Origin of the sequence: Anoxybacillus eryuanensis, assembly GCF_051200995.1 — a bacterium.
In the GTDB taxonomy this organism is placed as follows: Bacteria; Bacillota; Bacilli; order Bacillales; family Anoxybacillaceae; genus Anoxybacillus; species Anoxybacillus tengchongensis.
Window position 1 is genome coordinate 1 of record NZ_JBPODS010000011.1, and the last position, 97477, is coordinate 97477.

Annotated in this window: 98 protein-coding genes, 2 pseudogenes and 1 riboswitch; of the genes and pseudogenes, 21 read left to right on the plus strand and 79 right to left on the minus strand. The window is 40.1% G+C overall.

Annotation, left to right across the window (positions count from 1 at the left end; genetic code table 11):
- Positions 1 to 94 precede the first annotated feature (94 nt).
- Positions 95 to 337 (plus strand): annotated as a pseudogene (locus tag HNQ84_RS10595) (LexA family protein); the annotation flags it as partial.
- A 39-nt stretch (positions 338 to 376) separates the two neighbouring features.
- Here HNQ84_RS10595 and glnA read toward each other — a convergent pair.
- The 4 genes from glnA to hflX all read right to left on the minus strand — a co-directional run bounded on the left by glnA (position 377) and on the right by hflX (position 4801).
- On the minus strand, positions 377 to 1711 hold the full coding sequence (glnA, locus tag HNQ84_RS10600) for a type I glutamate--ammonia ligase (RefSeq protein ID WP_435622089.1): 1335 nt from the start codon (positions 1709 to 1711) through the stop codon (positions 377 to 379).
- A 54-nt stretch (positions 1712 to 1765) separates the two neighbouring features.
- The gene (locus tag HNQ84_RS10605) at positions 1766 to 2170 is read right to left on the minus strand and encodes a MerR family transcriptional regulator (protein WP_435622090.1); all 405 of its coding nucleotides are present in this window, start codon (positions 2168 to 2170) and stop codon (positions 1766 to 1768) included.
- Between the two features lie 101 nt (positions 2171 to 2271).
- A complete protein-coding gene (locus HNQ84_RS10610) occupies positions 2272 to 3540 on the minus strand; it encodes a methionine gamma-lyase family protein (RefSeq protein ID WP_435622091.1) in 1269 nt (422 codons plus the stop codon).
- Between the two features lie 13 nt (positions 3541 to 3553).
- Positions 3554 to 4801 (minus strand): GTPase HflX, encoded by a 1248-nt coding sequence (hflX, locus tag HNQ84_RS10615; protein WP_435622092.1) that lies wholly within the window; start codon positions 4799 to 4801, stop codon positions 3554 to 3556.
- 146 nt (positions 4802 to 4947) lie between these two features.
- On the opposite strand from hflX, the gene HNQ84_RS10620 reads away from it, so the two are divergent.
- Positions 4948 to 5556: a trimeric intracellular cation channel family protein gene (locus HNQ84_RS10620; RefSeq protein ID WP_435622093.1), complete on the plus strand. Its 609-nt coding sequence runs from the start codon at positions 4948 to 4950 to the stop codon at positions 5554 to 5556.
- Between the two features lie 35 nt (positions 5557 to 5591).
- Here the strand turns inward: HNQ84_RS10620 and HNQ84_RS10625 are convergent, their stop codons facing one another.
- From HNQ84_RS10625 to cysK, 30 genes are all read right to left on the minus strand, one after another.
- Entirely contained in the window at positions 5592 to 6746 is a 1155-nt protein-coding gene (locus HNQ84_RS10625) for a thiolase family protein (protein ID WP_435622094.1), read from the minus strand.
- Between the two features lie 14 nt (positions 6747 to 6760).
- Positions 6761 to 7609, minus strand: coding sequence for a 3-hydroxyacyl-CoA dehydrogenase family protein (locus HNQ84_RS10630; RefSeq protein ID WP_435622095.1), 849 nt, complete (start codon positions 7607 to 7609; stop codon positions 6761 to 6763).
- Positions 7610 to 7618: 9 nt separating this feature from the next.
- On the minus strand, positions 7619 to 9226 hold the full coding sequence (locus HNQ84_RS10635; protein WP_435622096.1) for a long-chain fatty acid--CoA ligase: 1608 nt from the start codon (positions 9224 to 9226) through the stop codon (positions 7619 to 7621).
- A complete protein-coding gene (locus HNQ84_RS10640) occupies positions 9189 to 10289 on the minus strand; it encodes a CaiB/BaiF CoA transferase family protein (RefSeq protein WP_435622097.1) in 1101 nt (366 codons plus the stop codon). Before HNQ84_RS10640 ends, HNQ84_RS10635 begins: the two co-directional genes overlap by 38 nt.
- Before the next feature lie 13 nt (positions 10290 to 10302).
- Positions 10303 to 11445, minus strand: coding sequence for an acyl-CoA dehydrogenase family protein (locus HNQ84_RS10645; RefSeq protein WP_435622098.1), 1143 nt, complete (start codon positions 11443 to 11445; stop codon positions 10303 to 10305).
- 12 nt (positions 11446 to 11457) lie between these two features.
- Positions 11458 to 13017, minus strand: a complete 1560-nt coding sequence (locus HNQ84_RS10650; protein WP_435622099.1) for a fatty acid--CoA ligase — start codon at positions 13015 to 13017, stop codon at positions 11458 to 11460.
- A 129-nt stretch (positions 13018 to 13146) separates the two neighbouring features.
- Positions 13147 to 14076, minus strand: a complete 930-nt coding sequence (spoVK, locus tag HNQ84_RS10655) for a stage V sporulation protein K (protein ID WP_183243632.1) — start codon at positions 14074 to 14076, stop codon at positions 13147 to 13149.
- Between the two features lie 115 nt (positions 14077 to 14191).
- On the minus strand, positions 14192 to 14416 hold the full coding sequence (gene hfq / locus HNQ84_RS10660; RefSeq protein WP_004890637.1) for an RNA chaperone Hfq: 225 nt from the start codon (positions 14414 to 14416) through the stop codon (positions 14192 to 14194).
- A gap of 35 nt (positions 14417 to 14451) precedes the next feature.
- Entirely contained in the window at positions 14452 to 15387 is a 936-nt protein-coding gene (gene miaA, locus HNQ84_RS10665; protein ID WP_435622100.1) for a tRNA (adenosine(37)-N6)-dimethylallyltransferase MiaA, read from the minus strand.
- 116 nt (positions 15388 to 15503) lie between these two features.
- Entirely contained in the window at positions 15504 to 17330 is a 1827-nt protein-coding gene (gene mutL, locus HNQ84_RS10670) for a DNA mismatch repair endonuclease MutL (RefSeq protein ID WP_435622101.1), read from the minus strand.
- 13 nt (positions 17331 to 17343) lie between these two features.
- Positions 17344 to 19908 (minus strand): DNA mismatch repair protein MutS, encoded by a 2565-nt coding sequence (gene mutS / locus HNQ84_RS10675; protein WP_183243626.1) that lies wholly within the window; start codon positions 19906 to 19908, stop codon positions 17344 to 17346.
- 75 nt (positions 19909 to 19983) lie between these two features.
- Entirely contained in the window at positions 19984 to 20520 is a 537-nt protein-coding gene (locus HNQ84_RS10680; protein ID WP_183243624.1) for an outer spore coat protein CotE, read from the minus strand.
- 156 nt (positions 20521 to 20676) lie between these two features.
- Positions 20677 to 21108: a YlbF/YmcA family competence regulator gene (locus tag HNQ84_RS10685; protein ID WP_435622102.1), complete on the minus strand. Its 432-nt coding sequence runs from the start codon at positions 21106 to 21108 to the stop codon at positions 20677 to 20679.
- A 1-nt stretch (position 21109) separates the two neighbouring features.
- Positions 21110 to 22690 (minus strand): tRNA (N6-isopentenyl adenosine(37)-C2)-methylthiotransferase MiaB, encoded by a 1581-nt coding sequence (gene miaB, locus HNQ84_RS10690; RefSeq protein WP_055441352.1) that lies wholly within the window; start codon positions 22688 to 22690, stop codon positions 21110 to 21112.
- 119 nt (positions 22691 to 22809) lie between these two features.
- On the minus strand, positions 22810 to 23676 hold the full coding sequence (locus HNQ84_RS10695) for a 2-oxoacid:ferredoxin oxidoreductase subunit beta (protein ID WP_055441353.1): 867 nt from the start codon (positions 23674 to 23676) through the stop codon (positions 22810 to 22812).
- Positions 23677 to 23678: 2 nt separating this feature from the next.
- On the minus strand, positions 23679 to 25415 hold the full coding sequence (locus tag HNQ84_RS10700) for a 2-oxoacid:acceptor oxidoreductase subunit alpha (RefSeq protein WP_183243620.1): 1737 nt from the start codon (positions 25413 to 25415) through the stop codon (positions 23679 to 23681).
- Between the two features lie 201 nt (positions 25416 to 25616).
- Positions 25617 to 26540 (minus strand): dipeptidase, encoded by a 924-nt coding sequence (locus HNQ84_RS10705; RefSeq protein ID WP_435622103.1) that lies wholly within the window; start codon positions 26538 to 26540, stop codon positions 25617 to 25619.
- Positions 26541 to 26645: 105 nt separating this feature from the next.
- Entirely contained in the window at positions 26646 to 26906 is a 261-nt protein-coding gene (spoVS, locus tag HNQ84_RS10710) for a stage V sporulation protein SpoVS (RefSeq protein ID WP_003181955.1), read from the minus strand.
- A gap of 126 nt (positions 26907 to 27032) precedes the next feature.
- Entirely contained in the window at positions 27033 to 27827 is a 795-nt protein-coding gene (locus HNQ84_RS10715) for a TIGR00282 family metallophosphoesterase (protein ID WP_435622104.1), read from the minus strand.
- 99 nt (positions 27828 to 27926) lie between these two features.
- Positions 27927 to 29483 (minus strand): ribonuclease Y, encoded by a 1557-nt coding sequence (gene rny / locus HNQ84_RS10720; protein WP_183243617.1) that lies wholly within the window; start codon positions 29481 to 29483, stop codon positions 27927 to 27929.
- A 208-nt stretch (positions 29484 to 29691) separates the two neighbouring features.
- On the minus strand, positions 29692 to 30729 hold the full coding sequence (gene recA / locus HNQ84_RS10725) for a recombinase RecA (RefSeq protein ID WP_183243615.1): 1038 nt from the start codon (positions 30727 to 30729) through the stop codon (positions 29692 to 29694).
- Positions 30730 to 30835: 106 nt separating this feature from the next.
- Positions 30836 to 32068 (minus strand): competence/damage-inducible protein A, encoded by a 1233-nt coding sequence (locus tag HNQ84_RS10730; protein ID WP_435622105.1) that lies wholly within the window; start codon positions 32066 to 32068, stop codon positions 30836 to 30838.
- A gap of 22 nt (positions 32069 to 32090) precedes the next feature.
- Positions 32091 to 32669 (minus strand): CDP-diacylglycerol--glycerol-3-phosphate 3-phosphatidyltransferase, encoded by a 579-nt coding sequence (gene pgsA / locus HNQ84_RS10735; RefSeq protein ID WP_435622106.1) that lies wholly within the window; start codon positions 32667 to 32669, stop codon positions 32091 to 32093.
- Positions 32670 to 32698: 29 nt separating this feature from the next.
- Positions 32699 to 33559: a helix-turn-helix domain-containing protein gene (locus tag HNQ84_RS10740; protein ID WP_435622107.1), complete on the minus strand. Its 861-nt coding sequence runs from the start codon at positions 33557 to 33559 to the stop codon at positions 32699 to 32701.
- Between the two features lie 9 nt (positions 33560 to 33568).
- Entirely contained in the window at positions 33569 to 34360 is a 792-nt protein-coding gene (locus tag HNQ84_RS10745; protein ID WP_183243607.1) for a DUF3388 domain-containing protein, read from the minus strand.
- A gap of 182 nt (positions 34361 to 34542) precedes the next feature.
- Positions 34543 to 34791, minus strand: coding sequence for a DUF3243 domain-containing protein (locus HNQ84_RS10750; RefSeq protein ID WP_004890680.1), 249 nt, complete (start codon positions 34789 to 34791; stop codon positions 34543 to 34545).
- A 65-nt stretch (positions 34792 to 34856) separates the two neighbouring features.
- Positions 34857 to 35570: an elongation factor P 5-aminopentanone reductase gene (ymfI, locus tag HNQ84_RS10755; protein ID WP_435622108.1), complete on the minus strand. Its 714-nt coding sequence runs from the start codon at positions 35568 to 35570 to the stop codon at positions 34857 to 34859.
- 6 nt (positions 35571 to 35576) lie between these two features.
- Positions 35577 to 36857, minus strand: a complete 1281-nt coding sequence (gene yfmH, locus HNQ84_RS10760; RefSeq protein ID WP_435622109.1) for an EF-P 5-aminopentanol modification-associated protein YfmH — start codon at positions 36855 to 36857, stop codon at positions 35577 to 35579.
- Positions 36854 to 38131: an EF-P 5-aminopentanol modification-associated protein YfmF gene (gene yfmF / locus HNQ84_RS10765; RefSeq protein ID WP_055441363.1), complete on the minus strand. Its 1278-nt coding sequence runs from the start codon at positions 38129 to 38131 to the stop codon at positions 36854 to 36856. The genes yfmH and yfmF overlap by 4 nt, the downstream gene beginning before the upstream one ends.
- Before the next feature lie 47 nt (positions 38132 to 38178).
- Positions 38179 to 39096, minus strand: a complete 918-nt coding sequence (cysK, locus tag HNQ84_RS10770; protein WP_435622110.1) for a cysteine synthase A — start codon at positions 39094 to 39096, stop codon at positions 38179 to 38181.
- Between the two features lie 144 nt (positions 39097 to 39240).
- Here cysK and HNQ84_RS10775 point away from each other — a divergent pair, with 144 nt between their 5' ends.
- A complete protein-coding gene (locus HNQ84_RS10775) occupies positions 39241 to 39606 on the plus strand; it encodes a rhodanese-like domain-containing protein (protein ID WP_032099782.1) in 366 nt (121 codons plus the stop codon).
- A gap of 11 nt (positions 39607 to 39617) precedes the next feature.
- Here HNQ84_RS10775 and HNQ84_RS10780 read toward each other — a convergent pair whose 3' ends face one another.
- From HNQ84_RS10780 to HNQ84_RS10795, 4 genes are read right to left on the minus strand one after another with little or no spacing between them, the layout of a single operon-like run.
- A complete protein-coding gene (locus tag HNQ84_RS10780; protein WP_435622111.1) occupies positions 39618 to 41762 on the minus strand; it encodes a DNA topoisomerase III in 2145 nt (714 codons plus the stop codon).
- Positions 41763 to 41809: 47 nt separating this feature from the next.
- Positions 41810 to 42556, minus strand: coding sequence for a membrane protein insertase YidC (gene yidC / locus HNQ84_RS10785; RefSeq protein WP_435622112.1), 747 nt, complete (start codon positions 42554 to 42556; stop codon positions 41810 to 41812).
- Between the two features lie 28 nt (positions 42557 to 42584).
- On the minus strand, positions 42585 to 42869 hold the full coding sequence (locus tag HNQ84_RS10790) for a hypothetical protein (RefSeq protein WP_435622113.1): 285 nt from the start codon (positions 42867 to 42869) through the stop codon (positions 42585 to 42587).
- A 41-nt stretch (positions 42870 to 42910) separates the two neighbouring features.
- Positions 42911 to 43198: a MerR family transcriptional regulator gene (locus HNQ84_RS10795; protein ID WP_004890703.1), complete on the minus strand. Its 288-nt coding sequence runs from the start codon at positions 43196 to 43198 to the stop codon at positions 42911 to 42913.
- 188 nt (positions 43199 to 43386) lie between these two features.
- Here HNQ84_RS10795 and HNQ84_RS10800 point away from each other — a divergent pair, with 188 nt between their 5' ends.
- Positions 43387 to 43554: a hypothetical protein gene (locus HNQ84_RS10800; protein WP_183248817.1), complete on the plus strand. Its 168-nt coding sequence runs from the start codon at positions 43387 to 43389 to the stop codon at positions 43552 to 43554.
- Positions 43535 to 43672, plus strand: a complete 138-nt coding sequence (locus HNQ84_RS10805) for a hypothetical protein (protein WP_183248820.1) — start codon at positions 43535 to 43537, stop codon at positions 43670 to 43672. Before HNQ84_RS10800 ends, HNQ84_RS10805 begins: the two co-directional genes overlap by 20 nt.
- Before the next feature lie 25 nt (positions 43673 to 43697).
- Here HNQ84_RS10805 and HNQ84_RS10810 read toward each other — a convergent pair whose 3' ends face one another.
- The 3 genes from HNQ84_RS10810 to HNQ84_RS10820 all read right to left on the minus strand — a co-directional run bounded on the left by HNQ84_RS10810 (position 43698) and on the right by HNQ84_RS10820 (position 46578).
- Positions 43698 to 44555, minus strand: a complete 858-nt coding sequence (locus HNQ84_RS10810; RefSeq protein ID WP_183248822.1) for a TIGR03943 family putative permease subunit — start codon at positions 44553 to 44555, stop codon at positions 43698 to 43700.
- Between the two features lie 12 nt (positions 44556 to 44567).
- Positions 44568 to 45545 (minus strand): permease, encoded by a 978-nt coding sequence (locus tag HNQ84_RS10815; protein ID WP_435622114.1) that lies wholly within the window; start codon positions 45543 to 45545, stop codon positions 44568 to 44570.
- Positions 45546 to 45660: 115 nt separating this feature from the next.
- Positions 45661 to 46578 carry a diacylglycerol/lipid kinase family protein gene (locus HNQ84_RS10820; RefSeq protein ID WP_183248826.1) on the minus strand — a complete coding sequence of 306 codons (918 nt, stop codon included), beginning with the start codon at positions 46576 to 46578 and terminating at the stop codon, positions 45661 to 45663.
- Positions 46579 to 46878: 300 nt separating this feature from the next.
- Between HNQ84_RS10820 and HNQ84_RS10825 the strand changes: the two genes are divergently transcribed.
- Entirely contained in the window at positions 46879 to 47238 is a 360-nt protein-coding gene (locus tag HNQ84_RS10825; RefSeq protein ID WP_032099579.1) for a Na-translocating system protein MpsC family protein, read from the plus strand.
- Between the two features lie 115 nt (positions 47239 to 47353).
- Positions 47354 to 48343: a sodium-dependent bicarbonate transport family permease gene (locus HNQ84_RS10830; protein WP_183248829.1), complete on the plus strand. Its 990-nt coding sequence runs from the start codon at positions 47354 to 47356 to the stop codon at positions 48341 to 48343.
- Between the two features lie 26 nt (positions 48344 to 48369).
- Here the strand turns inward: HNQ84_RS10830 and HNQ84_RS10835 are convergent, their stop codons facing one another.
- Positions 48370 to 50055, minus strand: a complete 1686-nt coding sequence (locus tag HNQ84_RS10835; protein ID WP_183248831.1) for a hypothetical protein — start codon at positions 50053 to 50055, stop codon at positions 48370 to 48372.
- A gap of 121 nt (positions 50056 to 50176) precedes the next feature.
- Between HNQ84_RS10835 and HNQ84_RS10840 the strand changes: the two genes are divergently transcribed.
- From HNQ84_RS10840 to HNQ84_RS10855, 4 genes are read left to right on the plus strand one after another with little or no spacing between them, the layout of a single operon-like run.
- Entirely contained in the window at positions 50177 to 51295 is a 1119-nt protein-coding gene (locus tag HNQ84_RS10840; protein WP_435622115.1) for an NAD(P)/FAD-dependent oxidoreductase, read from the plus strand.
- A 38-nt stretch (positions 51296 to 51333) separates the two neighbouring features.
- Entirely contained in the window at positions 51334 to 51984 is a 651-nt protein-coding gene (locus tag HNQ84_RS10845) for an MtnX-like HAD-IB family phosphatase (RefSeq protein WP_435622116.1), read from the plus strand.
- Positions 51981 to 53018: an iron-containing alcohol dehydrogenase family protein gene (locus HNQ84_RS10850; protein WP_435622117.1), complete on the plus strand. Its 1038-nt coding sequence runs from the start codon at positions 51981 to 51983 to the stop codon at positions 53016 to 53018. The genes HNQ84_RS10845 and HNQ84_RS10850 overlap by 4 nt, the downstream gene beginning before the upstream one ends.
- 54 nt (positions 53019 to 53072) lie before the next feature.
- On the plus strand, positions 53073 to 53327 hold the full coding sequence (locus tag HNQ84_RS10855; RefSeq protein ID WP_032099584.1) for a sigma-G-dependent sporulation-specific acid-soluble spore protein CsgA: 255 nt from the start codon (positions 53073 to 53075) through the stop codon (positions 53325 to 53327).
- 28 nt (positions 53328 to 53355) lie between these two features.
- On the opposite strand, the gene HNQ84_RS10860 is transcribed toward HNQ84_RS10855, so the two are convergent.
- The 6 genes from HNQ84_RS10860 to HNQ84_RS10885 form a co-directional block, all read right to left on the minus strand.
- Entirely contained in the window at positions 53356 to 54096 is a 741-nt protein-coding gene (locus HNQ84_RS10860; protein ID WP_435622118.1) for a YkgJ family cysteine cluster protein, read from the minus strand.
- 11 nt (positions 54097 to 54107) lie between these two features.
- On the minus strand, positions 54108 to 54431 hold the full coding sequence (locus HNQ84_RS10865) for a YnfA family protein (protein WP_055441377.1): 324 nt from the start codon (positions 54429 to 54431) through the stop codon (positions 54108 to 54110).
- A gap of 105 nt (positions 54432 to 54536) precedes the next feature.
- Positions 54537 to 54767 carry a thioredoxin family protein gene (locus HNQ84_RS10870; protein WP_032099587.1) on the minus strand — a complete coding sequence of 77 codons (231 nt, stop codon included), beginning with the start codon at positions 54765 to 54767 and terminating at the stop codon, positions 54537 to 54539.
- Between the two features lie 12 nt (positions 54768 to 54779).
- Positions 54780 to 55727 carry a permease gene (locus HNQ84_RS10875; RefSeq protein WP_435622119.1) on the minus strand — a complete coding sequence of 316 codons (948 nt, stop codon included), beginning with the start codon at positions 55725 to 55727 and terminating at the stop codon, positions 54780 to 54782.
- The gene (locus HNQ84_RS10880) at positions 55720 to 56082 is read right to left on the minus strand and encodes an ArsR/SmtB family transcription factor (RefSeq protein ID WP_435622120.1); all 363 of its coding nucleotides are present in this window, start codon (positions 56080 to 56082) and stop codon (positions 55720 to 55722) included. Before HNQ84_RS10880 ends, HNQ84_RS10875 begins: the two co-directional genes overlap by 8 nt.
- Before the next feature lie 136 nt (positions 56083 to 56218).
- Positions 56219 to 57424: a two-component system sensor histidine kinase NtrB gene (locus tag HNQ84_RS10885; protein ID WP_435622121.1), complete on the minus strand. Its 1206-nt coding sequence runs from the start codon at positions 57422 to 57424 to the stop codon at positions 56219 to 56221.
- Between the two features lie 661 nt (positions 57425 to 58085).
- Between HNQ84_RS10885 and HNQ84_RS10890 the strand changes: the two genes are divergently transcribed.
- Entirely contained in the window at positions 58086 to 58478 is a 393-nt protein-coding gene (locus HNQ84_RS10890; protein WP_032099589.1) for a hypothetical protein, read from the plus strand.
- A 14-nt stretch (positions 58479 to 58492) separates the two neighbouring features.
- Here the strand turns inward: HNQ84_RS10890 and HNQ84_RS10895 are convergent, their stop codons facing one another.
- The 4 genes from HNQ84_RS10895 to HNQ84_RS10910 all read right to left on the minus strand — a co-directional run bounded on the left by HNQ84_RS10895 (position 58493) and on the right by HNQ84_RS10910 (position 63752).
- Positions 58493 to 59644, minus strand: a complete 1152-nt coding sequence (locus HNQ84_RS10895) for a mannitol-1-phosphate 5-dehydrogenase (RefSeq protein ID WP_435622122.1) — start codon at positions 59642 to 59644, stop codon at positions 58493 to 58495.
- 1 nt (position 59645) lies between these two features.
- Positions 59646 to 60083 carry a PTS mannitol transporter subunit IIA gene (locus HNQ84_RS10900; protein ID WP_435622152.1) on the minus strand — a complete coding sequence of 146 codons (438 nt, stop codon included), beginning with the start codon at positions 60081 to 60083 and terminating at the stop codon, positions 59646 to 59648.
- The gene (locus HNQ84_RS10905; protein ID WP_435622123.1) at positions 60084 to 62159 is read right to left on the minus strand and encodes a BglG family transcription antiterminator; all 2076 of its coding nucleotides are present in this window, start codon (positions 62157 to 62159) and stop codon (positions 60084 to 60086) included. It abuts the gene before it with no gap.
- A gap of 195 nt (positions 62160 to 62354) precedes the next feature.
- A complete protein-coding gene (locus HNQ84_RS10910) occupies positions 62355 to 63752 on the minus strand; it encodes a PTS mannitol transporter subunit IIBC (RefSeq protein ID WP_435622124.1) in 1398 nt (465 codons plus the stop codon).
- Between the two features lie 224 nt (positions 63753 to 63976).
- Here HNQ84_RS10910 and HNQ84_RS10915 point away from each other — a divergent pair, with 224 nt between their 5' ends.
- Positions 63977 to 64741, plus strand: a complete 765-nt coding sequence (locus HNQ84_RS10915) for a CAP domain-containing protein (protein WP_435622125.1) — start codon at positions 63977 to 63979, stop codon at positions 64739 to 64741.
- Between the two features lie 99 nt (positions 64742 to 64840).
- On the opposite strand, the gene HNQ84_RS10920 is transcribed toward HNQ84_RS10915, so the two are convergent.
- From HNQ84_RS10920 to HNQ84_RS10945, 6 genes are all read right to left on the minus strand, one after another.
- Positions 64841 to 66901: a GDYXXLXY domain-containing protein gene (locus tag HNQ84_RS10920; protein WP_435622126.1), complete on the minus strand. Its 2061-nt coding sequence runs from the start codon at positions 66899 to 66901 to the stop codon at positions 64841 to 64843.
- A 66-nt stretch (positions 66902 to 66967) separates the two neighbouring features.
- Positions 66968 to 67732 (minus strand): IclR family transcriptional regulator, encoded by a 765-nt coding sequence (locus tag HNQ84_RS10925; protein WP_435622127.1) that lies wholly within the window; start codon positions 67730 to 67732, stop codon positions 66968 to 66970.
- 54 nt (positions 67733 to 67786) lie between these two features.
- Entirely contained in the window at positions 67787 to 69973 is a 2187-nt protein-coding gene (locus HNQ84_RS10930) for a malate synthase G (protein ID WP_435622153.1), read from the minus strand.
- 194 nt (positions 69974 to 70167) lie between these two features.
- Positions 70168 to 70962, minus strand: a complete 795-nt coding sequence (locus tag HNQ84_RS10935; protein ID WP_435622128.1) for an ABC transporter permease — start codon at positions 70960 to 70962, stop codon at positions 70168 to 70170.
- An 11-nt stretch (positions 70963 to 70973) separates the two neighbouring features.
- Positions 70974 to 71846: an ABC transporter ATP-binding protein gene (locus HNQ84_RS10940; RefSeq protein ID WP_435622129.1), complete on the minus strand. Its 873-nt coding sequence runs from the start codon at positions 71844 to 71846 to the stop codon at positions 70974 to 70976.
- A 117-nt stretch (positions 71847 to 71963) separates the two neighbouring features.
- On the minus strand, positions 71964 to 72551 hold the full coding sequence (locus tag HNQ84_RS10945; RefSeq protein WP_032099600.1) for a cell wall hydrolase: 588 nt from the start codon (positions 72549 to 72551) through the stop codon (positions 71964 to 71966).
- A gap of 290 nt (positions 72552 to 72841) precedes the next feature.
- Here HNQ84_RS10945 and HNQ84_RS10950 point away from each other — a divergent pair, with 290 nt between their 5' ends.
- From HNQ84_RS10950 to HNQ84_RS10960, 3 genes are read left to right on the plus strand one after another with little or no spacing between them, the layout of a single operon-like run.
- Complete coding sequence (locus HNQ84_RS10950) at positions 72842 to 73282, plus strand: MarR family winged helix-turn-helix transcriptional regulator (RefSeq protein WP_032099601.1); 441 nt, start codon at positions 72842 to 72844, stop codon at positions 73280 to 73282.
- A 55-nt stretch (positions 73283 to 73337) separates the two neighbouring features.
- The gene (locus HNQ84_RS10955) at positions 73338 to 73736 is read left to right on the plus strand and encodes a DoxX family protein (protein ID WP_032099602.1); all 399 of its coding nucleotides are present in this window, start codon (positions 73338 to 73340) and stop codon (positions 73734 to 73736) included.
- A 16-nt stretch (positions 73737 to 73752) separates the two neighbouring features.
- Entirely contained in the window at positions 73753 to 74457 is a 705-nt protein-coding gene (locus tag HNQ84_RS10960; protein WP_435622130.1) for a pirin family protein, read from the plus strand.
- Between the two features lie 36 nt (positions 74458 to 74493).
- On the opposite strand, the gene HNQ84_RS10965 is transcribed toward HNQ84_RS10960, so the two are convergent.
- The 16 genes from HNQ84_RS10965 to HNQ84_RS11040 form a co-directional block, all read right to left on the minus strand.
- The gene (locus HNQ84_RS10965; protein WP_435622131.1) at positions 74494 to 75696 is read right to left on the minus strand and encodes an MFS transporter; all 1203 of its coding nucleotides are present in this window, start codon (positions 75694 to 75696) and stop codon (positions 74494 to 74496) included.
- A 52-nt stretch (positions 75697 to 75748) separates the two neighbouring features.
- Positions 75749 to 75880, minus strand: a complete 132-nt coding sequence (locus HNQ84_RS10970) for a hypothetical protein (RefSeq protein WP_435622132.1) — start codon at positions 75878 to 75880, stop codon at positions 75749 to 75751.
- 15 nt (positions 75881 to 75895) lie between these two features.
- Positions 75896 to 76459, minus strand: a complete 564-nt coding sequence (locus tag HNQ84_RS10975; protein ID WP_435622133.1) for a Uma2 family endonuclease — start codon at positions 76457 to 76459, stop codon at positions 75896 to 75898.
- A gap of 190 nt (positions 76460 to 76649) precedes the next feature.
- Complete coding sequence (locus tag HNQ84_RS10980) at positions 76650 to 77420, minus strand: YhfC family intramembrane metalloprotease (RefSeq protein ID WP_435622134.1); 771 nt, start codon at positions 77418 to 77420, stop codon at positions 76650 to 76652.
- A complete protein-coding gene (locus tag HNQ84_RS10985) occupies positions 77417 to 78043 on the minus strand; it encodes an SdpI family protein (RefSeq protein WP_435622135.1) in 627 nt (208 codons plus the stop codon). Before HNQ84_RS10985 ends, HNQ84_RS10980 begins: the two co-directional genes overlap by 4 nt.
- Positions 78040 to 78318 (minus strand): autorepressor SdpR family transcription factor, encoded by a 279-nt coding sequence (locus HNQ84_RS10990; protein WP_183248888.1) that lies wholly within the window; start codon positions 78316 to 78318, stop codon positions 78040 to 78042. Before HNQ84_RS10990 ends, HNQ84_RS10985 begins: the two co-directional genes overlap by 4 nt.
- 160 nt (positions 78319 to 78478) lie before the next feature.
- On the minus strand, positions 78479 to 78796 hold the full coding sequence (locus HNQ84_RS10995) for a YbjQ family protein (RefSeq protein ID WP_004890869.1): 318 nt from the start codon (positions 78794 to 78796) through the stop codon (positions 78479 to 78481).
- Between the two features lie 23 nt (positions 78797 to 78819).
- Complete coding sequence (locus HNQ84_RS11000) at positions 78820 to 79131, minus strand: DMT family transporter (protein WP_435622136.1); 312 nt, start codon at positions 79129 to 79131, stop codon at positions 78820 to 78822.
- Positions 79132 to 79139: 8 nt separating this feature from the next.
- Positions 79140 to 79856 carry a glycerophosphodiester phosphodiesterase gene (locus tag HNQ84_RS11005; RefSeq protein ID WP_032099614.1) on the minus strand — a complete coding sequence of 239 codons (717 nt, stop codon included), beginning with the start codon at positions 79854 to 79856 and terminating at the stop codon, positions 79140 to 79142.
- Between the two features lie 54 nt (positions 79857 to 79910).
- Positions 79911 to 81230: an ABC transporter substrate-binding protein gene (locus HNQ84_RS11010; RefSeq protein WP_435622137.1), complete on the minus strand. Its 1320-nt coding sequence runs from the start codon at positions 81228 to 81230 to the stop codon at positions 79911 to 79913.
- A gap of 16 nt (positions 81231 to 81246) precedes the next feature.
- Positions 81247 to 82059, minus strand: a complete 813-nt coding sequence (locus tag HNQ84_RS11015) for a carbohydrate ABC transporter permease (protein WP_435622138.1) — start codon at positions 82057 to 82059, stop codon at positions 81247 to 81249.
- A complete protein-coding gene (locus tag HNQ84_RS11020) occupies positions 82056 to 82934 on the minus strand; it encodes a carbohydrate ABC transporter permease (protein WP_435622139.1) in 879 nt (292 codons plus the stop codon). The genes HNQ84_RS11015 and HNQ84_RS11020 overlap by 4 nt, the downstream gene beginning before the upstream one ends.
- On the minus strand, positions 82906 to 84006 hold the full coding sequence (locus HNQ84_RS11025) for an ABC transporter ATP-binding protein (RefSeq protein WP_435622140.1): 1101 nt from the start codon (positions 84004 to 84006) through the stop codon (positions 82906 to 82908). Before HNQ84_RS11025 ends, HNQ84_RS11020 begins: the two co-directional genes overlap by 29 nt.
- Positions 84003 to 84569 (minus strand): glycerol-3-phosphate responsive antiterminator, encoded by a 567-nt coding sequence (locus HNQ84_RS11030; protein WP_435622141.1) that lies wholly within the window; start codon positions 84567 to 84569, stop codon positions 84003 to 84005. Before HNQ84_RS11030 ends, HNQ84_RS11025 begins: the two co-directional genes overlap by 4 nt.
- Before the next feature lie 214 nt (positions 84570 to 84783).
- Positions 84784 to 86502, minus strand: coding sequence for an assimilatory sulfite reductase (NADPH) hemoprotein subunit (cysI, locus tag HNQ84_RS11035; protein WP_435622154.1), 1719 nt, complete (start codon positions 86500 to 86502; stop codon positions 84784 to 84786).
- Between the two features lie 8 nt (positions 86503 to 86510).
- Complete coding sequence (locus tag HNQ84_RS11040) at positions 86511 to 88283, minus strand: assimilatory sulfite reductase (NADPH) flavoprotein subunit (RefSeq protein ID WP_435622142.1); 1773 nt, start codon at positions 88281 to 88283, stop codon at positions 86511 to 86513.
- A gap of 136 nt (positions 88284 to 88419) precedes the next feature.
- Between HNQ84_RS11040 and HNQ84_RS11045 the strand changes: the two genes are divergently transcribed.
- Positions 88420 to 89301, plus strand: a complete 882-nt coding sequence (locus tag HNQ84_RS11045; protein WP_435622143.1) for a LysR family transcriptional regulator — start codon at positions 88420 to 88422, stop codon at positions 89299 to 89301.
- Positions 89302 to 89332: 31 nt separating this feature from the next.
- Here the strand turns inward: HNQ84_RS11045 and HNQ84_RS11050 are convergent, their stop codons facing one another.
- Positions 89333 to 89512 carry an H-type small acid-soluble spore protein gene (locus HNQ84_RS11050; protein WP_435622144.1) on the minus strand — a complete coding sequence of 60 codons (180 nt, stop codon included), beginning with the start codon at positions 89510 to 89512 and terminating at the stop codon, positions 89333 to 89335.
- An 82-nt stretch (positions 89513 to 89594) separates the two neighbouring features.
- Entirely contained in the window at positions 89595 to 90233 is a 639-nt protein-coding gene (locus HNQ84_RS11055; protein ID WP_435622145.1) for a hypothetical protein, read from the minus strand.
- 37 nt (positions 90234 to 90270) lie between these two features.
- Positions 90271 to 90354, minus strand: a riboswitch (cyclic di-GMP riboswitch).
- A 128-nt stretch (positions 90355 to 90482) separates the two neighbouring features.
- On the opposite strand from HNQ84_RS11055, the gene HNQ84_RS11060 reads away from it, so the two are divergent.
- Positions 90483 to 91193 carry an NAD-dependent deacylase gene (locus tag HNQ84_RS11060; RefSeq protein WP_435622146.1) on the plus strand — a complete coding sequence of 237 codons (711 nt, stop codon included), beginning with the start codon at positions 90483 to 90485 and terminating at the stop codon, positions 91191 to 91193.
- A 40-nt stretch (positions 91194 to 91233) separates the two neighbouring features.
- On the opposite strand, the gene HNQ84_RS11065 is transcribed toward HNQ84_RS11060, so the two are convergent.
- Genes HNQ84_RS11065 through HNQ84_RS11075 form a run of 3 tightly spaced genes read right to left on the minus strand, consistent with a single transcriptional unit; the run spans position 91234 to position 94198 of the window.
- Positions 91234 to 92637, minus strand: coding sequence for a PH domain-containing protein (locus HNQ84_RS11065; RefSeq protein ID WP_435622147.1), 1404 nt, complete (start codon positions 92635 to 92637; stop codon positions 91234 to 91236).
- Entirely contained in the window at positions 92627 to 93079 is a 453-nt protein-coding gene (locus HNQ84_RS11070; RefSeq protein WP_435622148.1) for a PH domain-containing protein, read from the minus strand. Before HNQ84_RS11070 ends, HNQ84_RS11065 begins: the two co-directional genes overlap by 11 nt.
- 3 nt (positions 93080 to 93082) lie before the next feature.
- Positions 93083 to 94198 (minus strand): M20 peptidase aminoacylase family protein, encoded by a 1116-nt coding sequence (locus HNQ84_RS11075; RefSeq protein ID WP_435622149.1) that lies wholly within the window; start codon positions 94196 to 94198, stop codon positions 93083 to 93085.
- A gap of 128 nt (positions 94199 to 94326) precedes the next feature.
- Here HNQ84_RS11075 and nhaC point away from each other — a divergent pair, with 128 nt between their 5' ends.
- The 3 genes and pseudogenes from nhaC to HNQ84_RS11090 all read left to right on the plus strand — a co-directional run.
- Positions 94327 to 95739 carry a Na+/H+ antiporter NhaC gene (nhaC, locus tag HNQ84_RS11080; protein WP_435622150.1) on the plus strand — a complete coding sequence of 471 codons (1413 nt, stop codon included), beginning with the start codon at positions 94327 to 94329 and terminating at the stop codon, positions 95737 to 95739.
- 47 nt (positions 95740 to 95786) lie between these two features.
- Complete coding sequence (locus tag HNQ84_RS11085) at positions 95787 to 96896, plus strand: mandelate racemase/muconate lactonizing enzyme family protein (protein WP_435622151.1); 1110 nt, start codon at positions 95787 to 95789, stop codon at positions 96894 to 96896.
- 23 nt (positions 96897 to 96919) lie between these two features.
- Positions 96920 to 97384: pseudogene (locus HNQ84_RS11090) on the plus strand (GNAT family N-acetyltransferase); the annotation flags it as partial.
- Positions 97385 to 97477: the final 93 nt, after the last annotated feature.

Genomic DNA, 97477 nt, shown 5'->3' on the forward strand with positions numbered 1-97477 from the left:
AATCGGAGAAAATTCGCAAACATTTTGCACGGTATTTCCGATTTTCATCCAAAATAATTTGAAAAAGTAGTTCTGAAATAGTGTGCTAATTTACAAAAGCATGATTGAAGCCGGTATTTTAGACGGAGATTATGTGATCGTTCGTCAACAACAAACCGCTAATAACGGAGATATCGTTGTAGCGATGACTGAAGATCATGAGGCGACAGTGAAACGATTTTTTAAAGAAAAAGATTATATCCGTTTGCAACCTGAAAATTCAACGATGGAACCAATTATTGTTCAAAATGCCACAATTTTAGGAAAAGTTATAGGTGTATATCGTGCTATTCATTAAGAGAACATAAAAAAGCTAACGGAAAAACCGTTAGCTTTTTTAGTAAAGGCTCATATATTGCTCACGTTCCCATGGATGTACTGCAGTACGGAACATATCCCATTCAATTTCTTTCGCTTCGACGAAGTGTTCGAACAAATGCTTACCAAGCGCATTAACAATTACTTCATCCGACTTTAAGTTTTGAAGCGCTTCTGCTAATGTTGCAGGCAAGTCAACAATACCTTCTTCTAAGCGTTCCTCCTTTGTCATCACGTAAATATTGCGATCAACTGGGGCAGGAGGTGTTAATTTATTTTTAATTCCATCTAGTCCAGCTGCCAATAATACAGCCATTGCCAAATATGGATTAGCTGCAGGGTCTACGCTACGCACTTCAATGCGCGTACTCATGCCACGTGACGCAGGAATGCGAATGAGCGGACTACGGTTGCGTGCTGACCACGCAACGTAACAAGGTGCCTCATATCCTGGAACGAGACGTTTGTATGAATTTACTGTTGGGTTCGTTACTGCTGTGAAGTTTGGCGCGTGCTTTAACACACCTGCGATAAACTGCAATGCTGTTTCGCTTAGTTGCAATTGACCGTTTGGATCAAAGAAGGCATTTTCACCATTTTTAAAGAGCGATAAATTACAATGCATACCAGAACCGTTCACACCAAAGAGCGGTTTTGGCATAAACGTTGCATGTAAACCGTGTTTACGCGCGACCGTTTTTACAACAAGTTTAAACGTTTGAATGTCGTCACACGCTTTTACGGCATTGGCATACTTAAAGTCAATTTCATGTTGCCCTGGCGCAACTTCATGGTGAGATGCTTCGATTTCAAAGCCCATCTCTTCTAGCTCTAATACGATATCACGACGGCAGTTTTCACCTAAATCCGTTGGTGCTAAGTCAAAGTAACCACCATTATCGTTTAATTCTAACGTCGGCTCTCCTTTTTCATCTAACTTAAATAAGAAAAATTCCGGCTCTGGACCTAAGTTAAATTCAGTGAAACCAAGATCTTCCATTTCTTTCAATACACGTTTTAAGTTATAACGTGGACACCCTTCAAATGGCGTACCATCTGGATTGTAAATATCACAAATAAAACGTGCCACTTTTCCTTTTTCTGCTGTCCACGGAAAAATCACAAATGTATCTAAATCTGGGTATAAATACATATCAGACTCTTCGATACGAACAAATCCTTCGATTGATGATCCGTCAAACATCATTTTATTATCGAGCGCCTTTTGTAATTGACTAACTGGAATTTCCACATTTTTAATCGTGCCGAGAATGTCTGTAAACTGCAAACGAATATACTTTACATTCTCTTCCTTAACAATACGAAAAATGTCTTCTTTCGTGTACTTAGCCATACATATTCCTCCCCCAAAATGAAAAAGATCATTTATGTTAAAAAACATAAATTTTTAGTGAAAAAAGCGAGCAATATCTCCTTGACGAAGCGATGCCCGATTAAAACGGCCGGCTTGCATCAACTCGGCACGCAACAGTTTGCGCAACTCCGCTTCGGACAAATCTTGTTTCATCACTTTCGGTGCAACAGATGGCGTTGTTTCCATATGTTGTTGTTGACGCGAAGCAAAAATTTGTTTAATGCCTGCTAAATTAACACCTTGCTCGATTAAATCTTTAATTTCAAGCAAACGATCCACGTCATTAAACGAGAATAACCGACGATTGCCTTCTGTTCGCGCAGGTGAAACGAGACCGTGTTCCTCATAGTAACGAATTTGTCGCGCTGATAAATCAGTTAACTGCATAACGATACCGATAGGAAATAACGGCATGGAGCGACGAATGTGACTATTCATGTCGACCCCTCCTCACATAATACGTATTTTCATTTTATTCTATGTTATTTTACATGTCAATGGTATGTTATATTTTATTACATATTTTTTTCTGAAATATTTTATAATTGAATTAAACGCTTTTCAAGTAACTGATCAATAGCCATACAAACAGCGATTTTGACGTGCGAATACGTTAATCCTCCTTGCACGTACGCGACATACGGTGGACGAATCGGTCCATCAGCAGATAGCTCGATGCTCGCTCCTTGAACAAACGTCCCTGCCGCCATAATGACGTCATCTTCATAACCTGGCATATAGTTCGGGTATGGGGTAAAATGAGCGTTGACTGGTGATGCAAATTGAATCGCCTGACAAAAAGCAATCATTTGTTCTGCATCATCAAATTGCACCGATTGAATTAAATCTGTACGTGTTGCGTTCCATGTCGGATACGTATTCATGCCGATACGCTCAAGCATTGCCGCAGTAAAGACCGCGCCTTTTAACGCTTGTCCGACAACATGTGGCGCTAGGAAAAAACCTTGGTACATCTCCTGCAAACTGTACAGCGAAGCGCCCGCTTCCGCCCCAATTCCCGGCGATGTCATTCGGTACGCACACATTTCGATATATTCGCGTTTACCAACGAGATATCCTCCCGTTTTCGCCAATCCGCCACCTGGATTTTTAATAAGCGAACCAGCAATTAAGTCTGCACCAACATGGCACGGTTCCTGCTCTTCGACAAATTCTCCATAACAGTTATCGACGAACACGATGACGTCTTGTTTGATTGCTTTGACAGAATCAATCATCTCTTTTATTTCAGCAATAGTAAACGATGGGCGCGGGTCGTACCCTTTTGAACGTTGAATGCCGATCATTTTCGTTCGCTCGTTAATTGCCTGTTTGACCGCTGCAAAATCGACTGTTCCTTCTGGAGTGAGCGGTACGCTGTTATAACCAATATGAAACTCTTTTAACGAGCCAATTCCTTTGCCGCGAATGCCGACGATTTCTTCAAGTGTATCGTACGGTTTGCCGGTAATATATAATAGTTCATCTCCCGGACGCAACACACCGAATAAGGCAATTGTAATCGCATGCGTACCAGAAATAATTTGTGGACGAACGAGCGCCGCTTCCCCGCCAAATACGTCCGCATACACTTTTTCGAGCGTGTCCCGTCCAATATCATCATAACCATATCCTGTCGATGGAATAAAATGCGCATCGCTTACTTGATGGCGACGAAAGCTTTGTAATACGCGATATTGATTGGAATCAATACGCTCGTCAATCGCGCGGTGAATCGGGGCAATTTGTACCTCGACTTCTTTGACGAGCGCTGCAATGGTTTCTCCATGTGTTAAATGCTGAAACATAACAAAACCCTTTCTATTTACTGTATGTTCTTAGTTGTAACAAAAGTGGATGCTCTGGCAATAGGTAGCCGCTACATTCATACATGCCACTTTGTTCGTTGTAGTGCATGTGTTGTACAATCGTTTCTCCTTTTAGTTGCGCAAGCAATTTCCCTTCAAACGATGGAATCGCCACGTCGTAACGTTCCATCGCTTCACTTGTTTTTTCTTCAATAAATTGGCGCAAGGTTTGAACGTCTTGTTCGTTGAATGCGCTCACTAACATATAATCGGTTTTCGGGCTTGGGACAAAGCTTGGAAGAACGATGTCACGTTTGTTATAAATCGTTGCCATCGGAATGTTCGTTGCTTCCAACTCCTCAAGCAAACGGTAAACGGTTTGTTCATGTTGAATATAGTCCGGATTTGATGAATCGACAATATGTAAAATCAAGTCAGCTTCTTTCACTTCTTCTAACGTCGAACGAAACGCTGCAACGAGCGTCGTCGGCAAGTCTTGAATAAAACCGACCGTGTCCGTTAGAAGCGCTGTATAGCCGCTTGGCAGCACAAGTTTTCTTGTGAGCGGATCTAAGGTGGCAAATAATAAATTTTCTTCAAACGCATCCGCGTTCGTGAGCCGGTTAAAAAGCGTTGATTTGCCCGCGTTTGTATAGCCTACTAGCGCAATTTGAAACACCGCGTTTTTCTTCCGCCGCTCGCGATAGCGCTCGCGATGTTCAACAATGACTTTTAGTTGTGCTTTAATTTCATCGATGCGGCGACGAATATGACGGCGGTCTGTTTCTAGCTTCGTCTCCCCCGGTCCTCTCGTTCCAATTCCACCGCCTAACCGAGAAAGTTCTGTACCTTGTCCACTTAAGCGTGGCAAAATATATTGTAACTGGGCAAGCTCGACTTGTAATTTTCCTTCTTTAGAGCGCGCACGGCTTGCGAAAATATCTAAAATAAGCTGCGTCCGATCAATGACGCGCACGTTTAATAACTTCGTTAAGTTGCGATTTTGGCTTGGTGACAATTCATCATTAAAAATAACAACATCTGGTTCAAACTGTTCAACAAGCCGAACAAGTTCTTCCACTTTTCCTTTGCCGATATATGTCGCCGGATGAATCGTGTCCCGTTTTTGTGTGAGACTTATGACGACCTCACCGTTTGCGGTATGAACAAGTGAAGCAAGCTCTTCTAGCGAATACGAAAACCGTTCATCGTCAACATGTGGTAATTGACACCCAACAATAATGACTTTCTCCTTTTCCATATTTCCCCTCTTTCCTATTGAACGTCTGTTCTCATCATAACAAATCTTAGGCAAAAGTGCTATGACTGAAAAAATGATCGTTGATTTTTTCATATTTTATACATAGAATTTTAATGTAATGTTACATCATAGAAAGGATTGCGAGAATGACTTGGGAAGTATTAAGTATGATTGGCACCATTGCGTTTGCAATTAGTGGCGCTATTGTCGCTATGGAAGAAGAATACGATATTTTAGGTGTGTACATCCTTGGAATTGTCACGGCGTTCGGTGGTGGTGCTGTGCGCAACGTATTAATTGGTGTACCTGTATCTATTCTTTGGCAACAACAAACACTTTTTTTTATTGCATTTATTGCAATGACAATTGTCTATTTGTTTCCCCAAAAAACGCTACCACATTGGCAACGTTGGGGAAACTTTTTCGACGCCCTCGGGCTTTCAGCTTTCGCCATTCAAGGTGCGCTGTATGCTGCTCAAATGAATCGTCCGCTAAGCGCAGTTATTGTTGCGGCTGTATTAACTGGGAGTGGCGGCGGAATGATTCGTGATATACTAGCTGGAAGAAAGCCCCTTGTATTGCGTGATGAAATTTACGCCGCTTGGGCGATTTTAGCCGGCATCGCCGTCGGAATCGGCATCGCCGACTCCCCCGTTGGATTGTATGGATTGTTTGTCATCGTTGCGGCATTGCGCATTTTATCATATACGTACAACTGGAAATTGCCGAATAAATCATTGAAGGCGGGAAACTAAAACCGGATGTCTCGACGGAAACATCCGGTTTCTTTTTATTCTTCCCATCTCTCAACAATAGTCGCGGTTGCCATGCCGTGCCCGATGCAAATCGTTAATAAGCCGTAGCGCCCCTTTCGTCGTTCGAGTTCGTGGACAAGCGATGTCATCAGTTTTACACCCGTTGCGCCAAGCGGATGACCTAAAGCGATCGCCCCACCGTTGACGTTCACTTTCGAAAGCGGAGCACCGAGTTCTTTTTGCCAAGCAAGAACGACAGGCGCGAACGCTTCGTTAATTTCGACAAGATCGATATCGTCCATCGTGAGGTTCGTTTTGTGCAATACTTTTTTCGTCGCTGGAATGACGCCGTCCAACATGTATGTCGGGTCGGAGCCGACGACAGTTTGGGCGACGATTTTTGCTTTCGGCTTCAAGCCGAGGCGAAGCGCTGTTTCGCGCTCCATCAGTAGCGCCGCCGCTGCACCATCGCTCATTTGACTTGCGTTTCCAGCGGTAATTTTTCCGTCTTGTTTAAAAACCGGCTTCAATGCCGCCAACGCTTCAAGCGATGTATCTTGACGCGGTCCTTCATCGGCTGTTACGATCATATCGTTGCCGTCTTTATCAAGCCCGTGGACGGGTACGATTTCTTCGGTGAAACGACCTTCCGATTGCGCCCGAAGCGCCCGTTGATGGCTTTCGTACGCATATTCGTCTAACTGTTCTCTTGTCAATCCGTATTTTTCGGCAATCAGTTCGGCAGAAACGCCTTGGTGGACGAATTCGTATTTTTCATGGAGCGACGGTGGAATCGTTCGCTCGTTTCCGTCGCTTAAAATCGGCACTTTCGTCATGCTTTCGACGCCAGCCGCAATCGTAATATTCATATCGCCTGATTTAATTTCTTGGGCAGCGAAATGAATTGCTTGTTGGCCCGAACCGCACATGCGGTTTATTTGCACCGCCGGCACTTCCACTGGAAAGCCTGCCTCTAATGCCGCTAACCTCCCGATATTGTAGCCTTGTTCGCCAATCGGTGTCACGCATCCCATGACAATGTCCTCAACAAATTGCTTTTTTACCCCGGCTCGCTTGACGACTTCCTCAAGCACGACAGCCGCTAAATGAACCGGATGTTTATCGCGAAACACTCCGTTTCGCTTGCCAACAGGGGTGCGTACCGCTTCGACAATCACCACTTCTCGCATATCTTTCCCTTCTTTCACTCGTATGTGTAAAACCCTTTGCCTGTTTTTCGGCCGAGATGTCCTGCTTCGACAAGTTTGCGAAGCGTTTGTGGCGGGCGGAACCGGTCGCCATATGCTTCTGTCATATTTTCACTGACAAATAACATCGTATCTAACCCAACTAAATCGGCAAGTTCAAGCGGTCCCATTGGGTAATTCAGCCCGAGGCGAATCGCTTTGTCAATATGTTCCGCAGAGGCGACCCCTTCTTCATACATGCGAATGCATTCAATCATATGCGCCGCGATCGCTCTTGTCGTCACAAATCCTTGCATATCCTTGACGAGAACCGTTTCTTTGCCGATAGATTCCGATAGTTGTTGAATCGCTTCGATCGTTTGTTCGGACGTCGCCACACCTTTGACGATTTCAATGAGCTTCATGACTGGCGCTGGGTTAAACCAATGCATGCCGACGACTTGGCTCGGACGTTTGGTGGCTGCGGCAATCGCCGTGACGCTTAATTCCGACGTATTTGTCGCTAAAATGGCTTCTTGTTTCGCATAGCGGTCAAGCTGTTCAAACACTTGTTTTTTGAGCGGCAAATGTTCTGGGACCGCTTCGATGACAACGTCCGCTTCTTTTACTGCTTCTTGCAAGTTCGTTTCGATTTGAATGCAAGCAAGAATAGCCGTTGCCTCTTGTTCTTGTAGTTTGCCAGCTTTTACGAAACGAGAAACGCTTTTTTGAATGGACTTCATTCCTTTTTCAAGCGCCGCTTCGGAAACATCGTATAAATAAACCGTTTTTCCGCCCATCGCTAGCGACTGGGCAATGCCGCTTCCCATTAAGCCAGCACCGATGACCGCCATTATTTGCATCATTAACTCCTCCTATTGAACGTTTGTAAAATAGTCGCGCAATTGTTCACGTAATTTCATTTTCAAAAATTTTCCGACACTCGTTTTCGGAATTTCGTTCATAAAGACGATCTCATCTGGCAGCCACCATTTCGCAAATTGCGGGCGTAAAAAGTCGTATAGTTCCTCTTTTGTCACATGTTTTCCTTCCTTCACTACAACGCAAGCGATCGGTCGCTCTTGCCATTGCGGGTGCGGCACAGCAACAACCGCCGCTTCAAACACGGCTTCATGCGCCATCAACGCGTTTTCTAAATCGACAGACGAAATCCACTCCCCGCCACTTTTAATGACGTCTTTCGTGCGGTCGACAATTTTAATAAACCCTTCTTCATCTACTGTCACGACATCGCCTGTATATAGCCACCCGTCGCGAAATGCATCTTTGCTTCGTTCATCGTTGTAGTATTCGTCGGCAATCCACGGACCGCGCAAGCATAGTTCGCCCATTTCTGTTCCATTCCATGCTACTTCGCCGTCTTTGCCAATCACTTTCATTTCTACCCCAGGGACAAGAAATCCTTGCTTCGCACGGATGTCCAATTTTTCTTCGTTCGATACGTGCTGTTGGTAGCTTTTCAGACGCGATAAGACGACAAGCGGGCTCGTTTCCGTCATGCCGTATGCGTGTACGAACGGGATGCCGTATTTTTCTTCAAAGGCGCGAATCATTCCTTTCGGCGCTGCTGAACCGCCACATAAAATGCGCGTTACGCTGCGTAAATCGTACGTGCCTTTCTCCAATTCGTTCAATAAGCCAAGCCAAACGGTCGGCACACCAGCGGCAAGTGTCACTTTTTCTTGTTCCATTAGTTCTGCCAATATTTTCGGTGTAAATGCCGCCCCCGGCATAACAAGCGTCGTCCCAAACCAAACCGCGGCAAACGGCAAGCCCCACGCATTCGCATGAAACATCGGCACGACCGGCAGCGCCACATCCGATTCCGATAGTGCCGCACTATCGGCAAGCCCTAGCGCCATGCTATGGAGAACGATGCCGCGATGGGAGTATAATACGCCCTTCGGATTCCCGGTTGTCGCAGACGTATAGCACATGCCAGCAGGATGATGCTCGTCGATATCTTTGACAAATGAAATCGGTTCGGCTTGTTGTAACAATTCCTCATAATGATAAACAGGCGACAGCGCCGTCTCCGGAAGCGTCGGCTCATCGGTCATAATAATAAACGCCTCGACGTTTATTTCGTCTTTCACCCGTTCAATGAGCGGCAATAAATCGTCGTCAATCAATAGCACACGGTCGTTGGCGTGGTTAATAATATACGCGATATGTTGCGGCGACAGGCGAATGTTAATCGTATGCAACACCGCCCCAATGCCTGGAATGGCAAAATACGCTTCTAAATGGCGATGATGGTTCCACGCAAATGTACCAACACGGTCTCCTGTATTGACGCCAAGTGTTCGTAGTGCACTAGCAAGCTTTCTCGTCCGTTCGCCAATTTCTTTATACGTATGGCGGACAAGCCCGTTCTTCATCCGCGAAATGACTTGTTTTTTTGGAAAAAACATTTCTGCCCGTTCAAGCATTGTCGCAATATTTAATGGAACGTTCATCATCTATTATCATTCCTCCATGTTCGTTTAGCTTTGGCGCTCGTGTGCGCTTAGTGAAAAAGTGTTCATCATAGCGAGTTGCTACTTCGGTCCGGTCGTTTTCGATATGAATCATTTTTCGGTACGCGTTATTTGCAAACCACGTTTTCGCTTCATTCGTTTCTAATACCGGCGTTAAACAACAGTCGACTTGTTGCGAAAAAGCGATCCATTGTTGGAACGTTTTCGTGCGAAACAACTGCTTTATTTCTAGAAAGAGAGGATTGTCGTCACAGGCTGCCGATAGATGTCCTTCGTACCATTCCGGCTTTTCGACTGCGTCGCAAAAACTGCGCCAAAAGTGTGCTTCAAGCGCGGCAAGCGCCATATAGCGCCCGTCTTTCGTTTCGTACAGATGATACGATACGACCGTGCCAGCTAATATTGGAATGCCGTTTTTTTGTCCGGTATCATGCTCTAATACAAAATGGTTCGTCATCATCGAAAGCAAGCCGTCAACAAGGGCAACGTCTATATAACGTCCTTTTCCCGTCCGTTCTCGGGCATACAAAGCAGCGGTAATTTGTTCGATGACATGCATGCTCCCGATGAGATCGGCAAACGTCATCGTCGGGTGAATCGGACGACCGTCCGCTTTCAGCTGGGCTAAAACACCCGAAAGCGCCATATAGTTTAAGTCATGGCTTCCGAACGACGCATAGTGGCTATGTTGGCCATAACCACTAATCGAGCAATACACAATCGCTGGATTGAGAGCGGATACGTGTTCATAGCCAAGCCCAAGCTTTTTCATCACACCGGGGCGGAAACTTTCAATGATGACATCGGCTTGGCTGATGAGGTGTTGCACCGTTTGAACATCTCGTGTATTTTTCAAATCTAGCGCGATGCTTTTTTTGTTTTTATTGTTCGCGTCAAAAAGGCAGTCAGCAGCTAGCCTCCGCATCCGATCGCCTGTTTTCGGCTCGATTTTGATTACTTCCGCCCCTAAATCCGCTAAGCGAAGGCTCGCAAACGGCCCGGGGAGATAATGGGAAAAATCAATCACTTTGATTCCAGCAAGCAACAAAATCCTCCCCCTACAATCCAAGATGTTTGGCAATGATCATTTTCATCACTTCATTCGTTCCGGCATAAATGGCGCTAACCGGAATGTCACGATAGCGTCTTGCAATCTCGTATTCTTCCATATAGCCATATCCTCCGTGAAGCTGCATTCCTTCCGAAGCGACACGCTTTGCCATTTCCGTCATCCACCATTTCGCCATCGATACGTTGGCCACGACGTCTTTCCCCGCAATATGCTGTTCGATAATATCATCAAGAAACGCGCGCCCTAATGCAATTTCCGTTGCCATTTCCGCTAGCCGGAATTGGACGGTTTGAAATTGGCTAATCGCTTTCCCAAACGCCGTACGCTCTTTCACATACCGTTTCGTTAAGTCAAACATCACTTCTGCCGCTGTTTGCGCAGCAATAGCGACGATAAGCCGCTCTTGCTGCAATTTCTCCATCAAATAGTAAAACCCTTTTCCTTCTTCTCCAAGCAAGTTTTCCGCTGGAACTTTTGCATCGCTAAAAAATAGCTCGGCTGTATCTTGGGCATGCAGTCCCACCTTTTCTACCTTCCGACCGCGTGTAAATCCCGACGTTCCTCTTTCGACGACAAGGAGACTCATGCCTTTATGCGGTGGATTCGCACTCGGGTTCGTTTTGCAAACGACGATGACTAAGTCCGCATGAATGCCGTTTGTAATAAACGTTTTTTGCCCGTTGACAATATAATGGTCGCCTTGTTTCACCGCTGTTGTCGAAATGCCCGCCAAATCAGAACCGGCGCCTGGTTCGGTCATCGCAATGGCGGTGATGAGTTCTCCGGATACACACTTCGGTAGCCATTTCTTCTTTTGTTCTTCTGTGCCGTACGATGCGATATACGGAACAACAATATCGTTATGCAAGCCGATGCCGACAAGGCTTGACCCTACTTTTTCTAACTCTTCATTGATGACGACTGAATAGCCAAAATCGGCACCAAATCCACCATATGTTTCATCTACCCACGGACAAAGAAACCCGTTTTCCCCCATTTTCCGCCAAAACTCCCGCGGAATGATTCCTTGTTTTTCCCACTCGTCATAAAATGGGTACGCTTCCTTTTGCAAAAATTTACGGAATGCTTCACGAAAAATGTGATGTTCTTCATGCAAATACGTTGTCATGTTGTCCCCACCTTATGACTGCGCCATTTTTTTCATTTGTTCGCGCAATAAAAACTTTTGAATTTTTCCGCTTGCATTGCGTGGCAGTGCCTCGACAAAATAGTATGCGCGCGGTCGTTTGTATGGGGCAAGCTTATCGCTTTGTTTGCAAAACGCCTCTAATTGTTCTGCGGTAAGCTGTTGGTCTTTTTTTACGATGAAAGCAACGACTTTTTCTCCCCATAACTCATCCGGCTCGCCAAGCACCGCAACATCAAGTACTCCTTCATGTTCATAAAGCACGTCTTCTACTTCGCGCGGATAAACGTTTTCACCGCCGCTAATAATCATGTCATCGACACGGTCGGCAACGTATAAATAGCCGTCTTCATCCATATAGCCTAGATCGCCAGAATGATACCATCCTTTATACATCGCTTTTTCCGTCGCATCTTCACGGTTGTAGTAGCCAACCATCATGCACGGACCTTTGACGATAATTTCGCCAACTTGTCCCGGCGGCAAGATGTCATCTGGATCGGATGGGCCGTCTTCGCGCGGTTTGACGATGCGAATTTCGTGGTTTAAGCATGCGCGTCCGGCAGATCCTGCTTTCGTTAACTGCTCATCTTCGTATAAGAACGTTACCGCTGGACCCATTTCTGTCATACCATAGGCTTGGATTAAATCAATGCCTAACCTCTCTTTGCATTCTTTTACAAGCACTGGCGCCATCGGAGCGGCTCCGTACAACCCGATGCGAAGCGACGATAAATCATACTCCGACAATTTTTCTTGCAACAGCATATTCCACATCGTCGGTGCAGCAAATAAGACGGTAATTCGTTCTTGTTCAATTACAGCTAATACTTGTTTCGGATCGAAATGGTGAACAATCACATTTGTTGCGCCAGCATGGACGCGTGGAAGGAAGCAACAATGCAATTCCGCGCAATGGAACATCGGTGCGGTGACAAGCCCCCGCTCTGTTTCGCGAATGCGCATCACCGAATTACAAATTAAACTTTGTTCGATCATGTCGCGATGGCGATGCATCACTCCTTTTGGTCGGCCTGTCGTTCCGCTTGTGTACATAATCGCATACAAGTCATGTTCAAAAACGTCGATTGCTGGAAGATCACTATTTGCGCGTTGGATTTGTTCATGATAGGAAACTGCATATGTTGGCACTTGCCCATCAATGGCCCAAAAAGAAATATGCGGAAATTCATGGTGAATGGCTGCGATTTGTGGTTCAACGGCTTGTTCAAATAGCACGATTTTTGGAGTGGCATCAGCTAAAATGTAAGCGATTTCTTTCGGACGCAGGCGAAAATTAATTGGATTGAAAACAGCGCCAATTTTTGCACACGCAAAAAAAGCGGTCGCAAGCTCTGCCGTATTAAACAACACGGTCGAAACACGGTCGCCTTTTCGAACCCCTACTTTTAAGAAAGCGCTTGCGAGTTTGTCCACTTCTTTTGCCCATTGTTCGTACGTATAGCGAAGCCCTGTACGCACATCAACAAGCGCTTCTTTTTTCGGGAACTTTCTTACTGTCTGAGCGAACACGTCACTAATCGTTAAATACAAAACAAATCCCTCCTTATCTCTTTATAGTTAATATAAATAATATTTTTTATTTTCAGATTTTATTCTACAAATAAAAAAGAAACCCTTCTTTACTCACATAAAAAATAGGGAAGGTTCCCCCTCCCCTATTCATTCAACAACTAAATCCCGTTCTCGTATAATCATCAATTCCTTTTTATCGTAGCGCCCTTCATGCAACAGGCGTACCGCTTGTTTTCGAATTGCTTTTTCAATCAAATTTCGAATATAACGACCGTTACTAAATTTTCTCTCGTATCCCCCCGCTAATAGTTGCTCAATATGTTCACGCAGCTTCCGTTCTGCTTCAGAAGTGAGCTCATATTCTCTTATATGAAACATTTGCTTTGCAATTTGTACAAGTTCTTCTGTTGTATAATCTGGAAATTCGAGCATTAACGGAAAACGTGATGGCAATCCTGGGTTTAACGATAAGAAATAATCCATCTCAGCTGGATATCCGGCTAAAATAACGACTAAATCGTCGGAAAAATCTTCAATTCCTTTTACTAACGTATCGATAGCTTCTTTTCCAAAATCTTTTTCTCCTCCACGTGCCAACGAATATGCTTCATCAATAAATAAAATGCCTCCGCGTGCTTTTTTAATTAAGTCGCGTGTTTTATTTGCCGTATGACCAATATATTCACCAACTAAGTCAGCACGTTCTGCTTCAATAAAATGTCCTTTAGATAAAACGTTCATTTCTAAAAACAGCTTTCCAAGGATACGAGCTACTGTTGTTTTTCCTGTGCCGGGATTCCCTTTAAAAATCATGTGAAGCGATTGTTTATTTCCTTTTAATCCGTTTGCTTGACGCGCTTTATTAATGTATAACCACGCGTAAATTTCCTTAATTAATTTTTTCACTTCACTTAGTCCAACTAATTCATCTAGCTCTTTTTGAATCTCTTTTAACACTGCATGTTGATGATAATCAATTCGGTTTGTCGTTTCTTCTTTTGGTAAGTAATTGACGTTTTTTGCGTTAAGGACGATGTTAATTTGACTTTTTGTTTGCTTCATTGTCAACTCTGACAAGGCGCTGTCACCTCTCCTTCGTCGTTGCTTCTTCTATCAATATACGCTGTTGGCGCCCATTTCGTGACAAATGCCTAACGAAAAAATCACTCACCGATATGGTGAGCGATTTAGCTTACTCGATCTCGATTTTCACATTTTTTTGTGGCGCAAATGTAGAAATCGCATGTTTATAAATTAATTGTTGTTTTCCGTCCACTTCTAATAACACTGTAAAATTGTCAAATCCTTTCACTAGCCCTCGCAATTGAAATCCATTTAGTAAAAATACAGTAACCGTTGTTTCTTCCTTCCGCAATTGGTTTAAAAACTGATCCTGAATGTTTATTGTGTTTTTCATTGCTCTGTCCTCCTCTTTTTCTCTCTACATTACGTCTACATATTCGACTGAAAGTGAAACTTTCCTTCTATGTAATGCAAAATTTCATTTACTCGCCTTTCAAATATTGTATCATCGGTCATGTCAAACCATTGAACAGGCATTTGATTACGAAACCATGTAAACTGACGCTTTGCATAGCGACGAGAGTTTTGCTTCAGCTGCTCAATAGCTTCTTCAAGCGTAATTGTCCTAGCGAAATATGCATATAACTCTTTATAACCGATCGCTTGAATAGATTGGCAGTTCCGCAAGCCTTGTTCATACAATCGTTTCGCTTCTTCAATCAATCCTTGCTCAATCATTTGATCTACTCGTTGATTAATGCGTTCATATAGTTTCTCTCGTTCCATTGTCAGTCCAATGAGCGCTACATTGTATACAAGTTGTCGTTTTTGTTCTTTTAGCCATTCTGTCATTGTCTTTCCCGTGCAATGATAAATTTCTAACGCACGAATGACACGACGAACGTTATTCGGATGAATACGTTCCGCACTCAAAGGATCGGTACGTTTCAGTCGTTCATACAACTCATCAGGCGAACAACGTTCAAGCGACTGACGATACAAGTCATTGGAAGGTGCATCTGAAAATTGATAATCGTAAATAACAGACTGGATATATAGCCCTGTACCACCAACGATGATCGGAAGCTTTCCTCGTCTCGTTATATCTGTAATAAGTGAGCGAGCAAGCGTCTGAAACTCTGCAACAGAAAAAGATTCATGCGGCTCTTTTATATTTAGTAAATGATGTGGAATACCTTCCATTTCTTCTTGACGAATTTTAGCCGTTCCGATATCTAGTCCTTTATATACTTGCATCGAGTCTCCATTAATAATTTCTCCGTTTAAACGCTTGGCTAACTCTATGCTCATTTTTGTTTTCCCTACAGCCGTTGGACCAATTAACACAACGACTTTTTCTTCCATAAAATACCACTACTTTCCACTCTAATTCACATTCATTTATTATAGACAAACCATGTACATTTTATCATCTCATTTTGAAAAATTTCATTCGAAAGCGGACGAAAAATATCCGCTTTCTACATGACACGTTTAAACATTTTTTCTAGTTCATAAGTAGAAAAATGAATAATAATTGGACGACCGTGCGGGCATGTAAACGGATTGCTTGTTTTACGCAACGACTCGAGCAATGCAAATATTTCATCGTTGCGCAAAAATTGATTCGCTTTAATCGACTGTTTACAACTCATCATAATCGCTGCTTTTTCCCGGAGTTGCTTGATGTCTACTTTTTTCATTATTAACACTTGCTTAATCATTTCCTCAATAATTACTGCTTCTTCCCCTTTTGGAAACCATTGAGGATGAGAGCGAACAATAAAACTGTTATGACCAAACGGCTCTAAAAACACACCGCACGCAGCTAATTGGTCGCGGTAACTTTCAATAAGTAAATACTCACTTGATGAATAAGTAAGCGTCAGTGGAATAAGTAAAGGCTGTAACTCATTTGTAACACTTGCTAATTTTTCACGGAAGTATTCGTATTTAATTCGTTCTTGTGCAGCATGTTGGTCAATAATATACAGCCCGTTTTCATTTTGAGCTAAAATATATGTCCCGTGCATTTGGCCAATCGGATATAATGGCGGAATGCGTTCTCGATCCATCTCTTCTATTACATGTTCACTTGGAACAACAGGTTCTACATCGAGTGTCTTAACATCTTGATCACGGGTACGCTCGTCACTTCTCTCTAAAACGATTCGCTTTTCTGTTTTCTTTTCCTGATCATGATGTACCTTCGTTACACGAGGTGACACCCCATTGGATTCTTTCACGATATGTTCAAACGAAAACGTTTGTTGTTCTGTTTTCGGTTTTTCCACTCGTGGTATGGTTATCTCGGGAATGAGCGTCTTTTTTTGAAATGCTTGGCGAATCGTTTGTTGAACGAGTTCGTTTAATTCTCCTTCTTTACTAAAACGCACTTCCAACTTGGCTGGATGAACATTCACATCTAAAAGAAGTGGATCCATAACAATATTTAAAAATGCAATCGGATGCCGTCCAATTGGAAGAAGCGTATGATATCCTTCTTCAATCGCTTTATATAACGAATAGTTTTTAATATATCGTCCATTGACGATGGTCGTCATATAGTTCCGGGACGCACGCGTCACCTCAGGTAAAGCAACATAACCGTTAATTGTAAAATCAAGAGTCTCCGCACGAATAGCAATCATTTTTTTTGCAATATCAATTCCGTAAATCGCAGCTAACACTTGCCGTACATCCCCATTTCCGTTCGTATAAAACAGTTGTTTTCCGTTATGTGTTAACCGAAATGAAATATGCGGATGTGCAAGCGCTAGACGATTGATCACATCAACAATGTGACCAAGCTCCGTATGAATGGTCTTCATATATTTTAGACGAGCTGGTGTATTGAAAAATAGATGGGAAACAGTAATATCTGTTCCTTTTCGACTGCTCGTCCGACTATGTTGCACAAGTTCCCCGCCTTTTAAAACGAGCCACGTTCCTGGTCCTTCACCAGTACTCGTCTTCAATTCTAAATGGGAAACGGAAGCAATACTAGGCAACGCTTCTCCTCGAAAGCCGAGTGTACGAATACGAAACAAATCTGTTTCTTCTTTAATTTTACTTGTTGCGTGTCGTTCGAAAGCTAAAAAACAATCTTCCTCCTCTAGACCATCACCATTATCCACCACACGGATTTTCGCTAATCCCGCTTCTTCTAACTCCACTTCAATGATCGTGCTATGGGCATCAATCGCATTTTCAACAAGTTCCTTCACGACAGAAGCCGGGCGTTCTACAACTTCCCCTGCTGCAATTTTATTCGCTAACGCATCGTCCAGTTTGAGAATTTTCCCCACGTTTTCCCTCCTTTCACTTCAATAGCTTTTGAATGTCATATAGTTTATTCATCGCTTCAAGCGGCGTCATATCAAGTAAATCGAGCGCCTGAATACGCTTAATTACTTCTTTTTCTTTTTTCGATATATCCGAACGCACTTTGTCATGTTGTTCTTCAAACATGCTTAACTGCTCAAACTTCTCTTTCTTCTCTTTTATGATCGGTGTCGAATTTGATTCAAATTCAAGTAAAATTTGTTCAGCACGTCGAATCAAATCTAACGGCAACTTAGCTAATTGAGCTACATGAATGCCGTAACTTTTATCCGCTGGACCTTCTTTAATTTGATGCAAAAAAATAACTTTACCATTTTCTTCAATTGCACTCACGTGAACATTTTTTAGGCGCGGCAATCGTTGTTCAAGCGCCGTTAATTCATGATAGTGAGTACTAAATAGAGTTTTTGCACCAATGCGATCATGAATATATTCGATCATGGCTTGAGCAAGCGCCATACCGTCATATGTGGATGTTCCACGACCAATCTCATCAAATAAAATAAGACTATTTTGCGTCGCGTGAACGATCGCATGACGTGCTTCTAACATCTCAACCATAAATGTACTTTGACCTGCAACTAAATCGTCAGCCGCTCCAATACGCGTAAATACTTGATCAAAGATCGGTAATATCGCTTCTTCCGCTGGAACAAAACAACCAATTTGTGCCATAATAGCTGTTAATGCAATTTGACGCATGTATGTGCTTTTTCCAGACATATTCGGTCCTGTAATAAGCAGCATTTCTCGTTCAGCATCCATATAACAATCGTTTGGAACATAAATATTTGATCCTAATACTTTTTCAACAACAGGATGTCGCCCCTGTCGAACTACAAGACGACGATCGTGGGAAAACTGCGGTTTACAGTAATTATATTTTTCACTGACAGTAGCAAAACATTGTAAAACATCTAATTGGCTCATGTTTTTTGCTAATTTTTGCAAACGCGCAATATATTGTTTTACTTGTTCACGTATAGAAACAAATAATTCATATTCTAATTCTATGCTTTTTTCTTCTGCTTCTAAAATAAGTGCTTCTTTTTCTTTCAACTCTTTCGTCACAAAACGCTCGGCATTAGCTAGCGTTTGTTTACGTTCATATCGTCCTTCCGGTAATAAGTGCAAATTTGCTTTTGTTACTTCGATATAATATCCAAACACTCGGTTATAACCAATCTTTAACGATTTAATTCCCGTTAATTCCCGTTCTTTCGCTTCTAACTGCGCAATCCACGTTTTCCCATTTCGACTAGCATCTCGAAATCGATCCAACGTTTCGTTATAACCATCTTTAATGATTCCACCCTCCTTCACAGAAAGAGGGGGATTTTCTTCAATTGCTTCTTCTAACAATTGAACAAGTTCTTCGCATGCATCTAACTGTTGTGCAAATGATTGAATGTGCTTATCATGAATTTGCATAAGAAGTGAGGAAATGAAAGGTACTTGTTTTAACGACTTTTTCAATTGAACTAAATCACGCGCGTTCACATTTCCAAACGCCACACGTCCAGCTAACCGCTCTAAATCATATACACTGCGAAGATATTCACGTAATTCTTGTCGCTCAAAATAATGTATCAAAAATTGTTCAACAAAATGCAATCGCTGTTCAATTTTTTCACGATCTAATAACGGACGATCAATCCATTGCTTAAGTAGACGCCCGCCCATTGCGGTCATCGTCTCATCAAGAAGCCAAAAAAGGGAACCTGCTTTTCCTTTTGTCCGCATCGTTTCCGTTAACTCTAAATTCCGTTTGGAATACATATCGATTTTCATATGCGAATTAACTTCATACAGCTCGACTGGTTGCAAATGAGTCAAATTTCGCTTCTGCGTTTTTATTAAGTAATTTAATAATCTTCCAAACGTCACAAGCAATTTTTCTTGTTTCAAATGTGAAACAACAGATTCACAAGACGGTGGAATCATTGTTTCATCCTCACATGAAACCGTGAGAGCATATCGTTCTTGTAGGGATTGACATTGTTCTTTAGACGTCGTCGCAACAACAATTTCTTTTGTACCAATGGAATAAATTTCATTGAACACATCTTCAAACGAATGAAGAAGTGTGATGCGACTTTCCCCGGTTGTTAAATCTGTATACGCGAGTCCGTACGTACCATCTTCAAATGACGTCAATGAGGCTAAATAGTTGTTTGCTTTCTCTTCAAGATGCTTCCCTTCCATGACCGTTCCTGGTGTAATAAGTTGAACAACTTCTCGGCGTACTACCCCTTTAGCTGTTTTTGGATCTTCAACCTGTTCACAAATCGCAACTTTATATCCTTTCTCAATCAAACGTTCGATGTACATAGCAGCCGAATGATACGGCACACCGCACATCGGTACGCGTTCTTCTCCTCCACCATCCCGGCTTGTAAGCGTAATTTCTAATTCTTGTGATGCTTTAATTGCATCTTCAAAAAACATTTCATAAAAATCACCGAGGCGAAAAAATAAAAAAGCATCTTTATATTGTGACTTAATTGCTAAATATTGTTGAATCATCGGTGTGTAAGTCATGCTCTTTCCTCCAACGTTCCGAGATATTGACTTCAATTATTATAACAAAAATAAAAACTAGGAAGAATAAACTTCCTAGTTTTTATTGCTCCCTTCTTGAAGAAGTTCCTCATCTAACTGTTCTAACTCCGCCTCAATATCTTCCTCTATTTCGTCTGATGACGTATCGACGACTGCAATACGTACTTTTGTTTCTCCGATGACTTCTGCAACAAACTCTCGCTCTACTTCGACAGTTACTTTATTTCCGTTTGGAGCAATCGTACATTCTAAACAATTTGGTTGTTGAACAACCCGCGCGATTACTTCTTGTTCTTCACTGATGAGCTCTTCGTTACGATACTTTAACGGAATCACATCGGTGTACGATACCGTCTCTGTGAGCACTTCCGTTTTTGTATTATCATTGTACGAATACCAAACGTTCACATCATACTTGCCATGAATTTCAACACTACGATCCACTTTTTTTGCTTCGTACCGATGATTAATAATCCAACAACCGAGCACGCTTGTTGGACGATGTTGAGCGGAAACCGTATGCGTCGATTGCGTAAACTTTCGGCCTTTTCCCACAACCGCTTTTGTAATAATTTCTCTGTATTGGGACATGAAACAAACCCTCCTCAAAAATGCATTGTTCATTTTATCCTATGCACGAAAAAACTAAAAGTGTACATAAAAACAATCATTCCGTATAGTTCATTGTATGCAGCTTCTTCGAAATATGTACAAAAACATAAAAAAGAGCCCATAAAAATGGACTCTTTAATGGCAATGGCCACAATGGCTATGTTTCACTTGAGCTCCTGTTTCTCCTCGCAGCACATCTCCGCCCGTTGATGTAATAATTTCATCTGTTACTGTCTTTGAAATAGTGGAAGCAACAAGTTGCAATAAGTCGTTAATTTCTACTTGCGATTGTTTAAATTGTTCTACAATTGGAATGTCTGATAGCTGTTCGTAAATGTCGTCAATTTCTGCTTCCACTTTTTTCAGCGCTTCGATTTTTCCATAATGCTGTAAGTTGACAGCTTGTTTTTGTAACGATTTAATTTTAGCAATCATCGTGCGTACTTTTTCATTTTCGTGAATTTTTGCTTCTGCTTGTTTAAAAATCTCTACCTCTTCTGTTTCAGCGATCATTTTAGCTAATTCTTTTGCTTTTTGTACGATGTCATCTTTCGTATATTTCGCCACGCTATTTCACCTCGATCATTTCTTCTATCATTTCTCCGTTCAACGTCCACGTTTTTGCCTCTGTAATTCGTACTTTTACAAGTTGACCGATTGCTGACTTAGGGCCAACGAAGTTAACAAGCTTGTTTTTACGTGTGTATCCAGCGAGAACGTCCGGATTGTTTTTACTTTCCCCTTCGACTAATACTTCGACAACTTGTCCCTCGTACTCCTTCATTTTTCTCGCAGAAATTTCGTTTACTAATGCATTTAATCGTTGTAAACGTTCTTTTTTCACTTCCATCGGTACGTTGTCGACCATTTTTGCTGCTGGCGTCCCTTCACGTGGCGAGTAAATGAACGTAAATGCAGAATCGAACTCTACCTCACGATATAGCGACAACGTTTCTTCAAACTGCTCATCTGTTTCATTTGGAAAACCGACAATAATGTCTGTTGTGAGCGCTACACCAGGAATCGCTTCTTTAATTTTGCGAACAAGCTCTAAATATTGTTCACGTGTATATTTACGTGCCATCATTTTTAACACTTCACTACTTCCCGATTGAACCGGCAAGTGAATGTGTTCCACTAAATTTCCACCTTTCGCTAACACTTCGATTAAGCGGTCATCAAAATCACGTGGATGGCTTGTTGTGAAGCGAATACGTGGAATATCAATTTTACGCAACTCATCCATTAAATCACCAAGACCATATTTCATATCGGTAAAGTCTTTTCCATACGCATTCACGTTTTGTCCTAAAAGAGTAATTTCTTTATATCCTTGTGCGGCTAAGTGACGTACTTCTTGAATAATATCTTCTGGACGGCGGCTACGCTCTTTACCACGTGTATATGGGACAATACAGTACGTACAAAACTTATCGCAACCATACATAATATTAACCCACGCTTTAATATTTCCTTTTCGCACTTTTGGTAAGTTTTCGATGACATCGCCTTCTTTTGACCATACTTCAACAACCATTTCTTTTGACATGTACGCTTCTTTCAAAATATACGGAAGACGATGAATATTGTGCGTACCGAAAATCATATCAACGTATTGGAATTGTTTTAAAATTTTATTGACGACCGATTCTTCTTGTGACATACAGCCACATACACCAAGCAATAAATCAGGGTTGTTTTGCTTCAATGGCTTTAAGTGACCAATTTCTCCGAATACTTTATTCTCCGCATTTTCACGAATCGCACACGTATTTAACAAAATGACGTTGGCATCTTCTGGACGATCCGTCGGTTCATAACCAAGCGCCATAAAAATTCCAGCCATCACTTCTGTATCGTGCTCATTCATTTGACAGCCGTACGTGCGGATGTAAAATTTTCGACCGTTCCCCATGCCACGAAATTCTTCTGGAATCGAAAAATCTTTATGGTATTTCACTTCCTCTTTTCCTCGTTTTTTCGCCTCTTTCAAAGATGGGGGAACAAATACAGTTGAAAAATATTTTTCATAGTCTTGACTCGTTTTTTGCTTTAAACGTTGCAAATTTTCATCCAAAGCGGATTTTTTGTCCGTTGGATGATCGGGTTCAATTTGTGCTGTGTACTGTAAACGTTGTTTTTCATTCATTGTTATTTCTCCTTTCTTTTATTCGTACGTGCACACTAACATAGTATATTATTTTCCGGACTTTTAAACAATGTTTTTCCATAAAAAAGAGGATGGCTTTCACCATCCTCTTTTCTTTCTTACATAAATTCTGCCACAAGTTGTTCAAATTTTTCTTTACTAATTGTTAAATCCGCTTCTGTCAGTGGTTTTTCGCTATAACCTGGTACAAGATCTTGATATGATTTACGCTCTTTATTTTGATAAATAAGCCCTGTAACAAGTCCTTTATGTTTCATTAACGTTTGCATCGCCATTTCACGATTTGAAGGATCGTATCCTTCAATAGAGCTTAAACTCGTTAAATTGTCTTTAAACCAATCGTATGTGTTCACTTTATTGTATGTGACGCAAGGGCTAAATACGTTAATGAGCGAAAATCCTTTATGCTTCATTCCTTCTTCAATTAATTGCGTCAATTCTTTTAAGTCGCTAGAAAAGCTTTGAGCGACGAACGTTGCTCCTGCAGTTAACGCCATTTCCATAATCGACAATGCTGGTTCAACTGACCCTTGTGGCGTACTTTTCGTTTTAAAGCCCACTTCACTACGCGGTGATGTTTGACCTTTTGTTAAACCGTAAATTTGGTTGTCCATGACGATGTACGTAATATCGATATTACGACGAATCGCATGAATCGTATGTCCCATTCCGATCGCAAATCCATCACCGTCACCACCAGCAGCAATGACAGTCAAGTCACGATTGGCCATTTTCACCCCTTGGGCAATTGGAAGTGCCCGACCGTGAACACCGTGGAAACCGTATGAATTAATGTAACCAGAAATACGCCCGGAACAACCAATTCCAGATACAACAACAAGTTCATGTGGTTCAAGTCCAACGTTGGCAGCTGCGCGTTGAATGGCTGCTTGCACGGAAAAGTCACCACAACCTGGACACCAGTTCGGTTTAATGTTATTTCGAAAATCTTTAAATGTCGCCATGTTTAAAACAACTCCTTGCATTTTGTATAAACTTCGTGCGGTAAGAACGGGTTGCCATCATATTTCAACACGTTAAATACTTTCTCAGCATGTCCAACGTTCATTTTCAAAATGTTGGCAAGTTGTCCTGTTGCGTTATTTTCAACAACAACAACTTTTTTCGCTGATTGCACAAGCGGCAACATTTCTTCAGTTGGGAACGGATGAATGAGACGAACGTGTGCATGGTTTACTTTGATGCCATCGCGCTCCAAACGTTCCATCGCCTCTTCAATTGCCCCACGCGTTGAGTTAAACCCAACGATTAATAAATCCGCTTCCTCATGCTTCACATGTTTATGAACTGGTGTCGGGAATTGAATATGTTTTAGTTTGCGTAAACGCTTATCCATTTGCGCAATACGATTCGCTGCTACTTCAGAAGGACGACCTGTTTCATCGTGCTCAACGCCTGTGACATGATGAATACCATTTTTCATTCCAGGCAATACACGCGGTGACACGCCGTCTTCTGTCACTTCATATCGTTTAAAACAACCTTTGTCTGGAATTTCAGGAAGCTCCCCTGTTACGAGCTTGCCACGACGAATTTCAATTTTATCATATTCTAGCGGCTCAACGGTTTGCTTACCTAACGAAAGTTGCAAGTCTGTTAAAACAATGACTGGACATTGATACTCTTCTGCAATATTAAACGCTTCAACCATATCGTAAAAAGCTTCTTGCACAGTACTTGGCGCCATGACAACTTTCGGAATCTCTCCGTGCGTACCGTAAATCATTGCCATTAAATCTGACTGCTCTTGTTTTGTCGGAAGACCTGTGCTTGGACCACCGCGTTGCGTATCAACAATGACAATTGGTGTTTCTGTAATTCCAGCTAATCCGATCGCTTCCATCATAAGCGAAAGACCAGGACCAGCTGAAGCTGTCAACGTACGTACACCAGCATAGTTTGCGCCAATAGCCATTGTACAAGCTGCGATTTCATCTTCTGTTTGAATGACAGTGCCACCGAACTGTGGAAGTTTTTTAATTAAGTATTCCATAATTTCAGATGCTGGCGTAATTGGGTAAGCCGCCATGAAACGAGCGCCACCAGCAAGTGCACCAAGCGCAATCGCGTCGTTTCCAATCATAAACATTCTCTTTTTGCCATCTGCCTTATCAAGTTGCATTAATTGAATGTTGTCACCAAGTTGTTCACGCATAAACTGAGCGCCCGCTCTGATCGCTTCCATGTTTTTAGCAACGACTTGTTCGCCTTTGCGACCGAAAATCTCCTGAACGACCCCTTCATATACGCTAATATCGAGACCGAGCACTGCGCTGGAAGCTCCGACTGCAACCATGTTTTTCATTAAAGCTGTTCCTAATTCTGTTGCGATATCTGTAAATGGAACCGCATACAACGTAGCTCTTGACTCATCTGGAATCGTCGGATTAAACTTGGCGTCTGCGATGACGATCCCGCCTTGACGCAACTCGTGAAAGTTAAAATCAATTGTCTCTTGGTCAAAAGCTACTAATATATCAAGATCATCGGCAATCGAACGAACTTGTGTTGTGCTAACACGAATTTTATTGTTCGTGTGACCACCTTTAATTCGAGATGAAAAGTGGCGATAACCGTATAAATAGTAGCCTAGTCGGTTGAGCGCAATGGAGAATATCTCTCCCGTACTTTCAATACCTTCCCCTTGTTGTCCTCCAACTTTCCATGAAAGTTGACTAATCATGTCTTACACCCCTTTAAAGTTCCATCAATTGTGACGTAACATTGTACGATTATAAGTGTAGCACTTTTCCAAAAAAAGCTCTACCATTTCGCTTAATAAATTTTTTGAAAAATTTCATATACTAAACGCTTTCATTCTAGCCCTATTGCAAAAAAATTGCAACATATTTGTTACAAAAATGTGAATTTTTCTTCCGATTTTTTATTGAGGAATTCGCTCATAAAAATTGCAAAACAAAAATTTTCTCACTTGCTCTTCTTTAAAATGTTTTAGCAACTCGTCAATGAAATGAGTGTAATGGGAAACATTCGCCAATTGATCGACTGTTTCAAAAATGCCATCAAAATCAGATCCGAAGCCAATATGATTTTCTCCACCTAATGAACAAATATGGTCGATATGACGCAATACATCTGTTACCGTCGTCGTTTGCGTGTCATGACGTAAAAATTGTGGAACAAACGTCACACCAATGACCCCATTTTTCTTAATCAGCGCTTCAATTTGATCATCACGCAAATTGCGCGGATGCGGGCAAAGCGTGTACGCATTTGAATGTGAAGCAATCGGATAATGAGCCAATTCAATGACATCCCAAAACGCTCGTTCACTTAAATGTGACACATCTGTCCAGCATTGTTGTTCGTTCAATAAATGAACAACTTCTTTCCCGAATTTCGTTAAACCTCCCCCCCGTTGCTCGAGTGCCCCATCCGCTACCATATTTGCATCATTCCACGTTAAACCGACAGAACGAACACCAAGTCGAAGAAGTGTACGCAGTTGCGTTAAACTTTCACCAATGGCTTCACATCCTTCTAATGTGAGCATGGCGCCAATTTCATTTGATTGTAATTGATCAATTTCTTTTTTTGAACGAACAACTTTCATATTTGGCTGTGACACAACCTTCTCATAAAAATAATCAATCATCTCTAAAGCTACGAAAAAACGTGACTCAGGCCTTACATGTTTTGGGATATAAATAGCAAATCCTTGTACAGTTATACCTGCCTGCTTTAATCCATCGTACGTTACATGTAACGACGGACTGCGTTCAAACGATACATCTTGGTCACAAAATAATTGATATAAAACGTCACAATGAGCGTCAAATATACGCACAACGATCCCTCCGTAAAAAAATAGGGCTTCACTTTTTTATAGCTAATAAATGATCAAATTACAAAAATAACCTGTTTGCTTAACAAGCAAACAGGTTTATGCGTATTAACGCGGCTCAACAATGAGTTTAATTGCTGTCCGCTCTTCTCCATCAATTTGAATGTCCGTAAATGCAGGAATACAAATGAGATCAACTCCGCTCGGTGCTACGAATCCTCGCGCGATTGCTACTGCCTTAACGGCTTGATTTAATGCACCTGCGCCAATTGCTTGAATTTCGGCTGCACCGCGCTCCCTCAACACGCCTGCAAGTGCACCAGCTACGGAATTAGGATTAGACTTTGCTGAAACTTTTAATATTTCCATTTCTAGCTCCTCCTCGTTTCTAACAATTGCTTGTAAAAAAGTTGTACTGTTCATTATATATTCATCCCTGTTTGCCTGTATTCCTGCTACCATATGAAATTTTTCTGAAAAATCTTAAAAGAGGAACTAGTCGAAATATGGGTGATCGTCATTAATCATAATCCGTTGAATCGATTTCGTTTTTCCGCTTTTTTCATCTACCTCAATGAGCACAGCATTCAACTGCGCGCGTCCTGTGGTGACTTCAAAACGAACAGGTAAGCCCGTTAAAAATTTGCGCAACACTGCCTCACGATCCACTCCCAAAACCCCGTCATAAGGACCCGTCATACCGACATCGGTAATATAACCCGTTCCGTTTAGCAAAATGCGTGAGTCAGCCGTTTGAACGTGTGTATGCGTGCCAACAACAGCGCTTACTCGACCGTCTAAATACCATCCCATCGCTTGTTTCTCGCTCGTTGCCTCCGCATGAAAATCAACGAGAATCACAGGAGTCCGCGCAAGCGCCATTTCTACTAATTCATCTGCTTTTTTAAATGGGCAATCAATTGCTGGCAAGAACGTTCTTCCTTGCAAACTCATCACTGCGACTTCATATCCCTCTACTTGAATAAACACAATCCCTTTTCCTGGTGTACCTACTGGAAAATTTGCCGGACGGACAAGTACTTTCGCTTGATCAATAAATTCGAAAATTTCACGATTATCCCACGAATGATTTCCAAGCGTCACCACATGTACTCCCATCTCTAAAAAACGGCGATATATTTTTTCGGTAATCCCTTTCCCACCAGCAGCATTTTCGCCGTTAACAACAATCACATGTGGCTTATATTTTGCCTTTAGTTTCGGGACGTATTCATCAACCATTTTTCTCCCCGGCTGTCCAACAACATCACCGATAAATAATATTTTCATCGTATTACCCTTTCTATACTCATGATTTCTATTTTTCAGTTTCGCACAAAATAAAGCGTTTATCAATACGAAAAAGCTACCCCATATGAGGAGTAGCTTTTATTTTGCATATTCCACAGCTCGCGTTTCACGAATGACAGTAACTTTAATATGACCTGGATAGTCAAGCTCCTCTTCAATGCGCTTGCGAATATCACGTGCTAAACGATGAGCTTCCAAGTCATCGATCATATCTGGTTTCACCATAATACGAATTTCGCGCCCTGCTTGAATAGCATATGATTTTTCAACCCCTTCATATGACTCAGCAATCTCTTCAAGCTTTTCAAGGCGACGAATATAGTTTTCTAATGTTTCACTACGAGCACCTGGTCGGGCAGCCGATAATGCGTCTGCAGCAGCAACAAGAACAGCAATAATAGACGTTGGCTCCGTATCACCATGATGGGAAGCGATACTGTTAATGACAACCGGATGCTCTTTATATTTAGTTGCTAACTCTACACCAATTTCAACATGGCTTCCTTCTACTTCATGGTCAACAGCTTTTCCGATGTCATGAAGTAGACCTGCTCGTCTTGCAAGCATCTCATCTTCTCCTAACTCAGCTGCCATTAAACCAGCTAAGTATGCGACTTCCATCGAATGTTTAAGGACATTTTGTCCGTAGCTTGTACGGAACTTCAATCGTCCTAAAATTTTAATTAAATCTGGGTGCAATCCGTGAACACCAACTTCGAACGTTGTTTGCTCTCCAACTTCACGAATATGCTCATCCACTTCTCTTCTCGCTTTTTCGACCATTTCTTCAATTCGTGCCGGATGAATACGCCCGTCTTGAACAAGCTTATCTAAAGCAAGTCTAGCCGTTTCGCGACGAATTGGGTCAAATCCGGATAAAATTACCGCTTCTGGTGTATCATCGATAATTAAATCGATTCCCGTTAGCGTTTCTAGCGTCCGAATGTTACGCCCTTCGCGACCAATGATACGACCTTTCATTTCGTCATTTGGCAAGTTCACAACAGATACAGTCGTTTCTGCTACATGATCAGCAGCACAGCGTTGAATAGCAAGCGATAAAATTTCTTTTGCTTTTTTATCAGCTTCTTCTTTCACTTTCGTCTCTGCTTCTTTGACCATGAGCGCGATTTCATGAGAAAGTTCTTTCTCTACACGCTCTAAAATGATTTGCCGTGCTTCCTCACGCGTCAAGTTAGAAATGCGCTCAAGTTCTGCTTGTTCTTTTCGAACGAGTTCTTCCACTTTGCTTTCCATCTCTTCAATATGCTGTTGTCTTTCATTGAGAGAATTCTCTTTTTTCTCAAGCAACGCCTCTCGTTTGTTTAAAGATTCGTCCTTTCGATCGAGATTCTCTTCCTTTTGTAACAAACGATTTTCTTGTTTTTGCAATTCACTTCTTCGTTCGCGGATTTCTCGTTCTGCTTCCACACGAAGTTTGTGAATTTCATCCTTTGCTTCAAGGAGAGCCTCTTTTTTCAATGCGTCTGCTTCTCGTTTCGCTTCTTCGATCATTTGCTTGGCAGCTGCTTGTGCACCACCAATTTTTGCCTCGGCAATGGATTTACGAACAAAAAAGCCAACAACTGCACCGACGACTAGGGCAAGCAAAGCGGAGATGATCGTTTCACCCATTGTCCTCACCTCCTCTTGCTATAAATTCGTTACTTCATCAATGTCGGCATGTACATTGCAACCATTCAACATACACTTCAAAATTGTCAAATATACATGTACATTTTAAAGGTGACCTTTCATATTGTCAAGGCTTGTCATTGTGGGAAAGCGTTTCATATGGTTCAAATTACAAAATAAAACAAAAAGAGACACAACGTGCCTCTTTTTACTCTAAGAAATCTAAATCATCTTCACGCACAGGTGTTGTTGATACACCTGTTGTAATGCCATAATGTTGACGAATTTCACGCGCAATTTCTTCCATGATGTGTGGGTTTTCTTTTAAAAATTGTTTGGCATTTTCGCGCCCTTGTCCTAATCGTTCATCTTTGTATGAATACCAAGCACCGCTTTTTTGAATAATGTCTAGCTCAGCACCCATATCAATGATTTCGCCTTCCTTTGAAATTCCTTCCCCATACATAATATCTACGTCTGCTGTTTTAAATGGTGGTGCCACTTTGTTTTTCACGACTTTAATTTTTGTTTTATTTCCAACCATGTCGTTACCTTGCTTGATTTGTTCAGCACGACGGACTTCTAAACGAACAGATGCATAAAACTTCAATGCACGACCACCAGGAGTTGTCTCAGGGTTTCCGAACATAACCCCTACTTTCTCCCTTATTTGGTTAATAAAGATAGCGATCGTTTTAGATTTATTAATCGCACCAGATAATTTTCGTAACGCTTGAGACATGAGTCGTGCCTGTAATCCAACGTGAGCATCGCCCATTTCTCCTTCAATTTCCGCTTTTGGAACAAGGGCAGCAACGGAGTCAATAACAATAATGTCAACTGCTCCACTGCGTACGAGCGCTTCCGCAATTTCTAATGCTTGCTCTCCTGTATCCGGTTGTGAAAGCAACAATTCATCAATATTCACACCTAACTTTTCAGCATATACAGGGTCTAGGGCATGTTCTGCGTCAATAAACGCTGCTTGACCACCTTGCTTTTGTACTTCAGCAATGGCGTGAAGAGCAACTGTTGTTTTCCCTGAGGATTCCGGACCATAAATTTCAATAATACGTCCACGCGGATATCCTCCTACCCCGAGCGCAATATCAAGTGCAAGGGAACCACTCGATACAGTCGAAATTTGTCGATCTGTTTGCTCCCCTAGCTTCATAATGGAACCTTTTCCAAACTGTTTCTCAATTTGCTTTAACGCTTGTTCTAAAGCTGCTTGACGATCGTTCAAAGAAACTCCTCCTTTTGCTTGTGAGAAATAAAGCAGTCACTGCTACTTATTACTATACATGTTTTATGTTTATTTGCCAAGAAAAAAACGAATAAATGTTCGTAAATCAATGTAGCAGTTGTAGTAAATAATAACAACCGTATTTCGCTGCTCGCATCCGAATGGCTTGACGATCACCAGATAATGTCAGTGGAAATGTTTTCGTCCCTTGCTCAGTCGATATCCCAATCCAAACCGTTCCTACTCGTTTTCCTTCCAATTCACTTGGTCCTGCGACACCTGTGAAGCTAATTCCAATATCGCTTCGGCAAAGCTTTCGAACGTTTTCTGCCAACAATTGGGCGCACCGTTCACTTACTGCTCCCTCTGTTTGTAATATTTCTTTCGGCACATGAAGTACATTTTCCTTTATTTCATTTGTATAACATACAACTCCTCCCGCTATAACTGAAGAAGCTGTCGGAAGTACAGTCATTCCCTCTAAAAACAATCCTCCCGTTAAACTCTCAGCAACAGCAAGCGTCTTATTCTTTGTTTTTAATGTAGCTAACAGTTTACTAAACAACGTTTCATCGTTGTAACCGTAAAAATAAGGACGCACGCGTGCTAAAATTTTTTGCTCTACCTCGTTAATCATTCGCTTCGCTTCTTCTTCGCGTTCATGCTTCGCTGTTAAGCGAAGAGTCACTTCACCATCAGACGCAAGTGGAGCGATCGTTGGATTTGTTTGCGCATCAATCAAATCTTCTATTTCTGCTTCTAGTTGTGATTCACCGATATGAAAAAAGCGCAAAACGAGTGATACGATTTTTTCGCGAACATGAAGTTTTTGCAATAAAAAAGGACGTCCATATTTTATGAACATCGGTTTCATTTCTTTCGGTGGCCCTGGGAGAAGCATATATGTGATATGGTCAACAGTAATTGCCATGCCAGGAGCCATCCCATGTTCATTTTTTAGCACACAACTTCCTTCCAACACAAGCGCCTGTTTTCGGTTGTTAGGAGACATCGGGCGATTTGTTTTCGAAAAATAATCACAAATGGAACGCCATGCTTCTTCATCTAAGACAAGTGATTTATTCAGCATCTTCGCAATCGTTTCTTTTGTTAAATCATCCTTTGTTGGCCCAAGTCCTCCTGTAAAAATAATCAAATTCGAGCGTTGCTTAGCCATTTCAATCGCATGTGTAAGTCTTTGAGGATTATCCCCAACAACCGTATGGTAATATACATCTATCCCTATTTCAGCTAATTGTTGCGATAAAAATTGGGCGTTTGTATTTGTAATTTGACCAAGTAAAAGTTCCGAGCCGACCGCAATAATTTCCGCCTTCATCTTTCTCCCATCCCCTTTTTATTTACTTTGAATGACGAAATGCATGTTTATTTTTTGCGAAATAGTCCCATCCTGACCAAATCGTGAAAATGAGTGCGATCCATAAGGAAATATCCGCAAACGGAAACGACAACAAGGAGAAAGGAATATTATGCAAAAGAAGGGCAGCAATTGCTATAATTTGCGTCCACGTTTTAATTTTCCCAAGCATATTGGCTGCTACAACTTCACCTTCTCCAGCTAACACGAGTCGCAATCCCGTTACTGCAAATTCACGACTAATGATAACAATGACCATCCACGCTGGCGCCAACTCCAATTGAACGAGCGCAATGAGCGCAGCAGACACAAGTAATTTATCTGCAAGCGGATCAAGAAATTTTCCTAAATTCGTTACCAACCCATATTTTCGTGCATAGTATCCATCAACCCAATCTGTTGTTGATGCAATAATAAAAATAAGCGCAGCAACAGCGTGTGTCATCGGTAACTGTTCTGGCCCAATTTGAATCATCCCTAAGTCAATTGGTGCTAACAAGAAAATAAGGAAAAAAGGAATGAGTAACATTCGCGCAATCGTAATTTGATTCGGTATATTCACAGCACTAACCTCCAACACGTCATACAACATCACTGTTTTTTGTAAATAATTGTAATATCTTGACGTACGTGATCACTTGGATTAACAGGGTATTGAAGTGTTTGTCCATTTATTTTCACTTCTGTATTTAATGTTTGTCCGATAACTAACAACACTTCTGTTTCGTTCGTCAAATCGAACGTTTCAGTTTGATTTGCGTACATCATTTTGCGTGCAAATGCCTTTCCTTTCCCGTTTTTCACTTCAATCCAAGCATCACCCTTTGTTGCAATGTCAATAATCAACTGTTCTCCGCTCACTTCAAGCGTTGATTTTCGACCATTCGTTTCCACTACTTCGACCATTGCTTTCGATGATTGTTCTTGTTGTTCTTTTTCCTTTTCTTGTTTTTGTTCATTTTGTTTTTTCGGTTGTTGCTCGGTTGCTTGCTCAGACTGTTCAAATTCTGTCTTTTCATTAATCACTTGCTCTTGCGGCTGTTCGTTCACCATTCTGTTTTGAAAGAAAAACCAAAGAACAACTGCTACGCCGACAGCTAGCATACCGATTAAAATTTTCGGAAGAACATCAAGTACTTTTTCACCTTGTTCTGATAGTTGTCGCGATTTAACACGAGACAACTCGCCTGGAAGTTCTTCTTGTTGAGCATTTGGAATTTCATTTGCGTATTGTTCAAACAACTCATCCGGATCAAGACCGACCGCCTCTGCATATTGACGAATAAATGCCCGAACATAAAACTTCCCTGGCATAATGACATAATTTCCTTGTTCAATCGCGATCAAATATCGCTTTTGAATTTTAGTAATTTGTTGTAAATCATCTAAACTCATATTGCGTTGTTCTCTCGCTTCTTTCAAACGCTTCCCTAACTCTGTCAACGGAAACACCTTCCATCTTTAGAAATCGATATTTGAAAAACCGTCGTTACCAAAAAAAGAGGATTGGTCAACGAGATCATACGTAATCTCCTCATCTGGATCGTGACGCAATTCAATAATATAATCAAAATCGTCCAATTTATATTCTGTATGCCTCACAAAAATATCGGGATGTTCAATCACTTTTGTTGCTGGTAATCGCATCAGCTCGCGAATCAGCTGCCAATGCCGCTCGTTTGAACGACGTGTTGATACAATTCCGTCAATAATAAAGACATTATTTTCGCTATATTCATCTTCAATAAGCTGACTGCGAATCGTTTGCTTAATTAACGTAGAAGAAACAAATAACCAACGTTTATTCGCACATACGCTCGCAGCCACAATGGATTCGGTTTTTCCAACACGTGGCATACCGCGAATACCAATTAACTTGTGACCTTCCTGTTTAAATAACTCCGCCATAAAATCGACAAGCAAACCTAATTCATCTCGAACAAAACGGAACGTTTTTTTATCATCAGCATCGCGCTGAATATAACGCCCATGCCGAACAGCAAGACGATCTCGGAGCTTCGGTTCACGCAACTTTGTTACCGTGATATCTTCCATCGTCGCTAAAATGGATTGTAGCCGCTCAATTTGTTCATGACTTTTACATAACAACAGCATACCTCGCCGCGAATCATCCACTCCGTTAATCGTGACGATATTAATGGACAACATACCAAGAAGCGATGCGATATCTCCTAACAACCCCGGACGATTCATATGTATTTCATACTCTAAATACCATTCTTTTTTCTCCATATACCCCTTCTCCCCTTTACGTTACACGATGCGATCATTGAAGCAACGCTTTGTCGAAACACGCATGTATGTTTATTTTACCATTTGAATGCGAGAATGAAAAGAATGGACGACCGTTTTTTGTGAACAGATAAACATAGTAAAACAAGCTGGTGGATATCACCAGCTTGCGCCTACATGACTTATTTATTTTGGACAAGTTTGATCATCATGTTTGCAATAGCATGTTGCTCTTGCTCATTTGCAACATGCCACAAGTCAGCAAGTACACGCTCTTCTGGGTTTTTAGGATCGACTTGTTTTGCCAAGTAGTCGCCAATTTGATAAGCAATATCCGAAATAACTTGCTGGTTCATTCCTTGGGCTTCTGCTTGATGAAGGCGATCAGCTAAAAAGCTCTTCCATTGCTCAAAATTATCAAGAACAGACATATGCAAACCTCCTTGAAATTCGTTTCAAGAACAGTTTGCCTCATAAAACAAAAAATTATGCTCGCTTAACAATACCAACCGCCATTGACAGATAAAATTTGTCCCGTAATATACGATGCATGGTCAGAGATTAAAAATGACACTGCTTTCGCTACATCTTCTGGTTTTCCAATTCTACCAAGCGGAATCTCGTTCGTTAACGCTTCTAACTCCTCTTCAGTAAACTCATGGAGCATCGGTGTATCAATGGCCCCTGGAGCAATAGCGTTTACTCGTATACCACTCGGTGCAACTTCTTTCGCTAACGCTTTAACAAACGTATTTTGTGCCCCTTTCACCATCGAATACAATACTTCGCATGACGCCCCTGTGAGTCCCCAAATTGATGAAATAACAACAATTTGTCCGCGACGTTGTTGAATCATCGAAGGCAACAATCGTTTTGTCAGTAAAAATGGACTTGTTACATGCAATTGCACCATTCGCTCTACTTGTTCGTCATCCATATCCGTCACCAAGCCATAAGCACTCATCCCACTGTTATGGACGATGACGTCAAGCGGATGGAAGACGGAAGATACTAACACATCTACCCCTGAAGGATGAGATAAATCGGCTTGAATTGTATATATGTCTGTTGATAATTGTTTCACTAACGTTTGAACAGATTGTTCATTTTTGTAGTAGTGTAAATACAATCCATATCCATCTTTCGCAAGTTGTCGGGCAATGGCTTGCCCAATCCCTCCGCTTGCTCCTGTAATTAATGCATATTTCATCTTCCTTCACCTTTTTGGAACAACTTGACATACTGTCAACTGTTCACGCATAAAACATTCGCGGGCAACTGCTTTTATATCATCCGATGTCAGTGATTGTAGCGTCCTTACAACATCGAATAAACTCATTTCATCAAATGCGTAACGAGTGAACTGGTTGGCAATATACTCAAGTGAGTTCAACGAGCGTAAAAATGATCCGATTTTTTTTCTTTTCATCCGCTCTACTTTTTCATCATCAATATCGGAAAACTGTACGAGAATACGCTCAATTTCTTTCGCTAATTCATCAGGTTGCGATGTGTCGCCACCAATTAAACCAAATCCAAAATCACTTTCTTCTGTATAATCGACCATAAATGTTTCATCAATTAATCCTTGTTGATATAACCGCTCATAGTGTGGTGAACTTTTTCCAAATAAATAATCAAGCAATAGTCCCATCGCACATTCATGTTTTAATTTTTCTTTTCCCTTTGCATATACATGTTTTGCTTTTATACCAACGAGACATTTTGGTGTCTGTACGTTCATTTCAATGACATGTTTCTCGCGCGCGACATGTGATGGCTCTTCGTACTGGAACCGCTCAATCTCTGTTGGTAAACGGAACGTTTTTTTTGTTTGATTATTACGTATTTGTTCGAGTGTAGTCAATGGATCAACCGGACCGGTAACAAACAACAACATATTACTCGGGTGATAAAACGTCTCATAACATTCATACAATAAATCTTTCGTAATATGTGAAATGGACTCCACCGTTCCCGCAATATCAATTTTTACAGGATGATTGTGATACATGCTTTCAATTGTTCCAAAATACAAACGCCAATCCGGGTTATCGTCATACATGCGAATTTCTTGAGCGATAATTCCTTTTTCTTTTTCAACCGTTTGCTCTGTAAAATATGGTTCTTGAACAAAATCAAGTAAAGTTTCTAAATTTTCCTCTACATTTGTCGTGCTGGAAAATAAATAAGCTGTGCGTGTAAAAGACGTAAAAGCATTTGCTGATGCTCCTTGTTTGCTAAACGTTTGGAATACATCACCGTCTTCTTTTTCAAACAATTTATGCTCTAAAAAATGGGCGATACCATCCGGCACTTTTTTCATACTCGTTTTGCCATATGGAGTAAAGCAGTTATCTACTGAACCGTACTTCGTTGTAAACGTTGCATATGTTTTATTAAATTCCTTTTTCGGTAAAATATAAACAGCTAATCCGTTGTTTAACCGCTCATAAAATAATTGTTCTTGTAACTGATCATAGCGAATGACCTTCATTGTTTCTCACCTTCCTTCTCCGTTAAAAAATAAATGGTATCTAATTCAATTTTTTTACCTACACGAACAACATCTTCACGCGTCACTTTTTCGATCCCTTCTAACCATTCAGCTAATGGGCGTTGTCGTGTTGCAATAACGTTATGATAAGAGATCTCAATCATTCCCCGCGCTGTATCAACCGTTTCTAACAGTTGATTACGAATGACTGCTTTTGTTTGAGTGATTTCCTCATCGCTAAATTGCCCATTGCGCATCGCCTCCGCCTGAGCATGAATAATTTCAAGTGCACGCTCATAATTGCTCGGTTCAATGCCTGCCATCACCATCATCATTCCTTGATGACTTTCGATACGCGAAGCTGCATAATAAGCTAAACTCGCCTTTTCTCGCACATTCATAAACAATTTTGAATGGGCAAACCCACCAAAGATCCCATTCCATACTTGTAACGCATTGTAATCCGCATCGTTATATGTCGTATTTGTTCGATAGCCAAGATGTAGCTTTCCTTGCTTCACATCTTGTTTTTCTATAACTTCTTGCACATTTGTTCGTTTCGCTAACGTTGTCGTTTCAATCGAACGCAAAGGACGAGCCTCTAGTGAAAAACGCTCAGCAACACCATGTTCTACATCCGTTAGCGTCACATCTCCGACAATGTATAAGTCTATTTCATCGTGTTTTAACATGTGCTCGTAATGTTTATATAAACGTTTAGCATCAATTGTATCAACATCATTCAGTTTACCGTGAACATCGAGAGCATAAGGCGAACCTTTATACATCTCTTCAATGAGTCGATGTTGAGCATATCTCATTTTATCATCAAACAACGATTGTATTTTTTGTTTTAATGCTCGTTTTTCTTGCTCAACGATGGCAACAGAAAATCCACCTTGCTCAGTAAGCGGACGAAACACCATATCGCTAAAGAGCGTCAACGCTTCGCGCAGTAGTGGAGATGTATCGCCTAAAAATTTTTCGTTTGCCACATCCATTCGGATCGTAATTACATGATGTTCCCCTTTTTTCGCCAAATCTACTTGTAACGTCGCACCGTATAATTCATCTAAATATGTACGAAACTCCTTCATGGAAGGATGTCGCTCTGTAGCATTTTGTAGCACATACGGAACGAGCGCACGCATCGTTATATCTTGTTCGCATAATGGAGCTTTCATCTTTAACACGAGCGTATTCGTTTTATATTTTTTTGTTGGAATGACATGAAGGCGAAGGCCGCCTATTGTTTTCACTTCTTCTTGAAACATACAATCACTTCCTTTTTATTTTATATCCTCGACATTTTTTCTTTCTCTTATCCGCTAAATAAATCGGATGACAAGTATCGCTCTCCTGTATCTGGTGCCATACAAAGCACACGTGCATCTTTCGGGAGAGTTCGCGCCACTTGAACTGCACAAAAAGCAGCTGCCCCGGCTGAAGCCCCTACTAAAATTCCTTCTTCTGATGCCAATCGGCGCGCCATTGTTTGTGCCTCTTCATCTTTGACAAGCAAAATATCATCATATACGTTTCGGTTTAAAATACGAGGGATAAATCCTGGTCCAGTGCCTGGAATTTTATGTGGTCCCGGCTGTCCACCTGATAATACAGGAGATCCGTACGGCTCAACTACATAAATATGTAAATTAGGGAACTTTTTCTTCAACTCTTCCCCTGTTCCTGTTACCGTTCCCCCTGTTCCTGCCGTAAGTACAAACGCATCAATTCCTTCTGGAAATGCTTCTATAATTTCAAGCGCTGTACTCGCTCGATGGGCATCTGGATTTGCTTTATTTTCAAATTGCATGGGAATGAAACTATGTGGAATGCTCTCAGCAAGTCGATATGCTTCATCAATAGCCCCTTGCATACGCAAAGATGCAGGAGTTAAGTGCACTTCCGCTCCGTATGCTTTTAATAAATTGACACGTTCCTTTGTCGCATTATCTGGCATCGTAATGATGCAACGATAACCTTTTGCTGCGCATACCATCGCTAACCCAATTCCTGTATTTCCTGATGTTGGCTCAATGATCGTGCTTTGAAAAGGGGCAATTTTCCCTTCTTGTTCTGCTCGCTCAATCATTCGTCTAGCCGCACGATCTTTTACACTTCCACCAGGATTAAACGATTCAAGTTTCATATATACACTTGCACCATTTGGAAAAACGACACGATTGAGCTTCACAATTGGCGTATTTCCAATCAAGTCAATGATAGATCCGCACATTTTCTCTCCTTCTTTCTATGTAAACCTTTTTTCCTATTGTACTACATATAAACATGACAATGGTGTCGAAACGTTTGAAGAAACCGAAAAAATAAGCTAAAATACACATGAGGGTATTTCAATATACATGGAGGCGATGATGTGATGCGAAAATGGTTTTCTTTTTTACTTACATTTCTTTTCATCGTAAGTGGATGTGCACAAGATCGTTATACAAATATTTCTGTCGATGAAGCTGCGCAAATGATGCAAAAAGAAGACGTTGTTGTGCTCGATGTCCGTACAGAAGAGGAATATGCTTCTGGTCATATTCCTGGAGCTATTTTATTACCTTTACAACAACTTCCTGATCGTATGAATGAGCTTAACAAAAACAAGACGTATATTGTCGTTTGTCGTTCAGGTAATCGCTCAGCCCAAGCAAGCGAACTGCTAGTAAAAGAAGGGTTCACAAATATATATAATATGACTGGCGGTATGAACGAATGGAAAGGTGAAGTTGAAAAATAGGAGGGGCTCTCCTATTTTTCAATTAAAAACGATATACGCCTCTCTTTTTCATTCCATATAAGCGCAGCGTTGAATGTGCTTTCTCCCTTTTTAAATCCTTTGATAACGTTCGTTTTTCCTTCTGCTAATAGTTTTTTGACGTTTGTTTGTGAAATAGATTTCCCTAAAATCTTTTTTGAAATGGTAAATGGACACTTTGTTTTCGCATAGTTGATACATCCGTAAAACGAGCCTTTATCCACAACGGAGCCTCCACAAATCTTACATGTTCCAACATTTTTTTCAATCGTTGCTTTTTTCTTTTGCTGAATCGAAGCGGTATCTAGCCCTTCAAATGACCAATGATTTGCCATTTGTACCGCATCGGTCACAATTTTCGCCGCCAATTTTTTCACTTGTTCCATAAATGCTGTGGACGATGCTTTTTCTTCGCCAATTTCACTTAACCGTTGCTCCCATTTTGCGGTCATTTCCGGTGACGCCAAAATGTGCGGGCCGATTGCTTCGATTAATACCTTTCCTTTATCGGTTACATATACTTGATTATTTTTTATCTCAATATAATTTCTCTGTTTTAACGTTGTAATAATGGAGGCGCGAGTAGCTTCTGTCCCGAGTCCTTCTGTTTTTGCTAATACTTTCTCTAATTGCTCGTCATCTAAAAATTTTCCTGCTGTTTTCATTAACGTAATGAGTTCTCCTTCTGTATACCGTTTTGGAGGTTGCGTTTTTCCTTCTTTCACATGCACATCATATACCGTTCCTTTTTCTCCACGTTGTACATTCGGTAAAAGTTCTCCATCATCATCCGGCATAATGAACACAGTCCGCCAGCCTGTTTGTATTTGCTTTTTTCCTTTTGAGATGAAACGAGCGCGCCCATCGACAACAGTTACAATTGTCGTATAGTCAAATATCGCCTCTTCACAATGCGCAGCAATTAATCTTCGAACGATGAGGTCATAAATATTTCGTTCATCATGGCTTAGCTTTGTTAAATCCGGGACTTGTTCGGTCGGAATGATGGCGTAGTGATCCGTCACTTTCTTTTCGTTTACATAACGTTTATTATGTAAAATTGATTTGTGGGAAAGTGGAAAATAGGAAGCATACTCCTCCTTTTGCGAGATCTGCTTTAAAATATAAGGAAATGTTTCCGCTTCTCCTTTTGTCACATATTGTGAATCAGAACGCGGATACGATACATATCCTTTTTGATATAGTTTTTGTAATATATCTAACGTTTTTTGTGGTGAATATTTAAAACGCCTGTTTGCCGTTGCTTGCAATGTTGATAAATTAAATAAAAGCGGCGGTACAAATGTTTTTCGTTCACATGTGACTTCCGCTACTTCTACTTGTTTTTGTTTGCAAAATGTGCACACTTTTTTAGCAAGCTGCTCGTCATATGTGCGGGTTTCATTTTCATGCCACCATTTTCCTTCATATCGCTTTCCATTCACATCAAACGTCGCAACAACTTCCCAAAACGGTTCGGGACGAAATTGCTCAATTTCTTTTTCTCTTCTCACAATAAGAGCGAGCGTAGGCGTTTGTACCCGACCAACAGAAAAGACGTCGTTCATTCCTTTTTGTTTCAATAAAATCGTATACACTCTCGATGCATTTATACCAACAAGCCAATCGGCACATGTTCGCGCATACGCCTCCTCGTATAAAGGACGGGTTTGTTTTTCATCCAATAACTGTCGAAATCCTTGTTCGATCGCTTTCGGTGTGAGCGACGAAATCCAAAGCCGTTTGATCGGTTTTTTTACACCGCTCATGTAGATGATGTTTCGAATGATTAATTCCCCTTCTCTCCCTGCATCACCAGCATGAATAATCCCAGTTACTTCAGGCTTACGAAGCAATTGTTTAATGATCGCAAACTGTTTCCCTTTTTTTCGAGCGATTTCATATTGAAAACGATCCGGAATGATCGGTAACGTATTAAGTGTCCATCGCTTCCATCTTTCTTCATACGTTTCAGGGGAAGCTAATTCAAATAAATGTCCAACTGCCCATGTCATATAGGCCCCCTTTGGAAACAATTCATTTGGTAAAATTTCGATATATCCTTCTTTTTTTTTCGTTTGAAAAATAGATGCTAAAGTTATCCCTTGATCGGGTTTTTCAGCAATAATCACTTTCATTTTTTTCACCTCTTGACGAAAAGAAACCTGCTCAGCTAGCGAGCAGGTTATTTAGCAGTTTCTACTTGATGCTTCTTCCATTGTGCACGCATCACGAGCGACTGGATAATTGAAAAACATCCACCAACGACCCAATATAGCGATAAAGCTGAAGGGACAGAACTTGCCCCCATAAAAATCATCACAGGCATAATATATGACATGATTTTCATTTGTGTCGCCGCTTCTGTTGTTGTGGCAGATGGAGATAAACGCATCGAAATAAAGGTCGTTAAACTTGCTAAGATAGGCATAATGAAATACGGATCACGATGACCAAGTTGCATCCATAAAAATGAATGTAGTTTAATTTCTTCCGTTCGCGAAATCGCGTAATACAACGACATAAAAATAGGCATTTGAATAAAAATCGGCAAGCAACCGCTCATTGGATTGACACCGTGTTTTTGGTATAGCTGCATCATTTCTTGTTGCAGCTTTCGTTGCGCTTCCATATCCGTGCCTTTATATTTTTGTTGAAGCTTTTGGATTTCTGGACGAATGCGTTGCATCGCAATATTTGTCCGAAATTGTTTGATCATAAGCGGAAGCAATCCAAAGCGCACAATCATCGTCAACGCAATAATTGCAAGCCCGTAATTTTCTTGAAATGCGTGTCCAAGCATAAGCAGTAACTTGGACATCGGATAAACAAAATAATGGTCCCATATACCTTGACTATGTTCTGTAATCGGCACATTTCGATTACATGCACTTAACAATAATACAAAAAATAAAACGATCCATTTTCTCACGTTGTAAATCCTCCTTGTTTGTTATTTATTAACAAACAAGGAGCAACCTTCCTTCTTCATCACTCGCATGAGATCGTTCGTTTATTGGAATTTTTCGTTGTTGAAACATAATAAAACGAGTATGAAATAGTATATGTCTATATGCATCGCTTGGCTTTTTTGCACAACCGTTCTCATCGCATGCGACGAATCGTTCAACGAAGATCACATGATTAGCTTGTCGCGTCACATAACACGTCATTGCTACAACAAACACACTTAATAGCGATACATACGTAAACATGTCAAATGAAAACTCAATAAACATGCTCATAGCTCCCCTTCCTCTATCATTATAACACGGAGAGAAGAAAATTACATACGGGAACGAAAATGAGCATTGATTTGTCCTTTTCGCATCGTTTCACGAATTTCTTTCATCATTTCATAACGAATTTCTCTCGTTTGCACTCCTTCCTCACGTTTGTTTGCGATTTCAACAAGCCATTCAACATCAGCAAATGAATATTTTCTCGTCCCTTTGGATCGATCAGGAAAAATAAGTTGCCGTTCTTCATAATAACGAATTTGTCTCGGTGACAAACCTGTTAACTCACTAACAATACCAATGGAAATTACTTTTTTATGTTTATACGAATCCATCTCCATCCCCTCTTATATATGTTATTTTTTATAACACAATTATACACTATTTAAAGGGGTTTTACATATTTTTTTGTTATAAAAATTAACACTTCATCTTTTTGTGTTAGAAAAAGTAACAAAAAGAATGTTCGAAATAAAAAAGATGTATATAATGATCAGTAAAAAGAAGTGGAAGGGAGAGCAAGATGGGGAAACTACTGAAAACAGCCATGGAGCAAAAACAGTTTTATATTGACAAACTTATGAAAGCGGGAGAAATTAATGCATCTCAATTTCATCATTGGACAGTAGCTGAACTTCGCCGCAAATATGAACAATATGAGGAGAGAGCGTATGGAAAAGAAAGCAATTGATCTGGCTAAACAAATTATCGAACTCGATTTACAGCGAGATGCAATGTTTGAACAACTCCTAGAACTTCTCGGCGATCGGGCTCATGAGATATTGAGATTTATACAAAACAAGTATTAAAGGCTCTTGTCACTAGCAAGAGCCTTTAATACTCATATACGTATGGCTGTTCTGGCTCATTCACAACGGTGACACTCGGCTTCGTGATTACAGGGACAAGCCACTGCCTGTACATCGTTTCATCAATTATTCCTTCAACTTTTACCCATGTGTCGTTTTCCCATTTCGCCGCCTGATCCGTTTTTACCAATATCCCATAAACGGTTGCATCAGCTACACAACAAGTTACTCCATACCGTGCAACAACGAACTCATTTGTAGCAAAATCACGCTCTCGAAATACAAACCCTGTAATTTTAATTCTTTTTCCAATCATATCATCAATTTGCTCATTGATGATATTTAATGTTGATACGTACTGATCGTCGGTTACAACAATTGTAGGTTTCTCTAATAAGTTTTTCTTTCGCTGTTCTTCTCTTTGCGCTTCTTTCGTATTTTCATCTTGCATAATGCTTTCAATTTGTTTATCAATATTTTCCATATAGCGTTCTGGATCTTCTAAAAATTGTTCAACGATCTGTTTATTTTCTTCTATTATTTCCCTTCCCCCTAGCTGCACTCCACGTTTAGCCGCAAGTGAACTATCTAATATATAGTTTGAAAACATAAAACCAATAAGCAAAGGAATAAAAAATAACCCGTACATTCGTATGCCTTGTCCAACTGTTTTTGGAGCATAATGCCTATCTTCACAATGATGATGACAACAGCCATTGTCTTCTTTTCTCCATATTTGTATACTTCCAAGTAATAAAAGTGTAAACGTTGCAAAGTAAATGAAGGGTAGCATTTTAGGAGCAATATAGTTTGTAACGTTCCCACTTAATAACAATTTAATAAACAATAAAGCATATCCGCACAATAAAACACCTCGAATCATTCCCTTCCTCCCTTATCCAATAAATTGAAACGTATAAACACTTACATATACAACAATCGTAACGATAACAATAAATCCGACAACGAAGATTCGTCGAAAATACGCAAGCATCATTAACGTATTTTTCAAATCAATCATCGGACCATATATTAAAAATGCTAACAAAGATGCTGAAGTAAATGTTGATGTAAACGATGCGGCAACAAATGCGTCCGCTTCTGAACAAAGAGAAAGCACATAAGCAAATCCCATCATCAAAGCTGGTCCAAGCATTTCATGTTGTCCAATTCCAACTAATATTTCACGATCAATCACGACTTGAAAGAAACTAGCGACAAATGCACCAATAATTAAGTAGCGCCCAACATCAAAAAACTCATCAACCGCATGAGCCAACGTCGCTGTAAATCGATGATTTTCATGATGATGTGCATGCTTAATTGATTTTTTTAAAGGTAAACGATTGCGAAAAACAATATAAATTATTAAACCGATGATAAGAGATGCAACAAATCCGATCCCCATTCGTCCATAAACGATAGATAGATTTGATGAAAACGCATAATACGTAGACGCAAATACAACAGGATTTAAAATTGGCGCTGTCACCATAATCACTACCCCGATATGAAGCGGCATGCCTTTTGAAATGAGCCGACGCACAACAGGAATAATAGCGCATTCACAAATCGGCAACAAAGCGCCAACAATCGTAGCAGGAATAAGCGCAACAATCGGACGTCTCGGAATCCATTTTTGCACCGTCTGTTCCGAAACAAATGTCTGAATAAGCGAAGAAGCAAATACACCTAATAAAATAAACGGAATAGCCTCCAACAAAATACTTAAAAAAATCGTCCCAACTTGCAAAGCAAATGCAGGAATATTGACCTCCCTAACAAGCAAATCACCGAACAAAAATAAAATGATGATGAATATAAAGATTGTCATTGCACTTAAATCATGTTTTTTTCCAAATATACTTTCCATGCCCAACCTCCTTAAAAGTAATGATTCCTATTTTCTTTATATGCCTGTCTATCTTTTAACATACACCTTTTTTCTTGTCAAAATAAAAACTCGAATAGATAAAAGTCCATTCGAGCTATCGAAACACACGTATTTGTTTATTTACTAAAATCGTGATTTCACCTTCCCCAATTTGTTCACCGTCAGCATGCAAAGGCAAAGACGCATGGCTGCGAATATGAATATACTTCCCTTGAAATATATGTACTTCCTTCATTTTGATGTGACCGCCCCAAAAAACCGTCACAAATAACCCGAGCAATTTCATTCTTGACACTCCATCGACAACGACAATATCAAAATGTTGATCATTTGCCTCTGCAAGCGGAGCAATTTTCATCCCCCCGCCATAATACGGGTGATTCGCCACAGTAACAAGCCATGCTCTCGAAAACGCATATTGTTTTTGATCAACAGTCAATTGAACGGCTGTTGGTTGATATGTAAAAAGTTCCTTTAATAAATAAAAAACGTAAACAAACTTCCCTAAATATAATCGATTTAAAATATGTTTCCATTTTGATGCATTCACTTTTCTTGAAATATGTGCATCAAATCCACAACCGACATTGTTAACAAAAACACCTCTTTTTGTGCCTTGAAAAACTCCGATATCATACAAATTATCTCGCTTATGTTCTATGCTTGATAACATATGACCAAACGCTTTGTTCCATTTTGTTGACAGTTTGATCCCGCGAGCAAAATCGTTTCCTGTCCCAGCGGGGATATATCCGACAGCCACATGATCATACATCGCAACACCATTCATCACTTCATGGATCGTTCCATCCCCACCAACAGCAATTAATATAAACGGTTCATGTTTTTGTTCAGCGAATTGTTGCGCTAGTTTCGTTCCATCTCCCTGTTTTTGTGTAAATACAACATGATAATCAATATGACGACGTTGAAGCCTTTGTTCTATTTTACACCATATTTTTTTACACTTTCCATTTTTAGCGGAAGGATTTACAATAAAATATAATACCAAGCCTTCTCCCCCATTCCCTATTTCACCCTTTCCTTTTATTCTAACACGGCATATACATGTATGACATCAATCTTTTCCCTTGACATAATTTTTGAAGCCTTATACAATTAAAAACAAATTGTTGCACCGAACGATTGATAGCAAGCTCGTTTTATTGTTTTGCCTTAGCGTTTTTGACATGATAGCATGGCGAAAACGAAAGGGCCGATGGCGAAACGAGTTAGGCTAAAAATACATCGGTATGTTTCACTTCGTCTATACGTGAGGCATGCCGTTTTTTGTTTCTAAAGGGGGGTCATTGTGAAAACAAAAGGGGAACTAGAGGATCAAATTAGTCGGGCTCTCACCCAATGGGAAAAAGAATATCTAGGCCGCGGTCCACTCTCTGTAAAAACAGATATTTTGCGAAACATGGTTATCGTGCAGTTACGCGGCATTTTAACTCCTGCTGAAAAAGTATTGTGTGAAACAAAGGAAGGGATGTTGTCCATTAAACGCATCCGTTCAGATTTAATTGAGTCAGGTAGTGAACAGTTAAAACAAATGATTTATACATTAACAGGGAAACAAGTAACAAGTATGCATACAGATATTAGTACAAAAACTGGAGAGCGAATGATCGTCTTTTTGTTACAAGAACCAATCGATATACAAGGTTGATCTTTTAAAGGCCCATTGTGGTCAGTAAAAGATAAGCCGGAAATATTTTTCGACCCGATCGAAAAATGTTTCTGGCTTTTTTGTTGAATAAGAGAAATAGAAGGAGAGGATTGTCATGCAAGAAATGATTATCAACAACTTAACATCACCAGCTATTTTATTTTTTATCCTCGGTATTATTGCGGCGCTCGTCAAATCAGATTTAAAATTACCAACGGGATTAAATGAGTCGTTAAGCATTTATTTGTTAATTGCCATCGGTATGAAAGGCGGCATTGAACTTGCGGAACATTCTTTTCGTGAGCTTATTCGCCCATTAGTTGGGACATTATCTCTCGGTATTATCATCCCGATCATTACGTTTGCGGTTTGTCGTCGTCTCGGCATTGATCGTAAAAATGCAACAGGCATTGCAGCAACGTATGGATCAGTCAGTATCGTTACATTTGGTGCCGCGCTTGCTTTTGTCGAACAAGCAAATATTTCGTATGAAAGCTATATGAACGCATTTGTCGTCTTATTAGAGAGTCCCGCAATCATCGTGTCGCTCGTCATATTGAAGTTGCTAGAAAACCGCTCGTATAAGCAAGAAGTGGTATATCGCTTCTCTGCTACATCGGTATACGGACCGATTATTAAGGAAGGGTTATTCGGAAAAAGCGTGTTTTTAATGGTCGGCAGCCTTCTCGTCGGATTAGTTGGTGGAGATCGTGCCCTTACGATTGTTAAACCTTTATTTATTGATTTATATCCGAGTGTGCTCGTCCTTTTTTTACTTGGAATGGGACTAACAGCTGGAAATCAGCTTGCAGCTGTCCGGAAGTATGGAATAAAATTGCTCGCCTTAGGGATTTTCCTACCACCTATATACGGATTTTTAGGTGTTGTCATCGGCTATTATTCAGGGCTATCTTTCGGAGGAACGATTTTACTTAGCGTGCTTGCCGCAAGTGCCTCTTACATTGCAGCTCCAGCCGCGATGCGTGCATCTGTCCCAGAAGCCAACCCCGCCATTTATCTCGGTATGGCACTTGGACTTACGTTTCCATTCAACTTAACGATCGGTATGCCATTATATTACGAAATGGCGAAATGGTTTTATTAAAAAAGCAAGGGCAGCCCCTTGCTTTTTTATTTTTGAATATGCGGTGGTTGTTGTAAATGAGCTGTTGCATAACGAAGAAGAAGCGCAAACTGCTCTTCGTTTATGTCATCTTTCGGAAAAGCCAGCCGCTCATGGTGATCGTCATATACAACAATATGTTCGCTTTTTCGCGGAAATATGCGATAACGATTTGTACGCCGTTCAAAAGTAACTTGTTTTATTTGATGAAGCGGAACTTCCCACATCCCCCAGCGATCAGCATATACCAACTTTTTTGTTGTTAGTACAATTTTCCTATTTCTTTTTCTCCAATCATTAATAATAAAAAACGTTCCTAGTACCGTTAACAAAAAAGACAGCGTATATAAAAATGTACTTTTTGCTTCCAAAGCCATTAGCCAGCGCGAACAAATAAACAAACTCAATACAGCGTAAGATAAAATATTTGTCCAACGAAATGTCCACTGTTGCCGAAATAACGTATGTTCTGTTTGTTGCTCTTGCTTGATTTGCTCAACAAAATACTTTTTATGTTCCTCAATCGAATATTGTTGAAGCAGAATAAATGGAACATACGTATATTCAAACATACTTCTCCTATCTTGACTTTGAACATACACCCCGACCCACGCCACATACTTTTCTTGCTCATCAACATAAGAAAGAAAATAATAGCGAACTTTTTCGTTATGCTCATTTTCCATCTCAATATGATCGATCATTTCTATATCGTTTGGGACAACGTTATATTTATGAGTTAATACATAAAACAAATGGCTTTTTGCAAAATGATTGAGCTTATTTACTTCCATCGGAAACAGCTGCTTTTTTCCGATCCGCTCCATTTCTTCATACAATAAACTTGCACTTTCCATATTATTTGCGCATGCTAAAAGGACATCGTCAGCAACAGTCAGGCGATGTTGCAAAGCTGCCACGATCGCTCGTGCTTGAATGATCGGATCACGAAACGATAAAGCTTCTTGCAACAATGTTGCGATTTCCTCGTTAAAATAAAACTCCATTAAAGAAAGGCATACGTGCATATCAGCTCGAATAGATAAGTAGTTTTCTTTCCAAAACCGGAAAACAAACATCGGACTATAATCAGCATCATATGGCGCATACATTTTTTTCGTTTGGCGATAATGTCGAATAAGTATGGAAACAATTTCGTCCTGTTGCAAATGACAAGCTACTCCTTCACGATGTAAGTGAAGCAATAACCAACAAAAAAGATCTGACGGTAAATAAGCATAATCGCGATCAATAAGCTTTTTAATGACATTCAGTCGATGGCGAAGCTGCTCCCACGGAATTGAAAATGTTTGCTGTTGCAACTCGCTATGAACAATATGATATAATGCCTCATCATATTGTTCATCCCCTAACTCGCATACATATCGAAACGCTATTTCTTTCGCTGCAGGACTGAAGCGCGCAAAATGTTCGAGGATATTTGGAACAAACTGTGCACTTACAAAATATAACGCAAACTGCAGCACATGATAGCTCGGATCATCCCACTCATCAACAGGATCTGGAAACACCTCTGTTGCATACGCAATCATTTTTCGAATAAAAGCAGGTTGAAGTTCTATTTCTTCTTCTGACAATTGTTCAAGTGCACATAAAGCTTGATATCGCCTTTGTGGATCATGATGTTTTAAATCGCGCATGATTTGCTTTAGTTGTAAATCAACAGCTGCCAATCTATACACCCCAATGACATCATTTGTTAGCTTTTTTATATTTTATAACGAGAAATGATTAGCGACAATATAAAGATTATGCTATTGTTAATGTTGCAAAATGAAAAAGAAGGTGTGAACGATGAATCGTTATATCGTCATTGGTGCTGGAATTGTTGGCGCTTCTATTGCCTTTCATCTAGCAAAAGAAAAAATACACGTCATTTTAATTGATCGCGAAGATCAAGGACAAGCAACGAAAGCAGCAGCAGGAATTATTTGCCCATGGACATCGCAACGGCGAAATAAAAAATGGTACGCTCTCGCAAAAGGCGGAGCGGCATTTTATCCACAGTTAATTGAACAATTACAAGCATACGGTCACCAAACAGGGTATAAACGTGTCGGGGCAATTTGCTTACATCATGATTTTGATAAATTACAAAGTATGGAAGAACGCGTGTATAAACGACGGGAAGAAGCTCCTGAAATTGGAGAAATTACTCGCTTGTCCCCAAAAGAAGTAAAAACACGATTTCCTGTGTTAAGTAGCGAGTACGAAGCGTTATATGTGAGCGGAGCGGCCCGAGTGGACGGGGAAGCGTTGCGACGTTCTCTTATTCATGCTGCCATCCAATTAGGGGCAGCATATATAAAAGGAAGCGCCACCCTTTTGCACGAGAATGAGCGAGTTATTGGTGCCATGGTAGCAAACGATCGTTATGAGGCGGATGCAGTCATTGTTGCAGCAGGTGTTTGGGCAAAATCATTACTTTTGCCACTAGGTATTGATTTTCTCATCACACCACAGCGAGCGCAAATTGTCCACCTACAGCACCCTAAACAGCATACCGATCATTGGCCTGTCGTCATGCCACCAAACAATCAATATTTACTTGCCTTTCCGAACGGAAAAATAGTTGTTGGAGCTACACATGAAGACGGTGTTGGTATTGACTGTCGTGTAACTGCCGGTGGGTTATACGAAGTGTTACATAAAGCATTAACCATCGCTCCTCACTTAGCGGATTGGACTCATGCGGAAACACGCGTTGGCTTCCGTCCTCATGCCCCAAACTTTTTGCCTGTATTCGGGGCAGTACCACAGATCGAAGGTCTTTACGTAGCAAATGGTCTTGGCGCATCCGGCTTGACTGCCGGTCCATATGTTGGGGCGGAGCTTACGAAAATCATTCTTAGACAATCTACTTCATTACAACAAAACGACTACGATGTTGCCCAAGCCATTCAATTTCTTTAATAAATGCATATAATAACAACAAAAACGGAGGTTCACTAATGAACAAATGGGCTTTTGTTTCTGATTTTGACGGAACAATCTCGAATAAAGACTTTTACTGGATTGTTATTGAGAAATATTTTCCAGAAGGTGAGCAATTATTCCAACAATGGCGTGCCGGAAAAATAAAAGATATCGACTTTCTAAGCACCGTATTTACATCCATTCATCAAGATGAAGAAAAAATCATTGAAGATATTCACCATATTCCGATTGATGAAACGGTCTTACCTTTTATCAAACGTGTCCAACAAAGCGAAGGTGATTTTTATGTATTAAGCGCGGGAACCGATTATTATATTCGCCATCTTTTAAAAAAGTACGATATACGTGGCGTTGACATTTTTTCTAACGAAGGATATTATCATGACAAAAATATTCATATGCGCATTGATCCGAATCATATTCATTATTCGGAAATATATGGCATTGATAAATCAAGCGTCATTCGTACATTAAAACAGACGTATGAAACGGTTTATTTCATCGGCGATAGTGAACCCGATGTTCACGCAGCAAAAGTAGCCGATATAACATTTGCGAAAGGCACTTTACAATCATTGTTGCACGAGCAACATATTCCTTTTGTTCCTGTGGACACGTTTGCAGATGTTGAACGTTATTTACGAGAAAAAGGAGTATTGAAATGAACATCCCAATTCCATCCATTCTTGAAATTGGTGAAAATGTCATTTCACGTATAGATGAAATGATGCGAACGTATCGTTTTTCGAAAGCTGTTATATTATTTGATGATTTTACTTATCAAGCGTACGAGCAAGAGATAAAACAAACGATCTCGTCCATTTCCGTTCATACCGTCTGTTTACCTCCACAGCTTGATATCGTTGACATTATGAGAAAAGCGTTTGAGCTTCCTCATTGTGACGTGATGATGGCGATGGGTGGTGGCGCGGTCATTGACTGCGGCAAATATATGGCATTTTTACGACAAGTGCCGTTCATTAGCATTCCGACGTCCGCATCGAATGATGGGTTTGCAAGCACGAACTGCTCGTTGCTTGTTCACGGTAAAAAAACAACCGTTCCCGCCAAAGTGCCATTCGGCATTTTAGCTGACTTAAACATCATTCAGCAAGCTCCTGAGCGCTTTATTTTAGCGGGCGTGGGCGATTTAATGTCCAACATTACAGCGCTGTACGACTGGGAGTTCGAACAAAGCCACGGAGTTAGTCGCGTGAACGCTTTTGCTGCGATGATTAGCAAAAAAGCAGTCAATAGCTTTATTCGAACGCCAATGCAAAATATTAAGCATCCTATTTTTCTAAAGGAACTAATTAGCTCTTTAACGATGAGCGGCATTTCAACGGTTATTAGTGGGAATAGCGCGCCAATTAGTGGATCTGAGCATTTAATCTCCCATGCGCTTGATAAAATCAGTTCATCGCCACATATGCACGGCATTCAAGTTGGGATCGCTACGTATATCATGGCTCACGTCCAACAGCATCGAGCTGAACGCATCACAAAAGTGTTTACACGGACCGGATTTTTTGACTACGTCAAAACATTACAACTAAATAAGGAAGAGTATCGCCAGGCCATCAACATTGCACCAACGATCAAGCCAAATCGTTATACGTATATTCACGATGAACAATATCGAAAGCGTGCAATCGAACTTCTTGATAAAGACCCTATTTTACAAGAGATTTTTACATAGCACACATATTTCATTGCGAAACCGCCTACCCTACTGTTTGAGGAGGTGGTGCGGTTGAATCAAACGTTAGCGTATTTACGCGAAGCATTAGCAAACTATGCTGACCGTCATCACGCGGTAGCCATTCATTTATATAAAAAGCTGATAAGTAAACCGTACAAAAATGAAGAACAATTCGTCCGCGACTTATCACAAAAAGAAGCAGCATTTTTAGATCGCATGTTGCGCCAAGAAATGAAATATGCAAAAGAAGAACAAGACGATGTTCGCATACATCATTTAAATGAAATATACGAGCAACTCATTTAAATAAAAAGGTCTTGCGCCCATTTAAGCGCTAGACCTTTTTATTTGTTTCATCCATAAAAAAACGAAACAAATAGTCCATGTCAAACAAGTCATCTGGATAGTCAATCCCGACATTTTCCCCTTCATAGACGAGCGTTTGAATTAAATCATGAAGCGCTTCGACATAAAATTCATATAAAAATTCATAACTAAACGGTTCGTCAGGCATATAAGATTCGGCACATACGTTTGGGGAACAGTAGTTTAAATACGTACGACATGGTATGGGTCTTACTTCATAAACAAAACATGTATTTGTTTCACGATTTAAAAATATACACGGCAATTGTTCTTTCATGTATATTTCTTTAAAACGCTGATCTTCTGTAAAATCTAACATGTTCACTCGCTTTATTTTATCAGCATAATGTTTACCATACCATTGTATATGTTGATCAATCCGCTCCTGTTCCTTTTTAGGTAGCTCAGCAATTTTCATCATCATCCACTTCGCTTCTGCTCTCGTTGTAATGATTGGAAAGTAACAACAGTATGCACATCCTTTCGTACAAGTTGGACGAATATTTACTTTGCGCTCAATCGTATGAATGTGCTCATCAACAAGAAAAAGCAATTTTTTAAAGGCTGAGAACATAAACTCCTTCCCGTTTTCTCCTTCGTACCGTTCCAACCACATATCGACTGCATCAACGAACGCTTGTCCATTCGGCATATGCTTTTCATTAATTTGTTTACAAACTCGTACAATTTGTTCATATGTTAAAGGCATGTTGATCCCCCTTACTGTCTCGGTGCCCAAAGCATGACTGCCACACCGACTAAACATATAACGCCTCCAATCCAATCATACAAATCTGGCGTTTTTTTGTCGATCCCCCATCCCCACAGCAAAGATAAAATAATAAAAACCCCTCCATATGCCGCATACACTCGCCCGAACGATGGAAACGATTGAAACGTCGCAATGACACCGTATAATGCTAAACATATTCCGCCAGCAATTCCGTACATGGCTTGCTTTCCTTCACGCAGCCAAAGCCATATAAGATACCCTCCACCGATTTCTGCAAGACCTGCCAATAAAAATAAAACAATTGCGCTCATCCACTTTCTCCTTTCCACTGTTCGTAATCGATGTTTGAATTTTATAATAATTTGTCATCTATCACAAATTTTTTATAAAAAAATAAAGAGGCGTTTAGCACCTCTTTATTTTATGATCCCTATCACTTCATCAACAGATAACAGCTTTCCTGTTGATACAACTTTTTCATTTACTACAAGTGCCGGTGTGCTCATTACCCCATAACTCATAATTTTTGCGATGTCCTCTACTTTTTCTACTTGTGCATCTACTTGTAATTGGGCAAGCGCCATTCGCACGTTTTGTTCAAGCTCGCGGCATTTTTTGCATCCTGTTCCTAACACTTTAATAATCATGTTCTCATCCTCCTACAATATCGCATTAAATATATAGCCAATGGCAATAATGCCAACGGTTGCAATAAGGACAAATATACCAATGAGTTGCGGTTTCATCACTTTGCGAAGCAACACCATCTCTGGAAACGATAATGCTGTCATCGCCATCATAAAAGAAAGCGCCGTTCCCGGTGCCATTCCTTTCCCTATTAACGCTTCAATCATCGGAAGTGAGCCAACTGCATTCGAGTATAGTGGCACACCAAGAATAACCGCAACCGGAACGGCCAATATGCTTTCTTTTCCAGCATAACGAATGAGTAAATCTTCCGGAACATAGCCATGAATCCATGCTCCGATTCCGATTCCGATAAACAAAAATACCCATATTTTTTTTACCGTATCCGTGACATTCGTTTTCGCATAAGCGAGTCGCTCACGCATAGTCATCTGTTGAACGACAGATTGTCCTAATTTAATACTAAACACGTATGATTCAATGTATTTCTCTAAGTTTAATTTTCCAATTATCAAACCAGCAACAATTGCCAATAACACACCGAACAAAACGTATAAAACGGCAATTTTCCATCCAAAAATTGAAAATAGTATAACGAGTGACACTTCATTGACAATCGGCGACGAAATTAAAAAGGTAAATGTGACCCCAAGTGGAATCCCGGCTTCAACAAATCCGATAAAAAGTGGAACGGTTGAGCACGAACAAAATGGCGATACGACGCCAAGCAAGGCTGCTAACACACTTGCAACTCCTTTTTTCTTCCCACTAATCCACTGCTTTACTTTTTCAGGTGGAAAAAAGCTACGGACAAACGAAATAACGAATACCATAACAGACAATAAAGCGATAATTTTTAGTGTATCATAAATGAAAAAATGAAGTGCCCCACCAAGTTTTGACGTGAGTGATAACCCGAACACATCTTTAACTAACCAATCTGCAAATGCTCTAAACATGAACATCTCTTCTTTCTTGAATGAGCGGCATGACCGCCTCTCGATTTAGCCGATAAATTGTAAATTTTCCTTGCTTATATACATGGACTACTTTTCCCCGTTCAAGTAATTTCAAATGATGTGTAACGGTTGATGGAGGTAGCTGCAACCCTGCTGTAATCTCACACATGCATAAATCTGTATGCATTAACATGCCAACAATACGTAAACGTGTTTCATCACCGAGCGCTTTAAACAATTGCGCACGGTCTTTGATAAGTTGATCATCCTGAAAAAAAGGAAAAGTTCGCTTCGCTTTTTCAATCACGTCGTTTATTTCGCTTTCATCTTTCAATTGCCAATCCTTTTTCATCATTCGTTCACTCCCCTCCTCTTTATTAATTATAAAACTATTTTTCTAGTTTTATAGTTTTAATTTGTGAACATTTTTTGTTGTTTTTTAACCACTTTTTATATGAATAGAAAAAGGTATCCGTTACAGACACCTTTTTCTATTCTTCTTTTCGCCCAATCGGCAAGCTGATGACAAACGTCGTTCCTTTCTCTGAACTGTCATGAAGCGCAATCGTTCCGCCATGGTTTTCAATAATTCGCTTCACAATCGTTAACCCTAAGCCTGTGCCCGATGATTTCGTTGTCATAAACGGTTCAAAAATCGTCTTTTGCATCTCTTTTGGAATTCCGCGACCGGAGTCGTAAATATACATATTGTACGTCTCATTCACATCGGAATACATGCAAATCGTGCCGTTTTCTTCAATAGCTTCGATGCTGTTGTGCAGTAAATTGTATAACACTTGCATCATTTGTTTCGGATCGATCCATAACAGAACCCGATCCAGACGAACGTGAACAGCGATTTTTTTTGTTTCACATGTGTGCTGCAGCAAAGAAAGAAGATCTTGAACGATCGTTTCCATGTACGTCTCTTTTAACATCGGTGCGCTCGGCTTTGCAATGAGAAGCATATCTTCGACAATCGCATTAATGCGGTCAATTTCTTTTAATAAAAGCGGAATGTGATATTGTTCGCGCTCGTTTTCCGCTAAATTTTCGTTCATAAACGCTAAAAAGCCATGAATGACCGTAAGCGGATTGCGAATTTCATGCGCCGCTTTCGCCGCCATCTCCCCAACTAACGCCAACTTTTCCGATTGATGCATGCGTCTTGTCAGTTCCTCGATTTCGGTGATGTCGAGAAAGAAAATTGTACGTCCTGCCGTTTCGCTATACAAATTAAGCAACCTCGATTGCGACACTAAAAATATTTTTTTCTCTCCATCTCTTTCATACGAAACTTTAACTTGCTGAAACGGATCGCGACGCATGAAAAGTTCCCAAAACAAAACATTATGTTCACTTTGTCTTTCTTGCTCGATCATTTGTTTAATTTCTTTTTTATCTAAATCGAGCAACGTAGCGGCGGAATTGTTAATGAAAAGATTCGACTTTGAATTATCAATTGTAATCAAACCAATAGGCAATGAATTGAGCAGTTGCTCAATATATACTTTATCATCCTCTAGTTTCTCATATAAGCGAGAATACTGTCGAAAAGTTGAAGAAAGCAATAGCATAATAAATGTGTACAAAAATAAACCAAAGAATGAATCAAACTTAAAAAGAATGGCTAGGATGAGAGATACTACAAATGTAACGGCATAAATATATACAACTTCTTTTACTGTATGAATCAATACAACAGAGAAATTCTTGGATGAATGAAGCGAAAAATATATAGCCATAAGTACAGCGTTTAAAATAAAATAAGTAAGAAAGCAGAATATATAGGCAAAAAAGTATTCGAAAGATATTTCCCCAACTACTCCACCAAAAATGATATAAACATAATAAGCGCTACAGATCATAATGGCGTAGACCGCAAAATTAAATACATGTTTCCACCAAACCATTTTTTGAAGATGGGTAAAATATACAATAATCCCCCCTAATATTAAGACAGCTAAGGTATATTTCAATCCAAAAACAAAAAGCAGAGACAAATAAATCGAGGATTCCAATGTAAACGAATTACCACTAGGTGGGAGACATATTAAATATCGATCTAACAATGCTACCGAACCAGCAAATAACAGTAACAACAACCATTGTTGTACTACATTCACATCTGAAAATGGCCATATATAGAGAAATAATGCACATCCAATCAAAGAGATGAGCGTCACATATAGCGTAAATAATCGTTTCATAAAATGTATTCACCTATCATGTACAGTTTTGACTCTATCATTCTATTGTAGATAACGACAATAAGCAATAAAGGATTTTTCTTCGTTCCTCTATTCAACAAAATCAATCGTACGATATAATAAGGAAAATGACAAAGGAGTGACAGCGATGATAAAACTTCCTGAGAGTCGGTCAAGACAGTGGTATGGCGTCTCCATTTTTTTATTTTTCCTCTTGTTTTGCATGTTGATCGCATCTCGTTTATTGCTGAATGTGGGATTGGACGATAAGCAGCTCGTTGGTTTTGGGATTATTTCCTTTATTTTATCATGTATCATTGGAATAAGTGGTTTTTTCGGTAAAAAAACGTTTGTCGTCGTATGCTCTTCTTTCTTTACTATCGGAATCGTTTATGTTTTGTTTATTTCGTTTACCCGTATGCACGATGGATGGAGTGATCTGACAAGCATCATTTCTTTTCTCGTTATTTCAGCGTTCGGTATAGTGGTTGGAATCATTGCCGAAATGATTCGCACTCTTTTTAAAAAGAAGTCGATGTAAAAGAGCCATCTGCGTCAAGATGGCTCTTTTATATGAGTCATTTGTTTTTTGATTTCTGCAACAAGCGGATGATCGGATGAAAGTTGAGCGTACTTTTCAAGCGCTCCCTCTACTCCGCTTTCTTTTATCGTTTGTTGAAGTTGTACCGCTTCTGCATCCCCTTCATAATCAAACAGCAACAATGCTGCGATTCCTTTCGCTAAAGATGTAGGCACTTCCCCGAAGCATTCGTAATATGTCATCGCCGGACGAATAAGTCGATCGTTCGGTCCGAGTTTACGAATTGGAGAACGAGCCACCCGTATCACTTCATCCGTCATGGAAGGATTGATAAACCGTTGAACAATTTTTTCAATATATGCTTGATGTTCAACTTCATCCCAACCATATTGATGAACAAGTACTCGTCCTGACTCACGTAAAGCATTTGTCACATCTTCAAAAATATTACTGTCCGCCATTGCTTCATGAATTGTCTCATATTTTTTATGATATCCTAAGTAAGCAACAATCGCATGTCCTGTATTGACAGTAAATAACTTTCTTTCGATGTATGGTTGTAAATCCTCAACGAAATGTACCCCAATAATGTGTGGAATATCTCCAATTACTTCTTTCGTCTCAATAACCCATTCAAAAAATGGTTCAACGACAACAGTTAACGGATCTTCATGGGTTTGGTTTGGAACGATACGATCAACCGCACAGTTTAAAAACGCACATTTGTCTTTTAAAGACGCTTGCCCTTGTTCTGATAAGTGTTCCCATACATATTTCTTTAAATGTTCACTGCCACCAATCATGTTTTCGCAAGCGATAATATGCACAGGATGATCTGTTAATCGCTTCTTTAATCCTTCCGCAATCGTCTGTGAAATAAGCGGTAATACGTTTGGACCAACAGCTGTTGTTACTAAATCAGCACGCGCAATATGATCAATGATTTCACTTTGTTGATGTTGACTATGCAATGCCGATACGTTGCGAACAATTTGTTTTTCTGTCGTCTCTCCCGCGATGATCACTTCATATTGTCCTTTTTGTTGAAGCGCTTGTACAACTTTATCGTTTACATCAACAAACACCACATCGTATTCTGACTGTGACAACAAACTGCCGATAAATCCTCGCCCTATATTCCCTGCGCCAAAATGAACCGCTAACATATTATTTCACCTCATTTAATAATTGCAAAATTTCGTCTTCCGTCGTTGCTGCAATCATTTTTTGAATATTTTCTTCCTCTGAGCACACGATTGCCACTTTCGACAAAATTTCTAAATGCTCATTATCTTTCCCCGCAATACCGATTAAAATTTTCACGATATTTCCTGCTCCAAAATCAACCCCATTCGGCACTTGCACGATCGACAAACCTGCTTGTTTCACAAGTTTTTTTGCATCTTCTGTACCATGTGGAATGGCTACAAAATTCCCCATATATGTCGATGTTAACGCTTCTCGTTCAAACATTTTATCAATATAAAACTCCTCTACATATCCCTGTTCCACTAAAATACGTCCTGCTAATCGAATCGCTTTTTCTTTCGTTTTTACGTCTGCACCTAGTACGATATTTTCCTTCTTTAATACTGTCACTGTAATTCACTCCTTGTGCTGTTGAATTTGTTCGTAAAAAAATTTCTCTAATTGTGCACTGAAAAACGTATAAATTTGTTCTTTACTTCCTTTTGAAAACAATTGTATACTTTCTTCATCTTTAATGATGAGCGAGCTAACATGACTAAGCACTTGCAACATATCATCTTGTGCATTTTTTGGCGCTAACAACAACAAAAGACGATTCAACGTCATCGGCTGTTGATCCATCCCCATGATCGTTTGTGGGTGTACTAGTGTATACATCGTAAAAGATGGTTGTAAAACATCTTCGCTCCGCGTGTGATACAGCGCTAAAGTCGTATTCGGAATTCCTAATCCACCGACTTGCTCCCGTCTTAACAATTCTTCAACCACTCGCTCTTTGCTACAAATAACACCTTGTTGTTCAAGTTGTGTACATGCATCTATTAACGCTTCTTGAAGCGAGTGAGAGGATAAATCCCGCATGGAAAAACCGTTTAATAACTGAACAATTGTTTCACTCACGACATGAATCGAACGAATTTTTTCAATCCCTTTTTTCGATGCATTCACCTTTTGAGAACGGATAGAAAACGTTTTTGTTTTTAAAAACTGTCGAATCGCAGCAACTTCTTCTTCTGGCAACATCGGATTTACGAGAAAATATGGTTGAGACGTATGAATCGGAACTGTTGATACAATAAGGTCATATTCGTTGACATCAATGTGTCGCATGTCAAAAAATGACTTTTGTTCAATATGAGAAATATCTGGTATTTCCTTTTCCAGACGGGTAGCTAATATTTTTGCTGTCCCAATTCCACTTGAACAAATAACAAGCGCTCGCACTCCTTGTTTATCACGCAATAGCGCTGATGCAAAATGAAGCACCAAATAACCAATTTCTTCTTTCGGCACAACGATATCTGAAAATACGTGACGCACACCTTGTTGCACAATATGAAATAACTCGCTATAATCTTGCATAATTTTATGAAGCAATGGATTCGTAATTCCCATATGATGCTGAATGCGATATAAAGCTGGTTTTAAGTGAACGATTAAATCTTCATACAATGGATAGTCGTCTGTTAAGTCGACTCCTATTTGGTCGCTTACAAAACGTATGAGTTCTTGCGTTTTCATTGCGATTTCTAAACTCGCTTCCTCTAGCATATATCCGCGACGAGTCCGTAATTTTGCCCCCATTAAATGCATCGTAATGTAACCAATTTCTTCTTTAGGGATGACAAGATGAAACACTTCTTCCAGCCTTTTTGCGATTTTTTCCGCTGTTTCGTATTCTTTCGTCATGCCAATTGTTTGGAAATGTTGCGCATCAAAATGAATCGCTTCTCCTTGCATAATGCGTTCAATTGCTAGCGCAAGATGAATGACGAGCGCAATGTACGAGCTATCGGCAATTGTAAATGGGAGATGTTCTTTCATCGCTTCAATTTGTTGTTCAATCATAAACAACTTTTTCTTGTCGACAAGTCCAAGCAGTTTCTCAGTTACTGTATTTACAAGATCTGATGATTTTTTTTGAATCGATTCTTTCATGAATGAGAAAAACTGCGACTCATCAAAATGTTCAAATAACAGTTCGCTCATCATTTTACGTTTCGCCGCTTCAGAACCGCATATTTCTACTCCGTATCCTCTTTTACGAACAAGGGAAAGTCCATGTTTTTCAACTTTTTCTTCAATTTTGTCTAAATCGTTGCTGATGGTGGCGACCGTTACGTTCAAATCATTTGCAAGAGAAATTAATTTCACAGGCTCGCCTGATTCCAACAAAGCAATTAAAATCATCGTTTGCCGCTCTTCAGGTGTATATTCCGTATGGGATAAACGAAATACATGCATTTGTAACTGGTGCTTTTTTTCTTCCTCACCGACAATTTGAATGCCGACACCTGCTTTTTTGATTAGTTGCAAATTATACGCTTCAACAACTTGCTCGACACCTTTTAAATCACGATGAACCGTCCGCTCACTGACATCTAATTGCTTTGCCACATCTGCTACAGTAATACCTTTCCGATGAGTTAATAAAAGATCTAATATTTTTCCTTCTCTCGCTGATATATACACATTCTCACCTCCCTTAGTCAGCAACGATTGTTGACAATTTTAAAAAACATGCTTACTTTCCAAGAAAAATTCTACCGCTACTTTCTTTATATCACAACAAATAGAAAGCGCTTTTTCGTCATTTCAAATGTTGACATTTTTTAAATATGAAACAAAAAGGTAAGCAGATCACTTACCTTTTTGTTTGTTCATTCATTATTCATTTTTTAACATCTCAATTAACTCGTCATATTTTGGGCTGTTTAAAAAGTTTTCAACAGATACGTGATATGCATTTGGTAATTTTTCTTTTGCACGATCTGTTAAATTTTGATGCGTAATCACAACGTCTGCATCAGCTGGTAACTGATTAATTGCTGTGTTTGTTACCTCAATATCAAGACCCGCTTTTTGTACTTTGTTTCTCATGATAGAAGCACCCATGGCACTTGAACCCATTCCTGCATCACAAGCAAAAACAATTTTCTTTACTTGCTTTGGAGCTGCTGTGCTCAATGCAGAGGCAACACTGCTTTTCTTTCCTTTTAATTGTTGCATTTGCTCTGTTGCTTGTTCTAAATCGCTCTCTTCTTGCTTTGATGTTTTTAAGAAGAATGATGCCACTAAGAAAGAGACAACAGCTGCAACGATTACCCCAGCAAGCACGCCTAAGTAATGACCACGTGGTGTCATAGCAAGTAGTGCAAAAATACTTCCTGGCGATGGCACAGCAACAAGACCTGCATTAAATAATGTGAATGTAAATACTCCGCTCACACCGCCGGCAATTGCTGCCAAAATTAATACTGGACGCATTAAAATATATGGGAAGTAAATTTCGTGAATTCCTCCAAGGAAGTGGATGATCACAGCACCTGGAGCAGATTGTTTCGCCATTCCTTTACCAAATAACCAATAAGCAAGTAAAATACCAAGACCTGGACCTGGGTTTGTTTCAAGCAAGAATAAAATCGACTTTCCTGTTTTTGCTGCTTGTTCAACACCAAGTGGACTTAAAATACCGTGGTTAATCGCATTGTTTAAAAATAATACTTTGGCTGGCTCAATAAAGATGTTGGCTAAAGGTAATAATTTTGCATGAACGATTGCTTCTACACCTGCTGCCAATGTTTTGTTTAATCCTAAAACAACCGGTCCAATTCCTTTAAAGGCAACTAGTGTAAGCAATCCGCCAATAATACCTGCCGAAAAGTTGTTCACTAACATTTCAAAACCTTGTTTGACTTTTCCGTGGAATAGCTTGTCAAACTGTTTGATCGCATATCCGCCAAGCGGTCCCATAATCATTGCACCTAAAAACATTGGGATGTCTGAACCGACAATGACCCCCATCGTTGCTGTTGCACCGACAACACCACCGCGAACATCATAAATCATTTTTCCGCCTGTATAACCAATTAATAACGGTAATAAGTACGTAATCATCGGTCCAACTAATTTAGCAAATGTTTCATTTGGTAACCAACCTGTTGGAATAAATAGCGCAGTAATAATTCCCCACGCAATAAATGCTCCGATATTTGGCATAATCATTCCGCTTAAATAACTGCCAAAACGTTGCACCTTCACACGAAAACCTGTTTGATTTTCCATGTTTTTTCCTCCTTTTGATTTGTTCTTGCTATAGCTTTATATTAAAGCGCTTACAGATTGTATTCAATTTAAAGTAAATATCATTTTGTCTGTCACAATCTTGTCATTTTTTAAAAGAAAAAAGAGGAAAAAACATTTCTCAACCATTCCCATCTTTAGTTTGCCACATCATCGTAAAAACTAATGGTGCATGACCATGAAATACGCCAAGGAGGGGTGCACAAATGATAACAAAGCTAACGAAGTCTATTGCCGCTTTAAGCTTGCTTGCTGTTGTTGGTTGTAACAATGCAATGGATATGAACAATCGTTCCAACATTTCTGCTTTGCATACAACGCTATCAAGCGATCAATATCCGCATACAAAGGCTATATTGATCCAAGATGCTCGTTATAAATTTGTTCCAATCGATCCAAAGGATGCTGCAAATTTACGTACGCAAATTGAACGATCGTTAATGGAACAACAAAGAATGTATATGCAGCCAAGACCTTATACGCAAGCACCAAATGCATATCAACGTCCAAATCAAGCAACGCCGACACAACCGAACAGACAAACACAACAACCAATACAGCAACAACCAAGACAAACAACACCAACAACGAGCATTAGCCAATATGCACAACAAGTCATTGATTTAACAAATAGAGAACGTGCTCGGGCGGGGTTACCAGCTTTACGTGCTGATGCGCAACTTAGCTCCGTTGCTCAGAAAAAATCGGAAGATATGCGAAAAAATAATTATTTTTCACATACAAGCCCAACATACGGTTCCCCTTTTGATATGATGCGCGACTTTGGCGTTTCTTATCGAACAGCTGGGGAAAACATCGCCAAAGGGCAACGAACACCGCAAGAAGTGGTCAATGCTTGGATGAATAGCCCGGGACACCGCGCGAACATTTTAAATCGAAACTTTACACATATCGGTGTCGGATTTGACGGGAATGGAAACTATTGGACACAAATGTTTATCGGGAAGTAAAGTTTCCTTTGCCTCTGTAAAAGGAAATGGAGTTTAACACTAACCATGACAACACAAAAAACCACCGTCCCAATACAAGACGGTGGTGGTTTTTTATGCTTACTGTTCAGACACTTTTTCTAACAACGCATCTCCTGTTTTACTCACACGTACATACGCAAAACGAGCACTTTGTTGCATATCTCCTCCTGTTTTTTCAGGGACAAAATACGTTTCAATTCCATAAATGATTGTATTTCCGTATATATTTCCGTTTACTAAGACATCCCCTTCTTGATGCACATCCGAATTTCGTTTTTTCCCATTTAGCGAATAAATGCCAACTAATCGATGAACTCCAGTTTCGTCTTTCCGTAAAATGACTTGTGCTTTTCCCCACTCATTCATCCCCTCGATTGTTGAAATTTCGTATTGGAGACGTACATAATCCCCTTGAATGAGTGAACGTGGGTCAATTGGTTCTAGTTGCAACTTAATTTGTTGACCATATCGAATATGTTGTTCTTTATCGAACGTCACATAAGTGATAAAAACGACTTGTAGCATGATGACGACGAGAAGCGGTAACCATTTTTGTCCATAGGAAGATAATGAAACGGATTTTCTTTTTTGTACGACCAAAGCAACGATAAACAAACATATTCCAACAATCGCCAATGTTATGGATTTGTGCAATAAATCCCATACCCATTCATAATACTTTAATGCTAAAAACAAAAAAGTATATAACCAAGCAATTGATTGTTCTTTTTCATTTGTACGGAAAAAGAGAACAAACGCAACAAAGCTAAGAAACAGTATATTCCATCCAACATACGCCCAATCTACCACAACTAAATCAGCACTCGTCAATAAAAGAAGGGTAGTGAATGAAAAAACGAGGAACAGAAGTCGCTCATACATATGTTTTGTAACCCAATAAATCACTCCGTAAAAAACAAATATGGTAAATAACGTGAAACGAACGTCGCTCCATTCATCAAGCATCATCATAGCAGCATAAAGCGAAACAGCGATATTCGTCATCGTTCGCACACCTGCTGGCATACGCCACGTAACAATAAATAATACAGCGACATATATACTGATCACGATAAAGGAAACATTTGTTACACTAAACGCACCGAGCATATATCCAATTGCAAGCAACGTATAGCGAACAACATCATTCCATCTCTTCCACAACAATCCCGAAGCAACAAATAAGAAAATAGATATACTGAACAACCAATAAGGGGAAAATACATCAAACCAAAATGATAGTAACTGCATAATACTTCCAATCGCAATGACGGAAGCAACCCCTGTGACAATGATTTGAAAAGCAACAAGGAAAAATTTTTCTACTTTTCCGTTGCTTCGCCTTTTCATCCAGCGAAGTACATAAATGCCTATATAAACGATGATAGCAGCTAATACAAGCCCAAATATATACCAATTACCACCAAAATGCCGCTCAACAAAGCGAAAATATTGCACGATCCAAAACATACCTGTGAACAACACAGTACATATAAAATACGGTTGTTTTTTTACATACATTAAAAACACAACAAGAATAACAGCATATGCGTATGACCAAAAATGAAACTGATCAGTGGAAATTCCTTGTACAAATATAACGAATAACCAACCGTGCATGGCTATGTAAGCTAAATTAGAAACAATCGATGGGCGCCCAAGAAACGAAATGATTCCGTTAACTACGGCAAAAAGCAGCAAAAGAAAAAACGATGTCCATTCTCCTCGTTCAATTTGATAAGAAGACGGGAAGTAGTAAAACCAAAATGTAAGCTGCAACAACCCGAAGCTAAATATCGAAAGAAATCGATAGCGAGTAAACCATGCCAAAATGGCAGTAGGAATGAACCAAATAAAAAACAATAAAAAACTATCGGCGTGTGAATTATACACTTGCCCAATTAATGCAACACAAATCCCGAACGTAATCGCTCCAAAAATAAACAACCATTTACTTAAAAAATGTTGACGAAAAACCGTTGCGCTCATCGCGTAAAACAATACCATAAACCCAGCACCAATACTAACTTTCGTTAATCGTCCAAGTTCAGGCCAATTTGAAGCGAAAAAATAAACGAGCGCGGCAACAAAAAACAAAAGTCCTAACAAATATGTTGTTTTCACAACACGTTGTGCCATAAAGTGGCCTCCTTAAACATCCTTTTTAACATTATACTATGACTAGAGGCCAGACGTATACATCATTCATCGACATCCAAGCCGTTCTGAAATTTGCTTGCCGATTTTTTTCATTTGTACATGAAGTTGTTCCAGCCGTTCGTCTGTCATCCGAATCGTCGGGCCAGAAACGCTGACCGCTGCAACAACTTGTTTTGTATGATCAAAAATGGGCACCGCTATGCAACGGATGCCGTACTCGTTTTCCTCTAAATCGAGCGCATAACCGAGCTCGCGAACGCGCTCTAACTCATGAAAAAACATATGTTGATCTGTAATCGTATAGTCCGTATGTGGCGGCAATCCTTTTCTTTCTAAAATGTCCATAACGACATGCTTTGGTAAGTGCGCTAAAATTGCTTTACCAACAGCCGTACAATGCATCGGAGCTCGCTTTCCGACTTTCGAATGCATGCGCAATGTTTCGTTCCCATCCAATTTTTCAATATAAATGACTTCCCCTTGATCGTACACGACAAGATGCACCACTTCATTCGTTATTTGTTCCAGCTCACGTAAATACGGTTTTGCTTCTTTTCGCAAATCAATCGATTCTAGCAACTTCGAGCTCATTTCTAGAAACTTATAACCGAGCTTATAACGCTCCGTTTCTTCATCTTGTTCAACATATCCATGCTCAACAAGTGTCGCCAATAAACGATAAGCAGAGCTTTTATGAATCCCTATTTGTTTCGCGACTTCCGTTACGCCCATACCGTGACGTTCGTTACTTAAAATATCCATGATTTTCAATGCTCTGCTGACGGATTTCACAAACGAATCTTTTTCCATGCTGTTTCCCACTCCTAGCACGTAATAAGGGCATTCTATGCGAATGCCCTCACGTTATGATTGTTTCACATGTGCATACTTTGCCTTCGCTTCTAGACGACGACGATGTAAAATCGGCTCCGTATAGCCATTTGGCTGCTCATAGCCTTTAAAAACAAGATCGCATGCTGCTTGGAAAGCAACTGAGTTATCATAATCAGTCGACATTGGTCGATATGCTGGATCATCTGCATTTTGCTCATCCACAATTTTTGCCATTCGCTTCAACGTTTCAAGCACTTGTTCTTTCGTACAAATACCATGATGCAACCAGTTCGCAATATGTTGACTTGAAATACGCAACGTTGCTCGGTCTTCCATGAGGCCAACGTTATGAATATCAGGTACCTTAGAACATCCGATCCCTTGATCAATCCAACGAACGACATAACCAAGAATACCTTGTGCATTATTATCTAACTCTTGTTGAATCTCTTCTGGCGTCCATTGCGGATTGATAGCGACAGGAATTTGTAAAATATCATCACGATAGTTCTTTACATCTTTTTTCAATTCGTCTTGTACCGCAAATACATCTACTTGATGGTAATGAAGCGCATGTAGCGTCGCTGCAGTCGGTGACGGTACCCACGCTGTATTTGCTCCCGCTTGAAGATGGGCGATTTTTTGCTTCACCATCTCTGCCATCATATCTGGCATTGCCCACATTCCTTTACCGATTTGAGCACGCCCTTGGAAACCAGCTGCTAACCCAATCGCCACGTTTGATTTTTCATAGCTTTGCAACCATGTCGACGATTTCATTTCATTTTTCCGAATCATCGGGCCTGCTTCCATTGATGTATGAATTTCATCACCCGTACGATCTAAAAAGCCTGTATTAATGAAAACGATTCGATCTCTTACTTGATAAATGCAATTTTTTAAATTAAGCGTCGTACGCCGTTCTTCATCCATTACACCAATTTTAATCGTGTTGCGCTCAAGACCGAGCATATCTTCCACACGGTCAAACAATTCATTGGCAAACGCCACTTCTTCGGAACCATGCATTTTTGGCTTCACGATGTAAATGGAACCTTTTCTTGAATTTACATATTTTCCATTACCAAGAAGCGAATGTTTCATAATTAAAGTTGTCACAACCGCATCTAAAATGCCTTCATACACTTCTTCTCCGTTTTCAAGCAAAATTGTATTGTTTGTCATTAAATGTCCGACGTTGCGTACAAACATAAGTGAGCGTCCTGGTAAGTTGAGCGTTTCGCCGCTTGGCGTTGTATATACACGATCTGGATTTAGCTCGCGTGTAACCGTTTTATTTCCTTTCGCGAAGCTCGCCGTTAAATCTCCTCGAACTAAACCGAGCAAATTGCGATATACAAGCACTTTATCTTCCACATCTACTGCGGCAACAGAATCTTCACAATCCATAATCGTTGTTAACGCTGCTTCTAAATAAACGTCCTTTATCCCTGCTGGATCAGTCTGCCCGATCGGATGGTTGCGATCCACTTGTACTTCAATATGTAGACCATTATTTTTTAACAAAATGGCAGACGGTTGCTCAGGTGAACCTTGATACCCGACAAATTTTGCTTCATCTTGCAACGTCGTCGTTTGCCCATCTTTTACCGTGACAGTTAATACGCCATCTACAACCGCATATTGAACAGCATCTTTATGCGAATACCCACGAAGCGGCACCGTTTCATCTAAAAATGAGCGAACGTAAGCGATGACTTTCTCACCGCGCACCGGATTATATCCTTTTCCGCGCTCTGCACCATCTTCTTCACTAATAACATCCGTGCCATATAAAGCATCATACAAACTTCCCCAACGAGCGTTAGCTGCATTCAGTGCATAGCGCGCATTTGTAATCGGAACAACGAGTTGCGGACCCGCTTGTTTAGCAATTTCATCATCGACATGTTCTGTTGTAATTTCAAAATCCTCGACTTCTGGCTCTAAATAACCGATTTCTCGTAAAAATGATTTATATTGTTCAAAATCAAACTGTGAGCGATGCTGTTTATGCCATTCATTGATCTTTTCTTGTAATTCATCGCGCTTCGCAAGCAACGCTTTATTTTTCGGCGTTAATTCGACGATAAGCTGTTCAAAATCGCCCCAAAACTTCCTTGGATCCACTTGGCTATTTGGTAATACTTCCTCAACAATAAACTCATAAAACAACTTAGCGACTTGCAAACGTCCAACTTGTACATATTCTCCCATCATTGTTCCCCTTCCCTTTTTTGTTGCGTATTACAAAACATTGTTTCATAAATTTCTAAAAAAATGATACCATAATGAGTCACATGTTTTCAATTATTTTCTGACAATTAAAAAAGCAGAGTGCACCCCTGCTTTAAAATTAACCAACTTTGCATTTTACAATATTTAAAACGCTTCGTACTGTAAAAAACACCCTATACGACAATATCTTTCTTCCGGTAAATGGCATATGCTGAAACAATGCTGACACTAATGATCACAATCATCAAGACCATGTATAACGGATCGATTTGAAGCTCGTTAATAATCGGTGCTGCATCGACATATTTAAACGGACTAACATATTTTAAAAACGATAAATCGTCAGAAATGCTTGACATCATGCTCATAAAATAAGTGACGAATACAAGCCCAAGCGCAAATGATGATGCATTTCTCGTTTTACGCATCATTGTTGACAACAAAAATGCCACAGCCGCAAACGTAAAATGAAGAAATACAGTTGCCATTGTTAGTAAATAAACAGCTTTTAACGACACATCATATCCTTTAGCCATTTGAAAACCAACAAAACTAACAAGAAGAGAAACCACATTTAAAATAAGAATATTCACCGTCACAACAAGCCATTTATTTGTTAAAATCTCACTTCTCGTCACTGGCTTAGCAAGCAAAAATTCAATCGTTTTATCGTTCTCTTCTTTCGCAACGATATTTGCAGCTAATATAGCTGCATAAACACTACCAAGTAGCGTCGTCATTGTATATACACGAACACCGTAATACCCTGTTAAATCACCAATGCTTAATTGATCCATTCCGAATGCTTTAACCATCGCTGGCGGCAACGATTGAAGAAGTTTTGTGACTTCTTTTTGTTGCTCTGCAAACTGCGGGAAAATACTTAATGTTAAAAGAACAAGACCACCAAGCACCGCACTCCAAATCATTAAAGATTTTGCGTTTCGTTTCCATTCCCGTTTAAACATCGTCTATCCCCTCACTTTTCGTAATAGTGCATAAACACATCTTCAAGAGACGGTTCACTAATTGACACATCTTTGATGCGCAAGTTGTGCAACTGGGCAATAAGTTCGTTCATATCTCCTTTATATAGCATCGTCATCTCATTGCCGTTAACTTCTTTGTTTACAACACCTGCTAAATCAAACTCGACGTGTTGTCCTTCTTCGAATACGACCGTCACATGTTTCAAATGGTTTTTCGTTAAATGCTCGACCGTTTCCACTTGAATTAATTTCCCTTCCTTAATAATCGCTACACGATCGCAAAGCTTTTGTACTTCTGAAAGAATGTGTGAGGAGAAGAAAATCGTTACACCTTTTTTACGTTCTTCCAAAAGTAGTTCAAAAAATGTATGCTGCATGAGCGGATCTAATCCACCTGTTGGTTCATCTAAAATTAGCAATTTTGGCTCGTGTAAAAGCGCCTGAACGATACCTACTTTTTTTCGATTACCAAATGATAAATCTTCAATTTTTTTATGCACATCTAAATCAAGACGCTCAGCTAACTGTTTCAATCGTCGATCCGATACGTTGTAAAATGCTGCAGAATACATCAGTAAATCAATGACTTTCATATCATCATAATAGTGCACTTCAGAAGGTAAATAACCGACATGTCTCCGAATTTCTTTTGCATCTTTCACAATATCTTTCCCAAAAATCGTGGCACTACCGCTCGTTGGATAAATGAAGTTTAGTAATGTGCGAATCGTTGTGCTTTTTCCTGCCCCATTCGGCCCGATAAACCCAAAAATTTCTCCTTCTTCAATCGAAAATGTGACACGTTCAATTCCGCGATGGTTTTTATACATTTTCGTTAACTCGTTCACATGAACAATACCCATTATTTCGCCTCCCTCGGCATTACTCGTTTCTTAACTAACAAGTCAATTCCATAATATAGAATTTTGACTAATTACTCAATGTAAAACAAAAATAATCCCCCTACACATGTAGAGGGATTATTTCGCAAATACATGGTTTCCAATAACAACTGTTACTTGTCGCGAACGGATCCATTCGCTTTTCGCCGTTTTTGGATTGTAAAAATACAATGAGCCGCTTCCTAAACCGCGAAAAGCGATGGCTTCTTCAACCGCTCGGTATGCTTCTCGGTCTGCTGGTTTGTTAATCTCTCCATTTTGTACAGGAGTAAACGCATAATATCCTCCTGAACGCTCATAAATGACTTGGCGAATCGTATTTGGAAAATTCGGATGATCAACACGGTTCAAGACGACCGTTGCAACAGCTACTTTTCCTGCGAATGGCTCTCCTTTTGCTTCCGCATGAACGAGACGAGCTAATAAGTCTTTATCAGCTTGAGAAATCGGCTGTGGGATACGCAACGTTTCGCCAACGAACAAAACGTCTGATTGTTTTTGATTGATTCGTTGAAGTTCTAGCAATGAAACATTGTAACTTTTCGCAATCGTCCAAAACGTTTCCCCCGGCCTCACATGATGAACCGTCGTTTGCGCCTCCACTTCGGTTGTTGCAAGACAAAAAGCTGCTACAATAACAGAAGCAAGTGCCAGCAATTTCCTCATGTTATCCCTCCTAGTCCGTTGCTCGCTTATAAGACTAGCAGGGATTTAACAATCTATCATTATCTAATTTATGTAAAAACTTTAGATCATATGGCGCTCAACGCTCGAAAAGGCATATGGAAATTTATTCATCTATATAAAATTAGTATTGTGTTTTATATTTCTGCAACCATTTTCATCGTATATAACATTTTTTCAAAATCACACCCCCAAAATAAAATAATCCGTATTGACAACTTACTTTTCGTAAGTTTATAATTATCTTGAAATCAAGATAAAGGTTGATGCATATGAGCCAAAACGAACAAACATTATCGTTAAAACTATTCGTTGTCCTTTCTAGGGCACATAAAGCTGTATCCGAGCATGTAAAACATGACATTCAACGTTACGGACTGAATCCAACAGAGTTTGGCGTTCTCGATTTGTTGTATCATAAAGGAGCGCAGCCGATTCAACAAATCGGTGATAAAATTTTACTCACTAGTGGAAGCATGACATATGTCATCGACAAACTCGAAGAAAAAGGATATATCGTCCGACAACGTTGTGAAAAGGATCGGCGCATTACGTACGCTGTCATCACCGAAGAAGGAAAAGCATTAATGGATCACATTTTCCCGCAACATGCGCAAAAAATGGCGGATATTTTCCAAGCGCTATCTACAGACGAGAAGGAAATGGCGATCCACTTGCTTAAAAAGATAGGTCTTTCATTAACGCCTTTTTAAAGGCCTATCGCACACCTTTATCTTGAAATCAAGATATATGAAAGGAGAAATGATCATGATGCACATTGGTATTTTACTTATTCGTCTAGCTGTCGGCTTGACTTTTGTCGGTCATGGAGCCCAAAAATTGTTTGGATGGTTCGGAGGATATGGTTTAAAAGGAACAGGTGGATGGCTCGAATCGATTGGATTAAAACCTGGAGTGACAATGGCTCTAGTTGCTGGTTTAGCAGAGTTCGTTGGCGGGCTATTGTTTGCTCTCGGACTGTTCACACCATTTGCAGCTTTGTTGATCGCTATGACAATGGTTGTAGCCATTGTAAAAGTACATGCGCCAAATGGATTTTGGGTAACACAAAATGGCTTCGAGTACAATTTTATTTTAATTGTCGTTGTGATTGGCGTTGCGCTTATCGGTGCAGGCGACTATTCACTTGATACACTCATGAAATAAGAAAGGAGATTTTTCAATGATTCACATATATCGTGCACATGAGCGATTTGAATCGAACCACGGTTGGTTACAAAGTTATTTTAGCTTTTCATTTGCCGAATATTTTGATCGGAAAAATATGCACTTTGGCCCATTGCGCGTATTTAACGATGATATCATCGCGCCACAACGTGGTTTTGGCGCTCATCCTCATCAAGAAATGGAGATTGTTACAGTCGTCTTAAAAGGCCAGCTCGAACATCGCGATAATCTTGGTAATCATCGCATCATCTCATTTGGTGAAGTACAACGAATGACAGCCGGAACAGGCATTGTACATTCAGAAATGAATCCGTCTACTACGGACGAAGTCAACCTTCTACAGCTTTGGTTTTTACCTGAAACGTACGGTCTTACCCCATCATACGAACAAGTTTCATATGATATTGAAAAAATGAAAAATCGCTTATTGCCCATTGTTTCGAAAAAGCAGGCAGGTGATCAAGTTGCTTACATTCATCAAGATATAACGATGTATTTATCGGATTTAGAAAACAACGAGCACATAACATTCCATCAACAAGAAGGCCGTCGAATATATGTGTTTGTGATTGAAGGAGAACTTGTGTTAAATGATGAAACGATTTTACAACGTCGTGATGCCGCTCGTATAACAGATATCACACAATTACACATAACAGCGAACATAGACAGCCGTTTTATGCTCATCGACTTACCGTAGTGGTCAGCTTGCCCATGAAAACGGGCAAGCTGAATTTTACTGAGAAACACGTACATCTTTCGGCAACCAAAATGTCAACACGCCAAACAAAGGAAGAAAACTACACATCACCATAAGCGTTTTTAACGTATACACATCTGCGATTTTGCCAAGTGCAACCGCTCCAAGCGCCCCCATGCCAAATGCAAGACCAACAATTAATCCAGAAGCCATCCCCACATTTCCTGGAAGCAATTCTTGTGCATAAACAACAAAAGTAGCAAAACTAGACGATAAAATAAAGCCTGTGACAAAAACAATTGGCAAAACAAAATGAAGTGGCACATATGGCAAAATGAGTGCAAACGGTGCCGTACCAAGCGTGGATGCAAAAATTAAATTTCGTCTCCCAAATCGGTCGGCAAGCGGACCGCCAAAAACAGTACCGATCGCCCCTGCAATCATAAAAACAAATAAATAAAGCTGCGCTTCACGAATCGAAATATGATAATATTTCGTCAAATAAAATTGATAATAATTTGAAATTCCCGCATAGTACCACGAACGCGCAAACACTAAAAGAACTAAAAGAATGAGTGCAAATATTATCCGTTTGTCTACACTCCCCTTTTCTTCTATCGTTTGTTCACGTCGCTCTTTCACCTGATACAATTGAACAGCATACCATTTCGATACCCAAAATAAAACGGACATTCCAATGGCTGCAACAATGACAAACCAACCTGCTCCTTTTTGACCAAATGGAACAAAAATCAGTGCTGTAAATAGGGGAGCAAGGGCGTTGCCTGTATTTCCGCCAAGTTGGTAAATCGATTGAGCAAATCCTCTTCTCGCTCGAGCAGCCAAATAAACAACACGCGAACCTTCCGGATGGAATACTGCTGACCCTAATCCAATGAATAAAACCGACAATAAAACAAAGAAAAAATTAGGCGCAAACGCCAATCCAATCATTCCTAACATGCTCGCTCCCATACCGAGCGGCAAAAAACTCGGCGATGGATAACGATCAGAAAACAATCCAACAACCGGCTGTAAAATAGACGAGGTCATGTTCAACGCAAATGCAATCCAACCGATTTGTGTATAAGATAAGTGCATGGACGATTCTAAAATTGGAAACAACGCTGGGACAACAGCTTGCATCGCGTCATTCAATAAATGACCAATACTAATGGCAATTAAAATCGGATAAACGACTGTTTGCATATTTGTACGTTGTTCAATACTTGTTTGCATTGTCCTCTCTCCCTATAAAACAAATGGAATATTTACATTATAATACCTTTTGTCAATCTTTCAATTTTTTTGCTCGCTCAATAAAAAGCGCCCCATCATATTGATGAGACGCTTTTTCACCTTGTGATTCAAAGGAGCTTACGCGCGTTTCCGTATTCATCTTATACACCTGTTTCTCAACCACATGTAAATACTTCAATTAACTAAAAATTTTTGTCACATCAACCGAAAATTGCGGAAAAACAAATGAACGTACATTTCCTTTTTCCTTGATCACTTCCGTTTGGTCGTATTGACCTTTTTCGTTTAACGCATATACTTGTATGCTATTTAACATCGGATTTACGATCCAATATTCTTTTACGCCATAGCGCATATAAATGTTTAACTTCAAAACTAAATCATGAGATTGGTTGGACGGACTTAAAATTTCTATAATCCATGTAGGCACACCAACATATTTTTGATCTTGCAATCCTTCTTTATCACAAATAATACTTAAATCAGGAATGACAATATGTTGTTCTTGAATATCATCGCGTTGTAATTCAACATCAAACGGCGCATGAAACACTTCACAATCTGTCCCTTCAAAAAAGTGAAAAAGTTCCACGTACATGCGCCCAGATATTCGCTGATGCTTTGTAGAAGGCGAGGGAGTCATGCATACAGCCCCATTCATATATTCCAACCGTCTGTTTGTTTTCTCTCTTAATTCATAATACTCCTTCAACGACATCCAACGTTGGCTAGCGATGTTCACGGAATCACTCCTTTTTACTTTCCATTATACTTTCCTTTTGAAGCAGCTTCTATCGCAAACTGTGCCCCCATTAACTCAACGGCGCATAAAATGAAAATAAAAAAGATCCCCATTGTTTTCCCTCCCTTATGCTTTTGACACGAGCATAAGGGATGAAACGCGTTTCGATGCAACATGTTTTTGCAATTTTTTAATGAAACTTTTCACTCATGCGTCGAATAAAAACAAACGAAGCAATGGCAATCAAAGCAAGGATACTTTCTACAACCCAAATATTTGAAATAACTTTCACTTGATATAACGCAGGGACAACATCAATGGACGCATGAATTAAAATGGCATACACGACATAACGAAATTGAACGTTCCTAACTCCGTATAAAACAAGAAGGGAGAGGGCTACGTGAATGGCGATCGCAAATATTCGCTCGATACCACCTAATACATACATCCAATCTGGCTGATTCAACATCGATTGAATCATGTCGACTTGTGTAGCCGGAAGAGAGGAGGCAACTTGCTCAAACTGACCTGTTTGCATGAGATGAGAAATGACCATCATATTGACAGCGCTAAAAGCACCAATGAGCACTGCTTCCATTCCTCCATGTCCTAGACCAAATGATAATCCGTCCCCGTACGTTCGATTGTTTTTTAACATGAAACGGAACCCAACATATCTTCCTATCTCTTCAAATACTCCAGCCGCTAACGCCCCGTAAGCAACAAACGCCCAAACATTATTGGTTCCTTTTAACGATGTACCGCTTGGATCAATCACAAGAAAGTGAAGGGTTTTCTCAAGCACTTGCGAAAATAAAATAAAAATAAGCAAGCCGACACCGAACGCCTTCCAAGAAAGCCAGCCTTTTTTTCGTCCATATATGATCAGTGCTAAAGGAACAAATAAAGAAAGAAGTAATTGAATAGACATCCCAAACAAATTGATCTCTCCCTTCATTTACGCGAAAATATATATGACTGGACAAACATATAAATCGTGCCACTAAAAACGATAATTAAGAGCAAAATAAAACGCCATACGCTTTCTACAAATATCGTGAGCGTAATCAACACGCCCATAATGACAAACACTTTTCCACCGACGCGGTGCGTTTTTTGCCAAACTACTTCATTTTCTAACGTCCAAGGGGTGCGTATGCCGAAAAAATAATTCGGTTTAATTTTCGGCATATAATTGCCAAGTACAATAAACAATAATCCAACTCCAAGTGGCACAACAACGTCAACTTGTACAGAAATTCCTATATTGTATGCAAGCGTCACCACATGTAGACTCACGAAAAAGATGACAAGCACATGTAAAAAAATGCGATATACTTTTTCAAATTTCTCGTAATTTTCTTTTCGCGGATCGATCTTTGGCAAATAAATAAGCAAAAAAGTCATGCCGGTTAAAAGAAGCGGAAATAAAAGCACCCCCCACCATTTATTCATAAAATCATCTGGTTCTCCCGCGACGTTCCAATGAATTGCCACTTCATTTGGTAAATATGGAATAGCTAATAAACTCGAGACATAGCTACACAAAATAAGAATGATAATCATCAAATATTTTTTCATGATTTTTCACCTTCTTTTTGCAATATATCGTAAAACCAGCTCATTAAATCTTGGAAAACGGTTGTGTTCAATGAGTAATAAATATGCTGACCAACCCGTCGATCTTCGACTAAGTCGGCTTGTTTTAATATTTTTAAATGATGGGAAACGCTCGGCTTTTGCATATCAAAATGATCAGCAATTTCCCCTGCAGTTAAATCTCCTTTTTTTAATAAAGAAAGAATTTTTCTTCGATTCGGATCAGCAATCGCTTTAAACGCCTCGTTAAACGACATCTTTTTCACCAACTTTCTTTTAGATATTTAGACAAATTTCTAAATATCACTCAAAAAATTAGATATTTAGATAAATTTCTAATTACATTATATCCCTTTTTTTATACATAAGTCAATATCAAAAAAAGAAGAAGCCCCACGAGCTTCTTCTCTAATTCCCTTACTCTTTCACCTTTACGGCTGTACCTGTCGCAATGCACATCATCATTCCATCGCGCAACGTTTCAAAGTCCAGATCGACACCAATGACTGCATTCGCGCCCATATTGCGTGCTTTTTTTACCATTTCTTCTACTGCCATATCCCGTCCTTCAGCTAGCTTGCTTTCGTATGTTCCACTTCGTCCGCCAATAATATCAGTAATGCTCGCTAAAAAATCGCGGACAACGTTGGCACCCAAAATGACCTCCCCAGACACTAAACCGAGATATTGTTCAATTTGTTTTCCTTCAATGCTATTTGTTGTTGTGACGATCATGTAAACCCACCGCTTTCTTTAATTTAATTTATTTTTAATAAAACGACGCCTATAATAACAAATGCAATTCCTACGATCTTTTTGACACTTATCATTTCATGAAACAAAAACAAACCGATGAACGTAATGCATACGATACCTAGTCCTGACCAAATGGCGTATGCAACGGAAACATCAATTCCTTTTAAAGCCATAGCAAGTGATGTAAAACTGATTAAGTAACAAACAAACATGACAATTGTCGCCCATATGTTCGTAAGTCCATTCGACCATTTCATCGAAGTTGTTCCGATGACTTCGAAGATAATTGCTACAGATAAATATAACCAATGCATATTTTTATTCATCCCCTAAGCATACGATTAGGAAAATCAGTCATGAGCGCTTTTACATCTCGTTGAATCAACTCAGTAAGCAAAAGCGGATCATTCATAGTGTATACGCAAATGTCCATCTTTTTACTGATTTTCTCTCCTTCCCGAGAAATTAAAAAGTTCCAATCACCATGAATTTCTCTTGCATGACATACACGAGCCATATCCAATGTACCACATTGAGAACCTTCTACTAGCATCGCTTTATCAACATTTGGATCAAGCTGATACAATCGATATAAGCTCCGAATAGAAAAGGAAGAGCAAACAATACGATGCGACCACGAACGATATGAATACAACAAAGTGAGCAATTTTTCCTCCATGCCATCATAGTGAATTATACCATTTTTTAACTCAATATTCAAAATGATTGATCTTTTTTGATCAGATAGCCAATCCAAAACTTCCGCTAACGCTGGAATTCGTTCTCCTGCAAAACGAGGATGAAACCAGCTTCCGGCATCTAATTGGCGAAGCTGACGAAATGAAAAGTCTTTTACATACCCTATCCCATCTGTTGTTCGTTCTATACACTCATCGTGAATAACAACTAGTTCCCCATCTTTGGTCATTTGGACATCTAATTCTATACCATCTACCCCTAGCTCATACGCTCGTTGAAAAGCAATCATTGTATTTTCGGGATATTCTCCGCTAAATCCTCGATGAGCATAAATATACATGATTGTTCTACTCCTCTCATAATGAAAGGATGCCCTAGTGGACACCCTTCTTATTTATCGTTTTTTCGCCATTTCTAATTCGTGATTGACCTCATTAGCTGCTTGCTCAAGCGCTTGTTTTGGATCAACACCTTGATATAAACTTTCCATAGCGCTAACAATACGCTGACGCGCTTGTGGAAAAACAGAAATTAATGCTCCTTGAGTCGCTGGTGTGGCCTTCGTTTCTTTCAGTTGGTTTACTGTTACTTTAAGTTGTGGGTACTTTTCCCATTGTTCTTTCACAAGTGGCAAATCATAAGCAGCCGGATTGACTGCAAAATACCCTGTATAAACATGCCATTTTGCTTGTACTTCCGGAGTCGTCACGTATTTCATAAATTCCCATGCTGCTTTTTTCTTTGCATCATCCACATCTTTCATTAACCATAATGATGCTCCGCCAATAATGACACCTTGTCTTTCGACACCATCTGGAACTGGCAAATAAGATACTCCTACTTCAAACGGTGCATGATCAACAATCGTCCTTACTCCTGCTGAAGAATCTAAATACATGGCCATTTTTCCAGATTGGAAAGCTGCACGCATATCATCCCAGTTTTGACCAACATTATAAAATGTTCCTTCCTTATACATATCATAAATGAGTTGGAATACACGTAATCCTTCTTCTCCATTAAACTTGACTGCTGTTGCTTCTCCTTTTCGCCCATTGTCTTCATTTACATAAAGACCACCTTGTACAGCTAACATTTGTTCAAAAAACCAACCATAATTTAATATTGAGAAACCATATTTCCCATCTTTCGTTAACGCTTTCGCTGCTGATTTTAATTCACTATATGTCATTGGAGGTTTTTCTGGATCTAAACCAGCTTCCTTAAAAGCATCTTTATTGTAAATAAGTACAGGTGTCGATGAATTAAACGGCATGGAGTAAATTTTTCCATTTACCGTATAGTAATTTACAATATTTTTTTCCCATTGTGATACGTCATACCCTTCTTGATCAATTAACGTTTGAACAGGTTCAATTTTCCCGCTTTCAATCATATATTTTGTCCCAATTTCAAATGTTTGCATAATAGTCGGTGAATCTTTTGTTCCAGCTACGGCATTAAACTTTGTCAACGCCTCTTCATACGTTCCTTGAAATACGGGTTTAACCTCAATTTCTGTTTGTGAAGCATTGAAATCATTCACAATTTCATTTAACACCTTTTCTAAATCCCCACTCATCGCATGCCAAAAAATTACTTCTGTTTTTGGCGATGATTCCTCCTCTTTTACTTGTGATGTTACCTCTTCATTGCTATCGCTACATCCTGCTAGAGTTGACGCTAACACACACGCATATATCCATTTTTTCATAATTAATTCCCCCTAACTATTTAATTGCTCCTTGCATCAAACCTTTTTGCAATTGCTTTTGCCCAACAAATAATAAAAGTAACGTTGGTAAAATAACAATCATTACCGCAGCCATCACCACCCCCCATTCCGTCGCCATTTCTTGCGTTTGCATTTGTTTTAAGCCAATTTGAACCGTTCGTACACGTTCATCATTCGTCACAAGGAGCGGCCATAAATACATATTCCATGTTGTTAGAAAGCTATAAATTCCTAATGTAGTTAAACTTGTTTTTGAAAGAGGCAAAACGATATACCAGAAAAAACGAAAATGTTTTATGCCTGATACTTGCGCCGCTTCGTATAGCTCAAATGGAATGGTTTTAAAATGTTGACGCAACAAAAATATGCCAAAAGCCAAAGCGAAAAACGGAACCGTTAAACCGAAGTAATTATTCGTCCATCCTAAAGCTTGAACGGTTAAATAGTTTGGAATGACTGTTGCCTCCCAAGGAATAAGCATCGTTGTAATTGTTAAAAAAAACAATACATTTCTCCCAGGAAAACGAAGAAAAACAAAAGCATATGCCGCCAAACTAGAGACAATTAGCTGTCCAATCATCACAACGAATGAAACAAAAAAACTATTCCACAAATATCTCGCCAGCGGAACTTTTTCAAATGCAACTGCATAGTTTCGAAGAGACCAATCATTTGGCCACCACCTTCCTTGTAAAAGCTCAGCACCGCTTAGAAAGCTAATAAGAAATGCATACATCATCGGAAACATCAAAATGATTGCACAAACAACTAGAATGGCATACAACACGATTTTTTTTAGAAGGTTCATTGATAATGCACCTTCCTTTCAACAAGCACAAATTGTAAAAACGTCACAATTAGCACGATCAAAAACAATACCACTGCTTGAGCACTTGCAAACCCGAAATTATAATTGATAAACGCTTCCCGATAAATGGAGTAAACGAGTACAGTTGTTGCATTCATAGGACCGCCCTTCGTTAAAATATCGATTTGCCCAAATGTTTGAAAAGAATGGATAAGTGAAACAGTCACAATGAAAAATAAAGTCGGTGATAATAATGGAATAGTAATGCGCCATAGTTGATACATGCGGCTGAGTCCTAAAACATTTGCATTTTCATATAATGTGACGTCAATATTTTGAAGCCCGCCTAGTAAAATTAAAAAAGAAAAGCCGATATTCATCCAAACTGTTGCAATGGAAACCGCAATTAAAGCTGTATCAGGATGGAGGAGCCATTGGCGTTCCTCTCCACCAAATGCAACAATAAGTTTGTTTATTATTCCTACAGCAGGATTGTACATAAACATCCAAATGACAGAAGATGCCGCTACACTCATTCCTAACGTCGAAGAAAAACATGTACGAAACAACTGTATTCCTTTTAGTTTTTCATTTGCTAAAAGGGCTAAAAAGAAAGAAATGATTACTGTTGGTGGAACAGTGTATAACACGAACAAAAACGTTGCTTTCATGCTCTCTTTAAAATTTCGATCTTCTAGCAAGTAAAGAAAATGTTCTAATCCAACATATGTCTTTGGGTTTCCTTGGAAATCAGTCATGTATAAGCTTAAATAGCCTGTGCGAACCATTGGGTAAAAAACAAAAATTGAAAATAAGAGGAAAGAAGGAAAAATATACAAAACTCCTTCAATAGCTCGTTTCATCGTATGTGACATACTTATCTCCCTCTTTCACTATTCTTTTCCCTTCTTCATCAAAAAAGAGAACGTGCTCGTCATGAATTGAAATACGTACTTGTTGTCCTATTTCAATTGGATGTTGCCCATGCCACCGAGCAATCCATTCATCTTGTTCTGTTAGTTTTAATGTCACAAGTGTTTCTGTACCTAGCCGTTCAACATGTGTAACTGTTAGCCATACATGTGGCTCGTGTTCATGTGCAAGTCTAATGTGTTCTGGTCGAACACCAATCGTTCCATATTTATTGTCCATTTGCGCGTGATGAGCAATCTTTACAATCCATTCTTGTTGTAATAAAAATAAATCGTTTAACTTATGTACTTTAGCCATATTCATTGGAGGAGAACCAATAAATGAAGCAACAAATGTATTGTTCGGATTGTTATATACATACAACGGTTCGCCAATTTGCTGAATTCGTCCATCATATAATATCATCATCCGATCAGCCATCGTCATTGCTTCTACTTGGTCGTGTGTCACATAGATGATTGTCATACCAAGTTGGCGTTGCAGTTGCCGAATATATGAACGCATATGTGTACGCAATTTTGCATCTAAATTCGATAGTGGTTCATCCATTAAGCAAATCGGTTTTTGAGAAACGATAGCTCGTGCAAGTGCTACTCGTTGTCTTTGTCCTCCCGAAAGATGACGCGGTTTCTTTTGAAGATAATCCGTTAAGCCTAACATTTCAGCTACATCCTTACAACGTCTTCGCTTCTCTTTCTTTGACAGTTCCGCATTATATAATCCTAGCATTATATTATTTTCAACAGTTAAATGTGGGTATAACGCATAGTTTTGAAATACCATGGATATATATCGTTCGCTCGGTGGCGTATTGTTCATTTCTTTCCCTGCTATTTTTAATTGTCCATCGGTAATGTACTCTAAACCAGCAATCATGCGTAACAACGTACTTTTCCCGCATCCTGACGGACCAACAAGAACAAAAAATTCCCCCTCTTGAATTTGTACACTTATATCATGAAGAACAAATGTTTTTCCATCGTAAGACTTACTTACATTCCTCAATTCAATCATTGTAATCCCTCTTTCTCAGCTATTTTCCATAATAACGGATTTCCCGTCGATACAGCTTGTGCTCCCTTTTGCAATGCTTCAACCATTTGATCTCGATTTTGAATTAATCCCCCTGTGATAACCGGAATTTTTATTTGCTTCACTAAATGCTCAACCATATGAGGTACGATGCCAGGCATAATTTCAAGCGCATCTGGCATGACTTGTTGAACGGCTTGTAGCCCGTTTTCAACGGCGTCTGTATCTACTAAAAATAAACGTTGAATTGTCCATAGCTTTTCCTTTTTCGCTAACTGAATCAACGTGCTTTTTGTCGAAACAATTCCGTGTGGTTGAACAAATTTTGATAGAAACTGTAATCCCTCTTTGTCATAGCTGATGCCCGGTATTTTTTCGATATGCACAAATACATAGCGATCATGAGCTTTTAACAACTCAACGTACCTTTTGATGACGCTGATTGTACCGGTTTGTAGTAGCGCTGTTCTCCACTTCGTTTGTAAAAATAGCTCAATATGCTTTGGCTGCTTAATTGTCGCAATAAATTGATCTTGTAAAAACATTACAAACTCCCCCTTGTAAACAAAAAGAAACCGAAAACAACGGCAGAATGACACATCCACGCTGTTGTTACGGTTTCTCCTTTTCTCCACCTTTTTTATTCACTTTTCTGATTTTGATTTTATCTTTCTTTTATTAAGACCATATTATATTCATTTGAATATTTTGTTAATTATATGTTAAGAAAATCGGCTCCCAAACAGGAAGCCGATTTTCTTAATCATAAAAGTTCGTTCCGTCTGTCACTTCTTTTACGATACATGCGCGAATGACGAAGTCGCCAAAACGTTCGCCAGCGAAGCGTTCTTTCGCATAGCGAGAAAGAAGCATACGAAGTTCAGATAAAATTTCTTTTTCCCCGATATTTTCCCGATACAATTTTCCGAGGCGACTGCCGTCAAATGCTGCTCCGAGATACATATTATATTTACCAACGGATTTGCCGATAAATGCAATTTCCCCAAGCACATGGCGTGCACATCCGTTCGGACAGCCCGTCATACGAATGGTGATTTCTTCATCGCGAAGCCCGTTTTCCTCAACAATTTCCTCAATTTTATCCATGAGTGTCGGCAAGTATCTCTCAGCTTCTGCCATCGCTAATCCACACGTTGGCAAAGCCACACAAGCAAGCGAATTGCGGCGAAGAGCACTGTAATGTTTCCCATCTGTTAATTTATATTGCTTAATAAGCGCATCAATTTCTTCTTTTTTCTCGCTTGACACGTTCGCAATGACTAAGTTTTGATTGGCTGTTAAGCGAAAGTCACCTGTATGCACTTTCGCAATTTCCCGCAAGCCTGTCATTAACGGATAATCATCCGTATCTTTCACCCGACCACCTTCGACAAATAACGTAAAATGCCACGTCCCGTTTACCCCTTCAACCCAGCCGTAGCGATCGCCATTATGTTCAAAATGATACGGACGCGCTTCTTCTAGCTCCCAACCAAGCCGACGCTCTAATTCTGCTTTGACAGCTTCAAGCCCTAGTCGGTCGATCGTATATTTAAAGCGGGCGTGTTTACGTACGGAGCGATTGCCATAATCGCGCTGAATCGTGACGACTTTTTCTGCCACATCAATGACTTGTTCTGGCTTACAAAAACCGATGACTTTCGCTAGCTGCGGATATGTCGTACGGTCGCCGTGCGTCATTCCCATCCCCCCACCGATCGCTACATTAAAACCAACGAGCTTTCCTCGTTCGACAATCGCAATAAACCCGAGGTCTTGCGAAAATACATCGACATCGTTTGACGGTGGGACGGCAATGCCGATTTTAAATTTCCGCGGCAAGTATAATGCTCCATAAATCGGCTCTTGCTCTACCTCTGGTGTACCGGCTACTTTTTCTTCATCCAACCAAATTTCATAATACGCCCTTGTTTGCGGCAATAAATGATCGCTTAACCTTTTCGCCCATTCATACACTTCCGCATGCACTTCTGACTGATACGGATTCGGATTGCACATAACGTTTCGGTTGACGTCGCCACATGCGGCTAACGTCGTAAATAGGGCATCGTTAATGGCTTGAAGCGTTTTTTTCATATTCCATTTCAATACGCCATGAAACTGAAACGCTTGCCGTGTCGTAAGCTTCAATGTCCCGTTCGCATATGTCCGCGCCAACTCGTCCATCGCAAGCCATTGTTCTGGTGTCGCTACACCGCCTGGAGTGCGAACACGAATCATAAATTGATAGGCAGGCTCTAATTTTTGTTTTTGCCGCTCTGCTCTTACATCACGATCATCTTGCAAATAGCTGCCATGAAATTTCATTAACCGATTATCATCTTCTGGAATGCCGGCGGTAATGCGATCTTCCATCGTTTCTTTCAATGTGCCGCGCAAATAGTTACTTTCCTTTTTAATCCGCTCGACGTCGCTTGGCGATCCATCTGGCGCGGTTAATAAAAATTTTTCCACAATGATCCCCCCTAATATACGTCGCGTTGGTACCGTTTTTGTTTTTGCATCTCAGCTATATACGCTTCTGCTTGTTCGCTACTCATTTGTCCTTCTTTTTCGATAATATGAATAAGCGTCTGATGAACGTCGCGCGCCATACGCTGCTTATCACCGCAAACGTAAACAGCTGCTCCTTCTTCTAACCATCGGAACAACTCTTTCCTTTGTTCGAGCATCCGGTGTTGGACGTACACTTTTTCTTTTGTATCGCGCGAAAATGCGACGTCCATTTTCGTTAACACACCGTTTTTCAACCACGTTTGCCATTCCGTTTGATAAAGGAAATCGGTCACGAAATGTTGATCACCAAAAAATAGCCACGATTTCCCTTTCGCCCCCATCGCCTCCCGCTCTTGCAAAAAGCTGCGGAACGGCGCAACTCCCGTACCTGGTCCAATCATAATAATTGGCGTATTTGCATCTTTCGGCAGTTTAAAATTCGGATTGTGATGAACGAACACAGGAAGTTTGTCGCCGATTTGCAGGCGCTCCGCACAAAACGTCGAGCAAACGCCTTTTCGCAACCGTCCGTGCGCTTCGTAACGAACCGCACCAACGGTAATATGCACTTCCTCTGGATACGCTAATAAGCTGCTTGCGATCGAATAAAAGCGTGGCTGCAGCTTCCGCAAAGAAGACACAAACTGCTCTGGCGTCATCTCCCACGGGCCAAACTCGCGAAGGACATCGAGCACATCGCGCCCTTTCATATATTCTTTTCGCTTCACTTCTTGTTCAGCAGAAAGAAGCGCATGAAACGTTTGATTACGCGAAAATGAAGCAAATGCTTGCAATAGTTGCTCGGTTAACACCGTAATTTCTAAATGGGAGAGCAACGCTTCGCGTAACGGTTCCTCTTTTCCTTCAACAGAAACCGGTGTGTCTCGATTCCATTTCATTTCTTGAATAATGAGATCGACAAGTTCTGGGTCGTTTTTCGGAAAAACACCGAGCGCATCGCCTGGTTCAAATGCAAGCCCTGAGCCTTCGAGCGATAATTCGATATGGCGCGTTTCTTTATTTGAGCCGCGTCCATTTAAGTTGATGTTTTCTAATACTTCTGCTTGAAACGGATGCTTTCGTGAATAAAGTGCAGTTGGCTTTACTTGTGCAGAGGGCGATGCTACGGAAACCGCTCCTTGCTTATCTAGCTCGTTTAGCACCCCTTCAAGCCATTTCGCTGCCGCTTCTTCGTAATCGACGTCACAATCGACGCGCTCGTACAACCGCTCTCCGCCTAGCTCTTCTAACCGTTTATCAAAATCTTTTCCCGTCTTGCAAAAATGCTCATACGACGTATCGCCGAGCGCCAATACCGAAAAACGAAGATGATTGAGCTTCGGTGCGCGCTTGCTGTGAAGAAATTCGTAAAACGATAACGCATTGTCCGGCGGTTCCCCTTCTCCGTAAGTGCTAACGACAATAAGCAATGTATTGATTTTTTTCAAATCGTTCGGCTTCCAATCAAGCATCGAGGAAACAGTGACGTGAAACCCGCGATGTTTAAGTGTTTCTCCTGCTTTCTCCGCCAATTTTTGTGCGTTTCCTGTTTGTGACCCGTAAAGGACAGTCACTTCTTTCGATACAGGGGCTTCTTGTTGTACCGCTACACCGACCGACTCGGTGGCAGCTAAATAGCCGCTCAGCCAAAGCTTTTGCGCTGGCGTTAATGTCGGCCAAAGCCGGTTGAGCAGTTCAACTTGCTGTTCGCTAAATGGACTGTTTGTCACTTGAAATGGCAACTTTGTTCACCTCTTTTTCCACTATTCCTATAAATCAAGTATGTTTTATTTGACTTTACCGCAAAAAATAAAATTAGTAAAATAAATATAAATTATCAGAACTATTTATTTTCTTAATAATTAAGGGGCGATCGTCGTGTACGAAGAATTAAAAACATTTATTACTCTAGTCGAGGTGAAAAATTTCACAAAAACAGCAGACATTCTTCATTTATCCCAACCGAGTGTAAGCTTGCACATTAAAAACTTAGAAAAAGAATTCCAAACGAAACTATTTATTCGCTCCCCGAAAAAATTACAAATGACACCAACGGGAGAATTGCTTTACGATCGGGCGAAAAAGATGATTGCCTTGTACGAGCAAACAAAACAAGACATTTTACAACATCACGATTGTGTGAAAGGGACATTAAAAATTGGAGCTAGTTTTACAATTGGAGAATACGTGCTCCCATCTTTTTTATTTGTCTTACAAAACGATTACCCAGACTTGCATCTCGAAGTCATCATCGGCAACACGAAAGAAATTGTGGAGCTCGTCCGCACGTATCAAACGGATATCGGTTTAATTGAGGGACAAACGAATGAAAAAGAGCTTACGGTATACCCGTTTATGCAAGATGAGCTAGTTATCGTTGCTTCGAATGACCATCCGCTCGTTCGCCAACAAGCCGTATCGATAAACGATCTACAAAATCAACTATGGATTACACGTGAATTAGGATCCGGCACACGTGAATATTTTCATCATTTCATTCGCTCAAACGGGCTAAAAGTGAAATCGCTCATGATCATTAGCAGTAATCAAGGAATTAAAGAAACATTAATGCGTGGAAACGGATTAGCCTTTCTTTCACGCCATGTAATTGAGCGCGAATTAAAACAAGGTCATTTATCGATTGTCTGTTTAAATCATCCGCCTTTTTACCGAACGTTTTCTTATCTTTATGCACCAACGATGAAAAACAACAAACTTGTACACTTACTGATTGATTTACTCCAAAAAAAACGGATGTGACAAACAAGTTGCTTTGTCACATCCCCACCACTTAATGTTCCTCTAACTGTGAAACAGGAACGCGCTGTTGTTTTTCGGGGGTGTCCAAAAAGCGAATCGTCGCCATTTCTGTTTTCGTATCAACATGTTCGATATAGACAGATTTTCCGTGATACGTCACATGTTTCATATCCGACGACTCGGCAATTTGTTGTGCGCGTATGATGTTCATCCCGCTCTCCTCCTTTCAAACAATGATTATCGTCTACGTTTTGCATCAAAATATGCAAAAAAAGAGCGCCAAAAGGCACCCATTATATTAATTCAAGCAACTTCTTTTTATTTTGTTGTACTTTTTCTTCTAACATTTTCACTTTTTCTTTTAACGCTTGTATGTTGGCGTCATTCGCAGCCAATTTCTTTTCTAACGCACGAATTTCATTTTTCACCGCTTTTAACTGGTTAGAAGTAGAAATAAGTTTTCCAATCCATTTGTCTAGTTCTTCTTGCTTTTCCGCTTCATCTTCTTCATCCACTTGTACAACGGTGGATTGTTCAGTTGTCGTCACAGCAGTGCTATTTTGCTCATTAACTACTTCTGTTGTTTGTTCATTTTCGTCTGTTTTTTCATTTGGAATTAGTTGTTCGTTTGGCATGCTAAGCGCTGCAAGTGCCGCTGTTACCTCATCCAAACGCAATTCAATCTTACCGAGTTTTTTATTTAATTCTACTAATTTGTTTTTCAACATTTGTTGTTCTTTCTTCTGTTTGGCTAGTTCTTGTTTTTTCTTTTCTTCTTTTTTCTTTTGCGCTAACAGTTGTTTTTTATTCGCTTCTTCTTTTTTCACAATAACATGACTCTTCTCTACATGTTTTCCGTCATGCTTTGCTGCGAAAGTAGGAGAAGCAACAAGCATCCCTGCTAATAAAATCGGTAAGCCTTTTTTCAACATTACCCTTTCCTCCATTTCATATGTATGTTGTTCTGGTAATGGCAGCTGGCTGGCATAGGTTCTCCCCTTAGCCCCTATAGCTTTGCGACGCTAAGTTTCCTTAGCTGTGCCTTTACTTTTATTATACTTCGCTTATTTTCATGCACATGAATCGAAAGTCCTTATTTTCTTATAAACATATGTGAAAATAAAGGAGCAAAAGAGCAAATAAAGAAATAGTTATTGGTAGATAAAAAGGAGGGGTATGGGATGATAGAAAGATGGTTGAAACAGTCTTCGTATACAGTCGTATTTACTGGTGCAGGAATGTCGACAGAAAGCGGCCTGCCTGATTTTCGTTCGGCAAAAACGGGGCTTTGGCGTACGAAAAATCCTCAGCAATTAGCGAGCACGTATGCGCTAAAACATAACCGCGAGGAATTTGTCGCGTTCTACCAATATCGCATTCGCACGCTTCTTGAATGCCAGCCGCATATTGGGCATACGATTTTGGCCAATTGGCAAAGAAAAGGGATTATTCATCAAATCGTCACGCAAAATGTCGATGGATTTCACCAACAAGCAGGCAGTACAAATGTCGTCGAATTGCACGGGACGTTGCGAACCGTCTATTGCTTGCGCTGTAAGCAAACGTACGATGCGAAACGATATGTAGATGAACAGTTTGAGTGCACATGCGGCGGCTTTTTGCGCCCTTCCGTCGTTTTATTTGGCGAATCGTTGCCGCATGATGCAATTGAACAAGCATGGACAGCAGCCGAACGAGCGGACTTATGGATTGTGCTCGGCTCTTCTTTACAAGTATCGCCAGCTAACGAGCTTCCTGTCATCGCCAAACGAAGCGGAGCAAAACTCGTTATCGTGAATATGGAACCGACACCATTCGATGATTGGGCAGATTTAATTATACACGGTCGTAAAATTGGGGAAGTGTTGAAGGAAATTGACGAATTTCTTTGATTGTGTCCCAAAATATGTTCTTTTGGGACACAATCATCGCTTATTCTTTATTTTCCAAAAACCATTCGTATATTACATTTGCTTCACGTTCGTCAACATCAACGACCTTTCCGCGTATACCCGGCATGACTGTCGCACGTACGGTACATAATCCGAGCCGTTGTTGCATACGAGTTTGTGAGATCGTTAACGACTGAATACGATGTTTTAACATATATACTGTTTTTATCGTCAGCCATCCACTTCTCAATGCTAGCTGCTCACTCTTAATCGTTACTCCCGCTCGTCTATAACTTCGATAGCCGACATGTACTGCGGGCAAAAGGAGAAGGAGCGTTTCAAATCGCTGAAAAAATACGATTATGATGATCGGAATTAGCATAACCTTATAGAGCGATCTCAACATATAGCGCCAACGGGCACGTGTACATAGCGATCGGAACGAATTGTGCAAACGATATTCAGGAAAACACGTCGCAACAAGAGAAGTGACTTCGTTTTTACGAACAAGCGGAAACAGCACGAGACTGCCATGTTTTCCATCATCAAGTGCTCCTCCGGCATGAATAAGATGAACAGAAACATAACCGAACAAGTAACAAATCGGACTTTCCTTCACTGCAATGGCTTGAACTCGCTCAATCGATGTAGAAATGCTCTTTTTTTGCAGCAATCCTGTTGTTATCGTTATCGTTTTGTTTTGTTTGACAACCGTAAAGTTCATATAGCGAAAAAGATGACCGATCACAGACAACACATAAGCGATCATAAGAACGACAAGTAAAAAGACAAGGGTAGAAGCTGTATCGTCAACGCGAAAAAATATGTTTAGCCGTTCAAACGGAATGAAATTATCAAAATCAGAAAGAAATGCACCAATCGCTGCAATGACTCCAAAAACACCACCACTTGTGATGGATAAAAACAATACGTCACGAAAGCGAAGTGTAAATACGATATCCGTCTTATATTCTATTTCTATAAACATGTTTTCTCGTTTTTGGTGATGCACCGCTCGCTCTATTTGCTTTGCTTCTTCTATGGAAACCGCTGAAAGTATTACTTCTGGCTCATCAATTTGCCTGCCAGCCGTTTCAATATGTACTTGTACAACACCTACAAGCCGCTGCAACAACCCTGACGAATGTGAGATACCTTGAATACGATCAAATGGAATATACCGTTTCTTTTTTACAACTATCCCTTGTTCAATATACATGTTGTGCTCTTCTAAACGATATGTAAATCGCCGCCACGACATATACCCAGCGAGCATAGCATAAAAAAGAAATAAAAACAAAGGCAGCCAATCAGCGAAAGGATCACCTGTTTTCTCTTTTATCGCAATAAGTAAGGCAAGGGCAAGAAAAGGTCCTTGTTTCAATCGCTTCATCGTGTAAATGACAATCGCAATCGGATGCAACCGCTTCTTTTCATGCATCATTTTCATCTTCCTTCACTAAAGAAGAAATGTAGTAGCGCAACTTCTCCGCTTCTTGCTCATCAAGAAATGGAATTTCGTGCGCAGTTGCTGCTGTATAAATGTAAAGTGAAGCAAGTTTTTGCCTTCGTGCTAACGGACCTTGCTTTGCATCGACATGTTGAACGCGACGAAGCGGAATAAGCGTACGCTTTCGAATCCATACTCCGTGCTCGAGTTCAATTTCTCGATCGCGAATCATATATCGCCAACGCTCCCATTTCCAGAGCGGAACGAAAAAAACAAATAAAACAACGTCTACAATCCATAAAAAAACTAACAACCAAACAACCCATGTTGGAACAAAAAAATGAATAACCACGTACAAAAATAAAAAAATAATTAAACGAATGGCTTCATATATCCGCCATACAGACACAGCCCGTTCAGAAAGTTTGTTTTTCATCTTTCACATCCTCTCTTTTAACGCCTCCATGACTGCCACTTCCAAAATCCGAACCCCATCAAGCATGCACGAGCGATCAAACGTCATGTGTGGATGATGCAATCCTGGTTTTAAGTTCGCCCCAAGTCCTAGCATCGCCGCTTTTACGTGCGGTCGTTGAATCGTGTAAAAATGAAAATCCTCACTTCCTGACGTTTGTAAAGGTGGCATACATCCCTCCTTACCTAAAACTGCAATAATTCCTTTTCGAATACATTGTTCTGCTTCACCTGATACTTCTGCAGCTGGAACAAAATCTACCCATTTATACGAAATACGTACTCCCATCGTTTCAGCATGTTGAATAATTTGTTCCACTTTTTGTTTAATTTGTTGCAACAACACGTTTGTTTCTGCTCGTATGTCTAGAGCGAAATGGGCGCTACCTGGAATAATATTTAAATTTTCTCCCCCTGCTACACACTTCGTCATTTTTACAGAATACGATTGTTGTGGAGAAAAATAAATGTTTTTCAATTGAAAATTAATAAGCGAAATGACATCAATCGCATTTACTCCTTGATGCGGACGTGCCCCATGACAATCATCTCCATGAATGTGTCCAACAAAAAACTGAGCCGCACCGTGCCGAATCGATGGAGAAGCTTGTTTTAACGACAATTCTTCATTTGGACGGAGATGAACACCAAATAAATAATCGACATCGTCAAGTACACCTTTCTCAATCATTTTTAATGCCCCATTTCCTTTTTCTTCCGCTGGCTGAAAAAGAAAGCGAATCGTCCCTTGTCTCCACGTTAACGTTTTGAACCGTAAAATTAACCCCATCACAATCGTCATATGTGCATCGTGCCCGCACGAGTGATTCGCACGAAATTCCCCATCTACTTCTTGCCATAAAGCATCCATATCGGCTCGCACCATTACAACAGGTTTTCCATTACCCATTTCTGCAACAATGCCTGGACAGTCATCAAATAAGCGATAGCGAACACCTTCATTTTCTAAAAATTGTTTAATATACTGTGTCGTTTTAAACTCATTCCAACTCGTTTCAGGATGTGTATGTAAATGATGAAAAAACTCAAATAGACGCTGTTCTAACTCAATATTATCCATCTTGTTCCCCCCGTCCTTCATAATATTTTTCTAAAAAAATGCATTGACGTCCTTCTGTCAAATCTTTATTATTCATAATAGATTATATTTTAAGATAATTCAGAGATACAGAAAAGGGGTTTGGGAGGATGAAAAAACAAATATCATTTTCTATCGCAATGATTCCTGTTCTCGTCACGATTACTGTCATGGCACTAACCATCGTTGTCCTTGAACAAAGTCCACATATTCCACTCATCGTTGGAACGACTGTGGCTGCACTGATCGCTTGGCGACTAGGCTTTACATGGCGTGAAATCGAAGAAGCTATGTACAAAGGCATCCGCTTGGCGTTACCAGCCGTTGTGATCATTATGCTTGTCGGGTTAACAATCGGGGCATGGATCGGCGGCGGTATTGTTGCGACGATGATTTACTACGGTTTAAAGCTGTTAACGCCGTCTTTATTTTTAGTATCTATCACAATAATTTGCGCCGTTGTTTCGCTAGCGATTGGAAGCTCATGGTCGACAATGGGAACAATCGGTGTTGCTGGCATGGGAATTGGTATGAGCATGGGCATTCCTGCACCGATGGTTGCTGGTGCAATTATTTCAGGTTCTTATTTTGGAGATAAAATGTCACCGCTTTCTGATACAACAAACTTAGCTTCTGGATTAACAAATACGGATTTATTCGTACATATTCGTCATATGCTTTATACAACCATTCCTGGCTTGCTTATCGCACTAGGCGTATACGCATTTTTAGGAAGAAATTTCGGAAATAAACAAGTGAAAGCGGAAGAAATTGAACAAACATTAACTGTATTGCAACAACATTTCGTCATTTCACCGTTTTTATTGCTTATTCCGCTTCTTGTTATCGTGCTCGTAGCTAGAAAAGTTCCAGCCATTCCCGCATTAATCGTCGGTATTGTGCTCGGCTTTTTAGCTCAAATCTTTATTCAAGGCGGATCTGTTGCTAGTGCGGTGCAAGCGTTACAAAGCGGCTTTAGCATCGAAACAGGAAACAAGGTAGTCGACGACTTGTTTAATCGCGGTGGTTTAGAATCGATGATGTATACGGTTTCGATGACGATTGTCGCCATGACGTTTGGTGGCGTACTCGAACATACTGGGATGCTAGAAGCGATTGTGAAACAAATTTTAAAGCTCGCAAAAACAGCAAAAGGCGTCGTCACTTCAACGATTTTCTCATGTGTGGCAACAAATGCGACTTGTTCGGAACAATACATTTCGATCGTCATCCCATCACGTATGTACGCAAACGCTTACAAAGAAAAAGGGCTACATTCAAAAAATTTATCGCGTGCGCTTGAAGATGGTGGTACGTTAACGTCTGTCTTCTTCCCGTGGAATACGTGTGGCGTATTTATTCTCGGTACGCTCGGCGTGCATGCGTTTGATTATGCACCGTATGCTGTATTAAATTTTATCGTTCCAATGATTTCAATTTTGTACGCACTAACGGGCTTTTCCATCGAGAAGTTGCCACCTTCTGAAGTATCGGCACGAAAAAATGCCGACATGAATGCATAAGGCTGTCTATTCATCAGGCAGCCTTTTTCAAGAAGGGAGAGAAATGTATGCGTATTACCGCCGTCCATATACATGCTATTCGCTTACCGTTGCGTGTTCCATTTGTTGTTAGTTATCACTCGTATAAGGATATGCCGTCTATTATTGTAAAAATCGAAACAGATGAAGGGGTCGTTGGCTATGGGGAAGGCGTCGCAGATGAACATGTGACAGGAGAAACGTGGGAAAGCACATTCGCCATCTTAAAACATACGTTAGCTCCTCGTTTGATCGGGATAAACCCTTTACATATCGAAGCTTTGCACGAGCGAATGAATGAAGTGATATATAGTGCCCCGACCGCAAAAGCGGCAATTGATATCGCTTGTTTTGATTTAATTGGAAAAAAACTCAAGCAACCTGTATATCAACTGCTTGGCGGACGATTTCATGATGCCTTTCCTGTTACGCACGTATTAAGCATCGGCGATCCGAACGAAATGGCTGAAGAAGCGCTATCGGTCGTGAAAGGCGGCTATCGCTCATTAAAAATTAAAGTCGGCACACATGTAGAAGAAGACGTTGCACGCATTCAAGCGATTCGAAAACAGGTAGGAGATAATATTGCGATTCGCGTCGACGTCAACCAAGGTTGGAAAAATATTGCGACAACAATAAAAGCTTTGCGTTCTCTCGAGTCCCTTGGCATCGATTGGCTTGAACAACCAGTCGCCGCAGATGACATCGATGCGATGGCATACATTCGCACGAAAACAACTATTCCGCTAATGATTGATGAAGGGTTAAGAAACATGCGGGATATGCGTGAAATTATTCAAAAACGGGCAGCAGATAAAGTAAATATTAAGCTAATGAAATGCGGAGGCATTTATCCTGCGATGAAGCTCGCTCATCAAGCGGAATTAGCCGGCATCGAATGTCAAATCGGTTCAATGGTTGAATCGTCGATCGGTTCAGCCGCTGGTTTTCACGTCGCCTTCGCGAAAAAAATCGTTACGAGCGTGGAATTAACAGGACCGTTAAAGTTCACAAAAGATGTCGGCAATTTGCATTACGACCTCCCGTACATTCGATTAACGAACAAACCAGGCTTAGGCATCGATGTAGACGAACGAACACTTCATGAACTAACCGCTTTTTCCGACGTCATTCGTTAAGGGGGAAAGAAACTTTGCAAAGTATGTTAAAGCAAAACAACGAGCCGTTTGTCATTTCGCGGTTACAAATGGAACATCTTGCGGAAATTTTGTCGCTACAACAACTCGTTGTCGATCAACTAGACCAAAAAGACATTCTGCAACCATTAACGGAAGAAGAATATGCATATATTTTACAAGGAAATGGACTTATGCTTGGTGCGTTTGCAAACGATCAACTCATCGCGTTTCGGGCCCTACTCTTCCCTCCCATTGATGAAGAACACTTAGGGTTTGACATCGGTCTTTCGAAAGAAGAATTAGAAGACGTTATTTATCAAGAAATATCCATCGTTCATCCAAAGGCACGAGGAAATAGGTTACAACAAACATTAGCTAATCTCATTATGGCCGAACTCGAACGAACAAATAAAGCGTACAAATACATCTGTTGTACAGTTGCTCCATTCAATATTCCTAGTTTAAAAGATAAGTTTGCACAAGGAATTGTTAAATTACAAAAAAGTTGGGTACTGTGAAACGATAAAGCCCACATTCTTACGTTCGATTTTACATTTCGTAAAAAATAAAGTCGGGTACCG

Excerpts from the sequence above, each read along its gene's own strand:
- glnA (WP_435622089.1), bottom strand. The coding sequence starts at position 1,711 with ATGGCTAAGTACACGAAAGAAGACATTTTTCGTATTGTTAAGGAAGAG.
- HNQ84_RS10605 (WP_435622090.1), bottom strand. The coding sequence starts at position 2,170 with ATGAATAGTCACATTCGTCGCTCCATGCCGTTATTTCCTATCGGTATC.
- HNQ84_RS10610 (WP_435622091.1), bottom strand. The coding sequence starts at position 3,540 with ATGTTTCAGCATTTAACACATGGAGAAACCATTGCAGCGCTCGTCAAA.
- hflX (WP_435622092.1), bottom strand. The coding sequence starts at position 4,801 with ATGGAAAAGGAGAAAGTCATTATTGTTGGGTGTCAATTACCACATGTT.
- HNQ84_RS10620 (WP_435622093.1), top strand. The coding sequence starts at position 4,948 with ATGACTTGGGAAGTATTAAGTATGATTGGCACCATTGCGTTTGCAATT.
- HNQ84_RS10625 (WP_435622094.1), bottom strand. The coding sequence starts at position 6,746 with ATGCGAGAAGTGGTGATTGTCGAAGCGGTACGCACCCCTGTTGGCAAG.
- HNQ84_RS10630 (WP_435622095.1), bottom strand. The coding sequence starts at position 7,609 with ATGATGCAAATAATGGCGGTCATCGGTGCTGGCTTAATGGGAAGCGGC.
- HNQ84_RS10635 (WP_435622096.1), bottom strand. The coding sequence starts at position 9,226 with ATGATGAACGTTCCATTAAATATTGCGACAATGCTTGAACGGGCAGAA.
- HNQ84_RS10645 (WP_435622098.1), bottom strand. The coding sequence starts at position 11,445 with ATGACAACGTATTTGCATGAAGAACATCACATTTTTCGTGAAGCATTC.
- hfq (WP_004890637.1), bottom strand. The coding sequence starts at position 14,416 with ATGAAAAACACAATAAACATTCAGGATCAGTTTTTAAACCAATTGCGG.
- miaA (WP_435622100.1), bottom strand. The coding sequence starts at position 15,387 with ATGGAAGAAAAAGTCGTTGTGTTAATTGGTCCAACGGCTGTAGGGAAA.
- mutS (WP_183243626.1), bottom strand. The coding sequence starts at position 19,908 with ATGACTTACACACCGATGATTCAACAATATTTAGCAATTAAGTCACAA.
- HNQ84_RS10680 (WP_183243624.1), bottom strand. The coding sequence starts at position 20,520 with ATGTCCCAATACAGAGAAATTATTACAAAAGCGGTTGTGGGAAAAGGC.
- miaB (WP_055441352.1), bottom strand. The coding sequence starts at position 22,690 with ATGAATGAAAAACAACGTTTACAGTACACAGCACAAATTGAACCCGAT.
- HNQ84_RS10695 (WP_055441353.1), bottom strand. The coding sequence starts at position 23,676 with ATGGCGACATTTAAAGATTTTCGAAATAACATTAAACCGAACTGGTGT.
- HNQ84_RS10700 (WP_183243620.1), bottom strand. The coding sequence starts at position 25,415 with ATGATTAGTCAACTTTCATGGAAAGTTGGAGGACAACAAGGGGAAGGT.
- spoVS (WP_003181955.1), bottom strand. The coding sequence starts at position 26,906 with ATGGAAATATTAAAAGTTTCAGCAAAGTCTAATCCTAATTCCGTAGCT.
- HNQ84_RS10715 (WP_435622104.1), bottom strand. The coding sequence starts at position 27,827 with ATGAAAATATTATTTATCGGTGATGTTGTTGGACAGCCGGGGAGAAAA.
- rny (WP_183243617.1), bottom strand. The coding sequence starts at position 29,483 with ATGGGTGAAACGATCATCTCCGCTTTGCTTGCCCTAGTCGTCGGTGCA.
- HNQ84_RS10730 (WP_435622105.1), bottom strand. The coding sequence starts at position 32,068 with ATGAAGGCGGAAATTATTGCGGTCGGCTCGGAACTTTTACTTGGTCAA.
- HNQ84_RS10745 (WP_183243607.1), bottom strand. The coding sequence starts at position 34,360 with ATGGAGAAAAAAGAATGGTATTTAGAGTATGAAATACATATGAATCGT.
- HNQ84_RS10750 (WP_004890680.1), bottom strand. The coding sequence starts at position 34,791 with ATGTCTGTTCTTGATAATTTTGAGCAATGGAAGAGCTTTTTAGCTGAT.
- ymfI (WP_435622108.1), bottom strand. The coding sequence starts at position 35,570 with ATGAAATATGCATTAATTACAGGAGCAAGCGGAGGGATTGGGCAAGCC.
- yfmH (WP_435622109.1), bottom strand. The coding sequence starts at position 36,857 with ATGAAGGTCATTCGCTATGATCAGTTACAAGAACAATTATTTTATGAG.
- yfmF (WP_055441363.1), bottom strand. The coding sequence starts at position 38,131 with ATGTTTCAAGAAGAAGTGAAAACAATAGGCGGCCTTCGCCTTCATGTC.
- cysK (WP_435622110.1), bottom strand. The coding sequence starts at position 39,096 with ATGTGCGGATCTATCATTGACTTGATTGGAAATACGCCAATTGTGAAG.
- HNQ84_RS10775 (WP_032099782.1), top strand. The coding sequence starts at position 39,241 with ATGCGAAAATGGTTTTCTTTTTTACTTACATTTCTTTTCATCGTAAGT.
- HNQ84_RS10780 (WP_435622111.1), bottom strand. The coding sequence starts at position 41,762 with ATGAAAGTGATTATTGCTGAAAAACCCGATCAAGGGATAACTTTAGCA.
- HNQ84_RS10790 (WP_435622113.1), bottom strand. The coding sequence starts at position 42,869 with ATGAGCATGTTTATTGAGTTTTCATTTGACATGTTTACGTATGTATCG.
- HNQ84_RS10795 (WP_004890703.1), bottom strand. The coding sequence starts at position 43,198 with ATGGATTCGTATAAACATAAAAAAGTAATTTCCATTGGTATTGTTAGT.
- HNQ84_RS10800 (WP_183248817.1), top strand. The coding sequence starts at position 43,387 with ATGGGGAAACTACTGAAAACAGCCATGGAGCAAAAACAGTTTTATATT.
- HNQ84_RS10805 (WP_183248820.1), top strand. The coding sequence starts at position 43,535 with ATGGAAAAGAAAGCAATTGATCTGGCTAAACAAATTATCGAACTCGAT.
- HNQ84_RS10810 (WP_183248822.1), bottom strand. The coding sequence starts at position 44,555 with ATGATTCGAGGTGTTTTATTGTGCGGATATGCTTTATTGTTTATTAAA.
- HNQ84_RS10815 (WP_435622114.1), bottom strand. The coding sequence starts at position 45,545 with ATGGAAAGTATATTTGGAAAAAAACATGATTTAAGTGCAATGACAATC.
- HNQ84_RS10830 (WP_183248829.1), top strand. The coding sequence starts at position 47,354 with ATGCAAGAAATGATTATCAACAACTTAACATCACCAGCTATTTTATTT.
- HNQ84_RS10840 (WP_435622115.1), top strand. The coding sequence starts at position 50,177 with ATGAATCGTTATATCGTCATTGGTGCTGGAATTGTTGGCGCTTCTATT.
- HNQ84_RS10845 (WP_435622116.1), top strand. The coding sequence starts at position 51,334 with ATGAACAAATGGGCTTTTGTTTCTGATTTTGACGGAACAATCTCGAAT.
- HNQ84_RS10850 (WP_435622117.1), top strand. The coding sequence starts at position 51,981 with ATGAACATCCCAATTCCATCCATTCTTGAAATTGGTGAAAATGTCATT.
- HNQ84_RS10860 (WP_435622118.1), bottom strand. The coding sequence starts at position 54,096 with ATGCCTTTAACATATGAACAAATTGTACGAGTTTGTAAACAAATTAAT.
- HNQ84_RS10865 (WP_055441377.1), bottom strand. The coding sequence starts at position 54,431 with ATGAGCGCAATTGTTTTATTTTTATTGGCAGGTCTTGCAGAAATCGGT.
- HNQ84_RS10870 (WP_032099587.1), bottom strand. The coding sequence starts at position 54,767 with ATGATTATTAAAGTGTTAGGAACAGGATGCAAAAAATGCCGCGAGCTT.
- HNQ84_RS10875 (WP_435622119.1), bottom strand. The coding sequence starts at position 55,727 with ATGTTTAGAGCATTTGCAGATTGGTTAGTTAAAGATGTGTTCGGGTTA.
- HNQ84_RS10880 (WP_435622120.1), bottom strand. The coding sequence starts at position 56,082 with ATGATGAAAAAGGATTGGCAATTGAAAGATGAAAGCGAAATAAACGAC.
- HNQ84_RS10890 (WP_032099589.1), top strand. The coding sequence starts at position 58,086 with ATGATAAAACTTCCTGAGAGTCGGTCAAGACAGTGGTATGGCGTCTCC.
- HNQ84_RS10895 (WP_435622122.1), bottom strand. The coding sequence starts at position 59,644 with ATGTTAGCGGTTCATTTTGGCGCAGGGAATATAGGGCGAGGATTTATC.
- HNQ84_RS10910 (WP_435622124.1), bottom strand. The coding sequence starts at position 63,752 with ATGGAAAATCAAACAGGTTTTCGTGTGAAGGTGCAACGTTTTGGCAGT.
- HNQ84_RS10915 (WP_435622125.1), top strand. The coding sequence starts at position 63,977 with ATGATAACAAAGCTAACGAAGTCTATTGCCGCTTTAAGCTTGCTTGCT.
- HNQ84_RS10920 (WP_435622126.1), bottom strand. The coding sequence starts at position 66,901 with ATGGCACAACGTGTTGTGAAAACAACATATTTGTTAGGACTTTTGTTT.
- HNQ84_RS10925 (WP_435622127.1), bottom strand. The coding sequence starts at position 67,732 with ATGGAAAAAGATTCGTTTGTGAAATCCGTCAGCAGAGCATTGAAAATC.
- HNQ84_RS10930 (WP_435622153.1), bottom strand. The coding sequence starts at position 69,973 with ATGGGAGAATATGTACAAGTTGGACGTTTGCAAGTCGCTAAGTTGTTT.
- HNQ84_RS10935 (WP_435622128.1), bottom strand. The coding sequence starts at position 70,962 with ATGTTTAAACGGGAATGGAAACGAAACGCAAAATCTTTAATGATTTGG.
- HNQ84_RS10940 (WP_435622129.1), bottom strand. The coding sequence starts at position 71,846 with ATGGGTATTGTTCATGTGAACGAGTTAACGAAAATGTATAAAAACCAT.
- HNQ84_RS10945 (WP_032099600.1), bottom strand. The coding sequence starts at position 72,551 with ATGAGGAAATTGCTGGCACTTGCTTCTGTTATTGTAGCAGCTTTTTGT.
- HNQ84_RS10950 (WP_032099601.1), top strand. The coding sequence starts at position 72,842 with ATGAGCCAAAACGAACAAACATTATCGTTAAAACTATTCGTTGTCCTT.
- HNQ84_RS10955 (WP_032099602.1), top strand. The coding sequence starts at position 73,338 with ATGATGCACATTGGTATTTTACTTATTCGTCTAGCTGTCGGCTTGACT.
- HNQ84_RS10960 (WP_435622130.1), top strand. The coding sequence starts at position 73,753 with ATGATTCACATATATCGTGCACATGAGCGATTTGAATCGAACCACGGT.
- HNQ84_RS10965 (WP_435622131.1), bottom strand. The coding sequence starts at position 75,696 with ATGCAAACAAGTATTGAACAACGTACAAATATGCAAACAGTCGTTTAT.
- HNQ84_RS10980 (WP_435622134.1), bottom strand. The coding sequence starts at position 77,420 with ATGAAGGGAGAGATCAATTTGTTTGGGATGTCTATTCAATTACTTCTT.
- HNQ84_RS10985 (WP_435622135.1), bottom strand. The coding sequence starts at position 78,043 with ATGAAAAAATATTTGATGATTATCATTCTTATTTTGTGTAGCTATGTC.
- HNQ84_RS10990 (WP_183248888.1), bottom strand. The coding sequence starts at position 78,318 with ATGTCGTTTAACGAGGCGTTTAAAGCGATTGCTGATCCGAATCGAAGA.
- HNQ84_RS10995 (WP_004890869.1), bottom strand. The coding sequence starts at position 78,796 with ATGATCGTCACAACAACAAATAGCATTGAAGGAAAACAAATTGAACAA.
- HNQ84_RS11000 (WP_435622136.1), bottom strand. The coding sequence starts at position 79,131 with ATGCATTGGTTATATTTATCTGTAGCAATTATCTTCGAAGTCATCGGA.
- HNQ84_RS11005 (WP_032099614.1), bottom strand. The coding sequence starts at position 79,856 with ATGTATATTTATGCTCATCGAGGATTTAGCGGAGAATATCCCGAAAAT.
- HNQ84_RS11010 (WP_435622137.1), bottom strand. The coding sequence starts at position 81,230 with ATGAAAAAATGGATATATGCGTGTGTGTTAGCGTCAACTCTAGCAGGA.
- HNQ84_RS11015 (WP_435622138.1), bottom strand. The coding sequence starts at position 82,059 with ATGAACCTTCTAAAAAAAATCGTGTTGTATGCCATTCTAGTTGTTTGT.
- HNQ84_RS11020 (WP_435622139.1), bottom strand. The coding sequence starts at position 82,934 with ATGTCACATACGATGAAACGAGCTATTGAAGGAGTTTTGTATATTTTT.
- HNQ84_RS11025 (WP_435622140.1), bottom strand. The coding sequence starts at position 84,006 with ATGATTGAATTGAGGAATGTAAGTAAGTCTTACGATGGAAAAACATTT.
- HNQ84_RS11030 (WP_435622141.1), bottom strand. The coding sequence starts at position 84,569 with ATGTTTTTACAAGATCAATTTATTGCGACAATTAAGCAGCCAAAGCAT.
- HNQ84_RS11050 (WP_435622144.1), bottom strand. The coding sequence starts at position 89,512 with ATGAACATCATACGCGCACAACAAATTGCCGAGTCGTCGGATATGAAA.
- HNQ84_RS11055 (WP_435622145.1), bottom strand. The coding sequence starts at position 90,233 with ATGTTGAAAAAAGGCTTACCGATTTTATTAGCAGGGATGCTTGTTGCT.
- HNQ84_RS11060 (WP_435622146.1), top strand. The coding sequence starts at position 90,483 with ATGATAGAAAGATGGTTGAAACAGTCTTCGTATACAGTCGTATTTACT.
- HNQ84_RS11065 (WP_435622147.1), bottom strand. The coding sequence starts at position 92,637 with ATGATGCATGAAAAGAAGCGGTTGCATCCGATTGCGATTGTCATTTAC.
- HNQ84_RS11070 (WP_435622148.1), bottom strand. The coding sequence starts at position 93,079 with ATGAAAAACAAACTTTCTGAACGGGCTGTGTCTGTATGGCGGATATAT.
- HNQ84_RS11075 (WP_435622149.1), bottom strand. The coding sequence starts at position 94,198 with ATGGATAATATTGAGTTAGAACAGCGTCTATTTGAGTTTTTTCATCAT.
- nhaC (WP_435622150.1), top strand. The coding sequence starts at position 94,327 with ATGAAAAAACAAATATCATTTTCTATCGCAATGATTCCTGTTCTCGTC.
- HNQ84_RS11085 (WP_435622151.1), top strand. The coding sequence starts at position 95,787 with ATGCGTATTACCGCCGTCCATATACATGCTATTCGCTTACCGTTGCGT.